The sequence below is a fragment of the Pseudomonas sp. TYF_14 genome (genome assembly GCF_043105275.1).
Classification (GTDB): domain Bacteria; phylum Pseudomonadota; class Gammaproteobacteria; order Pseudomonadales; family Pseudomonadaceae; genus Aquipseudomonas; species Aquipseudomonas alloputida.
Genome location: NZ_JBICLK010000056.1, coordinates 1 through 97,806 on the forward strand (window position 1 = coordinate 1; position 97,806 = coordinate 97,806).

The following is a 97,806-nucleotide window of genomic DNA, read 5'->3' on the forward strand; positions in this document are numbered from 1 at the left end:
GCGAAGGGGCCGGCACAGGCAAACTCGACCTTCAGGTGTGAGTGATATCCCGATCCTTGGTCTCCGGCAGGAAGAAGATCCCCAGCACCGCTGTCATCACGGCAATCACGATCGGGTACCACAAGCCGTAATAGATATCCCCGGTCGCTGCCACCATGGCAAACGCCACGGTCGGCAGGAAGCCGCCGAACCAGCCATTCCCGATGTGGTAAGGCAGCGACATCGAGGTGTAGCGGATGCGCGCCGGGAACAGCTCCACCAGCCAAGCGGCAATCGGCCCGTAGACCATGGTCACGTAGATCACCAGAATGGTCAGCAGCAACAGCACCATCGGGTAGTGGATCTTCGCCGGGTCGGCCTTTTCCGGGTAGCCCGCCTCTTTCAATGCACCACTCAGGGTTGCGGTAAACGCTTCGCTTTGCACCTTGAAGTCGGCCGCCGCCAGGCTGCTGCCATCAAAGCTCGGCAATACCCGTTCGCCAATGCGGATCTGTGCCACGCTGCCGGGCTCCGCCGCTTCATTGGTATAGGGGATGGCGCGCTTGGCCAGCAGGCTCTTGGCAATGTCGCAGGAGCTGGTGAATTTGGCCTTGCCCACCGGGTCGAACTGGAATGCACATTGGCCCGGGTCGGCCACCACCACAACCGGGTTCTGCTCCTGGGCAACGAATACATCCGGGTTGCCGTACTCGGTCAGTGCCTTGAAGATCGGGAAGTAGGTCAGCGCGGCGATGATGCAGCCGGCCATGATGATTTTCTTGCGGCCAATCCGGTCGGACAGGCTGCCGAAGAAAATGAAGAATGGTGTGCCGATCAACAGTGAACCGGCAATCAGCAGGTTGGCGGTCTGCGCCTCGATCTTGAGCGTCTGCAACAGGAAGAACAACGCGTAGAACTGCCCGGTGTACCACACCACGGCCTGGCCGGCGGTGCCGCCGAGCAGCGACATGATCACCACCTTGAGGTTGTCCCAGCGGGCGAACGATTCGGTCAGGGGCGCCTTGGATGCCTTGCCCTCGGCCTTCATCTTCATGAACACCGGCGACTCGTTCAGCTGCAGGCGGATGTACACCGAAATCGCCAGCAGCAGAATCGACAGCAGGAACGGTATCCGCCAGCCCCAGGCCTCGAACGCTTCCGTCCCCATGGCCGTGCGACAGGCCATGATCACCAGCAGCGACAGGAACAGCCCCAGGGTGGCAGTCGTCTGGATCCAGGCAGTGAAAAAGCCGCGGCGGCCCTTGGGCGCATGCTCGGCCACGTAGGTGGCCGCGCCGCCGTACTCACCGCCCAGCGCCAGCCCCTGCAGCAAGCGCAGGGTGATCAGGATGATCGGCGCGGCCACACCGATCGTGGCGTAGCCCGGTAGCAGCCCCACCACTGCGGTGGACAGGCCCATGATGACAATGGTGATGAGGAAGGTGTACTTGCGCCCGATCATGTCGCCCAGGCGACCGAACACGATGGCGCCGAACGGTCGGACGGCAAAGCCGGCGGCAAAGGCCAGCAAGGCAAAGATGAACGAGGTGGTTTCATTGACGCCAGCGAAGAAGTGCCTGGCGATAATCGCGGCGAGTGAGCCGTACAGGTAGAAGTCGTACCACTCGAATACCGTGCCCAGGGACGAGGCGAAGATGACCTTGCGCTCCTCCTTGGTGATACCGCGTTGGGGCGCGCTGCCCGTGGATGTGCTGTCGAGAACCGCCATGGGTTGCCTCCGTCATGTTGTCATGCAGGCCGGAGCACCTCACACTCACTTCACCGTCGCACCCAGGCCCTGGCGCTTGCTTTGGTTGCGCGAAGCACGACGAGGCGGGCCGCCTCGGATCGCAGCAAGGTTCATGAAGCATAATCGGGATTGGCTGGATATCCACCCGCCGGGCCCTGCACGAGAGGGCGGCCTGTACGACACGCAGCACCGGGGTGCCGGGCGATAGCGGGTTGGCTGACGATTTTGGCGGGGGCGGTTTCACCCGCCAGGCACTACCGGCCCCTTCAACTCGACCTGATTACCATCCGGGTCGTAGCAGTACAGCGAAAGCCCCTCCCCTTCGGCACCATAACGCTTCTCGGCAGGCTCCACCTTTACCCCGGCGGCTTCCAGATAGGCCGTCAACGCGGCCTCGTCGAACGGCTCGATGCGCAGGCAGAAATGGTGCAGGTTGCGCCCTTCCACGCCCGGTGCAGCTCCGCCTGGCTGCCCCAGCGGGCCATCCAGGGTTACCAGGTCGATCATCGCCGTGCCCGTGGCCAGGTGCACCATGCCCAGGTCTTCGCGCACGCGGCTGACGGTGCAGCCAAGCAGTTCGGTGTAAAAGGCAACACTGCGCGGCAGGTCGCTGACCCGCAACACCAGGTGGTCGATGTGCTTGATGGTGAAAGGCCGCATGCCGGGCTCCCTGTGGCGTGTTTGTGAATACGTTCGCCACCATAGCCCAGGTTCACCCGGCGTGACCAGAATCAGCTACTCGTTCACCAAGCGTTGCAGTACGCCCCCTTCATGGCGCGTCAGGATACGCAGCAACTGGTCGACCAGCGCCCGGTCCGGCGCATCCAGGTGGAAGTGGTGCCCACCTGGGTGCCAGGAGACTTTCGCCTGGCTGGGCAAGGCGGCCTGACGCCGGGTAAAGGCCTCGCCGGTGAAGGCCCCCTGGCGGCCGAACAGCAGGTACAACGGGCAGCGGATCTGGCTGAGCAGGTCGCAGGCTTCGCGCTCGGTCAGTGGCATGGGTTCGGGCAATACCAGTCGCGGGTCGTGGCGCCAGCAATAGCCATCGTCCAGCTGTAGCAGGTCGCGCAGCGCCAGCAGCCGAGCGGCACCTTCCGACAGTTCGGTGTCCAGCCGCTCGCGGCGTTGCGCCAGGGCGTTGTCCAGGTCGTCGAAGCGACCAACATCCGGCTCGGCAAAACCCGGCAACTGGCTGCGCTGTACCATGCGCTTGAGCCGGTAGGCCCGCGCCAGGTGCTGCACCCGGTCATCCTCGGCCACCGTGAACGGTGCCCCCATGCCGTCGAGGAAGGTCATGCTGGCAATGCCACTGGTCATGGCCGCCAGCAGCGATGCTATACCGGTGCCCATCCCATGGGCCAGCACATGAAATTGCGCCAGGCCCAGGCTGTCGGTTACCGCCAGCATGTCTTCGGCATGCTCCCACAGGTAATAGCCGCTGTCGTGGCGACGATGGCCAGAACGGCCATGGCCGATCAGGTCGGGGGCCACCACGAAGCAGCCGTCCAGCATCGGTGCCAGGCGCTCGAACGAGGCAGCGTTATCCAGCCAGCCATGCAAGGCCAATATGGGAATACCGTCTTCTGCCCCCCAGGTGCGAACCGCTATTTCAACGCCATCGAGGTCTAGCAGGTGATCTTTCGGACTGCACAGCGAACGCATTGCAATTCTCCTTGGCTGAAGCCTGCACCATGACCTGCCTCACCCTCTCGCAGATGCTCCCTCGCTGCCAGCCCCCCACCGACCCGCGCATACGCAGGACCGACCGCGGCCAACAACTATCTACCGCACCCCGGCGCCTTGATCAGCGTGGACTATCTCCCCCCACAAAAGAGATGGTGACCATGACAACCCCGACACCGTTGCATCAAAACCAGATAACACGCTCATTACCGAAATGGAGCAAGGCGCTCCATCCGACGCATACGCGCAAGGTGGTGCAGAGCCTGTACAAGGAATATCTCGATGAAGATGGCAGCCCTTACGCGTGGTATGCCACTGCCGATGAGCCAACGCGTGAGCAGTTGCACAACGCATTGCAAACCCGTAACAAACGGCTGGCGCAAGTCAAACAGGCGCTAGGCGAGTTCAAGGACATCATCGCGTTCTGCGGCCCACTGTTGACCGAGCGGTTGAAGCTGAATGTACCCGTAGACAGAGCGCAGTATGTCTTCCAGCCCTTTGAGTCAGAGGCCAACATCTGGGTTGGCGTTCCCGATGTGGAAACGCCTTTGGTCCCGGACGTGGAAGCGGATGTGCTGGCCACCCGCCCCGTAGGCCAGCCGCAAACACGCAGTTTGCTGGAGGCTGCCCTGCACAACTTCGAGGGGCTGGACGAAGTCGGTCCTTACAGCAGGCTCACCAACGCCGCTGGCAGCGACACGCCCCTGGCAGGCCTGACGATGGCGGACTTCGTCAGGCATTGTCGGGCGCTGGACCTTGGCAAACGTTATCAAGACCATCTGCTTGCAACCCATGAAGGCGCCAATCGCGCTGAAATCCAGCGCCTGTCGATTGCAGCGAACCGTGAGGCCTTGAGGGTCCAGGCATTGATCGCCAGGCTCAAAGGCCTGCTGAGCGAGGCCGGGCTCGATGCGCTTGCGCAGCTGTGCGACGGCAGCCCTCACCCCACCTATGACAACGAGGCGTTGCATTGCTGGAACTTCAACCTCTTCGATGTCCCCGTCCACGAAGTACTGTTCATCGGGCCAGACAACCCTTACCGCACTAACCCCTGCATTGTGTATGTCCCTGGCGACAGCGAGCACCCGGTAAGGGAGTTCGCTTCTCGTCAGGAAGCGGGCAAGCACCTGCGCAGCCGGCTATTGCAAAGCGAGTTTCGCCGCGCCTTGGTGCATTTCGCCTACAAGGACAGGCAAAAAGAACTTGCCGTTAAGCTGGAAATTGCGCTGTTCGAAGAGGATGAAGCGGGCATACGCAAACCCCGCATCATGCCAGTGATCCCTTTCACGCTCTCGCCAATCCGAACCGACCCTTGGACGAACCTATACAACGCACACCTTGCGCGCATGAAGGCCGACGCAAAAACCATTGCAGTCCCTACCGCCGAAGTCGACGCCAACGCCCGCAATGAGCGTCTGAAGTACTGGTTCGACCTGGGGATGAACGTGCTGAATGTCGCCGCGTTCTTCGTGCCGGGGTTGAACACGGTCATGCTAGGCGTTTTTGCATACGACCTGATGAGCTCTGTTTTCACCGGGTTCGAGGCCTGGGAAGAAGGTGATACCCGGCAGGCACTGGCGCAGCTGGAATCATTGGCCATCAACGCGGGCGTGATTGCCGGCTTTGCAGTGGGCACCAGGATCGTCCAGGCGTCTGGCTTTGTCGATGCACTGAAAAGTGTATGGCATGAAGACAAGGAAGTGCTTTGGCACCCCGACATGAAACCCTATGCGAGCACGGCGGCTATTCCTGAGGGGGCTCAACCCGATTTGCTCGGCCATGTGCACGTCGACGGAAAGACCTACCTGAAGCTGGATGGGACCCTGTACGAGGTGTTTCTGGGCGTTGATCAGCAATGGCGCGTGCGCCACCCCGAGGATGCGCAGGCCTATGCCCCACGCTTGCTGCATCATGGTAACGCCCGCTGGCAACTGGCCCATGAACAGCCTCTGGAATGGGAACGTGAACAGCTTGCGCGCCGCCTCGGCAGCCATAGCGCAGGCCTGGACGACAGCGAACTGGACCATGCCATGCGCACTACCGGTACCGATCCAGACGTGCTGCGCCGTGCCCAGGCAGCGGGCCTGCCTCCACCCGCTTTGTTGATCGACACGCTGCAGCGGTTGCAACTGGACAATCAGACACAACAGATCATCAACTGCGTACGCCATGGGTTGCCGCTGGCTGCGTACAAGAACTTTGCCTTGCCTGAGTTGCTGCGCCTGCCGGGGTGGCCCGAGGGGAACGTGCTGAAGGTTTACCAAGGGCCAGAACCCTGGGGCGAATCGTTGCGCTACGGCCCCCCTCACACGCTGGGCCAGACAGAAATCGAAATTACCCGTACCGACCTGGACAATGGCCAGTTGAGCCAAACCGTGCTGGATCAGATGGATGAAGAAGCCATTGAGCAGTTGCTCGGTGACACACCCACCGAGCACCGATCATCAGCACTGAACAACAAACTCGCGCAACACCTGGAACAGCATCGCGAGGCGCTGTTCGAGAGCCTGCAACAAAGACGCCGTCCCACACACCCACCCACTGCACAAACCCTCGCCCGGCAGTTTCCCGGGCTGCCGGACAGCGCGCTTGAAGAGTTGCTTGCCAACATCAGCAACGCCGAACGGGAACGTCTGACAAACGGACGAGTGCCGCTTCGCATTGCCGAGGAAGCACGCCTTCTGCAAGCTCGAGCGCGGCTTGATCGTGCCCTCCTCGGCCTGTTCAGGCCCAGCCTGGCCAACGACGACAGTCTACGCATCAAGCAGGCGCTGCAAGCCGCGCACCCGCAGGCTGAACCGGCCCGGTTGCTGCAACTCGCCCTAGGTGATCGCCAGCACTGCGCCTCACTGCTTGGCCAACAGCCCATCAACCCCAGGTTCCGCTCCCCTTTGCGATTGGCCAACGGCCGGCTGGGCTATCCCCTGAGCGGCCGAGGCCTGCAAGGACGCGCCTTGCCGGCTGCACGTCGACTCCGGGCGCTCTACCCCGAACTCAGCAGCGAGCAAATCACCGGGCTACAAGCCGAACTGGCTCGAGGAGGCGACCTGGGTAGCGCGATCAACCAGCTGGAGGTCGAGCAGCGTACTCTCAACCGAGATCTCAACCGTTGGGTAAGCACCGCCCGCACCCTTGAAGAGCGCTTTGATCGCCAGCAATGCACCGAGCGACTGATGAGCGCTTCCCGCCGTGAAGGTGGCGCGCAAGCCGAAACACTGGTACTGGACCGTATGCAGCTCGAAGCGCTACCCGCTTTCACTGCACGCATGCCGCATATTCGCAATCTCAGGCTCGAGGGGCTGCAGATGCGGCGCCTGGAGGGCAGCTTCCTGACGAACTTCCCTAACCTGGAAACCCTGGAAATCGTCGGCAACCCGGACATCGATGCAGAAACACTGTTCGAGGCGCTGAGGTCGGCACCGCGGCTACGCGAGCTGGGCCTGACAGACAATGGCCTGACCACCCTTTCACCCACCGCCCAACAGGCCATCGGGGCAATGCCCGGCTTGCGACTCCTGTGGCTCAGTCGCAACCGGCTGCAACTCGACACCACCAGTTTGGGCTTCCTGACGCGCCTGCCCCTGGATGCCCTCGGCCTGGCCCACAATCAAATCACCCTCGACGAAAGCCTTGCCGCCCAGTTTCAGGACATGATCCACCCCGTACTACTGCACTTGTCAGGTAACCCACTGCAACTGGCACCCGACCTGCGCTTCATGGCCCGTCTTGTCCACCTGGAGCTTGAGCGTTGCGAACTGCAGCAGTGGCCCGACAGCCTGACCGTCCTGATGAGCCAGCCCCAGTACCAACTGCGCTATCTGAACCTTTCGTCCAACCGCATTCGTACCCTGCCAGACTTGCCTGGTGTGCTGCGTACCCCGTTTGCCCGCGATGTCGCCGCGCACTTGCCGGAGCGCCGCTGGCTGTTCAACTACAACACCCTGGAAGCCCAGACACGTGCACGCCTGGGCAGCAGCGGCGTCAACGTCTTCGAGCACGCAGAAGACGTGCCACTGTGGCAAGGCGTTTTCCGTGGCGAGGCGAGCAATGCCGAGGAGCAGCTGTGGAGCGATCTGTTCGACCAAGGTGAAAACGCAGCGCTGCTGGGCGTACTCGAACGTCTTGCCCAGTCGGCAGAAGCGCAGCGTGATGGCGAGGCCCTGAGGACGCGCGTCTGGAAGCTGCTGGATGACGCTGCCCACGACACCGTGCTGCGTGAGCGCCTCGCCACCGTGGCCGGCGACTTCCCGCCAACCTGTGGCGACGCGGGTGCCGACGCGTTCAGTGCCTTGGAGATAGAAGTGCTGGCCCACGAAGCTGCAGCCGTCGCCGGCAGTCGGCCGGCTGATCTACTGAGCCTGTATGGCAAGTTGTATCGACGCAGTCAGGTCAATCAACTGGCCGATCGCATCAGCTGGAGAAGGTCCTTGCGCAAACAGGCGCTGCTCGACGGGGCCTTCGATGAAAACCTCCCCCCCTACGATGAGCTCGACGACCCCTCAGCCTTTCCGGACAGCGAACTTCAAACGGGGCTGGTGGACGATGTGGAGGTACGTTTGGCCTTGCGCCAGTCGTTGGCCAGCGCGCTGGACTACCCCGAGCCGAGCCGAGGCATGCTGTACCGCAATACGGCCAGAATCAACGACACAATCATCGAAATGGTGAAAGCTGCGGTCCTTTCCCTGGACAGGGATGCCATCGCTCGGGAGCAATGGTTGACCCAGCAGCCGGGCTGGGTCGAGTACTTGAAACGAGAGCATGCGGCCCAGTTCAGCCTGATCACCGACTTTTGGCGGCCAGGCCTTGATTACCTCTATTACTGCCTGGATGAAACCGCCGAGCCGGTGACATCCCTGGACAGCTCGGTGCGACGAGCCTTGGCCAGGGTCATGCCTGAAAGCCCGGTGGATGCTGACGGCAGGCTACGTCGCGTAGTGCTCAACGAGCAGCAGTATCGCCAGGGCGTTGACGCGCTGACTGCCGAGCAGCAGCAGGTTGAAACCGGTCTGCTGATCAGCCTCACCCGCCAGACGCAAACAATCGGCCGCTGACCCCACTCACTGCCCGCGCAGGTCTTCGAAGAAGGCCTGCTTGCCGTCCACCTGGCTGGACGCCCGTGGGGCCGCTGCGGCGTCACCATTGGCGGCCTCCACGTGCCAATAGCAGTGCTGTACTGCACGGGTCACCGCCACGTAGGCCAAGCGCTGCACTTCTTCCTTCTGTGCCGTATCGAACGGTTGGGCATCACCTGCCTTGCCCAGCCCGGCCTGGCGGTATACCTGGTTCTTGTAGGGTGAGCTGGTCAGGTACTGGCAGTCACCCAGCATGAACACCGCATCGGCCTGCAAACCCTTGGCACTGTGATAGGTCAGCTGGCGCAGCCGGCGCTGTTCGGCCGGTAGCGCCGCCTCGGCGTGCAGCACGCTTTGCAGGTGCTCGTTCATCAAGGCCCGGTCACTGCCCTTGCGGTACAGCATCATGACCGTCTCACCCCGCTGGTAGTGCTCGACAAGCGTTTCGCCCAACGCAGCCTCGTCACGGTCGAACACCTTGACCGGCGAGCCGGGCAACTCGGCCGCCGGGCCACTGGCGCGGGCTTTCTTGCCGGCAATCGCCGGGGTGCCCTTGACCAGGTGCTCGGCCGCATCGATCACCTGTTGCTGGCAGCGGTAGTTGTCGACCAGCATCACCCGCGTGTTGGCCGGCGACGGGAACGCCTTGGTGAACTCCATGAAATACTTGGGCGAACTGCCACGCCAGCCGTAGATCGATTGCCAGTCGTCACCCACGCACAGCAACGACGAATGCTGGGCATGGCGCCCGGTGTGCATGGCCGGGCCGCGGCGCCGTATTTCAGCGAGGCAGGCACGCAACCAGCTGACGATCTGCGGCGACACGTCCTGGAACTCGTCGATCATCAGGTGCGCCAGCGGCCGCAGCAACGGATCGGGCAGTAAGTGCAGGTTTTCTGGGTTGTTCTCGCCAAACAGGGCGAACATGCGGTTGTAGCTCATCACCGGCGGCGACTGATCCAGCAGGTGCGCTTCCAGGGCCTTCCAGTACAGCGCCAGGGCCTCGAAGAACAGTGCATCGCTATCGCCGGACGGGAAGCTCATCGCCGCCACCGCATTGTTCACCTCCAACCCAAGGTTTTCGATGAAATTGGCGGCACTGACGAACGCATCCAGCAGCGGCGCCGGGGCCAGTTCGCCCTTGACCTTGTACTCGAAGCCAGGACCGGCCACGGCATCGCCCGCCAACGATGCCGCCAGGCGCCTGGCCATGGCGTAGTTGTCGAGCCAGATCAGCGGCCTGTCGCAGAACGCCTGCAACAGTGTGCGCTTGACCGCCCACTCGGCACGCACGGTCAGCTTGGCGCCGGGGCGCTGGTATTGCGCGCTTTGTGCGGGGTCGAAGCCCAGCACCACCAAAGGCCCCTGGCCTTCCAGGCGGCCATGCACATGGAAGCGGCTGCCACGGATGTCGACCGTTTCGCGGCAGGGCTCGATGCCCTTGATCGGCCAGACGCCGGCGGCAAACCACAGGTCCTCGATCACGTCGCACAGTTCTTCGTCGCGCTGGGCGGCCAATTGGGTCACCTGTGCGCGCTTCTGCACATCGGGGTTGTTCGGGTCCAGCGGTTTCAGTTGCAAGGCTTCGCTGCGCAACTGGCCGACCAGCTCGGCAAAACGCGGGCTCTCGCCCAGCAAGCTGCTGTAGCACTGGTTCAGCTGCTGGCGCTGGGCATCGTTCAGGCGCAGGTCGAACGGGTTGCTGTCGGCCTCGGCCTCACGCCCCGCAGGCATCTCGTGGCCCAGTGTTTCAAATGCACGCACCTGGCCGAAGCCCGGCAGGCTGCGCACCAGCGGCAGGATGCGCGAATGGAACGTGCGCACCAGCTCGCGGGCCTGCACAGGCTGCAGGTTGATCTGCCACAGGGCGAACACCTGCAGCAGGCGCTTGATGAAGTCCTTGCGCGATTCGCGGGTGAAGGTGACCACGGTCATCGCATCCAGCTCGTAACCCAGGTAATGACGCAGCAGCAGGATACGCAGCACCAGCGACGTGGACTTGCCTGCCCCGGCGCCTGCCACCACGCAGGTAGATGGGGTGTCGCTGAAGATCAGCTTCCATTGCGCGGCACTGGGCTGGGCTTCGGCAGGCAGGCGCTGGGCGACATCGGCCTTGAAGCGCTTCTTCAACTCGGCCGTCAACGGCAGGCGCCAGTCGTCGAACAAGTTGTCATCCTGGCCTGGCACGGCGGCGCTGTCGGGGCGCGTATCGCGGATCACCAGCACTTGGCGCCCCGCTTCAAAGCCCTCCACCCGACCACGCTCGAACCCCTCACGCACACCATCGGCATGGCCAGTGCGCTGGCCTGTGGCGTGGCCGAGGAACCACGAGTCGCGGTGCTGGGCTTGCAGGCGGGTCAGGCCACGCCCCAGCAGGCGGGCGGCCAGGCGGCGAAACCAGGGCAACTGGGCAGGAGGGGTAAGGTCGGCGGGGGCCAGGGGTTGCTCGTGGGCCACGGTCACTCCGTTGAAAATCAAAACAGCAGGCATGTTCGCCGCATCGACGAAAAATCGCCAGCGAATGCTTGCAGATCAGTGGATTAGGCGATGAAGCGAATAAAACGCCGCAGCAAAAACATCTATTAAACAGATTGTTTTAAGCCGATATTTACGCTTATTTTCGATGTTTCTTTAGCGCATCATGACGTCATTCCACTGATTCAAGGAGCACGACCATGCTGCAACTGCGACCCTTCGAAAGCCTCGGCCACGCCAACCATGGCTGGCTCGATGCCCACCACCATTTCTCGTTTGCCGAGTACTACGACCCGGCACGCATGCACTGGGGTAACCTGCGGGTTTGGAACGACGACCTGATCGCAGCCGGCAGCGGCTTCCCGCCGCACCCGCACCGCGACATGGAAATCATCACGTATGTGCGTGAAGGCGCGATCAGCCACCAGGACAGCCTGGGCAACAAGGGCCGTACCGAAGCCGGTGATGTTCAGGTCATGAGCGCCGGTACCGGCATCGTGCACAGCGAGTACAACCTGGAAGATATCGACACACGTATTTTCCAGATCTGGATCGTGCCGGAGCGCACCGGTGAAGCACCGCAGTGGGGTAGCCGGCCGTTCCCCAAAGGCGAGCGCGGTGAGGGCTTCGTGACCTTGGCCAGCGGCCGCGCGGGTGACGAGGACAGCCTGCAGATCCGTACCGATGCCCGCCTGGTGGCTGCCACCCTGCGAGCCGGTGAAACCGCCGAGTACCGCTTCGATGCCGAACGCCGGGGTTACCTGGTGCCGGCCAAGGGGCTGGTGGAGATCAACGGATTGCGGGCCAAGGCGCGCGATGGCGTGGCGATCGAGCAGGAAGCGGTGCTGCGGGTGACCGCCATCGAGGACAGCGAGATCGTGCTCGTGGATGTGGCCTGAAAATCAGGCCTGTGACAATCCATGTCGCAGCGCAAGGCGGCTCCCATGGAACAACCGCTAACCCGTATGGTTAGCAGGGTTTTATGGGGGCACGCTTGCGGCCCTGGACCTGCCCGGCTATCGCAAGGCAGCCTTCAAATATTGGCGCCATCAGCCAGCCTGCACTAGCGTTGTGCTACCAGCCAGCCCAACGTTCCTGCGGAGCACTCGATCATCATGCCGGACCTGCGCCCGAACCCGACGCTGTGCCTGGAGTACCGTGCCGAACAGCCCATTCACCACGCTTTCATCCAGCAGGCCAGCCGCTGCCCGGCGGCCATTGCCATCATTGGCCAGCACACAACCTGCAACTACTCCCAACTGGAGCAGATCAGCGCGGGCATTGCCGCGTTTCTGGTTAAAAACGCCACCAGCGGCACCGATCGTGTGGTCATCGTCACCCGCCGCAGCGCCGCCCTGGTATACGCCATGCTCGGCTGCCTGCGTGCCGGCCTGGCCTTCACCGTGGCTGACGCCGCTTACCCTGCCGCGCGTATAGAGCAAATCGTCAACACCCTGAAGCCTGCGGTGATACTGCGCTGTGCCGAGGCAACCGTCGACGTCGGCCAGCCCATGGTCGTCACGGTGCCCGAAGCCCCCGCGGAGGCGCTGCAGGCCTTCCCTCGCCAACCTGTCGCGCTGCCCGCTGTCAGCCCTGAGCAGCCGGCCTACATCACCTTCACCTCGGGCAGCACCGGCGAACCCAAGGGCATCGTTACCCACCACGCACCGCTGGTGCACTTCATCGACTGGCATGTGCGCCAGCACGGCTTTACCCAGGCCGACACCTTCTCGCTGCTTTCTGGCCTGGGCCACGACCCGGTATACCGCGACGTGTTCACGCCACTGTCGCTTGGCGCAACCATTGCCTGCCCGGCGCAGTCGACCCTGACCGACCCCTCACGGCTGGCCAGCTGGCTTCAGCAGCACGGTGTGAGCGTGATCCACCTCACCCCGCCGCTGGGCAAGCTGATCGAAACCGGCGCACACCTGAACGGCCAGGTTCTCGACCACCTGCGCTACCTGTTCTGGGGTGGCGATGCACTCAGCCCGACGCAGTACCAGCAGGTCCGCGCCATCGCACCGAATGCCGTCAATGTGAACTTCTACGGCACCACCGAAACCCCACAGGCCATGGCTTTCCATACCCTCGACCCGGAAATGGACACTGCCCGGGTGCCCTTGGGCAAAGGCATTGCCGATGCACAATTGCTAGTGATAAACCCGGCCAACCAGCTGGTCAGCGAGGGCGAGACAGGCGAAATCCTGATCCGCAGCCCCTACCTGTCGCGGGGTTACTGGGGCGACCCGGGGCTGACCGAAGCCAAATTCATCGCCAACCCGTTCACCGCTGACGCGGCTGACCGCTGTTACCGCACGGGCGACCTGGGCACCTACCTGGCCGATGGCAGCGCCAGTTTTCTGGGGCGTGCTGACAGCCAGGTGAAAATCCGTGGGCATCGCATCGAGCTGGCGGAAATCGAGAACACCATCAGCCGGCACCCACACATAGGGCAATGCGTGGTCCTGGCCAACCACGAGGGTGCATCGACCCGGCTGGTGGCCTATTGCGTCGCACAGCAGGCCACCCGAGCTGACGAACTGCGCCAGGCCCTCGCCGGCCAGCTGCCTGACTATATGGTTCCGGCGCTGTTCGTGTTCCTTGATGCCCTGCCGCTCACCCCAAACGGCAAGGTCGACAAACGCGCGCTGCCTGCGGCATTTGACGACAGTATCAGCCCACCGTTGTCACCCTTGGCCGAAAAGCTGAGTACAGCCTGGGCACGCATCCTCCAGGTGCCGCGCCTGGACGCCAGGTTGAGCTTTGTCGAGCTGGGCGGCGACTCGCTGTCGTTCGTACAGGCTTCGCGCGTGCTCGAAGCACTCATCGGCCACCTGCCTGAACGTTGGGAAACCCTGCCGGTGTGCCAGCTGGCCGAGCTGAGTACGCCACCCAAAGGTACGTGGCGGGTGATGGAGATGCCGGTGTTCATCCGCATGCTCGCGATCATCCTGATTGTGGTCGGCCACCTGGGCGAGTTCGACCACTGGCTGATCGTCGGCGAAACCTCGGTGCTGTTTCTGGTCTCCGGCATCGCCCTGGCGCGCTTTCAGCTCAAGGCCATCGAAGCGCGTGGCGATGCACGCACGCTGCTCAGGTCACTGGCAGCCATCGTGGTGCCAACACTGTTGTATACCGCATTGATCCAGCTGGTATTCGACCGGCTGCATTGGCAATCGCTGCTGCTGGTTTCCAACTGGTTCCCCGCCAGCGAGGTCAGCCTGTTCAACTATTGGTACATCGAAGTGTTGGTGCAGATGATCGTGATCATTGGCCTGGTGCTGTCGATCAAGCGCGTGCGCCAGGTGCTGGTTGCCGACCCGTTTCGCTGGCTGATCATCGCTGCCTGTGCACTGGTAGCGCTGGATGTGTTCCTCAACCAGTTCGTATTCGACGCCAGTGCCTTGCTCAACCGTGTACCCCAGCACTTCCTGGCGGTGATGGTGCTGGGCATGGCCGTGCACCATGCCGACACGACCTCACGCAAATGGGTGGCCAGTGCGGTGGCCGTGCTGGTGGTGGGTGAGCTGGACCTGATGGCGGTTGCCGGTGTTGGCTGGCAAGCGCTCACACACTATGTCGACATCGCCCTGCCAGCGATACTGGCGCTTGTCTGGTTCCGCTCGGTGCCAGTACCCGCCCTGGTTGCACGGGCAGGTGCGGTGATCGCTTCGTCAACCTTGTATATCTACCTGACGCATTTCCAGTTCGAGTCGGTGGCGGAGCATGTTTTCAGGCACCCGCTGTTCGAGGTGGCCCTGGCACTCGCTGGAGGGGTACTGGTGAGCTATTGCTGGAACACCCTGTTGCGCCTGCTGTTTACCCGCAGGCGCAAACAGCACCAGGCGCGTGGAGCCGATCCAGCTGAACGCGTCACCTCTGCCTGAACGAAGATGACCCCGCCGGCGCATGCACTACGTGCGTCCGGCCAGTTCAGCCAGCACCTCGGCCGAGGTAGTGACCTGGCGGAAGTGGTGCTTCCACAGGTCGGTACCCAGCTTGCCCGAACGGTCCAGCGACGACCCTATTGTCATGTCTGTCACCAGCGTGGGCATCAGCCCTGCATCGAACAGGGCAAAGCCGGCGGCCAGCACGCAGGTTTCGGTCTGCAGCCCACACACCAGCACCCGCTCTACACCCAATTGCCGGATGTAGTCGATAGCTTCGGCACTTTGCCCATAGCCATGCTTGACGAACACCTGGTCGGCCTCGACCAGGCTTTCGTCCTCGGCCGCCGGGTGCCAACCGAGCTGGCGCTCGAACGGCGTGACCTGTTCATCGTGCAACTCGACCGAGGCTATGGTGGGAATGTTCGCTGACAACCGCCGCAAACCATCGACCAGCCACTCGGGTGGGCTGAAGGTGGACTGAACATCGACGATGAGCAAAACCTGGCGCATGGGCGGATTCCGGCACGGGCAAAAGGCGCGAAGTATAACGCGAAGCAACTGCCGTGGTCGCTGGACAGGCCCGGGGAACCATTCGGCGACTCTTTGCGCAGAAAAAGGGGCTGCTGCGCAGCCCCCCTGTTGTACCCGTAACAGCTAACCCCAGCGCCCCTCAACCGGCGAGGATGAAGTCTGCGGCGGTCACCGTGGTTGCATCTGCCAACCCCACCAAACGTATGGAGTCGGCAGCACCGATACTTACCAAGGTGTCCGCACCAACATCGGCGATGGTCACACTGGCGCCAAAGGTGGCTGCGGTGATGTTGAGGGCGGTGATATCCAGCCGGTCCTGGCCACCCGCCGCAATGGCATCGAAATTGATGATCAAGTCGTTGCCAAAGCCTGCAGCGAACTGGAACACATCGTTGCCATCGGTGGCGATCAGGGTGTCGTTACCGGCCCCACCCACCACCGTATCGTTACCTGCCGCACCGTTGAGGAAGTCGTTGCCGGCCCCCCCGATCAGGGTGTCGGTACCCACGTCGCCGAACAATGTGTCGTTACCATCGCCGCCCTGCAGGGTGTCATTGCCGTTGCCGCCATCCAGGCTGTCATCGCCAGCGCCCCCGTTCAGGTTGTCGTTACCGGCCTCCCCCAGCAACGTGTCGTTGCCGCCACCGGCATCGAGGCTGTCGTCCCCCCCTCCACCGCGCAGTTGGTCGTCTCCCAGGCCGCCGAACAGCTGGTCGTTCCCGGCGTCGCCGTTGAGGGTGTCGTTGCCGGCATTGCCGTTGAGCACATCGTTACCGCCGTCGCCGCTGAGCGTGTCATTACCTGCCCCACCGTCGATGATGTTGGCCAGCCCGTTACCCGTGCCGGTGAAGTTGCCCACCCCGGTAAAGGCCAGGTTCTCGACGTTGGCCGCCATGGTGTGGCTGGACAGCGTGGTACGCACAAGGTCCGTACCGGCCCCCGTCGCCTCGACCACTACATCCCCGGCATCATCCACCACATAGGTGTCGTTGCCCACGCCACCCACCAAGCGGTCGGCACCCGCACCGCCGTTGAGCAGGTCGTTGCCGGCACCCCCCGTGAGGGTGTTGGCCAGCGCGTTACCGGTACCGGTAAAGGCGCTGCTGCCGGTATAGGTCAGGTTCTCGACGTTGGCACCAAGGGTGTAGCTGGCCAGGCTGGTCTGCACCTGGTCCGTGCCACCATTGAGTGCCTCGGTGACCGTATCTCCGGCGTTGTCGACCAGGAAGGTATCGTTGCCGGCACCGCCATTCATGGCATCTGCGCCAAGCCCGCCGTTGAGGGTATCGTTGCCATCCTCGCCATTGAGCAAGTCAGGGTCGTCACCGCCATTGAGGATGTCGTTGCCAATGCCACCGAACAGCTGGTCGCTGCCGCCCAGGCCGTTGAGCGTGTCGTTGCCGCCCAAGCCCGAGATCACGTCATTGCCTGCGCCACCGGTCAGGGTGTTGGCTCCATTGGTACCAACCAGTACAACACCCGGTGGCACGGTGACTGCAGCGGTCGCCGCCGAGGTCAGCGACTCCAGGGTGCCGAAGCCGTCGGTGTAGCGCACGATCACCCGTAGCTGCTGGTTACCCTGGGTGAAGCCGGGGGTGAAGGTGGCCGCCGTGGCCCCGGCAATATCGGTGAAGGTGCCGCCGGTGCCTTGCTGCCACTGGAAGCTGAAGGCCCCCAGGCCGTCGATGTCGGCAATTGCGCCGGTGAGCGCGGTCAGCGTCTGGCCTTGGTCGGGCGTGGTGTCGCTGATCAGCAACGCACCGGTCGGCGCATCGTTGACGTTGGCCACCGGGTCGAGAATGTCGGAGGCGACGCTTTCCTGCACGCCAAAGTCATCCACGTAGCTGACCACCACCCGCATGTTCTGCCCCACTTGCGCCTGGGTCAGGACGAACGTGCTGCTGATGGCGCCGGCGATGTTGACCCAACCGACACCCCGGTTGGACTGCCACTGGAAGGTGAACTGAGGGTTGCTCAGGCCGTCGGCATCGACGATGGTGGCCGGGTTGGCGGTGAGCGTCTGATTCTGCACCAGCAGCCCGGTCACGGTCGGCCCGGCGCTCGGCGCGCTGTTCGGCGTCGAATCGACGATTTCCAGCGTGCCCTTGGCGTCCTGGTACACCGCACGCACGCGGATGTTCAGGCCGGCGACATCGTCCGTGACGCGGTAGGTCGTACCGGTGACCCGTGTCGCTTCACCAGCGGCCACAACCGTGATGTCTTCATAAACCCCGGAACCCGGCAGCGCCTCGACTTGCCAGTAGTAGGCCACGGGGCCGTTCACCGCACCGGTCGCATTGGTTGCGCTGACATTGTCCGCGTCATGCACGGCGAGGTTGCTTACCCTCAGCAGCTGGCCACTGACGGGCGTATCGTCGCGCAGGCCGGTGCTAGCATCGAGAATCGCCAGGTGGCCGGTGGGGCCGGCGTTGACTGCCGTACCGACGCCAGAGGCCTGCGAACTGTCAGAGAACTGCAGGCGCTCGATGCCGGTCAGGTGGTCGACGCCATCGCGACCGGCCACCAGGTCGGTGACGGTCACCGAGTTGCCATCGACCACCACGCTGTAGTCGGTAGCCACCCCCGAGAACACCGCCGTGTCGTAATTGTCGGCACCGCTGAGGATCTCCCGCACGATCACCAGTTGGCCCGGGTTGTAGGTGCCATTGAGCATGAACGGCACCATCGGCTCCATGCTGTTGAAGCTGGCGATTTCCGGGCCGCTGCCATCAGGGTTGGCGCGTACGCTGATGCGCACGTTCAGCCACTTGTCGCCGTCGAGGATATCGTCGCCACCCCGGCCTTCGAGCAGGTCGCTACCGCTGCCGCCGAGGATGATGTTGCCACCGTCATAGAAGGTCGCCCCGGCCGCCAGCAGGCCGGCCAGGCCGTCGATCAGGCTGATGTTGGTCAACACGCTGCCGTTAGCACCTGCAGTAGGCAGCGAGGTGGCGTCTTCGCTGTCGCCGCGCAGGAAGTCGCCATGCGCCGAGCCCGACAGGCCTTCCATGATGTCGAAGCGCACCAGCGTCGAAGCGCCCGAACCCGGTACCAGTGGCACATCGAAGAAGCGGTCGCTCATGTCGATGGACACGCCTTGGGCCAAGTCCTTGAAGGTTGCCCAGTCATAGCCCGAGCCACCAATGTAACGGTCGCCGAACCCCAGGCTGCCGACCATGATGTCGTCGCCGCCTTCACCGTTGAACTTGTCGTTCTCGTTGCCGCCGACAAATACGTCATTGCCGATGACGGGGTCGTTGCCGAGCGGGTCGAAGTTGTCGCCAGGCGCGCCGTCCGAGGTGCCCTTCTCGATCCAGTCGTCACCTTCGTTGCCCATGTCCTGCTCGTTGGCCTTGCTGCCGAGGATGAAGTCATTGCCTTGGCCGCCAATGGCTTCGGAGGCGTCCTCACCGGTGACGATGAAGTCATTGCCGAAACCGCCGATGATCAGGTTGATGCCATTACCGCCGTGCAACACATCGTTGCCGTCGCCGCCCTGGATGTTGTCGTCACCGCCCATGTCGCTGATGATGTCGTCGCCGGCCCCACCGCGCAGCTGGTCGTTGCCGTCGCCACCCTCGATGCGGTCGTTGCCGGCATCACCCCAGACCGTGTCGTCGCCTTCGCTGGAGACCAGAATATCGTCCCCGTTGGTGCCGCCCAGCACGATGTGCTCGGCACCGGCATAGCGGATGTAGTGGGTGTCCGGGCCAGCCGTCAGCGGGCTGTCGCGGAACACCACCTGCTCGCCGTTTTCGCCCAGCGGGTCGGCGCTGCCAAGGCCCTCGTTGTACTGCTTGGTCTGGTCCAGTTCCAGGTAGAAGCCAGGGTCGGAAAACACCAGGCCTGGCAGGTGGGTGGCCGAGCTGTTGGCCATGATCAGCTTGGCAAACGAGTTGCTTTCCAGCTCGGCGTTCATCGACAGGCCCGCCGTGCGCTCCAGGTAGTAGAAGCGGTCGCCGTCCTGCAGTTTCTCCATCTGGTTCTCGAACACGAAGTTGAAGGTGCTGCCGAGCATGCCGCCAAATGGCGCTTTTGCTTCCGCCAGGCCGCCGATCCACAGGTCGATGGCATCGACACCGGTCACGGTGACTGCCTTGAGGTCATCGGCAGTACCCAGTACACCGTCCTTGCCGGGCAGGGTCACGTTGGCCCAGGCGCCGCTGCTGTTGAGGAAGTCCATGCGGTCGGCGGGTGCGCCATCGCCACCGAACACCAGGGCCATGGCCGCGGCGCGTTTTTCCAACAGGGTGGTGGCATTGGTGATGGTGCTGTGGGTGCCGTAGGCCGCGATGAAGTTGATCAGCGACTCTGGGTGCTTCAGGTGTTGCACCAGGTCGACCCAGCTGGTGTACGGCTTGAGCTGGGTATCGCCGGTTTGCCCGTAGATTTCGCGGCGCACAGCGTTCAGCGAAGGGATACCGACGTCGCGGCCACGGGCGATGTTGATCGCTGGCAGGTCCAGTGGCAGGCCGAGCAGGTTGTTGCGCAGCGCCTCGGTGACGAACTCGTCGATTTCGTTACCGGCCTGGCGTGTGACCCCGCGCACGATGGCGCTGGTGGCGTCCTCGGGGGTAACGCCACTGGCGGCATAAGCCAGCGGGTTGAGGAAGGCCGCGATCAGCCCCAGTTGCTGGTCGGGGTTGGCGCTGGCCGGGTCCTGGATGACGTTGAAGTCGATGTCGAAGCGGTCGACAGTCTCGGTCAGCATCGAGTGGCCGAAGCGGTACACGGTGTGGGCAAACTCGGCCACGATCGAGGCATCGAGGTCGACGTCGTATACCTGGGTCGGAGCAAAGAACAGGTCGACCCGAGGTTGCACGGTGCGAGCGAACTCCTCGAACACCAGGTGCTGGTACTGCATTTCGGTGCCGAACTTGGCCGCCTGGAACAACCGCTCGCCATTCCACACCAGGGCACCGATCTCGGCCGGGGTGACCGGCAAGGCGCTGACCGGGTTGAGCAGCCATTCGTTGAGGAAGGCCAGGTCACCCGAGTCGAGCACGGTGTCCATGGTCTGCGCCACCAGCCGGTTGTGCTCGGAGTGGAAGATCGCATGCACGGCGGTCAGGCCGATGTTCTCGTTGACCCGGCCGTCACCGGCGATGTAGTGCGCGTCCAGCAGTTCGTTGTCGTAGGCCAGGTTGGCACCGGTCTGCGGGTTGACCGGCACGGCATTGCCGGCCACGTTGTCGGCATCCGGCGCCAGCACGCCGCCACTGAACACCGGCACGGCATTGTGGGCGATGTCGGCAAGGAACTGGTGCCCGGTACGCACGGCGTTGGTCAAGTCGAGCGGTGCCAGCGGGTTGCCTTCGACCTCTTGGTCATCAGCGGTGCCGGCAATACCGTCCAGGCCTTTCATCACCACCATCGGGTAGCCGTTGGGGCCTTTGATGAAGTTGCCGTAGGCATCGGTGGCCAGCAGCGGCACGTTGTCGACGTCGGCATCGGTCAGGTTGATGCCGAGCAGGTCGCGGGCCTGGGCCTTGACCACCTTCCAGGTGGCCATGCCGCCGATCTCGGTGTCGTCGGCCGTGCCGAACCGCCCATCAGCGCCCAGGTCGCGATTGGTGATCAACCGGCCCGTGGCGACCGGGCCGTCGTCAGTCATGACATAGGCGCGCAGGAACACCTGGTGCGAGGGATGCGAGCTGTAGGTCTGGTTCTGGTCAACGAATGGCGTGGTGGTGTTGGTGTGTTCGCGGATGTCGTCGGCGTTGCCAAGGATGCCGTCCGGCCCAGGCAGGTTGGTGGCACGGGTTACCACCATGAAGTTGGTGAAGCCACCCTCCACGTACAGCGGGTCGTCCGGTTGCAGCGGGATATAGATGGTACCGGAGCCGCCCTTGGTGACCAGGTCCAGACCATGGTCGAAAAACTGCCCGAAGAAGGTCATCCAGGCGTTGAACGGCGCAGACAGCCCGGCATCGGCAGCGGTGTTCTCGAACAGGTACACGTCATGGTCGTCGGTGGTGCCGAACTGGCCGTCCATGCCCGGGCTGGCGACGATGCGCACGCCATCCTTGAGCACGTCGTCGTTGCCTGCGGCGCCGAAGTTGAGCACGCCATCGGCACCCGGGTCATACGCGGTGGCATAGGCTGCCGGGTTGTTGGAGGTCTGGTCGACAATCAGGTTGCTGATGGTACGTGGCTGAGAATCGAACACCGGCCCGCTGGTCTGCTGGTACGACGAGCCCGGGATCGCGGGGGAACCTGGGCCGAAGAAACCGGCTGGCGCACCTTCGGCCGGGTTGAATACCGGGTCGGTCACGCGCGGGAAGACGTTGTCGGCGGCACCGTATTGGGTGTTGTTGTTGCCGTTCAGGTTCATCAGGTTGTTGTTCGAGCCATCCACCGCACGCAGGCCCATGGCTGCACGGACGTTGGGGATCAGCGAGAGGATGTCCTGCCCGGCGGCATCGGCCTCGGCAATCTTGATTTGCGCGAGGATGAAGTTCAGGTCGGAGCGCACCATGTGCAGGCCGGCACCGCCGTCACTGGCATCCACCACCGGGGTGGCCGCTGTCGGCACCACGGGCGCGCCAGGTTGCACCACGGTGGTAGGCTGCGAGTACAGCACTTCGGTGGTGCCATGGGCATCCTGATAGATCGCCTTGACCCGCAGGCTCAGCCCGGCCAGGTCTGGCGACACCTTGAACGAAGTGCCATCGGCGCTCTGGAAGGCCAGGTCGCCGGCCGGTAGCAGGATGATGTCCTGGAACACACCGCTGCCCGGGTCGGCCTCGAACTGCCAGTAGTAGGACACCGAACGGTCGGCGAGCGAGCCAGTCGGGTTGCCCGCACTGATATTGTCGGCGTCGCGCACGGCGGCCACGCTCACCGTAAGCATGTCACCCACGGTAATCTCACCGCCGTTGCCGTCGAGCAGGGTTGGGCTGCCGGTGGGTTGTGCGTTCACCCCCTCCACCAGTACGCGCTGGCTATCGGCAAACTGCAGGCGTTCGATGTGCAACAGGGTATCGACGCCATCGCGGCCGGCCACGGTATCGGTGACGGTCCAGACGTCGTCGGCAACATCGGCGGTGCCCTTGGTGTTCTGGGTCACCACGTACTCGCTCTGTAGCCCAGAGAATACTGCCGTGTCGAAGGCGGCCCCGCCGGTCGAAGTGCCGGGCAGGATTTCGCGCACGGCCTTGAGCTGGCCGGGGTTGTAGGTACGGTCAAGCATGAACGGAATCATGTCGGCCATGCTGTCGAAACTGGCGATTTCCGGGCCGGTGTGGTTGACGTCGCCAGGGGCGTACACGGCGATGCGCACGTTGAGCCACTTGTCGCCATCGACCAGGTCATCGCCACCCCGGCCTTCGATCAGGTCGCTGCCATTGCCGCCGAGCATGATGTTGCCGGTGGCAAAGCCGGTGGTGGGCAAGCCGGCATCCGCCAGGAACTGCTGCAGCCCACGTATCAGCGCCACGTTGGTCAGCGCACTGCCGGTGGCACCGCCATGGTTGAGAATGGTCACGGCATCGACGTCGTCGCCCTTGAGCACATCGGCGTAGGCCGAACCGGACACCCCTTCGACCTCGGCGAACCTGTCCAGAATCGAGGCAGGCGAAGCGCCCACCGGGTTGAACACGCCAGCGTTCTGGTTAGGCGCGTTGCCATGGGGCTGAGCCAAGGCGGCCAGGCTGAGGTCCACGGTGACACCGACGCGATCATTCTTGTTGGTGACCCAGTCGAAACCGGACATGCCATCCATTTTGTCTTGGGCATCGCTGCCGACGAAGATATCGTCGCCGCCCTCACCGATCATTTCGTCGAAGCCGCCGCCCCCGACGAAGATGTCGTTGCCAATGACTTCGTCACCCAGCAAGGGTGCGAAGTTGTCGCCAGGTGCGCCGTCCTGGGTACCCTTCTCGATCCAGTCGTCACCCTCGTTACCGGTAGGTGGCAGGTTGGTCTTGGCGCCGAGGATGAAGTCGTCGCCCAGGCCACCGAAGGTGGTGCTGATGTCCTCGGTGGTGATGATGAAGTCCTGGCCATCGCCGCCCAGGATCAGGTTACCGGCAACCCCCATACTGCCAGCGACGATCACGTCGTTGCCGGCATTGCCTTCCAGGCGGTTGTCGCCGAACGAATCGGTGATGATGTCGTCGCCCGCGCCACCCAGCACCGCGTCGTTGCCGGCGCCGCCTTCGAGCAGGTCATCACCGGCATCGCCATAGAGGGTGTCGTCGCCTTCGCTGGAGATGATGATGTCGTTGCCCGCGGTGCCACCCAGCACCACATGGTCTTCACCGGTGTAATGCAGGAAGTTGCTGTCTGGCCCGACGGTATCGGGGTTATCGCGGATCACCAATGGGACGATTTCAACCCCGTTGATCTCGATGCCGCCAGTGGGGTCGGCCTTGCCGTCGGCACCCAGCCCGGTGAACTGGTTGGCCTGGTTCACTTCCAGGGTGAACGTGGGAGTGAGGAACACGGTGTTGGACAGGTGGGTGACGTCGGAGTTGGCCATGATCAGCTTGGCAAAGGAGTTGTTTTCCAGCTCCGTACCAAAATTCATGCCCGCCGTGCGCGACAGGTAGTAGAAGCGGTCACCGTTCTGCAGCGCTTCCAGCTGGGTTTCGAAGACAAAGTTGAAGCTGGAGCCGAGCATGCCGCCAAACGGCATTTTCTTCTCGGCCAGGCCACCGACCCAGAAGTCGATGGCGTCGACCCCGGTCACGGTCACCCCGGCAATGTCGTCGGCCGTGCCGGCGATGCCGTCCGCGCCGGCCAGCGTCACGTTGGCATAGGCACCGGTGCCGTTGAGGAAGTCGAGGCGATCAAGGGGGGCACCGTCTCCGCCAAGTACCAGTGCCACGGCGGCGGCGCGCTTGGCGGCCTCGGTGGTGGCCCCGGTAATGCTGCTGTGGGTACCGTAGGCGGCAATGAAGTTGATCAGCGACGCCGGGTGCTTGAGGTGATCGGCAAAGTCGACCCAGCTGATATAGGGCTTGAGCTGGCTGTCGCCGGTGGCAGCATAGAACTCGCGGCGGGCCTCGTTCAGGCTGGGGATGCCGGTATCACGACCGCGAGCGATGTTCAGCGCAGGCAGGTCAAGTGGCAGGCCGAGCAGGTTGTTGCGCAGGGCTTCGGTGACGAACTCGTCGATCTCGTTGCCTACCTGACGGGTAACGCCGCGGATGATTGCGCCCGCCGCTTCATCAGCCGTGGCCCCGCTACCGGCGAACGCCAGCGGGTTGAGGAACGCGGCAATCAGGCCCAACTGCTGGTCGGGGTTGGCCGGGTCGGCAGAAACCGGGTTGAACGCCGGGTCGTAGCGGTCGACGGTTTCGGTCAGCATCGAGTGGCCAAAGCGGTACACCACATGGGCAAACTCAGCGAGGATGGCCGGGTTGATCGAGGTGTCGTAGCCGTTGGGGGCGAGGAACTCGTCGATCTGCGGCTGGATGGTGCGGGCGAACTCTTCGAACACCAGGTGCTGGTACTGCATCTCGGTGCCGAACTTGGCGGCCTGGAACAGCCGCTCGCCATCCCACACCAGCGCGGCGATGTCGGCAGGCGTGGTGGGGATGGCGGTTACGTCGTCGATCAGCCACTCATTGAGGAACGCCAGGTCGCCCGCGGCCAGCAGGGTGTCCTTGGTCTGCTGCACCAGGCGGTTGTGCTCGGAGTGGAACACATGGTGCACGGCGGTCAGGCCGATGTTCTCGTTCACCCGGCCGTCACCGGCGATGTAGTGCGCGTCGAGCAATTCGTTGTCGTAGGTCAGGTTGTTGCCACCCTGCCCGACCGGCTGCGCGTTACCCACCAGGGTGTCGGCGTCCGCCTGCAGCGCACCCCCGACCACCACCGGTGCGGCATTGTGGGCGATATCGTCAAGGAAGCCATGCCCGGTGCTCACGGCATTGGCCAGGCTGATCGGTGCATTGCGGTCGCCCTCGACCAGCTGGGTGACGTCATCGGCGGTGCCAGCAATGCCATCGGCGCCGTTGTTCACGCGCATGACCACCTGCGGCATGCCGTTGGGTCCGCGCAGGAAGTTGCCGTAGGCATCGGTGGCCAGCAGCGGCACGCTATGCACGTCGGCATCGGTCAGGTTGATACCCAGCAGGTCGCGGGCCTGGGCCTTGACCACCGCCCAGGTGGCCATGCCACCGCTTTCGCCGTTGCCATCGTCGGCGGTGCCGAACTTGCCATCGGCGCCCAGATCACGGTTGGTGATCAGGCGCCCGGTAGCCACCGGGTCACCTGCGGCGTTGACCGTGTATTCGCGCAGGAACACCTGGTGCGAGGGATGTGAACTGTAGGTCTGGCTCTGGTCGACGAAGGGCGAGGTGGTGTTGGGCTGGCTATCGTCGGCGGTACCCACCACGCCATCGGCGCCGGCGGTGCGCACGGCGCGGGACAGCACCATGAAGTTGGTCGGGCTGCCGGCCACGAACAGAGGGTCGTCCGGGCGCAGCGGGATGAACACGATGTCGGTGCTGCTCTTGCTGACCAGGTCCAGGCCGTGGTCGAAGAACTGGCCAAAGAAGGTCATCCAGGCGTTGAAGCCGGCGGTCAGCCCGGCGTCTGGTGACACATTGGGGATGAAGAACACAGGCTTGTCGTCAGCGGTGCCAAATACGCCGTCGATACCCGGGCTCATCACCGGCGCGGCACCGCCGTTGGCCTCGACTGCGGCCGGGTTGTTGGCTGTCTGGTCGACGATCAGGTTGCTGATGGTGCGCGGTTGCGAATCGACGACATTGCCGGTGCCGACATAGTTGGCGCGGTAAGACGCTTCGAGCAGGCGCAGGAACGAGTTGTCGGCTGCGCCGAACTCGCTCTGCCCGGTGACCAGGTTGTTGTAGCTGCCATCCACCGTGCGCAGGCCAAAGGGTACCTGGCTGTTGGGCAACAGGTCGATCAGGCTGGCGCCATCGGCGTGTGCCTCAGCGATGAAGATCTGTTTGAGGATGAATTCAAGGTCCGACTTGCTGAAATTGGCCATTGCAGTTGCCCTCGATCTGTCCGGAGATGACACAGGGCAACAGGGTCCTTCCCGCGCCCAGTCAGTGTTGACGTGCGCAGAATCTGGTTGGGTGTACCGGGCTCAGTAGCCCAGCACTCGTGTGCTGAAACCTCTGGCCTCTTCTTGGCAAGCTGGCACCCCGTTGCGGGAGAGCCCTGTAAACCGTGCGCAACAGGTGTAACGCACGTGCATCGATCCCAGTTCGCACAGGGCCCGAATACTTCAGACTAAAGTCGTAGGCCAAAAGCTTGTCAATATTTCGTCAAAAAAAATCTTAACCGTTGATAATGCGATGCAACTCACTGTTTTTCTGTAACTTATAAAAAGTTCAAAGTATTTATAGAGCGAAATGATATTACTGGATGTTTCGTTGCAACCTACGCTGCTGTCTGTGGGAGCAACGCAGCGTTTGGGCAATATCGCCATCAGTGCGACCCGCCTGCGAGCCGACCAAAAATCCACAACAGCCGTTGTACGGGGCGCCGCAAGGGCTTCCCGCTTTGTGATAAAGGGAGGCCTCCGATGCCTAAGCCACCACGCACCCGCTCCGAACTGGCCGACGTGCTGTTTCACTTGCGCCGCAGCTTCTACGCCCTAGCCGCCTTCAGCGGCGTGATAAACGTCATGATGTTGACGCCAGCCATTTATATGTTGCAGGTGTATGACCGCGCCCTGGTCAGCCGCAACGTCACCACCTTAGGCATGCTCACCTTGCTGGTGGTCGGCCTGTTCCTGCTGATGTCGGCGCTGGAGATGGTTCGCACCCGGGTGTTGATAAGGGTGGGCAACGGCCTGGACATGAGCCTGAACCGGCGCATCTTCAGCGCTGCCTTCGAACGCAACCTCAGCCGTGCCGGCGGTAACCCGGCCCAGGCCCTGCAGGACTTGGCGCAGGTACGGCAGTTTCTCACCGGTAACGGCCTGTTCGCGTTCTTCGACGCCCCCTGGACACCGATCTACCTGCTGGTTTGCTACCTGATCCACCCGTGGCTCGGGCTGGTCACCACGATTGGCTCGCTGATCCTCGTCGGCCTGGCCTACCTCACTGAAAAGGCCACGCAAAAACCCTTGGCCGAAGCCAACCAGGCAGCCATGTCGTCGGCCAGTTACGCCAACAACAACCTGCGCAACGCCGAAGTGATCGAAGCCATGGGCATGCTGCCGTCAATCGGCAAGCGCTGGTATCAGGGCCACTTGCGTATCCTGCAGATGCAGACCCTGGCCTCCGACCGCGCGGCGCTGATCAGCAGCATCGGGCGCTTCGTGCGCATCACCCTGCAGTCGCTGATCCTCGGCACCGGCGCGCTGCTGGCGATAGAGGGCACGATCACCCCCGGCATGATGATCGCCTGCTCGATCCTTACCGGCCGAGCCCTAGGCCCGGTGGAACAGGTGATTGCTGCGTGGAAGCAACTGCTGGGCTGCCGCCTGGCCTGGGGCAGACTCAATGACCTGCTGCAGGACTACCCGCAACGGCCACCGAGCATGTCGCTGCAGCGGCCAATGGGCATGCTGGCCGTGGAGAACGTGATCGCCGGCGCCCCAGGCAGCAGCACCAGCATCGTACGCGGGGTGAGCTTCAGCCTGGCCCCGGGTGACAGCCTGGGTGTCATCGGCCCCTCGGCCTCGGGCAAGTCTACCCTCGCCCGCCTGTTGGTAGGCGTGTGGCCGGCCCAGGCCGGCAAGGTGCGCCTGGACGGCGCCGATATCTTCACCTGGAACAAGGCCGAACTGGGCCCGTGGCTGGGCTACCTGCCGCAGGACGTGGAGCTGTTCGAAGGCACCATCGCCGAAAACATCGCCCGCTTTGCCGAGGTGGACAGCGACGCGGTGATCCGTGCCGCCCGCAGCAGCGGTGTACACGACATGATCCTGCGCTTCCCGCAGGGTTACGACACCCGCCTGGCCGCCGATGGCAGCCCATTGTCTGGCGGCCAGAAGCAACGCATCGCGCTGGCCCGCGCCCTGTATGGCGAGCCCAACCTGGTGGTGCTGGACGAACCCAACGCCAACCTCGATGACGTGGGTGAAAAAGCCTTGGTCGATGCCCTTGCCGAGCTCAAGGCACGCGGCGCCACGGTGGTGCTGATTTCCCACCGGCCCAATGTGCTGTGCGCGGTCGATCAGATACTGATGCTGCGCGACGGGGGTGTGCACATGCTTGGCAGCCGCGACGAAGTGTTCGCCGCGCTGCGCAAGGCCGCGGTGATTCCGGCAACGGCTGCGGCACCGCTGGCTTCGGTCAAAGTACGGGAGTAACCGACCATGCAGATGACTCAACATGCCGAACTGATCCCCGCCGAGAGCAGCCACCTGATCGATCTGGACGCGGGCCGCCCGGTACGCTGGGGCGTATGGCTGGTCATCGCCGGCTTCGGCGGTTTCCTGCTGTGGTCCTGCCTGGCGCCACTGGACGCCGGCGTGGTCGCCACCGGTACGGTCAAGGTCACCAGCAACCGAAAGGCAGTCCAGCACCTGAGCGGTGGCACCGTTGAAGCGATCATGGTGCGCGAAGGCGATGTGGTGAAGAAAGGCCAGGAAGTGGTGCGCCTCGATGCCCTGCGTGCGGTGGCCGAGCAAGGCGCACTCAGCGCCCAGTACATCGTCAGCAAGACCGTGGAAAACCGCCTGGAAGCCGAGCGCGATGGCCGCGATACCGTCACGTTCGACCCCGCCCTGCTTGAACACTACGCCAATGACCCACGCCTGCTGGCCGCCATGGACCTGCAACAGCGCCTGCTCGATACCCGCCGCGCGGGCCTTGCCGGTGAACTGAGCATCCTTGAAGAAAACCTCACGGCCTCGGCAGTGCAACTGAAGGGCCTGCAGCAGGTGTACGGCGCCCGCGCCTCGCAGATCGGCTTCCTCAACCAGGAACTGCAAGGCACCCGGGTCCTGGCCGCCGAAGGTTATGTACCCCGCAACCGCCTGCTGGAGCTGGAACGCAGCAATGCCGACCTGTCCGCCGGCCAGGCCGAAAACCTCAACAACATTGCCCGGGCGCGCAGCCAGGCCACCGAGATCAAGCTGCGCATTCTGCAGCGCCAGCACGACTACCTGAAGGAGGTGGAGTCGCAACTGACCGATACCGCCAAGGAAAACACCACCCTGGCCGACCGCTTGCGCGCACTGGACTATGAAGTGACCCACACGGTGATCCGCTCGCCGATCGACGGCATGGTCCAGGGCCTGAGCATCGCCACGGTCGGCGGCATCATCCAGCCCGGGGCCAAGATCATGGAAGTGGTACCGCTCGACCAGCCGCTGCAGGTCGATGCGATGATCCCGGTGCAGGCGATCGACAAGATGGTCCCAGGCCTTGCCGTGGACATCGCCTTCCCGGCCTTCAACCATGCGCAGACGCCGAACATTCCCGGCCGGGTAAAAACCATTTCCGCCGACCGGCTGCTCGACGAAGAAAGCAAGCAGCCGTTCTACCTGGCCCAGGTGGAAGTGACGCCGGCCGGCATGGGCTTGCTGGGCAGCAACCACATCCGCCCCGGCATGCCCGCCACCGTCACCATCAAGACCGGCGAGCGCAACCTGCTCAGCTACCTGCTCAAACCAATGCTCGAACGTGTGGACGCCGCGTTCAAGGAGCAATGACATGAAACGCCCATGCCTGATGGTGTGCCTGCTGGGAGTTGCCGTACAGGCCAGTGCCATGGACCTGAAGCAAGCCTGGGACCTGTTGCAGTACCAGGGCCCGATCTACCGCGCTGCCGTGCATGAAAAACAAGCCGGTGGCGAAAACCGCGCCATCGGCGAGGCCGGCCTGCTGCCGCAGATCAACGCCTCGGCCTACTTCAACCAGGTCAATGGCAGCCAGCGCCAGAATGGCCAGGACAATGACCTCGACTATGACTCCAAGGGCGCCAACGTGCGCCTGCGCCAGCCGTTGTTCAACAAACAGAAGATGGCCGAGTACCGCCAGGGCCAGCAACGAGCCGACTACAGCGTGGCGGTGTTCGACGCCAAGAGCCAGGACGCAGCGGTGCGCCTGGCCGACGCTTACTTCGACGTGCTGCTGGCCAGCGAAACCATCACCCTGGCCAAGGCCAAGCTGAGCGCTTTCGAAGAACAGCTGGCATCGGCGAAGCGGCGCATGGAACTGGGCGCCGGCACCATCACCGACGTCGACGAGTCGGTGGCCCGCCGCGACCTGGCCGAGGCCGACCTGATCGACGCCCAGGACAACCTGGTCAATGCCCGGCGCAAGCTGGAGGAATACATTGGTGAAACCCCGCAGGCGTTGACCACCCTGCAGGCGGGCTTCAGCACCCCGCCGCTGATGCCGGGCAACCTGCAGGAGTGGCTGGTCAAGGCCCAGGCTGACAGCCCACTGATTCATGCACGCCGGCACAGCTACGCGCTGGCCGAGGAAGAAGTCAACCGCGCCCGCTCCGGGCATTACCCGACCTTGGATTTCGTGGCGGGTTACACCGCGGGCAGCAGCCAGTCGATTTCCGAGCTGAACCAGCGCAACCACTACAGCTCGATCGGGCTGGAGCTGAACATCCCGCTGTACAGCGGTGGCAGCACCAGTGCCCTGTCCCGCCAGGCCAGCGCCAACAGTTCCAAGGCCCTGGATGAGCTGGACGCCACTCGCCAGGAGGTGATTTCCAACACGACCCGCGAATACCGTGGCGTGCAGAGTGGCGCCCTGCGCATTCAGGCACTGGAAAAGGCCGTGGCCTCCAACGAGCGTTCGCTGACCTCGACCCGCAAGGGCTTCAAGGAAGGTGGTACCAGCACCAACTCGGATGTGCTCAATGCCGAGGAGCTGCTGTATGACGCCCGCCATGACCTGTTCGAGGCCAAGCTCAACTACCTGATGTCGCGCCTGCGGCTGGCCTCGTCGGTGGGCAGCCTGGGGGATGATGATATCGAGCAGATCAATGATTACCTGGGGCCGGAGCTGATAGTCAGCAATTGATAGCGACCTCAAGCCATGCAGTGTCCCTGCACGAGCAGCCTTGTACTGCGAACAGGCCAGCAAGGCCTGACCGGTGGCAACGATCCACGAGACCCGCCCCTTTCGATGCGGTCGTTGCCAGTTTCAAGGAAGGGGCACCCGCCCTGCAGGCTGCCGTAGCTGCGACGTATTCCTTCAGGCTATGATCGGTCACCCTGCCGCGGACACCCTGAGCCATGCCCGTAGACCTGCAAGCGTTGTATCCCAGGCTGATCCACCTGATGCTGGACACGGTATTCGTGGTCGACAGGGACAACCAGATCGTGTTCGTCAGTGATGCCTGCAAGACACTGCTGGGCTACGAGGCCTGCGAACTGATCGGCACGCCGATTACCCGCTACATGCACCCTGACGACCTCGCGGCCACGCGCGCCTCGATCATGCGGGTGATGAACGGCCAGCCGCACTACGACTTTTGCAACCGTTACCTTCGCAAGGATGGCAGCGTGGTGCACATTCTGTGGGCGGCCTGCTGGTCCGAGGAGGCCCAAGCGCGTATCGGCGTGGCGCGGGACGTTACCGCCCAGCGCAAGGCCGAAGACGAACTGCGCTTCCTCGCCCATCATGACCCGCTGACCCGGCTGGCCAACCGCGCCATGTTCAATGAACGGCTGGACACTGCCCTGGCCGCGGCCCGGCGTCACAACCGCAGGCTGGCCTTGCTGTTCCTCGATATCAATGACTTCAAGCAGATCAACGACAACCACGGCCACAGCGTGGGTGACCGGGTACTGTGCACGCTGGCCCGCCGCCTGGAACGCTGCGTAGGGGCGGCTGGCACGGTAGCGCGGATGGGCGGCGACGAATTCACCGTGCTGTTGCCCGACTGCCCGTCGCCGGAGGCCATTGCCACGCACGTACAGCACATTCTCGCGGTTATGGCCGAACCGCTCGACGCCGAATTTGCCGGCATCGATGCACCGTCCTGCAGTATTGGCGTGGCCCGCTTTCCCGAAGACGGCAACGATGCCGACATGTTACTGCGCCATGCTGACGGGCACATGTACCGAATCAAGCGCCAACGCGCTGCGACTGGCTGAAAGCAAGGGCACACCGCATGGCTGAACACCTGCAAGAAACTGCCGGGCAAACACCCGCCTCTGTCGGCCTTGGCCAGGCATTGCTGTTCTGGCTGAAGCTGGGTTTCGTCAGTTTCGGCGGCCCGGCCGGGCAGATTGCGATCATGCACCAGGAGCTGGTGGAGCGGCGCCGCTGGATCAGTGAGCGGCGTTTCCTGCATGCCCTCAACTACTGCATGTTGCTGCCCGGGCCCGAAGCCCAGCAACTGGCCACCTACATCGGCTGGCTGATGCACCGCACCTGGGGCGGGGTGATTGCCGGCGCTCTGTTCGTGCTCCCGTCGCTGTTCATCCTGATCGGCCTGTCGTGGGTGTACCTGACCTGGAGCGAAGTACCGGTGGTCGCCGGGATTTTCGAAGGGATCAAGCCGGCCGTGACCGCCATCGTCGTGCATGCCGCCCACCGCATTGGCACGCGGGCGCTGAAGAACGGCTGGTTATGGGCCATTGCCGCGGCCTCGTTCGTGGCCATTTTCGCGCTTGACGTCCCCTTCCCGCTGATCGTGCTGGCGGCCGCACTGCTGGGTTATGTCGGCGGCCGGCTGCGGCCAGCACAGTTCGCGCCCGGTGGGGGCCACAGCGCAGTCAGGGCCCGCCAGCGCCCGGCACTGATCGACGACGATACCCCGATACCCGCGCACGCCTGCTTCAGCTGGGGCCGCCTGGTGACCTTGCTGCTGACGGTTGCGGCGCTTTGGCTTCTGCCCATGGGCCTGCTGATGGCGACCTTTGGCTGGCACGGCACACTGACGCAAATGGGCTGGTTCTTCACCAAGGCGGCGCTGCTGACCTTCGGCGGTGCCTATGCGGTGCTGCCCTATGTCTATCAAGGGGCTGTCGGCCACTATGGCTGGCTGTCGCCCACGCAGATGATCGATGGCCTGGCGCTGGGCGAGACCACGCCCGGGCCGCTGATCATGGTGGTGGCCTTCGTCGGTTTCGTCGGTGGCTACCTGCAGCCGATGTTCGGCGCCCACCAGGCGTTCCTCGCGGGCGCAGTGGCAGCGGGCCTGGTGACCTGGTTCACCTTCCTGCCCTCGTTCCTGTTCATCCTCGCCGGAGGCCCGCTGGTGGAGTCGACCCACAACGAACTGAAGTTCACCGCCCCACTGACCGGGATCACTGCGGCGGTGGTGGGGGTAATCCTCAACCTTGCGCTGTTCTTCGGCTACCACGTGCTGTGGCCGGACGGGTTCGATGGCGCGTTCCACTGGTCCTCGGCGGTGATAGCGCTCGCCGCGGCTGTGGCGCTGTTCCGCTACAAGCGCGGGGTGATACACGTGTTGATCGGCTGCGCCGTTGCCGGGCTCGCCCTTCACCTTTTCCGCTGATGGAGCCGATCATGCGCAACCCTGAAGACGCCTTGCTCGACAGTTGGCACCAGAACGCCCAGGCCTGGATCGACGCCGTACGCCATGGCGCCATCGAAAGCCGTCGCCAGGTCACTGACCAGGCCATCCTGCTGGCCATCCTTGGCCGCCAGCCCGAACGGGTGCTCGACCTGGGCTGCGGTGAGGGCTGGCTGCTACGCGCGCTGGCCGACCGGGGTATCGAGGCCGTGGGCGTCGATGGCGACAGAACGCTGGTGGATGCAGCGCGAGCTGCGGGCGCGGGTGAGGTGCACCTGGCCAGCTATGCGCAGTTGGCTGAGGCGAAGGTGCCTGTTGGCAAGGACTATGACCTGATCTGCGCCAACTTCGCGCTGTTGCACCAGGACATCATTGAACTGTTGTCGGCCATGCGTACTTTGCTGGTGCCAGGCGGTGCGCTGGTGATCCAGACCCTGCACCCGTGGAGCGTGGCCGACGGGGATTATCAGGATGGCTGGCGAGAGGAGTCTTTTGCCGGGTTTGCCGGGGATTGGCAACCGATGCCTTGGTATTTCCGCACCCTGGCCAGCTGGCTGAATGCGCTGGACATGGCGGGGTTGAGGCTGGTCAGTCTGCAGGAACCGCAGCATCCGCAGAGCGCGGTGCCGCAGTCGTTGTTGATGGTGGCTGAGCGTCACTGAATCGGGCCGTAATAATCCTGTGGAAGCAGGGTTCACCCCACTCCCACAAGACAGGCCGGTGCAGGCGACTACAGCACCGGCTTGCGCGCCGCCCCGCTACGGGCCTTGGCCATGGCTGCCAGGCGCACCGCAACGTTGGCAGCGCCGTAACCAGCGTACCCCGCCTTGCGCTGAATGATCTCGAAGAAGAAACGCTCCTCGAACGGCTCGGTATAGACGTGGAACAGCTCGCCACCTTGAGCGTCGCGGTCATACAGCACGTTGTAGTACGCCAGCTCACTGAGGAACTCGTCGTCGAAATCGAAACGCGCCGCCAGGTCGTCGTAGTAGTTCAGCGGGATTTCCAGCAGCGGTACCCCTGCCAGCTTGGCCCGCGCCACTTCGCGGAAGATGTCGTCACAATCGAAAGCGATGTGATGCACGCCCGAACCACGGTAGCTTGACAGCGCATGGGCGATGGCGGTGTTGCGGTTTTCCGAGATGTTCAGCGGCAGGCGCAAAGTGCCGCACTGGCTGCGCAAGGCGCGGCTCTTGACCAGGCCATACGGGTCGGGCAGCACCACCTCGTCGTCGGCGGCGAAGTCGAACAAGCTCTTGTAGAACAGCACCCAGCTGTCCAGCGACTCGGCCGGCAAGGCCAGGGCCATGTGGTCGATGCGGCGCAGGCCGCCGGTAGCGGTTGCGTTGTTGTCCAGGCTGAAGTCGGTATCGTACAGGGTGTGGCCGGCAGTGCCCTGCTCCACCAGGTACAGCAGGCTGCCATCGGGCGCACGCACCGCCGGCACTTCGCATTCGTTGGGGCCGACCAGGCCGCGGAACGGCTGGCCATGGAAGGCGGTGGCCCGCTTCAGGGCCGCTTGCTGGTCCTTGACCCGCAGCGCAGTGGCGCACAGCGATGGGCCATGGGCCTCAAAGAAGTTGTGGCCGAAGGAATACGGTTCGGCGTTCAGCACAATGTTGATATCACCCTGGCGCAGCAGTTGCACTTCTTTGCTGCGGTGCTTGCCGGCTTCGGCAAAGCCCAGGCGCTTCAGCCAGTTGCCCAGGCGCGCGCCGACGGCTTCGTCGACCGCGAACTCCAGGAACTCCACGCCGTCATAAGCGCTGGCCGGCGGCGGGGAGAACAGCACGCCAGGTTCGATCGGCGTGTTTTCCTGCTCCAGGCGCAAGCGGGTCTGTTCTTCGAGGTACAGCAGCGAACGCAAGCCGTCGGCGGCATTCTGCCGGGTCGGTGCGGCGCGGAAGCCGTCGTTGAAGATTTCCAGCGACAGCGGGCCACGGTAACCCGTGGCGAGGATCGGCGCCAGGAAACCGGCCATGTCCATTTCGCCCTGCCCCGGGAAGCAGCGAAAGTGGCGGCTCCACTCCAGCACATCCATGGCCAGGATCGGCGCATCGGCCATTTGCACGAAGAAGATCTTGTCGCCGGGGATGTCGCGGATCGCGCTGGGGTCACCTTTGAGCGACAAGGTGTGGAAGCTGTCGAGGATCACCCCGAGTGCCGGGTGGTCGGCCTGGCGCACCAGGTTCCACACTTGCTGGTAAGTGTTGACGTGGCGGCCCCAGGCCAGCGCTTCGTAACCAATGCGCAGGCCACGCTTGCCGGCATGTTCGCCCAGCAGGCGCAGGTCGTCGACCAACAGTTGCTCGTCACCCAGGGCATCGGCCTGGACGTTGCTGCACACCAGCACCAGGTCGGTACCCAGCTCCTGCATCAGGTCGAACTTGCGTTCGGCGCGGTCGAGGTTTTTCTGCAGGCGGTCACGGCGGCAGCCTTCAAAGTCGCGGAAAGGCTGGAACAAGGTGATGGCAATGCCCAGGTCGGCGCACATCTGGCGCACCTGGCGCGGGCTGCCAGCGTAATAGAGCAGATCGTTCTCGAAGATCTCGACGCCGTCAAAACCGGCGGCGGCGATGGCTTCGAGCTTTTCCGGCAGAGTGCCGCTCAAGGACACGGTAGCGATCGAACGCTGCATGGCGGGAGTTCCTTGTTGTTGGAGGAATACGGTGCCATTCGGGCAAACAACCCCTGTCACAGTTTATGGCACGATCGATTATTCGCAGGTAAAGTCGTCGCTTCAATCTCTTTGTACGGAATGGTTAGTTTTGCGTTCGATTATCGCACAAAACCCGTTTTAGCGAATTGCTAGACCGCAGGCCCGTGGTCAACATGGACCACAGACGCAGGCACACCGACCGTTGCCTCCTGCCTTGGCATAACCTCTGGCGGAACCTGCGCAAACAACAATAACAACGGAGACAACGATGGCTCACTCCAGCTCGCAAACAAAGAAAGCGACCGCCAGTGGATGGATAGGCTCGGCACTCGAGTACTACGACTTCTTCATCTACGCCCAGGCCGCTGCGCTGATTTTCCCGCAGATTTTCTTCCCTAACACCGACCCGAAAATGGCCATCATTGCCTCGTTGGCCACCTATGGCGTGGGCTACCTGGCACGCCCGATCGGCGCCTTCGTACTGGGCCACTGGGGTGACACCCGCGGTCGCAAGAACGTCCTGCTGCTGTGCATGTTCCTGATGGGCCTGTCGACCATGGCTGTCGGCCTGCTACCCACCTACCACGACATCGGCTACCTCGCACCGGCCTTGCTGGTGGTGTTGCGCCTGATCCAGGGCTTTGCCGTGGCCGGGGAAATTTCCGGTGCCAGCTCGATGATCATGGAGCACGCGCCGTTTGGCCGAAGAGGCTACTACGCCAGTTTCACCCTGCAAGGTGTGCAAGCGGGCCAGGTTCTGGCGGCGGCGGTATTCCTGCCACTGGCTTACTTCATGCCCAGCGAAGCCTTTACCGAATGGGGCTGGCGCATTCCGTTCCTGATGAGCGCCATCGTGCTGATTGCAGGCTTCATCATCCGTAAGGAAGTGCACGAAACCCCAGCGTTCGTGCAAGAAGAGAAACAGGACAAGGTTGCCAAGTCGCCCATCAGCGAGGCCTTCCGCCACAGCTGGAAGCACATGGTGCTGGTGATGTTCATGGCCCTGATGAACGTGATCCCGGTCGTGGCCACCATCTTCGGTGCGGCCTACGCGGTGCAGCCGGCGTATGGCATCGGCTTCGACAAGAGCGTATACCTGTGGATTCCGGTGGTCGGTAACATCGTCGCGGTGCTGGTGATCCCGTTCGTGGGCAACCTGTCGGACAAGATCGGCCGTCGCCCGACCATGATCGCTGGCTGCCTGGGCTCTGGCCTGCTGGCCTTCGTCTACCTGTATGCGATCAGCATCCAGAACGTGCCAATGGCGTTCGCGGCCTCGATCGTCATGTGGGGCATGGTCTACCAGGGTTACAACGCGGTGTTCCCAAGCTTCTACCCAGAGCTGTTCCACACCCGCTACCGCGTTACCGCCATGGCCATCGCGCAGAACATCGGCACCATGCTGACCGCCATGCTGCCCGCGCTGTTCGCAATGGTTGCCCCACCCGGCTCGGACAACATTCCGCTGGTAGTCGGTGGGCTGGCCTTCTTCATCACCGGCGTGTGTGCCCTGGCAGCCTACATTGCCCCGGAAACCCACCGCCTGGCGATGGAAGACCTGGGCAACCCGGACGCCAAGCCGATGGAAAAGGCAGCCTATGAAGCCAGCCGTAAAGGTAGCTTTCAGGCGGTGAGCCACTGATAGATTGCAGGGGCTGCTTTGCAGCCCCTTCGCGGGCAAGCCCGCTCATACAGGTACCGTACAGGCTTCAGCCCTTGATCACGTCCTGCAGACGTGCCCACAGCCGCTGCACATCCCCCCGCTCGGTCGGCAGCGCACCAATCGAAACCCGCACCATCCACCGCCCGTCCAGTGTAGCCGGCGTCACATAAGCAGCGCCGGATGCATTCAGCCGCTCGGCCCAGCCCTTGGTATGCGCATCCAGCGCCTCCCCTTCAAGCCCCGCCGGTCGATGGCGAATGCACAAGGTTTGCAGCTGTACTGGCGCCAACACTTCCCACTCCGCCGCCGCCTCGACCTGCCCCGCCAGCCACTGGGCATTGTCCAGGTCACGCCGCAGCCGCGCCTGCAATGCGTCGACACCCTCGCTGCGCAACATGAACCACAGCTTCAACGCACGGAACCGACGGCCCAGCGGAATGCCCCAGTCGCGCAGGTTCTTCACCTCGCCATCCACCGCCGACTGCAGGTAGCTGGGATTGGTGCTCATCACGCGGATCAGGTGCTGCGGATCGCGCACGTAGTAGATCGAGCAATCGAAGGCCACACCCAGCCATTTGTGCGCGTTGACCACCACCGAATCGGCCAGCTCGATGCCGTCCCACATCCAGCGGCACTCGGGGAGGATCATCGCCGAACCGGCCATGGCCGAGTCAACGTGCAACCACAGCCCATTGGCCTGGGCGATTTCACCGACCGGGCGCAGCGGGTCGAGGGCAGTGGTCGTCGTGGTGCCGGTGGTGGCAACCACGGCGCACGGCTGGTTGCCGGCAGCCAGGTCCTGTTCGATCGCCGCCTGCAGTGCCTCTGGGCGCAGGGCGTAGCGTTCGTCGGTGGGAATCAGGCGGATATTGTCGCGGCCAAAACCTGCCAGCAGTGCAGCCTTGTCCACCGAGCTGTGGGCGTGGGCGCTGACATACACGATCAAAGGCTTGGGCTCGGCCTGCAGGCCACCACGTACCAGGGCGTAGTCAGTGGCGCGTTCACGGGCACTGATCAGCGCCACCAGGGTACTGGTCGAGGCAGTGTCCTGGATCACCCCACTCCACTGGCCAGACAGGCCAAGCAACTGGCGCAGCCAGTCGAGGGTGGTTTCTTCCAGTTCGCTCAGGGCCGGGCTGGATTGCCATGACAGGCCCAGCACGCCCAGACCGGTACTGAGGAAGTCCCCCAGCACCGAGGACAGGGTGCCATTGGAAGGGAAATAGCCATAGAAGTCCGGGTGCTGCCAATGGGACAGGCCGGGCATGACCAGGTTATTGACGTCGTCGAGAATGGCCGCGAAAGGTTCGCCTTGTTGAGGGGCAGTTGCGGGCAAGGCGTCCTTGAGATAGCCAGGTTCGACCTGGGCCATGACCGGGCGTTCGCCCACGGTCTGACGGTAGTCGGCGATCAGGTCGATCAGTTGGTGGCCGTACTGGCGGAATTGTTCGGGGGTCACGCTAGCTCTCCTGGGGGTTATCCATTGCCTGTGCTGGCCCTTTCGCGGGTAAACCCGCTCCTACAGCCGCGAAGAAGCCGCACAATCAACACAATGCCCCAGTCTAGGCACCTATCCCCAGCCGAATAACCCCGCTTCCCGCATAGCTGCTATGGCGAACCCGCATGCCCGCCCTGCACCCCGAACTGCGACTGGCGCCACAACTCGAATACCCGGTTACGCAACCAGCGGTGCTCGGCCGAGGCCTGCAGGCGCTGGTGCCACACTACCCAGTACCGCTGGCTGTGGTCGATGAAGCTCAGTGGTCGCCAGGCCAGGTCATGCAAACGGCTCAGCTGTCGGGCAATGTGCTCGGGGACCGTGGCCACGGCCTGACTGCTGGCAATCACTTGTACCGTGGCGCAGAAGAACGGCACTTCCAGGCTGACCCGCCGCTGCAGGCCCTGTGCACGCAAGTGCCGGTCGATGAAGCTGTCCTTGTCGCCACCGCCCGAAATGCGCACATGCTTGTACGCCAGGTAGTCGGCCTGGCTGAGCGCGGCCTGCGCGGCCAGCGGATGATCCTGGCGCATCAGGCATACCGCGCGGTCCTCACCCAGCAGCCGCCCATGCAGGTTGGGCGGCGACTCGTCGAACAAAGTGGTCGCCAGGTCGATTTCTCCGCTGGCCAGCAAGGCGTACTGGCCGGCCTGCCAGGTGCGGTACTCCAGCGACACACCTGGCGCTTCGCGCTCCAGCGCCGCCACCAGCAGCGGCAGCATGTGCTCGGCCACATAGTCCGAAGCGGCCAGGCAGAACCGCCGCTCGCAGCGCGCCGGGTCGAAGATGGCGGGCTGGCGCAGCGCGTGCAGTTCTTCGAGCACCTGGCGCAAAGGCTCGACCAGGGCTTCGGCATGTTCGCTAAGCACATAACCACGCCCTTGGCGCACCAGCAACGGATCATCGAAGGCTTCACGCAGGTGGGCCAGCTGCCGGCTCAGGGCCGATTGGCTGACACCCAGGCGCTCGGCCGCGTGGCTGAGGTTTTTAAGCTGCAACAGGTGGTCGAGGGTGCGCAGGTGGGCGAGGCTGAGGGAGGCGAAGGTGGGGTTCATGCAGGCTCCCTGCGGTGGAATTCAAGGGCCCTCTCGCGGGCAAGCCCGCTCTCACAGGGTTCTCACACGGTTCAGCATCGTGAAAAACCTGCGGGAGCGGGCTTGCCCGCGAACAGGCCGCAACGCGGCCCCGACGATTACTCGGTCAGGCCAACATAGACATTCTGCACGTCATCGTGCTCGTCGATCGCCTCGAGGAACGCTTCGACCTCGGCCAACGCTTCAGCACTCAGGCTGGCCGCGCTTACCGGGTTTTTAGGGGTGTAACCGATTTTCGCCGCAGTCACGGTGAAACCATGCTCTGGCAGGGCCTTCTGCACCGCGTCCAGGTCGGTGGTGTCGGTAATGAACAGGGTCGAGCCCTCTTCTTCACCTTCCTCGAAGTCCTGGGCACCGGCTTCGATCGCGGCCATTTCCGGATCAGCGTCAGCGCTCGCAGGCGTGGCTTCGATCAGGCCTACATGGTTGAAGTCCCACGCTACCGAACCGCTGGCACCCAGCTGGCCCTTGCGGAACAGCACGCGGATCTGCGCGACGGTGCGGTTGATGTTGTCGGTCAGGCACTCGACGATCAGCGGCACCTGGTGCGGTGCGAAACCTTCGTAGCTCACCGCATGGTATTGCACGGCATCACCGTCCAGGCCAGCGCCCTTGCGGATTGCCCGATCCAGGGTCTCGCGGGTCATCGAAGCCTTCTTGGCTTGCACGATGGCCAGGCGCAGGCGCGGGTTCATGTCGGGATCGGCACCCGACTTGGCCGCGATCTGGATTTCCTTGGACAGCTTGCCCATGATCTTGCCTTTGGCATTGGCCGCTGTTTCTCTATGTTTGGCTTTCCACTGTGCGCCCATGTCGACTCTCTTGTTTCAGCGGCCGGTTCAGGAAGCGACCGGCCAAAAGTGGGTGCATTTTATACGCCCTCGAGCATGGGATCGACAAGAAATCTCATCAGCCTTTATCGGCCTTGCCCGCCGCCGCGGCAAACCGCGCCAACCGCACATCCAGCCTTCGTGGGCGCACACCACGATCTTCGGCCTGCTCCTTGCGGCGGATGGCATTGCGCACCATCAGCGAGCCCAGGTAGCGGATCGGCTCGGGCGGGAACAGCCCCAGCGGCCCTTTGACCAGCGGCGACCGGGTCCACGGGTTGTCCAGCCCCAGCGCCAGCGACGAAAGAATCTGCCCGCCCATGTGGCACGGGCCAACACCGCTGCCGGAGTAACCAAAGCCGTAGAACACGTTGCCCTGCCCATCCAACCGACCAAAGAACGGCAGGCCGGTTACTGATCGATCGGACGGCCCGTTCCAGCTGGCCGCCAGTGGCACCTCGGCCAAGGCCGGGAAAAAGCCGCCAAGGCTTTCGCGCAGCAACCGCCGATACGGCGACGGCTGGTCGAACACCGGCAACATGCGCCCGCCATAGGCAAACGTGTTGCCGCCCTTGCCGAGCATCAGCCGGCCATCGGAGGTGTTGTGGTAGTAGTGCACGAAAATACGCGAGTCGAGCACGCTGATCCCGCTGTCCAGGCCGATCTGGCGCAGCAGCTCGGGGCACGGTTCGGTAATGACCATGTCGCTGGAAACGATCGCCACACTGCGCTCGAACTGCGGGAAGACGCGCGCCATCCAGGCATTGAGGCCCAGCACTACACGGTCGGCGCGCAGTGTGCCGTGGGCCGTGCGTACCTGCACCGGGGCGCCGTGTTCCAGGCCGGTCATGGCGGTGCCTTCGTAGAGCCGCACGCCGCGCTGCAAGGCCACGCGGCGCAGGCCGCGCACCAGTTTGCCAGGCTGCACGGTGGCGGCGGCCGGCGAGAACCAGCCCTCCAGGTGCCGTGCCGAACCGGCCAGGCGCTGCACCTGCTCCAGCGGCAAGCGGCGGAACGAGTTGATGCCCTTGTGCTCCAACGCGGCGATCACCGCGTCGGTGGCACCGACCTGCGCTGCGTTGGTGGCCGTGTACAGCGTGCCGTCCAGGCGGTAGTCGCAGTCGATGCCATTGGCCGCGCAGAACACTCCGATGTCTGCGATGCTGCGCTCCGACTCGCGCACCAGCCGCACCGCCTCCGCCGCCCCGAACAGGCGTTCGAGGGTGAAGTACTTGGCCGACCAGGACAACGCACACCCCCCATTGCGGCCGCTGGCACCGGCACCACAGATGTCGGCCTCGATCAGCACCACATCCAGGGCCGGTACCGCTTCCTTGAGCATCAGTGCCGTCCACAGGCCGGTGTAGCCGCCGCCGACAATGCACACATCGCAACGGGTATCGCCTTGCAGCGGCGGGCATACCGCCTCCTGCGCCGAATCCAGGGCCTGTTGCAGCCAGAAGGGTCTCATTCGCTCGCTTTCCTTTAAGTACGCAGTGGCTTGATTGCCATGCTGGTGTTCGGTGCCACGTCGGTGCCTTGCGCGCTGCTGGCCGGGCGGCTGTTCCAGTGCGGCAGCAACACCAGCGCCGAGAACAGCGCACAGCCCGCGAACACGATGAACACCGTGACGCCGTCGAAGTAACCCGGCAGCAGCCCACCCAGCACCGCGCCCACCGAGCCGCAGCCGTTGACGAAACCTGCTGCGGTGGCGCCGGCCTTGGCGGTGCCGAAGTCGATGGCTGCAGCGCCGCTGATCATCGAGTCCGGCCCGTACAGGGTCAGGCCCATGACGAACAGCAGCGCCACCACCAGCAGCACGCTGCCGGTGTGCATGGCCGCCATGAACGCCGCCAGTGTCACGGTCAGCAGCACCAGGCTGATCACGCAGGCCGGCATGCGCCGGGCGCCAAACAGTTTGTCCGAGGCCAGGCCGATCATGATCGGGCCAAGCAGCCCGGCCAGTTCGAAAGCAGTCGGGATGATTGCCGCGCCCACTTTGCCCACCGAGGGCATCTGCTCGAAGACGATCACAGGGCCCCACAGCAAGATGGCGTAGCGCGCCGGCTTCAGCAGGAAATACGCCAGGCCCAGGGTCAACACCGTGCGATTACGCAAGATTTCCCGCAGGGGTGCCCACACGCTGCACAGGTTGTCGGCCGGGGCCATGCTTTGCGGCTCGGGCTCAACCGCCGGCAAGCCGACGTCCTCGGGTTTGTTGCGCTGCAGGAAGAAGAACAGCACCGCCACCAGCGCCACCACCACCGCGCTGGAGAAGAACGCCGCATGCCAGGTGCCCACCAGGGTGTAGGCCCACCAGCCCGCGAACGGCGAGGCCACCAGGCCGCCGAAGGCATAGCAGGAACTCCACAGGCCCAGCACCCGCCCGCGCTGCGAAGCCGGGAAGAAGCTGCCGATGTTCTTGCACAAGCCGGCCCAGCCGGTGGATTGCGCCAGGCCCTGTACCAGCATGCAGGTGGCGAAGATCGGGAAGGTTGCGTAACTGCCCATCACCACTGCCGCCGCCGCAGAAATCAGCAACCCGCCCAGCACCACCACGCGCGGGCCGAAGCGGTCGGCAAGCATGCCCCAGGTGAATTGGCCCACGGCATAGGCGGCCAGGTAGATGGCATCCAGGTTGGCCATGGCGGCCTTGTCGAGCATGAAACCTGGGTCTTCGGCGATGCCCAGCTTGGCCACCGAGAAGGCTTTGCGGGTGAAGTAGAAGGCGGCGTAAGCCAGCCAGGTGATGGCGAAAATCTGGATGCGCCAGCGTTTGAACGCGGCTAGGGATTGATTCATGTAAGTCTGACCTCTTGCTCAAGTGTGCCGGCAGAATGTGAAGAAACGCCTGTCTTGTTCTTGTGTTACGCACAGCGATGACGAGGCTGTCATCGGGTCAGGTGGCGCCGTGTGAGCGCCATGGCCCTGGCGGCATTCGTGGTGCCAGCGTCGGGCTGAAATCCATGGAAACAGTTGCTGTAGGATAAATAAAATCGATTTATCGTATTACACACATAAGCCCAGCTTGTTACTGAGGTCGTCATGTCGGTATCCCACGCTCAACTCAAGGCTTTCCACGCGGTGGCCGTACACGGCAGCTTTACCCGCGCCGCTGAAAGGCTGTTTCTTACCCAGCCTGCGGTGTCCGATCAGGTGCGCAAACTGGAGGAGCGCTTCGGCGTATTGCTGTTCCACCGCAACAAACGCTCGGTGCAGCTCACCGACCTTGGTGAGCGGCTGCTGGGCATCAGCCAACGCCTGTTCGCCTGCGAGGCCGAGGCACAAGAGCTGCTGCACGACTCGCGTGCGCTGCACACCGGCAGCCTGGTGCTGGCAGTGGATGCGCCGGTGCACGTGCTGCCGCAGATCGCCCGCTTCTGCCAGCGTTATCCGGGTATCCAGGTGAAGATCGAAACGGGCAATACCGACGAATCGCTGGCGCGGCTGTTCAGCTATCAGGCCGACCTGGCCCTGTTGGGGCGGGATGTCGACGATGAGCGCCTGCATTGCCTGCCGCTGCGTCGTGACCCGATGGTGGCGTTCGTTTCCCACCACCACCCATGGGCCAGCCGTGGCTCGATCAGTCTGGCCGACCTGGACGACACGCCCCTGGTGCTGCGCGAGCCCGGCTCGGTAACGCGGCAAACGCTGGAAGAAGAGATGCAACGTGCCGGCCTGCGGATACGCGCAGCGATCCAGGTGGAGGGCCGGGAAGCGGCGCGTGAAGCGGTGGTGGTAGGGATTGGTGTGGGTGTGGTGTCGGCGGCGGAGTTCGGTGCCGATGCGCGGGTGTGTGCGTTGCCGATTGTCGATTGCCAGCGGCATTTGACCGAGACCCTGGTGTGCCTGAGCGAGCAGCGTACACGCCGGGTGGTGGCGACTTTCCTGCAGATGGTCGAGGAAGGGGTGTAGCACTGTGCTGGCCTTTTCGCGGGCTCGCCCGCTCCCACAGGTCCTGCGCGGCATCCGGAACCTGTGGTGATGCTGTGGGAGCGGGCGAGCCCGCGAAGGGGCCAGATCAGGCAACCCGACTATGCTGGGATAACCCCAATCCCCGGGCGCCCACCCCATGCTCTACCGCCTTGCCGCCGACACCCTGGTGCTGCTGCACCTGGCCTTCATCCTGCTGGTGCTGTTCGGCGGGCTGCTGGTGCTGCGCTGGCGCCCTGCCCTGTTGCTGCACTTGCCGGTCCTGGCCTGGGGCCTGGCGCGGTGGAGTGCCTGCACCTGGGCTGCCCGCTCACCACCTGGGAAAACCGCATGCGCAATGCCGCCGGTGACGCAGGTTACCAGGGCAGCTTCGTCGAGCACTACGTCTGGCCACTGATCTACCCCGCCGGCCTGACCCCGCAGATCCAGCTGCTGCTGGGCACCCTCGTGCTGGCGCTGAACCTCGGCATCTACAGCTACGTGGCCTGGCGCTGGCGCCGCCCTAGCGGGTAGCGATCACGAACAACCGCGGGAAGGGCAACAGGACCTTGCCATCAGAGGCTGGCGGATAATCGCGCTGCATGGCCTGCAGGTACATCTGCAGGAAGTCGGCCTGCTCCTGCTCATCAAGCCTGGCCAGATAAGGCCGCAACGCCGAGCCCTTGAACCATTCCACTACCGCTTCGGCGCCCCCCACCAACGGGTGATGATAGGTGGTGCGCCACACGTCCACCCGTGCGCACAGCGGGCTGAGCAAATCGTAGTAGAACGCCGCGTTGTGCCGTGGCGGCAGCTGCAAGTCGGCGAACTTCGCCGCCCAGGGGCCTTGGCTTGCGATCTCGCGCAACTGCCGGTGGGCCGGTTCGTCAAGGTTGTCCGGGGTCTGCACGGCCAGGCTGGCGCCTTCGCTGAGCTGGCGCACCAGGTGCGGATACAGCAAGGCGTGGTCAGGTACCCATTGCAGCGAGGCATTGGCCAGGATCAGGTCCTGCGGCTCGGGGGCAGTCCAGCCGGCAATGTCGGCAATGACCGTGCGCACACGCGGGATGCACAGCCGCTTGCGCTCACGGGCCTTGTCGATCATGTCCGGGTCGCTGTCCAGTGCCGTCACCTGGGCATCGGGGTAACGCTGCAGCAGCACTTCGGTCGAGTTGCCGGGGCCGCACCCCAGGTCGGTGGCGTGGCGCACCGGCCGTGGCGGGATGGCGGCAATCAGGTCGCGTACGGCGCGTGTGCGTTCGTCTTCGAACAGGGAATACTGGTTGGCGGACCAGGCCATGTGCGGCTCCTTTGGGCGGGCAATGTGCCTAGCATATGCCATCTGTCGCCCGGCGGGACGGTTGCGAACGGATTACGCCGGAACTGATCACCTCTGCTTGAAGTCAGTCCTTGCATGCGCACGCCCTTGAAGACCTACATCGCCCTCGCCATCCTGGCCCTGATCGCTGCGGCCGCCCTGCTCGGTTCACCGTGGATGAACCAGCGTTTCCACATGCCCGCAGAAAAAGCCCAGGCCCAACAACGCGAAACGGCCGGGTCCCCAAGGGAGCCGGCCGTTTCCAGACGCGAGTGACGCTTAGTGCTGCTTGCTACCAGAGCGGATCTGGTGCACCACACCCATCGCCACCACGACCGCCGCAGCGATACCGGTGGAAATGACCAGGATCTGGTAGTCAGGCATGAAGGCCATGGTGACCAGGGCTGCCACGATGAACGCGATCACCAGGTAGGTCAGCCACGGGAACAGCCACATCTTCAGGCGTACCTCCTTGCCCTCGGCAATCAGCTTGCGGCGCATGCGCAGCTGCGAGAAGGCGATAACCAGGTACACCAGCAGGGCGATCATGCCGGTGGTGTTCATCAGGGTGTCCAGCACGTCTTTCGGGCGCAGGGTCTCGCTGAAGTTGATCAATGCACACACCACGGCCACGGCGCACGAACCCATGATCGCGTACACCGGTACACCAGTACCGGCGCGGGTGATCTTGAAGAACGACGGCGCGTCGCCACGCTGGGCCAGGGAGAACAGCATGCGCGAAGCGGTGTAGTGGCCGGAGATCAGGCAGCTGCTCACGGAAGTCAGCACCACGAAGTTCATCAACAGCTCGGCATACGGCACGCCCAGCAGCTCCAGGGTACGGCGATAAGCGCCATAGCCAGAAACACCCAGGTGCGGGTCGTTCCACGGTACCAGGCAGACGATCAGGAAGATCGAGCCGACGTAGAACAGGCACACACGCCAGACCACCGAGTTGGTCGCCTTGACGATCTGCGCAGCCGGGTCCTTGGCTTCGGAGGCCGCGATGGTAACGATTTCGGCGCCGAGGAAGGCGAACATCACCCCGAGCAAGGCACCGATCACAGTGGTGATGCCATTGGGCATGAAGCCTTCGGCGGTGAGGTGGCTGATGCCACGCACTTCACCGAACTGCCAGATGTTCATCACGGCAGCCGTACACACGATCAGGAAGCAGACGATCGCAATCACCTTGATCAAGGCGAACCAGAACTCGAACTCACCGTAGTGCTTGACGTTGAAGAAGTTGACGGTGATCAGCAACAGGGTTGTGGCCAGCACGAACACGTTGACGCTGACGTCGGGGAAGAAGCCATGCAGGATCTTGCCCGCCACATAGGCTTCCCAGGCCATGAGGATGACCCAGTACCACCAGTACAGCCAGCCGATGGTAAAACCGGCCCAACGGCCAATGGCGCGGTCGGCGTAGGTCGAGAACGAGCCGGTGTCAGGCGAGGAAGTCGCCATTTCACCCAGCATGCGCATGATCAGTACCACCAGGATGCCGCCTGCCAGGTAGGCCAGGACAGCGGCTGGGCCGGCGCTGTGGATCACGCTGCCGGAACCGACGAACAAGGCGCCGCCGATAACCCCGGCGATCGACATCATCGTCAGGTGGCGCGACTTCAGCGAGGCACTGAGCTTGCTCTCGTGCCCGCTTTTCGCGGTGGTGGTTGTGGATGTTGCGTCCATCAGTTGTGTACCCCGTGCTTCTTTTTATCCAAGGAAAACTGTGAAACCCCGATGGCTGGCGATTTCACCTGTACATCAGTGCTAATGCGGGCAGGATGGTGTGAATTACACACGCAGGCCTTCCATGGCGGCCTGCTGACGCGCCCCAGGGCGACTGCCTGAGGCGAACTGAACATGCTTTATGTGGCGATATCCGACACCTAATGTAAAAATGTCCGACGCAGAGAGCCATGCACAGTGGCATGAATCTCGCACTGCACTGTATAGGTCGCCCATGCAGTACACCCTGCAGACGCCAGGCGATACGCACCCTGAAGGCCCCGAATGTTCGAATTACATCCAGACTCCTCTACCCCGCTGGTCAACCAGATCATCGATGGGCTGCGCGAGCTGATCGACAACCAAACCCTCAAGCCAGGCGCCAAGGTCCCGTCGATTCGCGCCTTTGCCGCAAGCTATTCGGTGAGTACCTTCACCGTGGTAGAGGCCTACGACCGCCTGGTCGCCCAAGGGCTGCTGGTGAGCCGTGGCAATGCGGGGTTCTTCGTCAACCGTGCGGCGGGCGAACTGCTGGAGCAGCACAACACCGAGGCCGACACCAGTCGACCAACGTTCAACTCCGAGTGGTACCTGCAGCAGATTTTCGAAATCCGCCAGTTGCCGTACAAACCGGGGTGCGGCTGGCTGCCCAACGACTGGATGTACGAAGACGGCCTGCGCCGCGGTCTGCGCCAGGTGGCCGGCAGCCCGCTGGAGCTGTCGGGGTACGGCGACCCCATGGGCCTGATGGAGCTGCGTGCACTGACCGCACAGAACCTGCAACAAGAGCTGTCGATCGTCGCCAACCCGGCACAGCTGATGCTCACCCACGGCGCCAGCCAGGCCCTGGACCTGGCCGCACGCACACTGGTGCGCCCAGGCGATGTGGTGCTGGTGGACGACCCCGGCTACCCGAACCTCATGAGCATCCTGCGCACCCAAGGCGCAACCCTGGTAGGCGTGCCACGTACACCGGCCGGCTACGACCTGAACCAGCTGGAGCAACTGCTCAGCCACCACCGCCCGACGGCGTTCTTCACCCAGCCGCACCTGCACAGCCCGACGTGCTCGCGCACCCCGCTGCCGCAGTTGCACCGCCTGCTGCAGCTTGCCAGCCAGCATGGCTTCCGACTGGTGGAGAACAACCTGTACGCCGACATGGTCGCCGAGCCGCAGCCATGCCTGGCCAGCCTCGACCATCTGCAGCAGGTGGTGTACGTGGGCAGCTATTCCAAGAGCATTTCACCCAACGTGCGGGTCGGCTACATGCTGGCCAACCCCGAACTGATGCAAAAACTGCTGCACCTGAAGATGCGCTCAGGCCTGACCACCTCGCAGGTGATGGAGCGCGTGGTGTATGCGGCGATCATCGACGGGCGCTGGCGCAAGCACCTCAAGCGCCTGCGCCAGCGCCTGGCCGAGGCGCATCAGGAAGTTGGCCGGCATCTGCATCGACTGGGCTTTGAATTGTTCACCGAATCGGATGAAGGCATGTACATCTGGACCCGCCATCCGGCGATTCCCGACAGTGCCGCGTTGCTGGACGATGCGCTGGAGAAAGGCATCATGCTAGGCCCAGGGCAGTTGTTCATGGTCGACGCCAAGGCGACCGGGTGGATGCGGTTCAACGTGGCGTTCAGTACGGACCCGGCGATGTGGGAGTTGTTGGAGAAGGTGTTGGTGAAGCATGTGCGGCGGAGTGGGATGTAAAGCCGCTCCACATCTGTTTGGGGCCACACCTTCCTGTAAGGGCGCCGCTGTCCGCCTCGTTTGTTCCCCTTACTTCATATCGAAGGTTCCCCGCCGCACTTCATCATTTCCAGCCATGCACCCCGGAGCGCCCCGCGGGGCGCAATGGCAAGGTGAAATAACACCTGGCTTTTTTACCAGTAGCGCATGACGCTCGAATCAGATAAATAACTCCATCATTAACCAGAAAACAAAGGAATGGAGCGCTGAAATGTTATATCTATATAGCAATGATGAGATCACCACTACCCTGCAAGACAACGGTGCATCTTCGATTCTGCGAGCTAACCTTCACGCTCTATTCTTTGTACATAAACAATCGGGCAACGAACGTACAGAATTGCTAGCCTGTGACGTGAAAGGCTCGACCTTGATGCTATTGACCATCAAAAGCACGGCACGAGTAGTTTTCAGTCCATGGGGATATTTTCAGGCGGCTGGGGGCATGCTTGCGGGGTTCAAGGGAGAGTACTGCGACCCTGTTACCTCATATTACTTATTAGGTAACGGCTATCGCGGCTACAACCCAATGCTGATGAGATTCGCAAACCCTGATTCAGTGAGCCCATTCGGAGCTGGTGGTATCAACTGCTACGCTTACCTGGCGGGGGACCCTGTAAATGCCTCTGATCCGACGGGGCATATGCAAGGCAAGGTTCTGCTGAGGGAGAACAATTTGGGGGTATTTACATCCAGAAAACGATTCTGGCAAAAGAAAACGCTCAATATCTATGCACACGGAGAAAATTCCAAGGTCGCCGGAATGGATGCAGATGCACTTTACGAACACCTATCCACCCGAAAAATCAGCTTTGAGCGCTACGAAAAAATACACATTATCGCTTGTCACTCTGGAGCACCTGGACCAAACGGGCAACTGTCGTTTGGCCAACGTTTTTCAGATATAACCCGAACAATCGTAAAAGCGTATAGCGGAACCGTCAGCACGATACCCAAGCCACAACAAGACAAACAATACACAAAAATCAAAATCTTGCAAAAAAACATCTATAAAACCAAAGACTTCAATTACACCCCTGTCAGGTTTCAACCTATGGCTGAACAGGCCGCAAGCGTTCGGAGTCGCACGTAATACACCTGCAAGGCAGCCCTTTTTGTCCGGGTACGCTGACCGCTTGCACGCTGAGTTCTCTGCGCGACGGCGCAGTCAAAGGGGCTGGGCGATCTCCCACAAAGGCCTCGTCCACGCCTCGAGCCAAGGGCGCGTGCGAGAACTTGGATCCCATTCCGGGAAAAGGTATGCTGAGCAATAGCTAAACGCCACTATCCGGACGGGCTTCGTGCCTGCCCTCAAGGACGAGCCCTTTGCCCAGCCACCCGACCCGCCACACCATCGCCCGCCAGTGGCAACTGCTCAAGTTGCTGCCCGGCCGCCACCCGGGAATGAGCTCCACCCAGTTGCAGGCTGCCCTGACAACCGTGGGCCATACCACCAGCAAACGCACCGTCGAGCGCGACCTGGTCGAGCTCGCCGCACTGTTCCCGCTTCAGTGCAACAGTAAAGGCATGCCTTATGGCTGGTACTGGCAACCGGGCTTGAGCCTGGGCGAAGCGCAGCAGCTGCAACCCGACGCACTTACCCCACCGACACACGTCGTACTTTATGCCTGGGTCGATGACGCGCTGGCCCGCCGCCTGGAGCAATCCCCCCTGTCCGTCGATATGCAACTGACGCCGCAGGCTAGTGGCGGCGCCGCGCTGGTGGCCACCGTCGACGACAACCGCGCGCTGATGGGCTGGCTGCTGTCCCAGGCGGGGTCGATCCGCATCCAGGCGCCGCAAGCGCTGCGCGCGGCCATGATTGAACAATTGCGCCAGAGCCTGGCGCTGCATGAGGGCGAAGGCGGCTGCAAGCAATAGCGCCAACGGCGTCAGTAGGTTCCGGGGTACGCCCCGCCATCGATCAGCAGGTTCTGCCCGGTGATGTACCCGGCATGCGCGCTGCACAGAAATGCGCAATACGCGCCAAACTCTGCGGCATCGCCAAAACGCGACGCCGGAATTGCCTTGCGCCGCGCCTGGGCAGTGACTTCCACATCACCACCCGCAGCCTTCAAGGTCTTTTGCAGGCGCGCCGTGTCGAACGCCCCAGGCAACAGGTTGTTGAGTGTCACATTGCAGCCCGCCAGACGCTGCTGCCGGGCCAGGCCGGCAATGAATCCGGTCAGACCACTGCGGGCACCGTTGGATAAACCCAGCATGTCGATCGGTGCCTTCACCGCGCCGGAGGTGATATTCACCACCCGGCCAAAACCACGCTCGGCCATGCCATCTACCACCGCCTTGATCAGCTCGATGGGCGTGAGCATGTTGGCGTCCAGCGCCTTCAGCCAGTCATCACGCCCCCAATCACGGAAGTCCCCCGGTGGCGGGCCACCGGCGTTGTTGACCAGAATGTCGACCTGCGGGCAGGCCGCCAACAGCGCCTGGCGCACCTTGGGATCGGCAACATCGCCTGCCACGGTATGGACCTCGATTCCCGGGCAGGCCCTGCGCAACTCGCTGGCGGTCTGCTCCAGAGTGGCTTGGGTACGGGCATTGATGACCAGGTTGACGCCTTCTTTGCCCAGCGCTTCGGCGCAGCCTTTGCCAAGGCCTTGGCTGGCCGCGCAGACGATGGCCCAGCGGCCGGTGATGCCTAGATCCATTGGTTTGCTCCTTGATGCAATCAGGGTGACAGGGGTGACTGACAGGCGCTGCCGGGGCAATCTAGAGGACGGGACAGGGCCACCGATAATGAAAAGAACTGATCCACCGATAACCGCCGCTTATCCCTACCAGCGCTTCGGCAACGGACTGGAAATCAATGGGGACCGTCACACTTCACCCGCCGTCAGTTCCTCCACCAGCAATCGTGCCGCAGGCGATAACGGCGCCGCGACCCGGTGCACGATGCCGAACGGCTCGCTCAGCGCCCGGAGCGGCACCGCCAGCGACACCAGCAACCCGCGCTGCTCGGCAAAGGCCGCCACCGCACGGGGAATGACTGCCACCAACGTCGGGTCATCTTCAAGCAGCATGAAGGTGGCGAAGGTGGAAAAGGTCTCCAGTGGATACCGTGACACCTCCACCCCCGCCTCGCTCAACTCGCGTTCCAGCGCTTGGCGCATGGGCATGTTGGCCGGATAAACCACCCAGCGATAATGGCTAAGGTCGCTGATCTTGAGTGCCGCCGCCCCGGCCAGCGGATGCTGCGGATGCGCGACCACCGCCAACGGCTCCTGGGCCAGTTCGACAAAGCCATATTCCGCCGCGTTACGGCCCAGCCCTGGCCGGCAGATGGCCAGGTCCAGGCGCCCTTCGTCCAGCTGGGCGAGCAGGTTGGCGCTGGTATTCTCGGCGATTTCCACTGCCAGCTGCGGCTGTTTGCGGCGCAAGCGCCCGAGGGCGCTGACCAGTGTGGGCATAGCCCCCATGATACTGCCCACCGCCAGCCGCCCGCCCTGGCCTTGGACGATGCCCAACACCTCTTCGCGCAGATGCCCCAGGTCGCTGTGGATCAGCCGCGCGTAGCGCACCACGCAGCGGCCCACGTCGTTGGCAACCAGGCCGCTGGGCATTCGCTGGAACAACGGTACGCCCAGCACCTCCTCGACCTCGCGCAGGGCCTTGGTGGCACCGGGCTGGGAAATGGCCATGGCTTCAGCTGCCTTGTGCAGCGAGCCACAGCGGTCCAGCTCGATCAGCAAACGCAACTGGCGCAGGCGCAGGCGAGAAAAAATGGCGTCCAGAGAAGGAATCATCAGGCAGGCTCGGCAGGGGTTTCGTCATGCCGAGCACTATAGAGGGTCGTCTGCGGGGGCGTGTTGCGTTTTCAGCAAATGACCCTTGATCGCAGAACACATGCACGCATCTTTCTGCAGGCTGTTTTACCGCGGGCCACGACGTGCCAGGCAGGCATAGGCCAAGCCCAGTACGCTGGCCGCCAGTATGCCAAGCAGCATCATCAGCTCACGGCTGTAACGGGCAACCATGGCCGGAAAACCAATGACCTCGCGGTACACCTGCACATTGGCCTCACCATCGGCATGGCTGATACTGACCCCACCATGGCGGATCTGCGAGTAGTCGGCATCGAAATACACCCACACCTTGCAGGTGCCACCTGGCTCGATGGCCGGGATATCAACCTGGGCGGTGGGGGTTTCCAGCAGCGTGTCGTTGCCGGCAGCATCGCGCACCTGCACCAGGCCTTTGGCTGGCAGGCGGATTTTTACCTGCCGGACCTGCGCATTACCGCTGTTGTGCAGTTCGATCAGCAGGCCGGCACGGTGGTCGACCAGCCCGGCCTCGAAAGGCTTGGCGAACAGCTGGGCATAAGGGGCCTGCGCCATTTCGATGAGCCGCTCGACCTGATCATGGCCCAGCTGGCCTTGAACGATACCGTTGATTTGCCCCTGCAACTGCTCGTACTTCAGCTGTTCGCTGGCCTTGCTGATCCGCTCGCTGAACTGGCTGGGGTAAGTGAGGTAGGCATAGGTCAGTGACGCCTCAAGGCGCGGATTGCCCCTGAGCAACGCGTAGGCGGCCAACAGGACCATCAGGCCGATCAGCACGGCGACGAGAAGCTTCCCCACCTTGTCCCAGCTCAATGCATGCTTCCTTCTGTCGTGTTACAGACGATAAAAACCGCCCAAGGGTGCCAAGTTCGCGCCCCCCAGGCAAGCCTGGCTAGGCTTCGCCCCCGCCTTCGCGCGCCTGACGTATCTGCAGCAGCTGGCCGTCGATCAGTGACTTGGCCATCCCGGCCAGGTAGTACGTGGCCTTCATCATCACCTGGCGGTCTTCAGGCCTGTCGATGGCCTTGCGGGTGATCTCGGTGATGCAGCCCATGATGCCCGAAGCTTCCATCAGTGCGGTGCGTATTGGCAGTTGCGGTTTCATTTGCACCAGTTCGGCATCGCTGTTGCCAAAGCGGCTCGCGGCTTGCACGACATAGGGCTTGCTGCTGTTTTTCGGGGTTTCGCTGTCCATGTCCATTCCTCAAGGTTAGGCGCTTGCCGAGGCTAGGCCGCTGCCTACCCCATTACAATGACAAAGGGGTGGAAAGGGTCACTTTAGGAAATGGACTACAAGAACCCTGCACAGGGAGCGCCGAGCCACCGCTCAGCCCCTTGACCCGCCCCCGGGAGTGGCGGACGATCAACCTCCCCCACACAAGGACGAACACCATGCTGCGGATACTGGGAAGAGCCTCTTCCATCAATGTGCGAAAAGTCCTGTGGGCCTGCGCCGAATTCGAGATCGCGTTCGAGCGCGAAGACTGGGGTTCTGGCTTCAAGGCCACTGACAGCACCGAGTTCCTCGCGCTGAACCCCAACGCCATGATTCCGGTGATCCAGGACGGCGACTTCACCTTGTGGGAATCCAATAGCATCATCCGTTACCTGGCCAGCCGCTACGGCGCCACCGCGTTCTATCCCGGCGAGGCCCAGGCGCGGGCGCGGATCGACCAGTGGATCGACTGGCAGGCCTCGGACCTGAACCGCTCTTGGAGCTACGCGTTCATGTCGCTGGTCAGGCATTCGCCCGCTCACCAGGACCCGCAAGCACTGGCTGCCGGTTGTGCCGAGTGGTCACGCTACATGCGCATCCTCGACCGCCAGCTGGCCAGCACCGGTGCCTATGTGGCCGGCAGCCAGTTCACCCTGGCCGACATCCCGATCGGCCTGTCGGTCAACCGCTGGTTCGAAACGCCGTTCGAGCACCCGCACCTGCCCGCGGTGCGCGATTACTACGAGCGCCTGAGCGAGCGCCCTGCCTATCACTTGCATGGCCGAAACGGTACCCCGTAGTACCCGCAAGGTAGTGTATCGAGGGGCGCAAGGCGCCCCAAGGTTCCGACCTGTTACACCGCAACCTGCCGCCCGGCTAGCCCCCCTCGCCCACGCCAGGCAAACAGCAGCACCAGTACCAGCCCCAGCGTCGCCATCGCAGCCCCCGCCAGGGAAATCGCCGGTAGCCCAGCCCCGCGTTGATCACCGCGCCACCCAGCGCCGCACCGATCGCATTGCCCAGGTTGAACGCGCCAATGTTCACCGCCGAGGCCAGGTTGGGCGCATCCTTGGCCGCTTCCATGACCCGCATTTGCAGCGGCGGCACCAAGGCAAAGCTGGCCGCACCCCAGACCAGGATCGCCAGGGCGGTCGGCAGCGGCCAGTCCAGTACCAGCGGAAACACCAGCAGCACGGCAATCAGCCCAGCCAGTGACAGGAGCAGGGTGCGATCAATCGAGCGGTCCGCCGCCTTGCCGCCCCACACGTTGCCCAAGGTCAGGCCGACACCGAACAGCACCAGCATGGCCGTCACGAAGGGGGTGGACGCCGCCGCTTCATGCTGCAGGATCGGCGCAATGTAGGTGAACACCGTGAACATGGCGCTGGAGCCCACCACGGTCAGCAACAGGGCCGCCAGTACCGGCCTGCGGCCCAGCACACGGATCTCGGCCATGGCACCCTCGCCCTTGGGCGACGCAACATTGGGCAGTGCGTACCAGAGTGTGGTCATCGCCACCAGGCCAAGCCCGGCAATACCCCAGAACGCCGTGCGCCAACCCAGCATTTCACCCAACCAGGTCGCCAACGGCACGCCGCCGATGGTGGCCAGGGTCAAACCCATGAACATTGCAGCCACGGCCCCGGCGCGCTTCTCGGGCGGCACCACACTGGCCGCGACGATCGAGCCGATGCCAAAGAAGGCGCCGTGGTTGAGTGAAGTGACCACGCGGGCCACCAGCAGGCTGGCGTAGTCGCTGGCCAGGGCCGACATCAGGTTGCCCAAGGTGAAAATGGCCATCAGCCCGATCAACAGGTAACGGCGCGGGATCTTCACCGTGGCCAGGGTCATCAGCGGCGCGCCGATCAGCACGCCGATGGCATAGGCACTGACCAGCAGCCCCGCAGCAGGAATGGAAACACCGAGGTCGGTAGCGATACTGGGCAACATGCCCATGGGGGCAAACTCTGTAACGCCGATGCCGAAGGCACCGATGGCGAGTGCGACAAGCGGTGGATTGATACGCATGGCAAGCTCCTTATCTATGCCGCAAATGCTACGATCCGTTTAAAACGCGCACTAGACTGCATTTTTGCGAACCACCTTTGCTTGAGAGGCACAAATGGACTTCAGTGGCAGATCCGGCGAGATGGAGATTTTTGCCAAGGTGGCGCAAGCGGGCAGCCTGTCTGCTGCCGCCCGAGCGCTAGGCCTGACGCCCTCGGCGGTCAGCCGCATTCTCGCCCGCACCGAACAGCGCTTGGGTACCCGCCTGCTGCTGCGTACGACCCGGGCGCTCACCCTCACCCCCGAGGGAGAGGCCTACCTGCGCGGCGCACGGCGGGTGCTGGCGGACATGCTCGAAGTGGAAGAAGCCATCACTGACCAAGGCGTGCCACGCGGGCGCTTGCGGGTCAGCGCTGCGCTGGGCCATGCCCGGTTGACCGTAGTGCCGCTGCTGGCGGCCTTCAGTGCACGCTACCCGCAAGTGCTGGTTGACCTGACCCTCAGCGACGAGGTGGCCGATATACTCGGCGGCCAGGCCGACGTGGCGCTGCGCTTCGGTCACCTGCCGGACAGCTCGTTGAGCGCGCGCGCCATTGGCGAGACCGGCCAGGTAGTGGTGGCCTCGCCAGAATACCTGCAACGCTACGGTACCCCGCTTGAACCTGAAGACCTTGCCAGGCACAACTGCCTGCGCTTCAACTTCCGCCGCGCGATGCCTGACTGGCCGTTTCACCGCGACGGGCATACATTCTCACTGAAGGTGAAAGGGAATATCGAATGCAGCAGTGGTGAGGCGCTGGCGCAGCTGGCCAGGCTGGGCGCCGGCGTGGCGCGTATCGGCACCTTTACCGTGGCCGATGACCTGGCCAACGGGCAACTGGTGCCGTTGCTGGAGGCTTACAACCCGGGTGATCGGGAACCGATTCATGCGGTGTTCGTCGGCGGCCCGGCGATGCCGGCACGGGTGCGGGTGTTTGTGGATTTTCTGGTGGAGCAGCTATCTGGTGGCCAGTAGGGGCGGCCTCGTGTCGCGACAGGGCCGCCAACGCATGGCGGTTGCATCACTGGGCGGCAGAGCCGGTGCTGATGTGCAGCGACTGCAGCCTGATCTGACACCGATTCCCCCCGTTAGGTTATCTTCGACGCTTCACTGTACCGCCCGGGCCAGACCACCATGCGCATTGTCATTCCCGACGACTACCAAAATGTAATCCGTACCCTCGATTGCTTCGGCAAGCTGAGCGGGCATGCTGTCAGCGTCCTTCATGAGCTCCCGCCTGCCACGCTGGAACAACTTGCCGCAAGTTTTGCCGATGCCGATGCCCTGGTACTCACCCGCGAACGCACACGCATCGACGCCGCCTTGCTCGACCGCCTGCCCAACCTCAAGCTGATCAGCCAGACCGGCAAGGTGTCCAGCCACCTTGACCTGGCTGCCTGCACCGCGCGCGGCATTGCCGTGACCGAGGGGCGCGGATCGCCGGTAGCGCCTGCCGAACTGGCCTGGGCGCTGATCCTCAATGCCCGCCGGCAATTGGTGCCGGCCATCGATGCCTTCCGCCAAGGCCAATGGCAGGTCAACCTGGGCCAGGCGCTGGCCGGGCAGACGCTGGGCATCTGGGGCTATGGCAAGATCGGCCAGCGCCTGGCGCGTTATGCGCAGGCCTTCGACATGCCCGTGCTGGTGTGGGGCAGCGACAACAGCCGCGCCGCAGCCAAAGCCGATGGGCACGCTGCTGCCGCCTCGCGTGAGGCGTTTTTTGCCGAGGCGGATATTGTCAGCCTGAACCTGCGCCTTTCGGATCAGACACGCCATGGGGTGACCTTCGACGACCTGTCCCACATGAAGCCCGACGCCTTGCTGGTGAACGTCAGCCGCGCGGAACTGATCGCACCAGGCGCATTACTGCAGGCATTGGATGCCGGGCGGCCGGGCTACGCGGCGGTGGATGTTTATGAGGAAGAGCCGTTACTCGACCCGGCCCATCCACTGCTGCGCCACCCACGTGTACTCAGTACGCCCCACCTGGGGTATGTGGAGAAGAGCGGCTACGAGCTGTACTTCGGTGACGCCTTCGACAATGTGCTGGCGTTTTTCGACGGGGTGCCGAAGAACGTCGCCAACCCGCAAGCTTTGGCACTTCAACGCTTGAACCCAGTGCGGCCTTGAGGTTGCACTACCCAAGCAGGTGCAGCCCCAGCGTAAACACAGCCACGGCCAAGGCGACCAACGACACTCCATGACGTTCCAGGTACGCGGGCCAACCGGCTGCTGACTGCGCGACGCATTTACATTGGCGCTCAGCCAGGCCGGTCAAGCGCGCCTCCACACTGTCCACACGGTCTGCCTGGGTGCTTGCTGCCAGCGCGAGCTTCTTCAGCGCCGTTGTCACCGTGATGGACAGCCCCTCCCGAGCCTGATTGCTGGCGGCCAGTTGCTGCTGGCACTGCTCAAGGTGCTTGCGAATCGCCCCTTCCTTCTGCACACGGGCCAGGGTAGTTGCCACGAGCTTTTTGTTCAGCGCCTCGATACTGGCCTGCAGTGCTTCGTGCTCGGTGGCCTGCTGGGCCGACGCGTCTGCCTCAAGGTGGCTTTCGTGCATCGTGTTCCCATTCGCCTCGGCAAGCGGAGTCAGGGTGCCGTGTTCATGTAGCTGGTTCATCAATCACTGTCCGGATACTGCGGTAAGGGGCGAGAAGCTATCAAAATGACACTACCGGATCCACTGATCAGTCGCGCAATTGACGGCTTTCGTCACAACGTGCGCGTACACTTGCCTTCATGCCACTCGCAGGAGCCGCTGCATGCCTTACCCCATTGAAGAAAAGCTGGTCATCGGCGTTGCCTCGAGTGCGCTGTTCGACCTCTCCGTTTCCGATGACATCTACCAGACACAAGGTGTCGAGGCTTACCGCCAGCACCAGGAACAGAACCTGGACGAGCCGTTCCCCAGGGGGGTGGCGCTCCCGTTCATTCGCCGCTTCCTGAGCATCAACAAGGCGTTCCCCGACCAGTTGCCGGTGGAAGTGGTGCTGCTCTCGCGCAACTCACCGGAAACCGGCCTGCGGGTGTTCCGCTCCATCAGCCACTATCAGCTGGACATCACCCGCGCGGCATTCATGTCGGGCCGCTCGCCCTACGAATACATCCCGGCGTTCAATGCCTCGCTGTTTCTCAGCGCCAACGAGGAAGATGTGCAAAAGGCCATCGACGCCAACTACCCTGCCGGGCGTGTACTGCCTACGCGCATCTACGATGATGAAATCGATACTGAGCTGCGGGTGGCCTTCGACTTCGATGGCGTGATTGCCGACGACGAGGCAGAGAGTGTTTACAAGCGCAACGACAACCTGGACGACTTTCAGGAACACGAGCGCATGCACAAGGGCACCCCGCATTCGCCGGGGCCACTGGCAGACCTTTACCGCAAGCTTTCGCGGATACGCATGCTGGAGGACCGCAAGCTGGCCGAGGACCCGACGTACCAGCGGATTCTGCGCATTGCCATCGTCACGGCGCGCAACGCGCCTTCGCACGAGCGAGTAGTGACAACCTTGAAGGATTGGGGCGTATCCCCGGATGAGTGCTTTTTTCTAGGCGGCATGGATAAGCCCAGGGTGTTGTCGATATTGAAGCCGCATGTGTTTTTTGACGACCAGCGCACGCACCTGCAATCGCCAGCGGGGAACCTGCCGATGGTGCATGTACCGTTTGGGGTGGCGAACAGAGTGAGCTCGCCTCAGGAACCCGACGTGAAGCAGGATCAACTGCCGATCAGCGAATTGTCACGCGAACCATGAACCGCCAGAGCGACACCCTTGACCCACGCCCGCTCGCCGCCGCATGCTCGAACGCTTCCACCCACGCTCAAGGAACGATTGCATGAAGCTGGAAACGCTTGCCATCCATGCGGGCTTCAGCCCCGACCCGACCACCAAGGCGGTGGCCGTACCGATCTACCAGACCACCTCCTTCGCCTTCGACGACACCCAGCACGGCGCCGACCTGTTTGACCTGAAGGTTGCCGGCAACATCTATTCGCGCATCATGAACCCCACCAACGACGTGCTCGAGCAGCGCATGGCCGCCCTGGAAGGCGGGGTTGGCGCGCTGGCCGTAGCCTCGGGCATGGCGGCTATCACCTACGCCATCCAGACCGTCGCCGAAGCCGGCGACAATATCGTCTCGGTGGCCAAGCTGTACGGCGGCACCTACAACCTGCTGGCGCACACCCTGCCACGCATGGGTATCCACACCCGCTTCGCGGCCCATGACGATATCGCCGCCCTCGAAGCGCTGATCGATGCGCGTACCAAAGCGGTATTCTGCGAGTCCATCGGCAACCCCGCCGGCAATATCGTTGATATCGCTGCGCTGGCCGAGGCCGCCCACCGCCACGGGGTGCCGCTGATCGTCGACAACACCGTGGCCACCCCGGTGCTGTGCCGGCCGTTCGAGCACGGCGCCGATATCGTCGTGCACTCGCTGACCAAGTACATCGGCGGTCACGGCACCAGCATCGGCGGCATCGTCATCGACTCCGGCAAATTCCCCTGGGCCGAAAACAAGGAACGCTTCGCCCTGCTCAACACCCCCGACCCGTCCTACCACGGCGTCACCTACACCGAAGCTTTCGGGCCTGCCGCCTTCATCGGCCGCTGCCGTGTGGTGCCCTTGCGCAACACCGGCGCCGCGCTGTCGCCGTTCAACGCCTTCCTGATCCTGCAAGGCCTGGAAACCCTGGCCCTGCGCATGGAGCGCCATACCGAGAACGCGCTAAAGGTCGCCCATTACCTGCAAGCCCACGAGCAAGTGGCCTGGGTGAAGTTCGCCGGGCTGCCCGACCACCCCGAACATGCACTGGCCCAGCGCTACACCGGCGGCAAGCCGGCATCGATCCTGTCGTTCGGCATCAAGGGTGGCCAGGCGGCTGGCGCGCGTTTCATCGACGCGTTGCAGTTGGTGGTACGCCTGGTGAACATCGGCGACGCCAAGTCACTGGCCTGTCACCCCGCTTCCACTACCCACCGTCAGCTCAACGACGAGGAACTGGAGAAGGCCGGCGTGCCGCGGGACATGGTGCGCCTGTCGATCGGCATCGAACACAGTGACGACATCATCGCCGACCTGGCCCAGGCCTTGGAGGCCAGCCGCGGCTGATTCACCCGCGCCCTACCCAATGTCGAAGGCGGGCGCACCTTCATCAAGCCTGGATGCACCCGCAATGACCCTGTTTTACCTGAAACTGACCATCACCCCCCTGCTGATGTGGGCCATCTCCCTCGCCTCCCGGCGCTGGGGCGGCCTGTTAGGCGGATTGCTGTCCGGCCTGCCGATCACCTCGGCGCTGGTGATGACCTTCCTGTGCCTGGAACAGGGCACGGCCTTCGCCCTGGGCGCATTGCCCGGCGCACTGGGCGGCCTGGCGGCGGTGCAGGCCACCTACACCGTCTACCTGCTGGCCACACGCACACTCGGCATCGCCGTGGCCGTACTGCTGGCGTTGCTGTTCTATGGCCTGGCCGCCTATGCCTTCACCCACTGGGGCAGCCTGTATCTGTCGATTGCAGTGGCGTTGGTGCTGATTGGCGTGCTGATCCGCGCCAGCGGCCGCGAGCCCAAACCTGATACCTTGGCCCGCCCCCGGCACCGGCACTGGGAAATCCCGTTGCGCATGGTATCTGCCACTTCCCTGCTGATGATCACCACCAGCCTGGCCAGTTGGCTGGGCCCGGCGACCAGCGGGATGCTGGCGCCGATTCCGGTGATTGCCTGGCCGCTGGTAGTGTTCGCCCATGTGCAGGGCGGGCGAGCCGGGATGGCGGCGATGGTACGGGGGAATGCGATCGGCGCGGTGGGGGTGATTGCGTTCTATCTGGTATTGGCAGGGCTGCTGGAAACGTGGGGCGTTGGCGTGACCATCGGGCTGGCCATGCTGTGCGCTGTGGTGCTGACCCTTGGGCTGGCCGCTGTGTTGCGGCGGCACTGAAAGTTCGCTGGGCTGCTGCGCAGCCCAGCCGAAGCACGCCTGCACCTACAGGGACCGAGCGGACTGCTCGCACCTGCGGCCTTAGTCGAACGCCCCGCTCAATACCTCATAGATGATCCCGGTCGCCACGGCGACCAGAATCAGGTCTGCGCCCGCTTGCATCCACTCATACCCGTCGTAGTGAGGCAGCTGCCCCAACAGACGGCCATCCAGTTTCTTGGCGATACCAGGTGGCAGGGGCTTGCCGCGGGCCAGGTTCTTCTGAATACCTGGAGGCAATGACGGGCCCGGGCTCCAGTAGTTGCGGTGGCCACCGAGGATGCCCAGTACATCGCCACGGTCGATGGACGGGCCGCCGTGCCAGTCATTGCCGCCGGCGCTCTGCTTGTGACCGCCCGAATTGCCCTGGCCCTGGGCGTGCGGCACCTGACCCTTGCCGTGCCCCTGACCTTGGCCCTGGCCTTTGCCATTACCCGGGTCGGCGAGCACCGGACCAGAGGCCAAGGCCACCGCCAATGAGGTGACAACGGCTGTCATGATTGTTGATCTGGCCATGTGAGCATCCTTTGCGCGAGAGGTTGCCCCACACTATAGACGGTGCGCACGCCTGCTTCACTTGCAGCAGCCTCAGCAGGGATGGCTGACAAGGCAGGCACGCTTCGGCCACAATCGGTCGCCTGGTCCACGCTGGGAAGCACTGCATGCTCACTACCCTTGCCATCGGCAACTACCGCTCGATCAACCACCTGGTGCTGCCGCTGAGCCAACTCAACCTGGTGACCGGTGCCAACGGCAGCGGCAAATCCAACCTGTACAAGGCGCTGCGCCTGCTGGCCGAAACCGCACAGGGCGGTGTGGTCGAAGCCCTCGCCCGTGAAGGCGGGCTGGATTCGACCTGGTGGGCTGGCCCAGAAACCAGCGCACGAATGCGGCGCGGCGAAGTGCCCATCCAAGGCCAGCATCCGAGCGAAGTCAGGCGCCTGCGCCTGGGCTTTGCCACCGAAGACCTCGGTTTTGCCATCACCCTCGGCCTGCCAATTCCCCTGCCGTATCCGAGCGCGTTCATGCTCGACCCTGAAATAAAGTGCGAGGCCATCTGGGGCGCTGGCGCCTATCGCCCCTCTTCCTTGCTGGTCGAGCGCAAGAATGCCCTGGTGCGGGCCCGCGAGGGCAACCGCTGGGCAGTGCTCGATCAGCATGCTGACAGCGGCGAGAGCTTTTTCAACATCGTCGGCCGGCCACGCCAGGCACCGGAGATCGGTGACCTGCGCGCGTTCATCAACAGCTGGCGGTTTTACGATCACTTCCGGATTGACCGTGACGCGCCTTGCCGTCAACCCCAACTGGGCACTCGCTCGCCGGTGCTGCATCACGACGGGCGCAACCTGGCCTCGGCGTTGCAGACCATTATCGAAATTGGCGATGTGGAGGATCTGGAGGAAGCGCTGAATGACGCGTTTCCCGGCAGCCGTCTGGAGATCAATGCGCCACCTGGCGGGCTGTTCAGTGTACGGCTGCACCAGCACGGTCTTTTGCGCCCGCTCGAGGGTGCTGAATTGTCGGACGGCACCCTGCGTTATCTTCTGCTGATGGCCGCCCTGCTCACACCACGGCCGCCATCGCTGATGGTGTTGAACGAACCGGAAACCAGTCTGCACGCGGACCTGCTCCCGGCCTTGGCGCGGCTGATCATTCGTGCATCACGCCGTAGCCAGGTTTGGGTGGTATCGCACAGTGCGCCATTAATCAACGCGCTGGCAGCCTGTGACGGGTGCAATGTGCTAGAGCTGGAAAAAATACAAGGGCAAACCCAGCTGCGGGGGGTTGGGTTGCTGGATGAGCCGCTGTGGCGTTGGGCTGACTGAGCTCAAGCACGACGGTACAAGCCCGGCATGACTAACCTGCCCCGGTAATCTCGTCCATGAACTGGGTAAGAAAGGTTTCAAGCCGGGTATGACGCTCGGCAGCAAGGCGCGCCCCTTCTTGGGTTTTAAAGCCCGAGGCGAGCTTGAGCAGTTTGGTCTGGAAGTGCTCGATGGCATACGCCCCGTCCTGGTACGCCCTCTGCTGCGCGAAAGGATTCTCGAAGTCATAGAGCGCCGACCCCATTCGCCCGGCGACGTAAAAACACCGGGCAATACCCACCGCGCCTATGGCGTCAAGCCGGTCACTGTCCTGAAGGATGCAGGCCTCACGTGTCAGCGGTTCGAACCCCGCCGAGTAACTGTGTGTTTTGATCGCATGCACTACCTGCTCAACACGCCCACTCGGCCAGCCCATCTCAGCAAGGACTGATGCAGCCTTGTTCGCCGACAACGTCGAGGCCTGCCCACGTAACGGCGAATGCTTTTCCACCGCCACACAGTCGTGCAGCACCGTCGCCGCAAGCAAGATTTCAAGGTCGCCACCCTCCACCCGCTGGATCCGGTGCGCATTGACCCACACACGATGAATATGGGCCAAGTCGTGGGAGCCATCATTCTGGTCAGACGGCAGATACTTCAGCAAGTCAGTGGCAAGGCACTGATAAGGAGCAAACGCTTCGCGGGTCATCTTCGGTAGGTTCCATTTCCGGTGAATGCGCGGGTTCCACGGGCGCCGTCCGGACACTGCCTGGGCAAGTACCGAGAGCCTGCATGTCGGTTTCAAAGCCTGTACAGCACTGGCAGGAGCAGCCTGGTGCTGCGATGAGGATATTACTGTCAAAGTAGATCCTCAGCCCTATCAGCACCTTGCTACTAAGTATTTCCGTCAACAACACGTTTGTTACTGGGAGCACTTGTATTCGATCAGCAAGGAGTCAATGGATGTCCGCTCGCTTTCCCTCCCCCGCCACCCGTATTCGCCAAACCGCGCTAGCGGTCAGCTTCGCGGGCTCGCTGCTGGGCACTGCACATGCCTGGGCCGAACCTGTGGGTTACAGCATCCCGGCAGGGTCATTGGCTCACGCACTCGACCAGTTTGCCGACGCCAGCGGGGCAGTCATCAGTTTCAGCCATGAAGCAGTCGCAGGCTTGCACAGCAAAGGGCTGAACGGCAATTACGCGCTGCATCAGGCGTTGGCAGAACTGCTGCAAGGCAGTGGCTTGCAGGTGCAGGCAGCGGGCGACAAGCACTTCACGCTGGTTAGCGCTGAACAGGATGGCACCATGGAGCTTGCGGCAACCACCGTCTCCAGCATGGCCCTGGGTGCCACCACCGAGGGCACCGGCAGCTACACCACCGGCTCGGTCAATACCGCAACCGGGCTGCGGTTGTCTGCACGCGAGACACCCCAATCGGTCAGCGTGGTCACCCGCCAGCAGATTGAAGACCAGAACCTGAACGATGTTGCCCAAGTGCTTGAACAGACACCAGGCGTGGTCGTTGACAGCATGGGGCCCGCCGGAAGCGACGCCAACCATATCTACGTGCGCGGCTTCGAGGTCGGCAGCATCCAGGTGGACGGCATCAACCGCCCCGATACCTTTGGCTTCAGGGACGACCTCTCCGACATGGTGTCCTATGACCGGGTAGAGGTAGTGCGCGGTGCTACGGGCCTGATGTCCGGCACTGGCGACCCGGGCGCCACCGTCAACCTGATCCGCAAGAAGTTGACCCTGGAAACACAACGCAAGCTGACCTTGAAAGCGGGCTCGTGGGACAACTACCGCACCGAGCTGGACGTTTCTGGCAAGTTGACGCAAAGCGGCAATGTCCGCGGGCGCTTTGTCGCCTCCAATACCGACAGCCAGAGCTACGTCGACCGCCAATCGCTGGAACGGCAGGTGGCCTATGGGGTGCTGGAGTGGGACATCACCGACAGCACGATGCTGACAGCAGGTGCGGAATATCAGGAGATGGACAACGACGGGGCAGGCAACCACGGCTTCCCGATGTTCAATTCGGATGGCAGTCACTTCAGCCCCTCCCGCGCGTTCAATTCGGCTTCGGACTGGAGCTATCACAAGCGTCGCACCAAGACGGTATTCACTGCGCTGGAGCATCAACTGGACAACGGCTGGCAGTTGAAACTGAATGCCGAACACAGCCGTCGCAGCTATGACGACGCCTTTGCCACCGCGGCCAGCGGCACCGTCAATCCCGATGGCAGTGGCATCAGCACCTGGACGGGGCGTTGGGCCGGCGAGCCCCGGCAGACCTCGTTCGACCTGTCGGCGTCGGGCCCGTTCGCGCTGTTGTCACGCGAGCACCAGGCCTACCTCGGGGCCAGTCACTACCGCGCCTACTACCGCAACGACGGTTACCCACTGTGGGCGATCCAGACCATCGACAACATTTACACCTGGGACGGTTCGCTGGCGATACCAGACGCCATCCATGCCAAGTCCTCGGAAGATGCGCTGGATGAAACCCAGGACGGCCTGGTGGCTTCGGTACGCTGGAGCCTGGCCGATGACCTGTCGCTGATTACCGGGGCGCGGCTGATTGACTGGAAACGCGACGAAACCTCTACCACCCTGTCGTCTGGCGCGACAAGCCGCACCTCGCGTAGCGAAACCGGGGTCGTCACGCCCTACCTTGGCCTGGTGTATGACCTCAACGAGCACTGGTCGGCCTATGCCAGTTACACCACCATTTTCAAGCCGCAGAGCAACAAGGATATCAACGGTACCTACCTGGACCCGCTGGAAGGCGTGAACTACGAACTCGGTCTGAAGAGTGAGTTCTGGGACCAGCGCCTGACCACCGCTTTCAGCGTATTCGAGGTGCACCAGGACAACCTGGCGGTAGCCGACGGAAGCAACCTGGCGCCAGACGGCAACCAGGCCTACCGTGCCGAATCGGGTACCAAGACACGTGGTTTCGAGATGGAAATGGCGGGCGAGATTTTGCCTGATTGGCAGGTCTCGGCCAGCTACACCTATGCGGTGAGCAAGGATTCGGATGGCGACCGCCTGAACACTGAAATACCGCGAGACACCTTGAAACTGTTCACCAGCTACCGCCTTTCGACCCTGCCACAGTTGAAGGTAGGGGGTGGTGTGCGCTGGCAGGGTACCGAATATTACAAGAGCGCCGGGCCCAACAACGAAACGTTCACCCAGGACCCCTACAGCGTGGTCGACCTGATGGCTCAATATGCCTTCACGCCGCAGACCAGCGTTTCACTGAACCTCAACAACGTGTTGGACAAAACCTACTACACGGCGATTGGCGCGCGCGGCTGGTATGGCAGCCCACGCAGCGCCACGGCCACGTTGGTGTACGCGTTCTGACCCGCCAAGGCGACGCCTGATGGCCCCTGAGTTCGCAGATCAGAACACCGACCATCCGATCCGCGAACTGAGCAGCTCAAGCGCCGCCATCCCGGCCAGGGAGTTGCCCGCCGCATTCAGCTCTGGCGACCACACGCATACGGTAAATTGCCCCGGTACGATCGCCACGATCCCGCCACCCACGCCACTCTTGCCAGGCAAACCCACCCTGAAGGCGAAATTCCCCGCCTCGTCATACAGCCCGCTGGTGGCCATGATCGAGTTCACTTGTTGGGTCTGGCGCCGCGTCAGGATCTGCTCACCGCTGTGCTTGCAGAACCCATCATTGGCCAGGAAGCAGAATGCCCGCGCCAGGTCCAGGCAGTTCATTTGCAGTGCGCAGTAACTGAAGTAACTGCGCAGCACCGTCTCGACCTCGTTATGGAAGTTGCCAAATGACTGCATCAGGTACGCCATGGCAGCGTTGCGCGCGCGAAACTGATATTCCGAATCAGCGACCCGGGTATTGATCGAGATGTGGGGGTTGCCTGAAAGCCGTCGGACAAAATCGCGCATCGACAACGTGGGGGCAGCGAAGCGCGACTGATTGATATCGCAGATCACCAATGCCCCTGCATTGATGAACGGGTTACGCGGCCGCCCGCGCTCGAACTCCAGCTGCACCAGCGAGTTGAACGGCTGCCCCGAAGGCTCATGCCCCAGCCGCTCCCAAATGGCTTCACCCGAATGGCCAATGGCCTGAACTAGGCTGAACACCTTTGAAATGCTCTGCACCGAGAATGGCACCTGCGCGTCGCCTGCGCAGTGGTAACTGCCATCGTTGCCATAGACAGCGATGCCCAGCTGGTTCGCCGGCACGTCAGCCAGCGCGGGAATGTAGTCAGCGACTTTGCCCTTGCCGATCAAGGGACGTACTTCTTCGAGAATCTCGTTCAACAGCGTTTGCATGGAAGGCCCTGTATCAATCCCCAGACGACGGCGAGGGGCAGTCTTCTTGACGAAGACTGAGCGGGAGAGATCACACATTCAGAAACAAATCACCATAAGCGTCATCATCACCAGGAAGCCTGACAACGCCAGCAGCGCATGAGGTCTTTTACAGGCCAACAGCTTGCTGCCGAGCGGCACAACTTGACGCGACATTAGCGCCGCGAAGTCTGCGATAAAAAAATTGGATATCTCATTAAAGAAATCCCGCAGGCGCTGCCCTGGACCATGGGATTACAGTCCGCCTCACGCCGTCGTCCGGCGGGGTGGTTGCTGCTGGGCCATTACGCGTTCGAAGCCTTACCGGAACCCGGCGCAATTCACACCAATACAAGAACAAAGGTGACCACGCATGCTTAAGCCTCCTGTCGATGCCCCCATCGATGTCAAAGACTGGATCGATAACCGCCCCATTGCTGCCTACCAGTGGCTGATCCTGGTGCTGTGCTTCCTGATCGTGCTGTTCGATGGCTTCGATGTCGCCGTCATGGGTTTCATCGCGCCTTCGCTGATGCAGGACTGGGGCCTGTCGCGCGCCGCCTTTGGCCCGGTGATGAGTGCCGGCATGGTCGGCCTTGCCATCGGCGCGCTGACCGCCGGCCCGTACGCCGACCGGTTGGGCCGCAAGAAAGTGCTGCTGATCGCGGTCAGCGGTTTCAGCCTGCTGAGCCTGGCCTGCGCCTTCGCCCGCAACCCCTATGAGCTGGCTGTGTTACGGCTGCTGACCGGCATTGCCCTGGGTGCGGCCATGCCCAACTGCACCACCCTGCTTGCCGAATACCTGCCCACACGCAACCGCTCGCTGATGATCACCATCATGTTCACCGGCTTCAACATGGGCTCGGGCCTGGGCGGCTTCCTGTCCGCCTGGCTGATACCTCATCACGGCTGGAAGTCGGTACTGCTGGCCGGCGGCCTGCTGCCACTGGCCTTGCTGCCACTGCTGTGGTGGCTGCTGCCAGAGTCCGCTCGCTTCCTCGCCGCACGCCAGGCACCGGCCAGCCAGATTGCGGCAGCCTTGGCCAAGCTTGGCGGCCGCTTCGCTGCCGGCACCCGCTTTACCGTCAGTGAGCCAACCACGCAGCACAAGGCACCGGCCCGGCAGCTGTTCAGCGAGCGCTACCGGTTTGGCACACTGGCCCTGTGGCTGACCTACTTCATGGGCCTGCTGGTGATCTACCTGACCATGGGCTGGTTGCCGACCCTGCTGCGTGATGGCGGGCTGTCCATCGAGCGCGCCGCCACCATCACGGGGCTGTTCCAGATCGGCGGCGCAGTGGGCGCAATCGTGGTCGGCTGGATCATGGACCGACGCAACCCTAACCGGGTCATCGCCATCGCCTACGCCCTCGGCGGCCTGTGCATCGTCTCACTGGGCGCCCTGAGCCTGGAGTCGAGCCTGCTGGTGGTGGGCGTGGCGGCTGCCGGGTTCTGCATGAGCGGTGCGCAGACCGGCCTGAACGCCTTCGCCCCTGGCTATTACCCGACCGAGTTCCGCGCCACAGGCGTAAGCTGGATGCTCGGTATCGGGCGCTTCGGGGCCATTTTCGGCTCCCTCATCGGTGGTGCCGTGCTCAGCCTGGGGCTGGGCCTGCCGCTGCTGTTCACCCTCCTCGGCCTGCCGGCATTCGCCGCTGCCCTGGCGATCCTGGCCAACGGCCACGCCCGGCTGCGCGCGACCCCCGCAGTAACCGCGCCGTAACCTGTAACAGAGGACTTTCGCATGGCTCGTATCATTGGTGGCCTGGCCGTCTCCCACACCCCAACCATCGGCTTCGCAGTCGACCACGACAAACAGGAAGAAGCCGCCTGGGCGCCGATCTTCGAAAGCTTCGAGCCGATCCGCACGTGGCTGCAGCAGCGCCAGCCGGACGTACTCTTCTATATCTTCAACGACCACATCACCTCGTTCTTCTTTGACCATTACAGCGCCTTCACCCTGGGCGTAGACGAGCAATATGGCGTGGCCGATGAAGGGGGCAACCCGCGGGACCTGCCGCCAGTGGGCGGCCACGCAGCGCTGTCGCGACACATCGGCCAGAGCCTGATGGCCGATGAGTTCGACATGAGCTTTTTCCGCGACAAGCCGCTGGACCACGGCTTCTTCTCGCCCATGTCGGCGCTGCTGCCCTGCGATGAAAGCTGGCCCGTACAGATCGTGCCGCTGCAGGTCGGCGTACTGCAGCTGCCGATACCCACGGCGCGGCGCTGCTACAAACTGGGCCAGGCATTGCGCCGCGCCATCGAGAGCTACCCCGAAGACCTCAAGGTGGCGATCGTCGCCACCGGCGGGGTGTCACACCAGGTGCACGGCGAGCGTTGCGGCTTCAACAACCCAGAGTGGGACGCGCAATTCCTTGACCTGCTGGTGAACGACCCGCAGCGCCTTACCGAGATGACACTGGCCGAGTACGCCACGCTCGGCGGCATGGAAGGTGCCGAGGTGATTACCTGGCTGATCATGCGTGGCGCGTTGTCTGCCAACGTTGAGCGCAAGCACCAAAGCTACTACCTGCCGTCGATGACCGGCATCGCCACCCTGCTGCTGGAAAACCGTGACCAGGCACTGCCGGCGCCGGTCAACGAACGTCACCGCCAGCACATGCAGCATCAGCTGGCAGGGGCTGAGCAGCTTGAAGGCACCTACCCCTACACCCTGGAGCGCAGTGCCAAGGGCTACCGCCTGAACAAGTTCTTGCATCGCATGATTGAGCCGCAGTGGCGCCAGCGTTTCCTGAGCGAACCCGAAGCGCTGTACCGCGAGGCGGGCCTGAGCGAAGAGGAAAGCGACCTGCTGCGCCGCCGCGACTGGCGTGGGCTGATCCACTATGGGGTGATCTTCTTTGTACTGGAGAAGCTAGGCGCCGTACTGGGTGTGTCCAACCTGGACATTTACGCCGCCATGCGCGGGCAGAGCATCGAGGACTTCATGAAGACCCGTAACCAGCAGGTTCGCTACTCGGTGGCTGGCAAAGCGCCCAACTGACCGATGCAACCCGCTTGATCGTGTGACGGCGCGTCCCGCGCCGCCACCCCCACCGCCCCCTGATTCAACCTGCCCAGCGCCGATGCGCCGCTGGCGGGCAGCGCTTTGCCCATCCCTGGAGAATAAAAATAATGAAATGCCGCACCCTGTACCCGCTCGTCCCCACATTCGCACTGGCAGCCAGCCTGCCACTGCAAGCCCTGGCCGAAGGCTTCGTCGACGATGCCAAGGCAAGCCTGACGTTGCGTAACTTCTACATGAACCGCGACTACACGGGCACGGCAAGCCAAGGCAAAGCCGAGGAATGGACGCAAAGTTTCATCCTCGACTTCAAGTCCGGCTACACCCCCGGCGTGGTCGGTTTCGGCGTTGACGTGCTGGGCCTTTACAGCATCAAACTCGATGGCGGCAAGGGCACCGCCGGCACGCAATTGCTGCCTGTTCACGACGACGGGCGCCCGGCGGACGACTTTGGCCGCACGGCGCTGGCGGGCAAGATGCGGGTTTCCAGGACCGAACTCAAGGTCGGCGAGTGGTCACCCACCCTGCCCATCCTGCGCGCCGATGACGGCCGCTCGCTGCCACAAACCTTGCAGGGCGCGCAGGTCAACTCCAACGAGCTGGCCGGCCTGAGCCTGTATGGCGGCCAGTTCCGCCAGAACAGCCCGCGCAACGACGCCAGCATGCAGGACATGAGCCTGTTCACGCGCACAGCCTTCACCTCGGACCGTTTCAACTTCGCCGGCGGCGAATACCGCTTCAACCAGGAGCGCACCCTGGTCGGCGCCTGGTATGCCCAGCTGGAAGACATCTACCAGCAGCGCTACTTCCAGGTGCAGCATCAACAGCCGCTGGGCAACTGGGTACTGGGCGCCAACCTGGGCTACTTCTGGGGCAAGGACGACGGTGGCGCCAAGGCAGGCGAACTGAACAACCGCACCGCTTCGGGCCTGTTCTCGGCGAAGCTGGGTGGCAACACGTTCTACGTCGGCTTGCAGAAGGTCATGGGCGATGATGAATGGTTCCGGGTCAACGGCGCCAGCGGCGGCACGCTGGCCAACGACGCCTTCGGCTCCAGCTACGAAAGCGCCCGCGAACGCTCCTGGCAGGTGCGCCACGACTTCAACTTCGTGGTGCTTGGCATACCCGGCCTGACCCTGATGAACCGCTACATCCACGGCTACAACGTGCACAACGCCAGCACCCAGGACGGCACCGAGTGGGGCCGCGAAAGCGAGCTGGCCTATGTGGTCCAGTCCGGGCCGTTCAAGGCCCTGAACCTCAAGTGGCGCAACTCCAGCCAGCGCCGGGACTGGGGCAGCACCAACAGTTTCGATGAGAACAGGCTGATCGTCAGCTACCCGCTGAGCCTGCTTTAAGGCCCCCTCCTGGGCTCACGCCTGCTCGGTGATGACCTGGCGGATACAGGCCATCAGCGCGACTGCCGCCGGTGACTGCAGGCAGCCACTGCGCTGCATGAGGCCGATGGCGCGGGCAGTGCCGGGCAGTGCCAGCGGCAGGCGTTGCAGTTCGCCGCTGGCAATCTCGTAAGCCAACTGGTGCGCAGACACCGCCGCCAGCATGTCCGAACGCACCAGTAGGCCACGGATAACCGCCAGATCAGCGCTTTCCACCACCGGCCACGGCGCTGTCAGGCCCGCGGCGGCGAAGCAGTTGTCGAGCAGCTGACGGGCCGGCGAACCGGCCCGCGGCAACACCCAGCGCGCCTGGTGCACGCCCTTGAGCGTCAGGTGAGTGTGCAACAGCGGGTGCCCTCGACGGGCCAGCACCACCATTTCCTCGTTGATGAGCGGCTCGCCCACCAGGTCGCTGGCATAATCGTGAGGCCGCAAGGCGCCCAAGACGAAATCCACATCCCCTACCCGCAGCTCGGTTGCCAGCAGGTCGAACGGGCTTTCGTTTGTCACCACCCGAACCTGTGGGTGCTGGGCCGTGAAGCGTAAAATGGCGTCCGGTAGAATGCGCGAGCGGCCCAATGGCAACGCGCCGACATGCACCACCCCGCGCAGGGTGCCTTGCATCGCGCTCAGGTCACTGTCCAGCAGGCGCAACTCGTTCAGCGCCCGGCGGATGGGGAACAGAATGTCCCGGCTGGCCACGGTGGGCTGCAGGCCGCGCGACGTGCGCACGAACAAGGGCTGTCCGCACCCGCCTTCGAGCACTTTCAAGGCCGCACTGACCGCCGGCTGGCTAAGGCCGAAGTGCCGCGCCACGGTTTGCATGTGCCGTGTTTCACAGAGTTTCACGAACACCTGCAGGCGCCGCGCCTGAAACAGGTAGAGGGGCTCGCCCTGCGCGGTGCCCAGCAAACTTGACACGCCGTCCAGTTCCGCCAGCACACGCTGTGCGCGCGGCAGCAGGCACTCGCCATAGTCGGTCAGGCGCATGCCATTGGCATGACGCTCGAACAGGGGCACGGCAAAGCGCGCCTCCAGCTCGGCGATGGCGCGGGTGACCACGGACTGAGCACGGAACAACACCTCCGTCGCCCGCGAAACGCTGCCCAGCTCGGCTACCCGGATGAACGCGCGGACTTGCATCAGGTTGGGCAGTTCGACATCGATCATAAGGGCTCCCGGCGCTCGGCTCGTGACTGCGGCGACTATGCCTCTACCCCGCTTGCCCGGCAATAAATAAAACGCATAGCCGCTGCAAATGAACGCATTAGTGCCCTGCACAGGCCAATGACATCCTGCGCCCACCCCCACTGCAGGAGCCAACGAACCATGAATACCCCACAAAAATCCGCCCTGGTGGTCAGCGCACATTCCGCCGACTTTGTCTGGCGTGCCGGTGGCGCCATTGCGCTGCACGCTAAGCAAGGCTATGCCATGCACGTGGTCTGCCTGTCTTTCGGTGAGCGTGGTGAGTCTGCCAAGCTGTGGCGCAAGGGTGAAATGACCGAAGCCAAGGTCAAGGACGCACGCCGTGAAGAGGCCATGGCCGCGGCCGAAATCCTCGGTGCCAGCGTGGAGTTCTTCGACATCGGCGACTATCCGATGCGCGCCAACAAGGACACCCTGTTCCGCCTGGCCGATGTGTATCGCCGGGTACAACCGGAGTTCGTACTCAGCCACTCCCTCAAAGACCCTTACAACTACGACCACCCGCTGGCCATGCACCTGGCCCAGGAAGCCCGAATCATCGCGCAGGCTGAAGGCTACAAGCCGGGCGAGAAGATCGTTGGCGCACCGCCGGTGTACGCCTTTGAGCCGCACCAGCCCGAGCAGTGCGAATGGCGCCCGGACACGTTCCTGGACATTACCCCGGTGTGGGACAAAAAGTATGCCGCCATCCAGTGCATGGCCGGCCAGGAACACCTCTGGGAGTACTACACCCGCGTGGCCCTGCAGCGCGGCGTGCAAGCCAAGCGTAACGTGGGCATCACCAGTGCACGCAACATCGTCTACGCCGAAGGCCTGCAGAGCGTGTTCCCACGCGTGACGGAGAACCTGGCATGAGCGGGCTGATCGGCAAGACCGGCATCGTCGTGCGTAACATCCCACGCGTTGAGCCACACATCATCGATGCCCTGGGCCGGCTGGGTGTCGCCACGGTGCATGAGGCCCAAGGTCGCAAGGGGCTGCTCAATACTGCCGTGCGCCCTATCCAGCAAGGTGTGGCGGTGGCCGGCAGCGCGGTAACCGTGCTGGTGGCCCCTGGCGACAACTGGATGTTCCATGTTGCTGTGGAGCAGTGCCGCCCAGGCGACGTACTGGTGGTGGCGCCCAGTTCGCCGTGCAGCGATGGCTATTTCGGCGACCTGCTGGCGACCTCGCTCCAGGCCCGCGGCGTGCGCGGCCTGGTGATCGATGCGGGCGTGCGCGACAGCCAGACACTGCGCGACATGGGCTTTGCCGTGTGGTCCCGCGCCATCAATGCCCAAGGCACAGTGAAGGAAGTGCTGGGTTCGGTGAACCTGCCGCTGCTGTGTGCCGGGCAGCTCGTCCATGCCGGTGACATCGTGGTGGCCGATGACGACGGCGTAGTGGTGGTGCGCCATGGCGAAGCCCAGGCAGTACTCGAAGCCGCCACCCAGCGCGCCGACCTGGAAGAACGCAAACGCCTGCGCCTGGCCGCCGGCGAGCTTGGCCTGGACATCTACGAGATGCGCCCGCGCCTGGCGGCGAAGGGCCTGCGTTATGTCGACCACCTCACCGACCTGGAAGGCTGAACATGGGCCAGACCCGCATACCCTGCCTGCTGATGCGCGGCGGCACCTCCAAGGGCGCCTATTTTCTGCATGACGACCTGCCCGCCCCTGGCCCGCTACGTGACCGGGTGCTGCTGGCGGTGATGGGCTCGCCCGATGCCCGGCAGATTGACGGCATCGGCGGCGCCGACTTGCTCACCAGCAAAGTCGCCATCATCCGCGCTTCGCAGCGCGATGACGCCGACGTGGACTACCTGTTCGCTCAGGTGGTCGTGGACGAGGCGCGGGTGGACTATGGGCAAAACTGCGGCAACATTCTGGCCGGTGTAGGGCCGTTCGCCCTCGAGCGCGGCCTGGTGGCCGCCAGCGGCGCGAGCACACCGGTGCGCATCTTCATGGAAAACACCGGGCAGATCGCCGTCGCCCAGGTGCCGACCGCCGATGGCCAGGTGGAGTATGCCGGCGATACCCGTATTGATGGGGTGCCGGGCCGAGGGGCGGCGCTGGTGGTCACGTTTGCCGACGTGGCCGGCGCCAGCTGCGGAGCACTGTTGCCCACCGGCAACAGCCGCGACTGTGTCGAGGGTGTGGAAGTCACCTGCATCGACAACGGCATGCCGGTGGTACTGCTGTGTGCCGAGGACCTTGGCGTGACCGGTTACGAGCCGTGCGAAACGCTGGAGGCCGACAGCGCACTGAAAACACGCCTGGAAGCCATCCGCCTGCAACTGGGCCCACGCATGAACCTGGGTGATGTCAGCCAGCGCAATGTGCCGAAGATGTGCCTGCTGTCGGCACCGCGCAACGGCGGCACGGTCAATACGCGCTCGTTCATCCCGCACCGCTGCCATGCGTCCATCGGGGTGTTTGGTGCGGTGAGTGTTGCTACGGCCTGCTTGATTGAAGGGTCGGTTGCACAGGGCCTTGCCAGCACGTCCGGCGGTGATCGTCAGCGTTTGGCGGTGGAGCATCCGAGTGGGGAATTTACGGTGGAAATCAGCCTGGAACATGGCGTGATCAAGGGGTGCGGGTTGGTGAGGACGGCCCGTTTGCTGTTTGACGGGGTTGTGTGCATCGGGCGAGATACTTGGGGTGGGCCGGAGAAGTGACTCATCAATGGTTGCTTGGGGTTTCAAAAATGAATGGACACCGCAAGTGCACTGACCAGCAAACAGAGGCTCGCGACAGCCGTTAAATGCACGCGCATCGGCAGATATCACCCAGGCACGGCTTGCGCCAGCTTGCGATCCTGCCAAAGATGGCCGACAAAACCAGAGGTCAACACCAGACACCCCACCGGCACAGGCAGCAACGTGCCAACCCAACCGATCAGGGCCGGTATAACGCTCCACACCAGTCGCTCTTGACGCTGCTTTGCGGGCAAATCCTGCAACGTCATGGCGAACCCCCAGTGAAGGGCACCGACGAAGCTCAATATCACCGCGCCATAGCCGACCAGCATCATCGAGAAAAACGCTCGATATTCAGCCCAAAAAAGGATGAGCAGCGTCAAACCAATAAACGGCAGCAGGCCGCCGTAACCCAGGACAGTGAAGCGGCTTGGAGATAAAGCAGTAGCAACGGAACTCATCTGGGCGCCCCTTCGCAACGGTTCAAGATCGGATGTCAATTGTGTCGTCCAATGAGGTTAAGGAATTCGTGTCGCGTCGAGGGGGCGTCGCGAAATGCACCTAACATCACGGATGAAATCATCACCGAGTTCTGCTTCTCTACACCGCGCATCATCATGCACATATGCTTGGCTTCGATCACGACCCCCACCCCTGCAGCATCCGTGACTTCCTGCACGGCATACGCAATTTGCCGCGTGAGGTTTTCCTGTATCTGTAAACGACGGGCGAACATATCCACCACGCGTGCAACCTTGGAAAGGCCTAACACACGCCCTGTTGGCAGGTACGCGACATGCGCCTTGCCAATAAACGGCAGCATGTGGTGTTCGCACAATGAGTAGAGCTCAATGTCACGCACCACAATCATTTCATCGTTTTCACTCTCGAACAGAGCACCGTTTACGACCTCGTGAAGATCCTGGGCATACCCGTTGCACAAGTACTGCATCGCTTTTGCCGCACGCCGGGGGGTGTCCAGAAGCCCTTCGCGCTGCGGGTTTTCACCAATACCGACCAGGATTTCATGGTAGTGCTCGGCTAACGAATGTGACATTTGGACTCCTCACCGTTACAACGGTGCCCGCCATCGGGATGTGGTAGCCAGGCCAAGTGTGGCCTCAATCGACAGAACAGCCTGTAAAGAACCGAAAACAGGGGACGTAGCGGACGCCAAGCCAGTGGCGCGACCCACAGGCCCACATCGGCAGCACGCCAACTCCACAAGGTGGCGTCCAAGCCTGTAACCCAGTGCCCGCTCGCGAACCTTCCATGCAGGCATGACCTCAGTTGCTCAACCGTCAAGCCCAACGCCCCTGCATCGAAATCATCAGCACTGATGTCAACCAGGATGAGCTTTCCCCCGGTCGATTGCCTGCGCAGGAAGGCTATCTCCCGAGCGCACAATGGGCAGGCGCCGTCGAAGTACAGGGTGAAGGGCCACTTGCAATACATGTACAACCTCTCATGCTTGTACAAGTTTTTGTATAAGTTAGCTGAAACCAGGAAATTCGCAATGGGGGGCTGGGGGCGCGCCGATGGATTTGTGTTGCCGGTGAGATCGAGCGCCGCACCCGGATTTGCTAAGATCGCGGCCTTTCCGCTGGGTGAACTGCGTATTCACCCGAGCCCTTTGCAGCCTGCTGGAACACCCGATGAACAAACTGATCCTGCCTTTCGCCATCTTCGTTAGCGTCATCATCACAGGGAAGATCGCCGAGCATTACGGCCTGGAGGGCAGCTGGAAAGTCGGCCTACTGTGCATCGTTGCAGCTGCCGTCCAGATCGCGGTTACCCGCTTTCAGCGCCACCAGCGGCAGAAAGCCGAGCTTTGAGGGGGGCGCGGGGCCCTCTGGATGATCACGTTATGGGGACCTTTCTTTCACCCAATTTTCACAGTGGCTTGGGCAGGATGAAGCTATCCCTACGTGATAGTACTTAGCCCGCCTCGGCGGGTTTTCTTTTGCCCGCCTGTTTCCTGTTTAAGTTTTGAGGAACGGGAGCGGGTCGAAAAATCAGAAATAACCCCTTCCTTGTAGGCCATTTCCCAAAGATACTCCTCGCGCCTGATTTTCTTTGCACATGGAAATAGTCAGCCCTAGTCTCGGCCTGTCGCCACCCATTGGCGGCACGGTTTTGACAGACCGTGGTTCACTGAGAGCATGTGCGATGCCAGTTATGGCAGCTGTGCGTGGGTTACCTTCGTGTGTGCAGGGATTCTCAGTGCCCCCGGTCTGTCAACCCACAAACAGCTGCACTGAGAGGGTTTATGCTGAACATGTATTCGATTCATGTACCCCACCTACGGGCAGTTTCTGCCTGAGTGCGTCAGTGAGAACTCGAAATCCACGGGTTCTCGTACTGGAGACCTTATGGTATGGCGGGCTTGTAGAGGGCAGTTGAACGCAGGGCTATTTCAGCACAGGTCAGATCGCCTGTGCTGACTTGATTGGAGAATCCTTGGTTCTTTGCACGCAATGATGGGATTGGGGGACTTGAACGCATTAGAGCAACAAATCAATTAGTTACAAGACTTTATATGGGCAGCAAGTTCAGATAGTATCTTATCATCCGCCCTAACCGAATCATGTGAAGAAATATATCCTTCATATTTCTCAAAATACTTATCTACACTTGAGCTTATCTTTTTAAACGTACTATCAACGCCTGTACCGTGCATGGGGAACAACTTCGCATGTAGATGATCAACACCGTAGCCTTCTAGGATCATACCGGTTCTACCTACGCCCGGTAACGCTCTATCAATCAACAGCGCGGTTTTTTTCGCAGCCAACACTAAGTCCCGAATAACCGAGTCGGACTGCTCAAAGGCATAACTACCATAGTGCAATTTAGGAATAACCACAGTAAAGCCTGGCGTATTAGGAAAAATTGACAAAAATGACATATGACCTTCATCCTCCCATATAATATGGCAAGGTGAAGTACCGCTTACAATCTGGCAAAAAATGCAACTCACTCAATCACCCACTTATCATTCATAATAATATTTCGCTACATATTTACAAGATATACTAGCGGCATCCCATTCTATATAACTTTAGCGATGACTGCCGAAGACGCGAGACGCTATAAAGGCGATGACGCCTGATGACAACAGCGGTAATGTTAAAGTTCAGCGGCCCAAAGCTCGGCACGAGACCGCCTGGGTGAGGACCGATGGAAGCAACAGTCAATGGCTTAAGACTTTTTTCGGCAGGAATCGTCGTCAGCGGCGGGTTGTCAGATGCGGTGGTATTGCTGCCAACACTTGCTTGCGCAACAGCAGAAGCACCAAGTAGCACCGCAGCTAGCCCATGAGACCCATTTTTGCTTCATCTTTCATATAAAATCCTTTTATTTATTGCGAGTGATTATCATGACGCATCCGGACTTTAGTCGTTCGATGCCTACGAGTCAACTGTATGAGCCGAATCTGGCTTTGGAATAAGTAGCGCACAGCCGTTAGCCGGTTATGAGTTACCGCACACCATGGCGCCTGAGCGGGCGGCGGAGATCGTCAAGGCTGGATGCCGGCCCGCTCTGGGTTTTCGCTGGTTCTCCGTAGGTAAAGCAGTCGGCAACGTGCGTAACCAAGGGCCAGAACTGATTAAACCGGTCAGTGAGGAGAGCCGCCAAGGCGACCTAGAGCTCTAAGCTGGTAGTCGGTGATTGCCTGGCACTGCGATTCTGCAATCAGGCGAAGCCGCTCGACCCTCCGAGGGCGAAGGCCATTGGCTGATAGCCACCAGGTAGAGGGCGGCACTCAGCAGTGGCTGATCCACCGGGCGGACCTTGCGTAGGTAGCCGCAGGCCGCGAGCACGACCATCACACGCAGGAACAAGTCTTGGGCAGTCAGCGCTGAAATCAGGATGTTTTTCATATCAGGCACCTCGCGCCGTGACGAACGACCCCCATGGCAGCCTTGATCGCGGGGATGATGTTCATGGCGGTGAGGCCGAGTACGAACACTACCCCGCACAGCAGATCATCGGTGACCGCAAGCTCAAGCTTTGGGGCAAGCCAGGCGGTGACCGGCGGGGTCATGTAGACCGACAATCTACTGATCGACCTGATTCCGCAGCCCAACCTTTCTTTTGCCCGCCTGTTTCCTGTTTAAGTTTTGAGGAACGGGAGCGGGTCGAAAAATCAGAAATTACCCCTTCCTTGTAGGCCATTTCCCAAAGATACTCCTCGCGCCTGATTTTCGTTGCACATGGAAATAGTCAGCCCTAGTCTCGGCCTGTCGCTGCCAATTCAGCGACCGGTTTTGACAGACCGCTGACGTTGTCCTCATGTGCTCGCTTTCATGGCGGCTGTACGTGTGGGCACCCTGTGGTGCGCCGAGTGCCAACGTCTCGGTCTGTCAACCCGCGTACAGCTGCCACCATCTTGTTTGACAGCAAGGTTGAGGTAGCTCCACTTTCCGACGTTGGAGTTACGCCATGCTCAAGATCGTTCCAGACCCACCCCACCGGTCCCTCTGCCTTGAAGACACCCTGATCCAGGCCACGGATTACGCGCTTTGCGCTGCAACTGTCGTGCATCAGGCAATGCTGCTGCAGCCCAAGTCACCCGCGTCGATTCTGATGATGACCTCGATGCATGAACTGGAGACCTTGAGAGCTTTGCTCGAGTCCGCAATAGCCCAGGTGCAGATGCCCACTGAACCTCGCACTACGCACTGACGTCTCGCTGATGTACTGCCTGGGCCGGCCTCTTCGCGGATACCCTCCCCAGCACTCCCTCAGCCTTGAAGACTGCCGTGCTCCCGTAGGAGCGGGTTCACCCGCGAATAGGCCCGTACAGGCTGAAGCAATCTTGGGGAAACTGAACAATGTCCACAGAAGAAACCAAATTCACCGTCGGCAAAACCACCTTCTACCAAGGTGAAAACCAGACCCATCCCCTCTTCCGCATCGAAGCCGGCATCCCCTGCCAAAGCGCCCGTGAACAGGCGTCCGAGCTGATGGGCTATGCACGGGACATGACTCTGGATGGATTGATGGAAGATAAACCTCAGTTGATCTGGGCTTCGCACTACCTTTGCGCGTTAGCCAAGGCACTGATGGATGATGCTGAACTGGGCATGATGCGCTGAATGACTCATCATCGACTGGGTGCCTTCAAGACCTATGCGTCTCCCGATTTTGAAGGCGACCCAACGACCTAGCCCCTTGCCTCTTTTCTCGCTGGACGCGGTCCAAGATTCAGTTCCATCGACTGAGACATCAAAGCCGAACCCTCACGCAAAGGCTCCGGTGCTTTGGCCTCAGAAGCGCTCATCACCGATGGCCGGCAAGATCAGCTCCCGTACGAACGAAGCCCCGGACAAGCGCAACAGCGCGTCGACCATGGTGACCACATCATGCACCGGTACCTGGCGCCGCTCGCCACGTGCTGCGGCTTGTGCCAATGGCGTGTTCAGGGAGTCGTCGGTATTCAGATAACCCAGTTGGAGCACGGTCACGGCCAGGTTGTCATCCCTGAAACCTTCGCGCAGCGCATCAGCCATGCCGTTGAGGGCGAACTTTGAGGCGCCGAACGCTACCTCCGGGCGCCCACTCTGGCGAAGAGCTGAGGTCGAACCAGTGAGGATCAACTGCGGCCGGGGCGCACCAAGCAACTTGGGCACCAGGCGCTTGAGCAGAAGCAGCGTGGCCGTGATGTTCACCTCGACCAGCCTGGTGATCGATTCGTCGCTGTCGTCAAGGAATGCATAGTGCTCGCTGAAGGCGTTTTCTTCCCAGATGCCAACGTTGTAGATCAGGACATCCAAATCGGCAGGTGCCCGATCCGCGATCTGTGCTACAGCCGCCGTTGGCTTGGCAAGGTCGGCATCGACCCACTGCAGGTCGATGCCCGGGGCAAGGGCCAAGTCTGACGGCTGTTTGCGTGATACGCCGATCAGCGTGTCCCCTGGCTTGCCGAGCCCTTCGAGCAAAGCCCGGCCCAACCCTCTGCCGGCGCCTACGATCATCATTTTCATCCGTTGCTCCTTTTAACTGAAATGCTCCAAGCTTCCCTGGGCCGTTCAACTCCAGCGGACATTCAGTACGACGAAGTGCAGCAGGATCCAGACCATCAACAGCAGATGGGTCAGTTGCAACCCTTCCTGGCGGATCCAGTAGCCGAACCATATCCCGCCCAGCAGCATCGCGAACAGGAACCCGAGCGCTGCGCTCAAGGCCAGGTTCAACCAGGGCCGCGCCACCTCCAGGCCAGCGCCAAGCAGCAGTTCATAGCAGCCAACCCAAGCCGCGAGAACGGCAGCTGCCTGTGTCAGCACGATGATCGACAAGGCCAAGCGATGGATGGCGTGAGAGGTCATCGCTCGCACCAGCAGAGGGAGGCTGATTCCGGGAGGTTGGGTCAGCGGCGCCATCGACATGGTCTCCCCGATCGCCCCGGCTGAGCTGGTAAAGGCCTGCAGGTTGTTGATCAGGCTGATACTCAGCCACAAGCTCAAGCCAATGCAGCAGGTGATCTGGAAAATCAGCAGTGAAGTCGGAGTGTCCATTCCTGGTCCTTTGTGAGTTGGTTTCCGAAAGCAGCGAGAGCGTCCGGACGCCACTCTAAAACCTTGACTTAACTCGAGGTCAATACCGGTTTACCAATAAGGCAGCCAGGGGCGACAACCTCAACCGTTTGTTAAAGCCGCCTGTAAGTCTGAGAAGTTTGTCGAGGTCTTGGGCAACCGACCGAGCCGCGCCGATCAACACCACAGGTAATGCCCACTGGAGGATCCGGGATAGAGCCAACCGGTTTGCTATGCTCTCTATTCCGGCTGGCCTGGCCTGAAGGCGCCGAGCGTGTGCGGCATTGATCAAGATGCTTGAGAGTTTTCTATCCGCGTTTGTGGAATAAACGAACCAAGGAGTGGAATAACAGACATGCCAGCTTGTCCCCTACCCGCTGATGAAGCACTTCGTCAGCGCACACTTGATGACATGGACTTAGTCGATACACCGGCCGAGCATTATCTTGATACCTTGGTACGACTCACCCAAGAACTGGCCCAGGTGGAGACCGTTCTGATCAGCCTAATCGATCAGGATCGGCAGTGGTTCAAGGCTCGAATCGGTATCGAGGTAAGCGAGACGAAGCGTAATGTGTCTTTTTGCGGCTACGCGATTCTCGGTGAAGGTACCTTGATGGTTTCCGATGCCAGGTGCGATTCACGCTTCGAGGACAATCCCCTCGTGCTGAACCCACCCTATATCCGGTTCTATGCGGGCCACCCGTTACGTGCCTCAAATGGCAAAGCCATTGGCACCCTGTGCATGTTCGATCCTCGGCCGCGGAAGCTCAGCGAGGCGCAACAGGCTAATTTTCGGGACTTAGCCACGCTCACCGAGGGTTATTTGCAACTGCGGAGCCTAGCGCAGGTCAATCGCGCTCTGCGTGTTGAAATGGATCGCGGGCAGCGCAGGGCTTTACTTGATCCTTTGACACAACTATGGAACCGCGGGGCGTTGGCAGCGTTTCAGAACCGAGAGCTTCGTTTGGCTGAAGAACGAGGTTTACAGCTAGGTGCCGTATACGCAGACCTCGACCGTTTCAAATCCGTCAATGACGAGCATGGCCACGATGCTGGCGATAAAGTGCTCTGCGAGTGTGCCCGCCGACTGCGGGCTACGCTGCGGCCAGATGACCTGCTGGTACGCCAGGGAGGAGAGGAGTTTGTGGCCCTGCTACGGGTTAAAGATAGCCAAGAATTAACGCAGATTGCGGAGCGCTTGCGTCAGTCAATTGGCAGCGCGCCGTTTTTGTTGCCCGGCGGCCCTCGGAAGATGACCATGAGCATCGGATGCGCCCTGCTCACACAGGGTGAGCAGATTGATGATGCAATAAAGCGCGCTGACGGCGGTCTCTATGCGGCCAAACATGGTGGACGTGACCAAGTTGTCTATGTGCCAGCGTTATCCTGAGGAAGTTAAGATCTCCGGATCCGGGAGGGTACGCATCACATTCGGCTGAGTTACCAATTTGCCTGATCAGCTCGCTTTCAACTGATCGCCGCCCCTTATTGCAACCAGGGGCGGGAATGGCGTCCACATCGCTGGACAAACAAACTGCGACCGCCCCGAGTGGCGAGCGCGGCACAGTTGCTTAGCGCCCACCTCGTGCAGGATTCACTGTCGCAGATAGGCGAACATGTGCTGCACGTAATCGGCCTTTCCGAGCGGAACGCCGTTGTGACGCAGAATGTTATAGGCCGTGACTAGATGAAAGTAGAACTGTGGCGTAACCCAATTGACTGCGTACTCACTGCCAGTCATATCGAACGTGATGTTATTGGGTAGCTCGATTGCGAGCTTGAGGTCTGCTGCTGCATCTATCGCTGCGGCATCAGCAGTATCCAGTAGTCGTAACGTTCGCTCAATCAGAGCCTTCGCTGATGCAATGTCCTCTGGCGGCGAGAGCGTCTCAAGCGGCTGATGTGTAAGCCGCTGAACCGCCTCCTGTGCTTGGACGCACGCGTATTGAACCTGCCGAGCAAGATTGTGCATGTCAGGCGCTAGCCGAGACTCAAGCAAGATTATCGGATCGTAGCCCCCTTCAAGCGCGCAGGACTCTCCCTTGGACAACAGTGCCGATAGGGTCCGTAACATTTGGGCGAAACAGGGGATGGTGATTGCATGGATGGACATATCTCTTCCCTAAGTAGTTATTCGACATGGAGACAAGCGATCAACATTCAATACTCTGGCCAGCGTGCTGAATCCTAGCAGACAACTGCATCTCCCCCCGCCAACAGCATATTTTCTGGACCAAGTTCTTTCAGATAGCGATCTAAACCAGCGACCGACGCCAGTGGCCTTGTGCTTGGGTAACATTTTCCAATCCGTCGGACTTCAACACACCAGCATCACCCATACCGCCTTCGTCACGGGCCTGGATGTATTGCTCATGGCGGTCTTCAAGTGGATTCTCCTTCGCAAGCGTGTCGAGCCAAGGCCGCCCTGGAGGCGCTGATTCGCGCCGCCGGGGCAGTTCGGAACTCATCCCTGAGTTTCTTTGCTGCGGTACTCGGTGGTGGTCATGCCGGCGTAGCCCCAGTTATCGGTGTCGACCTCCTCGATCACGATATGGGTGAGTTCAGGTTTCTTTCCGAGCACTCGCTGCAAGGTCTCTGTGATTTCCTTGATGACCTGGGCTTTCTGATCACGGGTGACGCCGTCGCGAGTGATGCGGACGCTGACGAAGGGCATGGTATTACTCCTATGGGGTGGGGAAATGAGGGCAAGGAGGCGGGATGCCTCCCCGTTACGTTCAGCCTATTACCATTTGCCGACACTCATACCGCCGTCGACCGGCAACACCACGCCCGTGGTGAACCCGGCGTTGGCCAGGTAAAGCACGGCGTCGGCAATGTCGCTGACGCGGCCGATGTGTCCGGCCGGTTGCAGACCGTTGAGGAAGTCGAAGCTGGCCGGATCGTGCATCGGCGTCTCGATGATGCCGGGAGCCACCGCGTTAACCTGGATGTTGTGCGACGACAGCTCCAGCGCCAGGGCGCGGGTAACTTGGTTGAGGCCCCCCTTGATCAGCACCGGCAAGGCGGCGGGCACGGCGATGTTAGGTTGCAGCGCCACGGCAGCGGTGATGTTGATGATGTGGCCCTGACGCCGCTCGATCATGTGCGCGGCGGCGGCCTGGGAGGCGTAGACCACGCCCTTGAGGTTGGTCTCCAGCATGCTTTGGATGTCTTCCGGGCTGTAGTCGACGAAGGGTTTGGGCAGGAAGAAGCCCGCGTTGTTGACCAACACGTCGACCTGGCCGAAGGCGTCGATGCTCGCCTGAATCAGGCGGCGGGCGGTTTCAGGCTTGGCGATGTCACCGGCCACGCCGATGAAGGCGGCGCTTTCCAGTTGTGCCTTGGCCTCGGCGAGGCGTCCGGCGGAGCGGGCATTGCCGACCACATTGAAGCCACTGGCGAGGAAAGCCTTGGCCAGGCCGAAGCCGATGCCGCTGGAGGCGCCGGTGATCACTACCGTTTTGCTGTTGCTCATGTCGTTTCTCCCAATCAGGTGACGCAGAAGAGCGCCGTTGGGAGGACTATATTTTTGCTTTAGATAAGGATAAATATGGCAGCAAGAACTTCAGTTGATACATGGTGTAATCAATGCAGCGGCATTTTGACGACGTCCTACTCGGCAGCATCGAGCTGTTCTGCCTGGCGGCGGAGCTGGGCAGCTTCACCGCGGCCGGTCTCGCGGCGGGCGTGACGCCGGCAGCGGTCAGTCGCTCGATCAGCCGCCTGGAAGAGCGCTTGGGCTCCAGACTGTTCGTCCGTACCACCCGCAGCATCCGTCTGACCGAGGGCGGGCGAGGCTACTACGAACAGTGTCGTCAGGCGCTGACCCAGCTGGTGGAGGCCGAACGGGTGGTGACCGGGCAGCAGCAGGAGCCTTCGGGCACGCTGCGCATCAGCCTGCCCACGACCTACGGGCACCACCGCATCCTACCGCTGCTGCCCGAGTTTCGCCGGCGCTACCCGAAGGTGCAGGTCGACATCCACCTGGGCAACCGCAATATCGACTTTGTCGGCGAGGGCTACGACCTGGCCATCCGCGTGCGTGCACAGCCGGATTCGACTCTGATCGCCCGGCCGCTGGAAGACGCCCGGCTGGTGGTGGTGGCCACTCCAGATTACTTGGAACACGCGGGGGAACCGCAGAGCCTTGAAGAACTGGCGCAGCATGACTGCATCCAGTTCGAACTGCCCAGCAGCGGTCGGCGCATCGCCTGGCTGTTCGACGAGGAGGGCCGCGAACGGGAAGTACTCACCGAGGGCGGCTACATCTGCTCGGACGACGTGCTCGGTGGCGTGACCTTGGCCAAGCACGGCGCGGGACTGTTCCAGACCTACCGCTTCATCGTCGAGCGCGAGCTGGCCGAGGGCTCGCTGGTCGAGGTGCTGCGGCCCTTCGCTGGCCGCTCGCGGCCGTTCACACTGCTGTATCCCCAAGGCCGACACATGCCGTTGCGCCTGCGGGCCTTCGTCGACTTCATCATGGACAAGCGGCGCCAGTGGGCTGCTGGCAGCTGAGGGGACGTATCACTCTGTACCAGTGCCATGGTGGATGCGGTGCCGGTGGGCCAGTCTGTAATTGGCCTTGGACCGATCTCCGGTTTAGCACCCGCCGGCCCAGCACCGGGCCGAGCCGGTAGCATGGATGGAGTCACACTCACCTCAGGCGTACGCCACGATCTCGAACGAGGTTAAGCAGCACAACCTCAAATTCGGTGGAGCGCCTGCCTCGGCGGTCAACGAATACAGCATTCCGCTCTACATCCACGCCGATCCTGGCGAGGTTGACGGCATGCGAATTCGCGGTGGTGTTACCCTGAGTAGTCACGCAAAAGTCACGCACATGAAAAAGGCCACTCCTTTCGGAAATGGCCTAAGTCATTGAAATATATGGTCGGGACGGAGTGATTCGAACACTCGACCCCTTGCACCCCATGCAAGTGCGCTACCGGGCTGCGCTACGCCCCGACTGGGCTTTGAAGCATGTTCTCAATCTTGCCGAGAACGTTGAAGAATGTACCCTAACCCTCTGATAAATGAAAGCTTTTTCTTAAAAAATTTTCAATTCATCAGAAACCCGGCTTACTTCTTCAAAACCACCAACACATCCTCCAACTCAACAATCATCTGCCGAATCAGCTGCTTGTACTGGCTGGATTCATCCTTAGCCTCATCACTGGAGAGCCTCAACCGCGCCCCGCCAATGGTGAACCCCTGGTCATACAGCAGCGCACGAATCTGGCGGATCATCAGCACATCCTGGCGCTGGTAATACCGCCGGTTCCCCCGCCGCTTCACAGGATTCAGCTGGTCGAACTCCTGCTCCCAATACCGCAGCACGTGTGGCTTTACGGCACACAACTCGCTCACTTCACCAATGGTGAAGTAGCGTTTGCCCGGTATGGGGGGCAGTTCGTCGTTATGGCTTGGTTCCAGCATAGGCCTCAACCCGGGCCTTCAACTTCTGCCCTGGACGAAAGGTGACGACGCGCCGTGCGGTGATCGGGATCTCTTCCCCTGTCTTGGGGTTACGGCCCGGCCGCTGGCGTTTGTCGCGAAGGTCGAAGTTGCCGAAACCGGACAGCTTGACCTGCTCGTTCTCTTCAAGTGCGTGCCGAATTTCTTCGAAAAACAGCTCGACCAGCTCCTTGGCCTCACGCTTGTTAAGCCCCAGCTCCTCGTACAGCCTTTCGGCCATCTCAGCTTTCGTCAGAGCACCCATGCCGTTATTTCCTTAACGTGGTGTTCAACCTTTGTTCGAGCGAGGTGAGGATGTTTTGCAGGGTAGTGTTCACCTCATCGTCGTTAAGAGTGCGCGATGGATGCTGCCAGGTCAAGCCGACGGCAAGGCTTTTTCTATCAGGATCAATGCCTTTACCTTGGTACACATCAAACAGCCTGAGGTCTGTGAGCCATTCGCCTGCATTGTCACGAATTAATTCAAGCACCGCGCTAGAAGCCACATCACGTCCTGCGATCAAAGCCAGGTCACGACGGGTTTCCGGGAACTTGGACAGTTCGCTGAATTTCGGCAGGCGGCCTTCGACCACGTCGCCCAGCACCAGCTCGAACAGGAACACCGGGCGGTCCAGGCCCAGGGCCTTGGCCAGCTCTGGGTGAATGGCGCCGAGGTAGCCGACCAGTTTACCGTCACGCTCGATGACAGCGGTCTGGCCTGGGTGCAGGGCTGGGTGTTTACCGGCGCTGAAGGTGAAGTCGCTCAGGGCGCCGGAGTAGCCCAGCAGGGCTTCCACGTCGGCTTTGACGTCGAAGAAGTCGACGCCGTCGCGGCCGTTGGCCCAGCCTTCTGGCAGGCGGCTGCCGGTGATGACGCCGGCAATCATTGGCTGCTGCTGCAGGTCACCCAGTTGGCCGACAAAGCGCAGGCCGCTTTCGAACAGGCGCACGCGGTCTTGCTGGCGGTTCAGGTTGTGCTGCAGTGCCTTGACCAGGCCCGGCCACAGCGAGGCGCGCATGGCGGCCATGTCGCTGGAGATGGGGTTGGCCAGCAGCAGCGGCTCTACGCCCGGGCTGAACAGTTCGAACAGTTTCGGGTCGATGAAGCTGTAGGTGATGGCTTCCTGGTAGCCGCGGGCAACCAGCAGGCGGCGCAGGGTCGGCAGGTCACCGCGGGTTTCCGGCTTGCCCTGTGGGGCCAGGCGGGCTTGCGGGTAACGAACCGGCAGGTTGTTGTAGCCGTACAGGCGGGCCAGCTCTTCGATCAGGTCCACTTCCAGGCTGATGTCGAAGCGGTGGCTTGGTACGCTGACGGTCCACTGCCCTTCCCCGCTCTTGGTCGTGGTCAGCTCGAGGGCGTTGAGCAACTGCTCGACCTGGGCTGGGTCCATTTCCATGCCAAGCATCTGGGTGATGCGTTCGGCGCGCAGGGTGACCGGGGCTACTTGTGGCAGGTGCTGTTCGCTGACCGCTTCGACCACAGGGCCGGCTTCACCGCCAACGATGTCCAGCAGCAACTGGGTGGCGCGCTCCATGGCTTCGCGGGCCAATTGCGAGTCGACGCCGCGCTCGTAGCGGTGCGAGGCATCGGTGTGCAGGCCGTAGGAACGGGCTTTACCGGCGACGGAAATCGGCTCGAAGAAGGCGCTTTCCAGGAACAGGTCGCGGGTTTTTTCGGTGTTCACACCGCTGTGCTCGCCCCCCATGACGCCGGCGATGGCCAAGGCGCGGGTGTGGTCGGCGATCACCAGGGTGTCAGCACGCAGGGCCACTTCCTGGCCGTCGAGCAGGACGAGTTTTTCGCCCTCTTCGGCCATGCGCACGCGGATACCGCCGTTGATTTCCGCCAGGTCGAAGGCGTGCATCGGCTGGCCGAGTTCGAGCATCACGTAGTTGGTGATGTCGACGGCGGCGTCGATGCTGCGAACATCGCTGCGGCGCAGGCGCTCGACCATCCACAGTGGGGTTGGCTTGCTCAGGTCGACGTTACGGATAACGCGGCCCAGGTAGCGCGGGCAGGCAGCCGGGGCGCTGACTTCGACCGGGCGCACTTCGTCATGGGCGGCCGCTACGGCTGACACCACCGGGCGGGTGACCGGGGTGTCGTACAGGGCGCTGACGTCGCGTGCCAGGCCGGCGATGGACAGGCAGTCGCCGCGGTTCGGGGTCAGGCCGATTTCGATGCTGGCATCATCCAGGCTCAGGTACGTGCGAATGTCTTCGCCAACCGGAGCGTCGGCAGCCAGTTCCAGCAGGCCGTCGTTTTCTTCGCTGATCTGCAGTTCGGCAGCCGAGCACAGCATGCCGAAGGACTCGACACCGCGCAGCTTGGCCTTCTTGATCTTGAAGTCGCCTGGCAATTCGGCACCGATCATGGCGAACGGGATCTTGATGCCTGGGCGGGCGTTAGGGGCGCCGCACACAACCTGGAAGGTTTCCTGGCCGCTGCTTACCTGGCACACGCGCAGCTTGTCGGCGTCCGGGTGTTGTTCGGTGGCGAGAATTTCGCCCACGACAATGCCGCTGAACTGGCCGGCAGCGGGGGTAACGCTGTCAACTTCGAGGCCGGCCATGGACAGGCGGGCGACCAGTTCGTCACGGGAGACTTGCGGGTTGACCCAACCGCGCAGCCACTGTTCACTGAATTTCATGCTGTTCTCCTGAAAGTTGCGTCGATTGGGCCTAGCGGAATTGGGCTAGGAACCGCAGGTCGTTGTCGAAGAACAGACGCAAATCGTTGACGCCATAGCGCAGCATGGCCAGGCGCTCGGCACCCATGCCGAAGGCGAAGCCCTGGAACTCTTCTGGGTCGATGCCGGACATGCGCAACACATTCGGGTGCACCATGCCGCAGCCCATCACTTCCAGCCAGCCGGTTTGCTTGCACACGCGGCAGCCGTTGCCGGAACACATCACGCACTGGATGTCGACTTCTGCAGACGGCTCGGTGAAGGGGAAGAACGATGGGCGGAAACGGACCGCCAGTTCTTTCTCGAAGAATACGCGCAGGAATTCTTCGATGGTGCCCTTGAGGTCGGCGAAGTTGATATCGCGATCGATCAGCAGGCCTTCGACCTGGTGGAACATCGGCGAGTGGGTGATATCCGAGTCGCAGCGGTATACGCGGCCCGGGCACACAATGCGGATGGGCGGCTGGGTGGACTCCATGGTCCGCACCTGCACCGGCGAGGTGTGGGTACGCAGCAGCATGTTGGCATTGAAGTAGAAGGTGTCGTGCATCGCCCGCGCCGGGTGGTGGCCAGGGATGTTGAGCGCTTCGAAGTTGTGGTAGTCGTCTTCCACCTCTGGGCCTTCGGCAATGCCGTAGCCAATGTGGGTGAAGAACTGCTCGATGCGCTCGAGTGTACGGGTGATCGGGTGCAGGCCACCGGTGGCCTGGCCGCGGCCTGGCAGGGTGACGTCAATGCATTCGGCAGCCAGGCGAGCGCTGAGCTCGGCTTCTTCAAAGGCAGCCTTGCGGGCATTGAGCACAACGGTGACGCGCTCTTTGGCGTCGTTGATCAGCGCGCCGACTTTCGGCCGCTCTTCGGCTGGCAGGTTGCCCAGGGTCTTCATCACCTGGGTCAGCTCGCCCTTCTTGCCGAGATAATTAACCCGGATCTGTTCCAGGGCGTTGATGTCTTCAGCGCGTTCCACGGCCTCTAGGGCTTGGGAGACCAGCGCATCCAGGTTTTCCATGTACAGACTCCAGATACGAAAATAGGGGAAGAGCTTTGAAGGCTCTTCCCCTATCGATGACGTTCAATGCCCGGCAGCGCTAGCACCACCGGGTGATTGTCGCGGGTACTTAAGCCAGAACGGCTTTAGCTTTCTCGACAATCGCAGCAAACGCCGCTTTTTCGTTCACTGCCAGATCAGCCAGAACCTTACGGTCGATTTCGATCGAAGCCTTTTTCAGGCCAGCAATCAGACGGCTGTAGGACAGACCGTTGGTGCGGGCACCGGCGTTGATACGAGCGATCCACAGTGCGCGGAACTGACGCTTCTTCTGGCGACGGTCGCGGTAGGCGTATTGGCCTGCCTTGATGACCGCTTGCTTGGCTACACGGAATACGCGCGAACGTGCACCGTAGTAACCTTTAGCCAGTTTCAGAATTTTTTTGTGACGCTTACGAGCGATAACGCCGCGCTTAACACGAGCCATGAGTAACTTCCTCTATCTTAACCAGAATTAACGAACGCGCAGCATGCGCTCGACTTTTGCGACGTCGGACGGGTGCAGCAAGCTGGCACCGCGCAGTTGACGCTTACGCTTGGTCGACATTTTGGTCAGGATGTGGCTCTTGAAAGCGTGCTTGTGCTTGAAGCCCGAAGCTGTCTTCAGGAAGCGCTTCGCAGCACCGCTCTTGGTTTTCATTTTTGGCATGTTGGAACTCCGCATTCGATAAAATTACACATAATCATCAGGCCTGCCGTGCCCGGGAGATTACTTCTTTTTCTTGGGGGCGATGACCATCATAAGCTGGCGTCCTTCCATCTTCGGATGCTGCTCAACGGTGCCGTATTCGGCGAGGTCGGCTTCGACCCGCTTCAACAGCTCCATGCCCAGCTCCTGGTGGGCCATCTCACGACCACGGAATCTCAGAGAGATCTTGGCCTTGTCCCCATCGGTAAGGAAACGTACCAGGTTGCGTAGTTTTACCTGGTAATCCCCATCCTCCGTCCCTGGACGAAACTTGATTTCTTTGATCTGGATCTGTTTCTGGTTTTTCTTGGCTTCGTTAGCCTGCTTCTTCTTCTCGAAGAGGTGCTTGCCGTAGTCCATGACCTTGCAGACGGGTGGTACCGCGTCTGCAGAAATTTCTACCAGGTCCAGCTTCGCTTCATCAGCGATACGCAGCGCTTCATCAATCGAGACGATGCCAACCTGCTCGCCGTCTGCGCCAATTAACCGAACCTCGCGGGCCGAGATATTCTCGTTGATCGGGGCCTTCGGTACAGCACGCTTATCGTTTCTCATTTCACGCTTAATAGTCATTACTCCGATTCTTGGCGACCACGCCGGGAAACCGCTTGTGTCAGCAACTCAACGAATTGGGCGACGGGCATGGAGCCCAGGTCTGCGCCTTCGCGAGTACGCACAGCGACGGTTTGCGTTTCGACTTCGCGGTCCCCTATAACCAAAAGGTACGGGACCTTGAGCAAAGTATGCTCGCGGATTTTAAAGCCGATCTTCTCATTTCTCAAGTCCGACTTGGCACGGAAACCGCTTCCGTTCAGAGATTTCTCAACCTCGAGGGCGAAATCGGCCTGCTTGTCGGTGATATTCATGATCACCGCCTGGGTTGGGGCCAGCCACGCCGGGAACACGCCCGCGTAGTGCTCGATCAGCATGCCGATGAAGCGCTCGAACGAACCTAGGATGGCGCGGTGCAGCATGACCGGGCGGACTCGGCTGTTATCTTCGGCGATATAGCTGGCATCCAGACGCTCTGGCAGGTTCGGGTCGTACTGCAGGGTACCGCACTGCCAGTTACGGCCGAGGCAGTCGCGCAGGGTAAACTCGATTTTCGGGCCGTAGAAGGCACCCTCGCCCGGCTGGTATTCCCACTCAAGGCCGGATTCGGTCAGGGCGTCGGCCAGCGCTGTTTCAGCACGATCCCACAGCTCTTCGGAACCGACACGCTTGGCCGGACGAGTGGACAGTTTCATGGCGATGTCGCTGAAACCGAAATCCTTGTACACGTCCAGGGTCAGCTTGATGAAGTCGGCGGCCTCTTTCTTCACCTGATCTTCGGTGCAGAAAATGTGCGCATCGTCCTGTACGAAGCCACGCACGCGCATGATGCCGTGCAGGGCGCCGGACGGCTCGTTACGGTGGCAGGCACCGAACTCGGCGAGACGCAGCGGCAGGTCGCGGTAGCTTTTCAGGCCCTGGTTGAACACCTGCACGTGGCACGGGCAGTTCATCGGTTTTACCGCGTAGTCACGGCTTTCCGACGAAGTGGTGAACATGTTTTCGGCATAGTTGGACCAGTGGCCGGAACGCTCCCACAGGATGCGGTCGACAACCTGCGGTGTCTTGATTTCCTGGTAGCCGTTTTCGCGCTGCACGCCACGCATGTACTGCTCGAGTACCTGGTAGACGGTCCAGCCGTTGGCGTGCCAGAACACCATGCCCGGGGCTTCTTCCTGCAGGTGGAACAGGTCGAGCTGCTTGCCGATCTTGCGGTGGTCGCGTTTTTCGGCTTCTTCGATGCGCTGGATGTACGCAGCCAGCTGCTTCTTGTCAGCCCAGGCCGTGCCGTACACGCGCTGAAGCTGCTCGTTCTTGGCATCGCCACGCCAGTAGGCGCCGGACAGCTTGGTCAGCTTGAATGCCTTGAGGAAGCGGGTGTTCGGCACGTGCGGGCCACGGCACATGTCGACGTATTCTTCGTGGTAGTACAGGCCCATGGCCTGTTCATCCGGCATGTCTTCGACCAGACGCAGCTTGTAGTCTTCGCCACGGGCCTTGAACACATCGATGACTTCGGCGCGCGGGGTCATTTTCTTGACCACGTCGTAGTCTTTTTCAATCAGCTCCATCATGCGCTTTTCGATGGCGGCCATGTCTTCTGGGGTGAAGGGGCGCTCGTAGGCGATGTCGTAATAGAAGCCTTCGTCAATGACCGGGCCGATCACCATCTTGGCGGTCGGGTACAGCTGCTTCACGGCGTGGCCAACCAAGTGGGCGCACGAGTGACGAATGATCTCCAGTCCCTCTTCATCTTTAGGGGTGATGATCTGCAGGGTGGCGTCGTTGCTGATCAGGTCACACGCATCGACCAGCTTGCCGTCGACCTTGCCGGCAACGGTGGCCTTGGCCAGGCCAGCGCCGATGGAAGCGGCTACTTCGGCTACGGATACGGCGTGATCGAACGAACGTTGACTGCCATCGGGAAGAGTAATAACGGGCATGGCGCCTCCTCTCCTAGTGGTGACCCCTACCAAAGGTCACGTGGGTTGGGATGAGCCAGTACAAGATCCGACCTGCCTTCCGGTAAAAGGAAGCCTGCCCCACAGTGGCAGAAGCCTTTCGGCTTGTCAGGGACGAACCAGAGTGACTGGAAAGAAAAAAGATAGCTGCAGCCGGCAACAGCGCGACTGCAAGCCGAGCATGCTAGCACGCGGGTTGCACCCCAGGCAGAAATATTTGGAAATTGCACCGCAGCGGTGAACTAACGCGGAAAAATACCGCTCAGACTTTGGGAAGCAACCTACTCTTGATGAGACCTTAACCCAAGGAGTAACTGGTGATGCGAGTTCCGTCTCTTCTGGCCCTGGCGGCCGCTGGCGCCCTGCTGCTGCCCGTGGCTGCGAACGCCGGCAACTTCCCAGCCGGGAAGGAGGCCGCCTACATGACCCAGTGCACGCAAGTGGCCAGCGGCCAGGGCGTTGACGCTGCCACCGCGAAAAAACACTGCGACTGCGGCGCGCAAGCCATCAAAAAGAATTTCACCGACGCCGAGATTGCCGACCTCGACAGCAAGGACGGCGTTGACGCCAAACTGATGCAGAAGGCGCAGTCGGTGGTGAAACAGGCCTGCGCACCGAAGGGCTGAAACCTTAAAGCCGGTGATGGCCAGCCATTCTTTGAGCTGGATCAATATCCTGCGAAGGTAAAAGGCGCTAGATGCGCAGAATTAGACTATGATGTATCCCGTGCTCCGTAGCCTCGGCCGCATTGCACCACTGAAAAAACTAAATGTTCTGGAGATTCACCCATGTCCAATCGCCAACAAGGCACCGTCAAATGGTTCAATGATGAGAAAGGCTACGGCTTCATCACCCCAGCAGGCGGCGGCGACGACCTGTTCGTACACTTCAAAGCCATCGAATCTGACGGCTTCAAGAGCCTGAAAGAAGGCCAGACTGTTTCCTTCGTCGCCGAGCGCGGCCAGAAGGGCATGCAGGCTGCACAGGTTCGTCCGGAGTAATTCGGATAGCTGTAAAAAAACCCGCCCTTGTGGCGGGTTTTTTTATGGGTGATGCATCATCTGAAGGGGCGGGATTGCCTGCGAAACCGACTGTAGGGTGAATGGCACGGGCTTTGCCCGTGTTCGCGGGTGAACCC

Annotated in this window: 78 protein-coding genes, 1 tRNA gene and 3 pseudogenes; 37 read left to right on the forward strand and 45 right to left on the reverse strand. The window is 62.2% G+C overall.

Annotated features, from left to right (window positions below):
* Positions 1-31 precede the first annotated feature (31 nt).
* From ACF8O8_RS15085 to ACF8O8_RS15095, 3 genes are all read right to left on the reverse strand, one after another.
* Positions 32-1,708 (reverse strand): MFS transporter, encoded by a 1,677-nt coding sequence (locus ACF8O8_RS15085; RefSeq protein ID WP_064490777.1) that lies wholly within the window; start codon positions 1,706-1,708, stop codon positions 32-34.
* A 261-nt stretch (positions 1,709-1,969) separates the two neighbouring features.
* Positions 1,970-2,389 (reverse strand): VOC family protein, encoded by a 420-nt coding sequence (locus tag ACF8O8_RS15090; protein WP_003250810.1) that lies wholly within the window; start codon positions 2,387-2,389, stop codon positions 1,970-1,972.
* A 75-nt stretch (positions 2,390-2,464) separates the two neighbouring features.
* Complete coding sequence (locus ACF8O8_RS15095; protein WP_010953494.1) at positions 2,465-3,391, reverse strand: alpha/beta fold hydrolase; 927 nt, start codon at positions 3,389-3,391, stop codon at positions 2,465-2,467.
* Between the two features lie 182 nt (positions 3,392-3,573).
* On the opposite strand from ACF8O8_RS15095, the gene ACF8O8_RS15100 reads away from it, so the two are divergent.
* A complete protein-coding gene (locus tag ACF8O8_RS15100) occupies positions 3,574-8,463 on the forward strand; it encodes an NEL-type E3 ubiquitin ligase domain-containing protein (RefSeq protein ID WP_392509914.1) in 4,890 nt (1,629 codons plus the stop codon).
* 6 nt (positions 8,464-8,469) lie between these two features.
* Here the strand turns inward: ACF8O8_RS15100 and ACF8O8_RS15105 are convergent, their stop codons facing one another.
* Positions 8,470-10,974: a UvrD-helicase domain-containing protein gene (locus ACF8O8_RS15105; protein ID WP_350297679.1), complete on the reverse strand. Its 2,505-nt coding sequence runs from the start codon at positions 10,972-10,974 to the stop codon at positions 8,470-8,472.
* A gap of 185 nt (positions 10,975-11,159) precedes the next feature.
* On the opposite strand from ACF8O8_RS15105, the gene ACF8O8_RS15110 reads away from it, so the two are divergent.
* Both ACF8O8_RS15110 and ACF8O8_RS15115 read left to right on the forward strand, forming a co-directional pair.
* Positions 11,160-11,858 carry a pirin family protein gene (locus tag ACF8O8_RS15110; RefSeq protein ID WP_010953491.1) on the forward strand — a complete coding sequence of 233 codons (699 nt, stop codon included), beginning with the start codon at positions 11,160-11,162 and terminating at the stop codon, positions 11,856-11,858.
* A 216-nt stretch (positions 11,859-12,074) separates the two neighbouring features.
* Positions 12,075-14,846, forward strand: a complete 2,772-nt coding sequence (locus ACF8O8_RS15115; RefSeq protein ID WP_392509915.1) for an amino acid adenylation domain-containing protein — start codon at positions 12,075-12,077, stop codon at positions 14,844-14,846.
* 27 nt (positions 14,847-14,873) lie between these two features.
* On the opposite strand, the gene ACF8O8_RS15120 is transcribed toward ACF8O8_RS15115, so the two are convergent.
* On the reverse strand, positions 14,874-15,359 hold the full coding sequence (locus ACF8O8_RS15120; RefSeq protein ID WP_143493682.1) for an isochorismatase family protein: 486 nt from the start codon (positions 15,357-15,359) through the stop codon (positions 14,874-14,876).
* A 160-nt stretch (positions 15,360-15,519) separates the two neighbouring features.
* Positions 15,520-26,346 carry a peroxidase family protein gene (locus tag ACF8O8_RS15125; protein WP_392509916.1) on the reverse strand — a complete coding sequence of 3,609 codons (10,827 nt, stop codon included), beginning with the start codon at positions 26,344-26,346 and terminating at the stop codon, positions 15,520-15,522.
* A 543-nt stretch (positions 26,347-26,889) separates the two neighbouring features.
* Here ACF8O8_RS15125 and ACF8O8_RS15130 point away from each other — a divergent pair.
* The 6 genes from ACF8O8_RS15130 to ACF8O8_RS15155 all read left to right on the forward strand — a co-directional run bounded on the left by ACF8O8_RS15130 (position 26,890) and on the right by ACF8O8_RS15155 (position 34,432).
* On the forward strand, positions 26,890-28,626 hold the full coding sequence (locus ACF8O8_RS15130) for a type I secretion system permease/ATPase (RefSeq protein ID WP_010953487.1): 1,737 nt from the start codon (positions 26,890-26,892) through the stop codon (positions 28,624-28,626).
* 6 nt (positions 28,627-28,632) lie between these two features.
* Positions 28,633-29,973 carry an HlyD family type I secretion periplasmic adaptor subunit gene (locus ACF8O8_RS15135; RefSeq protein WP_010953486.1) on the forward strand — a complete coding sequence of 447 codons (1,341 nt, stop codon included), beginning with the start codon at positions 28,633-28,635 and terminating at the stop codon, positions 29,971-29,973.
* Position 29,974: 1 nt separating this feature from the next.
* Complete coding sequence (locus ACF8O8_RS15140; RefSeq protein WP_049587173.1) at positions 29,975-31,303, forward strand: TolC family outer membrane protein; 1,329 nt, start codon at positions 29,975-29,977, stop codon at positions 31,301-31,303.
* A 215-nt stretch (positions 31,304-31,518) separates the two neighbouring features.
* A complete protein-coding gene (locus tag ACF8O8_RS15145; RefSeq protein WP_010953484.1) occupies positions 31,519-32,382 on the forward strand; it encodes a sensor domain-containing diguanylate cyclase in 864 nt (287 codons plus the stop codon).
* Positions 32,383-32,399: 17 nt separating this feature from the next.
* Positions 32,400-33,752, forward strand: coding sequence for a chromate efflux transporter (gene chrA, locus ACF8O8_RS15150; RefSeq protein WP_350297676.1), 1,353 nt, complete (start codon positions 32,400-32,402; stop codon positions 33,750-33,752).
* A gap of 11 nt (positions 33,753-33,763) precedes the next feature.
* On the forward strand, positions 33,764-34,432 hold the full coding sequence (locus tag ACF8O8_RS15155; RefSeq protein WP_049587171.1) for a bifunctional 2-polyprenyl-6-hydroxyphenol methylase/3-demethylubiquinol 3-O-methyltransferase UbiG: 669 nt from the start codon (positions 33,764-33,766) through the stop codon (positions 34,430-34,432).
* A gap of 68 nt (positions 34,433-34,500) precedes the next feature.
* On the opposite strand, the gene quiC is transcribed toward ACF8O8_RS15155, so the two are convergent.
* Entirely contained in the window at positions 34,501-36,408 is a 1,908-nt protein-coding gene (gene quiC / locus ACF8O8_RS15160) for a 3-dehydroshikimate dehydratase QuiC (RefSeq protein ID WP_392509917.1), read from the reverse strand.
* 289 nt (positions 36,409-36,697) lie between these two features.
* Here quiC and ACF8O8_RS15165 point away from each other — a divergent pair, with 289 nt between their 5' ends.
* Positions 36,698-38,071 carry an MFS transporter gene (locus ACF8O8_RS15165; protein ID WP_392509918.1) on the forward strand — a complete coding sequence of 458 codons (1,374 nt, stop codon included), beginning with the start codon at positions 36,698-36,700 and terminating at the stop codon, positions 38,069-38,071.
* A gap of 67 nt (positions 38,072-38,138) precedes the next feature.
* On the opposite strand, the gene ACF8O8_RS15170 is transcribed toward ACF8O8_RS15165, so the two are convergent.
* The 5 genes from ACF8O8_RS15170 to ACF8O8_RS15190 form a co-directional block, all read right to left on the reverse strand.
* Positions 38,139-39,551: a DOPA decarboxylase gene (locus ACF8O8_RS15170; protein WP_392509919.1), complete on the reverse strand. Its 1,413-nt coding sequence runs from the start codon at positions 39,549-39,551 to the stop codon at positions 38,139-38,141.
* Positions 39,552-39,700: 149 nt separating this feature from the next.
* Entirely contained in the window at positions 39,701-40,645 is a 945-nt protein-coding gene (locus ACF8O8_RS15175) for a LysR family transcriptional regulator (protein WP_392509920.1), read from the reverse strand.
* Positions 40,646-40,782: 137 nt separating this feature from the next.
* Complete coding sequence (locus ACF8O8_RS15180; protein WP_004575404.1) at positions 40,783-41,496, reverse strand: YebC/PmpR family DNA-binding transcriptional regulator; 714 nt, start codon at positions 41,494-41,496, stop codon at positions 40,783-40,785.
* A gap of 97 nt (positions 41,497-41,593) precedes the next feature.
* Positions 41,594-42,985, reverse strand: coding sequence for an FAD-dependent oxidoreductase (locus ACF8O8_RS15185; RefSeq protein ID WP_012052836.1), 1,392 nt, complete (start codon positions 42,983-42,985; stop codon positions 41,594-41,596).
* A gap of 14 nt (positions 42,986-42,999) precedes the next feature.
* Positions 43,000-44,316: an MFS transporter gene (locus ACF8O8_RS15190; RefSeq protein WP_019751922.1), complete on the reverse strand. Its 1,317-nt coding sequence runs from the start codon at positions 44,314-44,316 to the stop codon at positions 43,000-43,002.
* Between the two features lie 243 nt (positions 44,317-44,559).
* Here ACF8O8_RS15190 and ACF8O8_RS15195 point away from each other — a divergent pair, with 243 nt between their 5' ends.
* Positions 44,560-45,429, forward strand: a complete 870-nt coding sequence (locus ACF8O8_RS15195; RefSeq protein ID WP_003250776.1) for a LysR substrate-binding domain-containing protein — start codon at positions 44,560-44,562, stop codon at positions 45,427-45,429.
* A 106-nt stretch (positions 45,430-45,535) separates the two neighbouring features.
* Here ACF8O8_RS15195 and ACF8O8_RS15200 read toward each other — a convergent pair whose 3' ends face one another.
* Positions 45,536-45,700 carry a hypothetical protein gene (locus ACF8O8_RS15200; RefSeq protein WP_392509941.1) on the reverse strand — a complete coding sequence of 55 codons (165 nt, stop codon included), beginning with the start codon at positions 45,698-45,700 and terminating at the stop codon, positions 45,536-45,538.
* Here ACF8O8_RS15200 and ACF8O8_RS15205 point away from each other — a divergent pair.
* Positions 45,647-45,960 (forward strand): annotated as a pseudogene (locus tag ACF8O8_RS15205) (DUF2784 domain-containing protein). The gene ACF8O8_RS15200 and the pseudogene ACF8O8_RS15205 sit on opposite strands and share 54 nt — an antisense overlap.
* Here ACF8O8_RS15205 and tam read toward each other — a convergent pair.
* Entirely contained in the window at positions 45,950-46,726 is a 777-nt protein-coding gene (tam, locus tag ACF8O8_RS15210; protein ID WP_019438830.1) for a trans-aconitate 2-methyltransferase, read from the reverse strand. The pseudogene ACF8O8_RS15205 and the gene tam sit on opposite strands and share 11 nt — an antisense overlap.
* Positions 46,727-46,840: 114 nt before the next feature.
* Here tam and ACF8O8_RS15215 point away from each other — a divergent pair, with 114 nt between their 5' ends.
* Positions 46,841-47,020: a hypothetical protein gene (locus tag ACF8O8_RS15215; RefSeq protein ID WP_003250772.1), complete on the forward strand. Its 180-nt coding sequence runs from the start codon at positions 46,841-46,843 to the stop codon at positions 47,018-47,020.
* Between the two features lie 3 nt (positions 47,021-47,023).
* Here the strand turns inward: ACF8O8_RS15215 and ACF8O8_RS15220 are convergent, their stop codons facing one another.
* A complete protein-coding gene (locus ACF8O8_RS15220; RefSeq protein WP_004575400.1) occupies positions 47,024-48,436 on the reverse strand; it encodes an amino acid permease in 1,413 nt (470 codons plus the stop codon).
* Between the two features lie 324 nt (positions 48,437-48,760).
* Here ACF8O8_RS15220 and ACF8O8_RS15225 point away from each other — a divergent pair, with 324 nt between their 5' ends.
* The 3 genes from ACF8O8_RS15225 to ACF8O8_RS15235 all read left to right on the forward strand — a co-directional run bounded on the left by ACF8O8_RS15225 (position 48,761) and on the right by ACF8O8_RS15235 (position 52,105).
* The gene (locus ACF8O8_RS15225) at positions 48,761-50,185 is read left to right on the forward strand and encodes a PLP-dependent aminotransferase family protein (RefSeq protein ID WP_010953472.1); all 1,425 of its coding nucleotides are present in this window, start codon (positions 48,761-48,763) and stop codon (positions 50,183-50,185) included.
* Between the two features lie 250 nt (positions 50,186-50,435).
* Positions 50,436-51,317, forward strand: coding sequence for an RHS repeat-associated core domain-containing protein (locus ACF8O8_RS15230; RefSeq protein WP_392509921.1), 882 nt, complete (start codon positions 50,436-50,438; stop codon positions 51,315-51,317).
* Between the two features lie 233 nt (positions 51,318-51,550).
* Positions 51,551-52,105, forward strand: coding sequence for a WYL domain-containing protein (locus ACF8O8_RS15235; protein WP_350297670.1), 555 nt, complete (start codon positions 51,551-51,553; stop codon positions 52,103-52,105).
* Between the two features lie 11 nt (positions 52,106-52,116).
* Here ACF8O8_RS15235 and ACF8O8_RS15240 read toward each other — a convergent pair whose 3' ends face one another.
* The 4 genes from ACF8O8_RS15240 to ACF8O8_RS15255 form a co-directional block, all read right to left on the reverse strand.
* Positions 52,117-52,893 (reverse strand): SDR family oxidoreductase, encoded by a 777-nt coding sequence (locus ACF8O8_RS15240; protein ID WP_010953470.1) that lies wholly within the window; start codon positions 52,891-52,893, stop codon positions 52,117-52,119.
* A 168-nt stretch (positions 52,894-53,061) separates the two neighbouring features.
* Complete coding sequence (locus tag ACF8O8_RS15245) at positions 53,062-53,988, reverse strand: LysR family transcriptional regulator (protein WP_020189917.1); 927 nt, start codon at positions 53,986-53,988, stop codon at positions 53,062-53,064.
* 126 nt (positions 53,989-54,114) lie between these two features.
* Positions 54,115-54,837 (reverse strand): hypothetical protein, encoded by a 723-nt coding sequence (locus ACF8O8_RS15250; protein WP_392509922.1) that lies wholly within the window; start codon positions 54,835-54,837, stop codon positions 54,115-54,117.
* A gap of 79 nt (positions 54,838-54,916) precedes the next feature.
* Positions 54,917-55,219 carry a DUF3077 domain-containing protein gene (locus ACF8O8_RS15255; protein WP_392509923.1) on the reverse strand — a complete coding sequence of 101 codons (303 nt, stop codon included), beginning with the start codon at positions 55,217-55,219 and terminating at the stop codon, positions 54,917-54,919.
* Between the two features lie 197 nt (positions 55,220-55,416).
* Here ACF8O8_RS15255 and ACF8O8_RS15260 point away from each other — a divergent pair, with 197 nt between their 5' ends.
* Complete coding sequence (locus ACF8O8_RS15260) at positions 55,417-56,040, forward strand: glutathione S-transferase family protein (protein WP_010953466.1); 624 nt, start codon at positions 55,417-55,419, stop codon at positions 56,038-56,040.
* A gap of 53 nt (positions 56,041-56,093) precedes the next feature.
* Here the strand turns inward: ACF8O8_RS15260 and ACF8O8_RS15265 are convergent.
* Positions 56,094-57,268 (reverse strand): annotated as a pseudogene (locus ACF8O8_RS15265) (MFS transporter).
* Positions 57,269-57,362: 94 nt separating this feature from the next.
* On the opposite strand from ACF8O8_RS15265, the gene ACF8O8_RS15270 reads away from it, so the two are divergent.
* Positions 57,363-58,262: a LysR substrate-binding domain-containing protein gene (locus ACF8O8_RS15270; protein ID WP_060489578.1), complete on the forward strand. Its 900-nt coding sequence runs from the start codon at positions 57,363-57,365 to the stop codon at positions 58,260-58,262.
* 159 nt (positions 58,263-58,421) lie between these two features.
* On the forward strand, positions 58,422-59,417 hold the full coding sequence (locus ACF8O8_RS15275) for a D-2-hydroxyacid dehydrogenase family protein (RefSeq protein ID WP_010953463.1): 996 nt from the start codon (positions 58,422-58,424) through the stop codon (positions 59,415-59,417).
* Between the two features lie 7 nt (positions 59,418-59,424).
* On the opposite strand, the gene ACF8O8_RS15280 is transcribed toward ACF8O8_RS15275, so the two are convergent.
* A complete protein-coding gene (locus ACF8O8_RS15280; RefSeq protein WP_392509924.1) occupies positions 59,425-59,910 on the reverse strand; it encodes a hypothetical protein in 486 nt (161 codons plus the stop codon).
* 142 nt (positions 59,911-60,052) lie between these two features.
* On the opposite strand from ACF8O8_RS15280, the gene ACF8O8_RS15285 reads away from it, so the two are divergent.
* From ACF8O8_RS15285 to ACF8O8_RS15295, 3 genes are all read left to right on the forward strand, one after another.
* Positions 60,053-61,048 carry a 5'-nucleotidase gene (locus tag ACF8O8_RS15285; protein WP_392509925.1) on the forward strand — a complete coding sequence of 332 codons (996 nt, stop codon included), beginning with the start codon at positions 60,053-60,055 and terminating at the stop codon, positions 61,046-61,048.
* A gap of 82 nt (positions 61,049-61,130) precedes the next feature.
* A complete protein-coding gene (locus ACF8O8_RS15290) occupies positions 61,131-62,408 on the forward strand; it encodes a bifunctional O-acetylhomoserine aminocarboxypropyltransferase/cysteine synthase (RefSeq protein WP_020189925.1) in 1,278 nt (425 codons plus the stop codon).
* Positions 62,409-62,472: 64 nt separating this feature from the next.
* Positions 62,473-63,237: a hypothetical protein gene (locus tag ACF8O8_RS15295; protein WP_392509926.1), complete on the forward strand. Its 765-nt coding sequence runs from the start codon at positions 62,473-62,475 to the stop codon at positions 63,235-63,237.
* Between the two features lie 81 nt (positions 63,238-63,318).
* On the opposite strand, the gene ACF8O8_RS15300 is transcribed toward ACF8O8_RS15295, so the two are convergent.
* Complete coding sequence (locus tag ACF8O8_RS15300) at positions 63,319-63,792, reverse strand: anti-virulence regulator CigR family protein (RefSeq protein ID WP_392509927.1); 474 nt, start codon at positions 63,790-63,792, stop codon at positions 63,319-63,321.
* Between the two features lie 146 nt (positions 63,793-63,938).
* Between ACF8O8_RS15300 and ACF8O8_RS15305 the strand changes: the two genes are divergently transcribed.
* A complete protein-coding gene (locus ACF8O8_RS15305; RefSeq protein ID WP_010953455.1) occupies positions 63,939-65,102 on the forward strand; it encodes an AAA family ATPase in 1,164 nt (387 codons plus the stop codon).
* Positions 65,103-65,133: 31 nt separating this feature from the next.
* Here ACF8O8_RS15305 and ACF8O8_RS15310 read toward each other — a convergent pair whose 3' ends face one another.
* Positions 65,134-65,790 (reverse strand): HD domain-containing protein, encoded by a 657-nt coding sequence (locus ACF8O8_RS15310; RefSeq protein WP_010953454.1) that lies wholly within the window; start codon positions 65,788-65,790, stop codon positions 65,134-65,136.
* Between the two features lie 254 nt (positions 65,791-66,044).
* Here ACF8O8_RS15310 and ACF8O8_RS15315 point away from each other — a divergent pair, with 254 nt between their 5' ends.
* The gene (locus ACF8O8_RS15315) at positions 66,045-68,456 is read left to right on the forward strand and encodes a TonB-dependent siderophore receptor (protein WP_392509928.1); all 2,412 of its coding nucleotides are present in this window, start codon (positions 66,045-66,047) and stop codon (positions 68,454-68,456) included.
* 39 nt (positions 68,457-68,495) lie between these two features.
* Here ACF8O8_RS15315 and glsB read toward each other — a convergent pair whose 3' ends face one another.
* The gene (glsB, locus tag ACF8O8_RS15320; RefSeq protein WP_014591518.1) at positions 68,496-69,404 is read right to left on the reverse strand and encodes a glutaminase B; all 909 of its coding nucleotides are present in this window, start codon (positions 69,402-69,404) and stop codon (positions 68,496-68,498) included.
* A 391-nt stretch (positions 69,405-69,795) separates the two neighbouring features.
* Between glsB and ACF8O8_RS15325 the strand changes: the two genes are divergently transcribed.
* From ACF8O8_RS15325 to ACF8O8_RS15335, 3 genes are all read left to right on the forward strand, one after another.
* The gene (locus ACF8O8_RS15325; RefSeq protein WP_070384012.1) at positions 69,796-71,145 is read left to right on the forward strand and encodes an aromatic acid/H+ symport family MFS transporter; all 1,350 of its coding nucleotides are present in this window, start codon (positions 69,796-69,798) and stop codon (positions 71,143-71,145) included.
* 21 nt (positions 71,146-71,166) lie between these two features.
* On the forward strand, positions 71,167-72,429 hold the full coding sequence (locus tag ACF8O8_RS15330) for a gallate dioxygenase (RefSeq protein WP_004575382.1): 1,263 nt from the start codon (positions 71,167-71,169) through the stop codon (positions 72,427-72,429).
* Positions 72,430-72,560: 131 nt separating this feature from the next.
* Positions 72,561-73,808 (forward strand): OprD family porin, encoded by a 1,248-nt coding sequence (locus ACF8O8_RS15335; RefSeq protein ID WP_392509929.1) that lies wholly within the window; start codon positions 72,561-72,563, stop codon positions 73,806-73,808.
* Positions 73,809-73,823: 15 nt separating this feature from the next.
* Here ACF8O8_RS15335 and ACF8O8_RS15340 read toward each other — a convergent pair whose 3' ends face one another.
* A complete protein-coding gene (locus ACF8O8_RS15340; protein WP_392509930.1) occupies positions 73,824-75,017 on the reverse strand; it encodes a LysR family transcriptional regulator in 1,194 nt (397 codons plus the stop codon).
* 117 nt (positions 75,018-75,134) lie between these two features.
* On the opposite strand from ACF8O8_RS15340, the gene galB reads away from it, so the two are divergent.
* From galB to ACF8O8_RS15355, 3 genes are read left to right on the forward strand one after another with little or no spacing between them, the layout of a single operon-like run.
* On the forward strand, positions 75,135-75,911 hold the full coding sequence (gene galB, locus ACF8O8_RS15345; RefSeq protein ID WP_392509931.1) for a 4-oxalmesaconate hydratase: 777 nt from the start codon (positions 75,135-75,137) through the stop codon (positions 75,909-75,911).
* Entirely contained in the window at positions 75,908-76,624 is a 717-nt protein-coding gene (locus tag ACF8O8_RS15350; RefSeq protein ID WP_161773953.1) for a 4-carboxy-4-hydroxy-2-oxoadipate aldolase/oxaloacetate decarboxylase, read from the forward strand. Before galB ends, ACF8O8_RS15350 begins: the two co-directional genes overlap by 4 nt.
* 2 nt (positions 76,625-76,626) lie before the next feature.
* Positions 76,627-77,712: a 4-oxalomesaconate tautomerase gene (locus ACF8O8_RS15355; protein WP_392509932.1), complete on the forward strand. Its 1,086-nt coding sequence runs from the start codon at positions 76,627-76,629 to the stop codon at positions 77,710-77,712.
* 23 nt (positions 77,713-77,735) lie between these two features.
* Here the strand turns inward: ACF8O8_RS15355 and ACF8O8_RS15360 are convergent.
* The 3 genes and pseudogenes from ACF8O8_RS15360 to ACF8O8_RS15370 form a co-directional block, all read right to left on the reverse strand.
* A pseudogene (locus ACF8O8_RS15360) lies at positions 77,736-78,194 on the reverse strand (DUF3429 domain-containing protein).
* A gap of 35 nt (positions 78,195-78,229) precedes the next feature.
* Complete coding sequence (gene folE / locus ACF8O8_RS15365) at positions 78,230-78,790, reverse strand: GTP cyclohydrolase I FolE (RefSeq protein WP_010953446.1); 561 nt, start codon at positions 78,788-78,790, stop codon at positions 78,230-78,232.
* A complete protein-coding gene (locus tag ACF8O8_RS15370) occupies positions 78,775-79,188 on the reverse strand; it encodes a thiol-disulfide oxidoreductase DCC family protein (RefSeq protein ID WP_010953445.1) in 414 nt (137 codons plus the stop codon). Before ACF8O8_RS15370 ends, folE begins: the two co-directional genes overlap by 16 nt.
* Before the next feature lie 200 nt (positions 79,189-79,388).
* Between ACF8O8_RS15370 and ACF8O8_RS15375 the strand changes: the two genes are divergently transcribed.
* Positions 79,389-79,568: a hypothetical protein gene (locus ACF8O8_RS15375; RefSeq protein WP_049587653.1), complete on the forward strand. Its 180-nt coding sequence runs from the start codon at positions 79,389-79,391 to the stop codon at positions 79,566-79,568.
* Positions 79,569-80,254: 686 nt separating this feature from the next.
* Here ACF8O8_RS15375 and ACF8O8_RS15380 read toward each other — a convergent pair.
* Both ACF8O8_RS15380 and ACF8O8_RS15385 read right to left on the reverse strand, forming a co-directional pair.
* Positions 80,255-80,713, reverse strand: coding sequence for an HIT family protein (locus ACF8O8_RS15380; protein WP_079732514.1), 459 nt, complete (start codon positions 80,711-80,713; stop codon positions 80,255-80,257).
* A 900-nt stretch (positions 80,714-81,613) separates the two neighbouring features.
* The gene (locus tag ACF8O8_RS15385) at positions 81,614-81,781 is read right to left on the reverse strand and encodes a hypothetical protein (protein WP_392509933.1); all 168 of its coding nucleotides are present in this window, start codon (positions 81,779-81,781) and stop codon (positions 81,614-81,616) included.
* 398 nt (positions 81,782-82,179) lie between these two features.
* Between ACF8O8_RS15385 and ACF8O8_RS15390 the strand changes: the two genes are divergently transcribed.
* Both ACF8O8_RS15390 and ACF8O8_RS15395 read left to right on the forward strand, forming a co-directional pair.
* Entirely contained in the window at positions 82,180-82,422 is a 243-nt protein-coding gene (locus tag ACF8O8_RS15390) for a hypothetical protein (RefSeq protein WP_014860884.1), read from the forward strand.
* Positions 82,423-82,571: 149 nt separating this feature from the next.
* Positions 82,572-82,835 carry a DUF3077 domain-containing protein gene (locus tag ACF8O8_RS15395; RefSeq protein ID WP_003250694.1) on the forward strand — a complete coding sequence of 88 codons (264 nt, stop codon included), beginning with the start codon at positions 82,572-82,574 and terminating at the stop codon, positions 82,833-82,835.
* A gap of 171 nt (positions 82,836-83,006) precedes the next feature.
* On the opposite strand, the gene ACF8O8_RS15400 is transcribed toward ACF8O8_RS15395, so the two are convergent.
* Both ACF8O8_RS15400 and ACF8O8_RS15405 read right to left on the reverse strand, forming a co-directional pair.
* Positions 83,007-83,723 (reverse strand): SDR family NAD(P)-dependent oxidoreductase, encoded by a 717-nt coding sequence (locus ACF8O8_RS15400; protein WP_392509934.1) that lies wholly within the window; start codon positions 83,721-83,723, stop codon positions 83,007-83,009.
* 45 nt (positions 83,724-83,768) lie between these two features.
* The gene (locus ACF8O8_RS15405) at positions 83,769-84,254 is read right to left on the reverse strand and encodes a DUF2165 domain-containing protein (RefSeq protein ID WP_392509935.1); all 486 of its coding nucleotides are present in this window, start codon (positions 84,252-84,254) and stop codon (positions 83,769-83,771) included.
* A gap of 373 nt (positions 84,255-84,627) precedes the next feature.
* Here ACF8O8_RS15405 and ACF8O8_RS15410 point away from each other — a divergent pair, with 373 nt between their 5' ends.
* A complete protein-coding gene (locus ACF8O8_RS15410) occupies positions 84,628-85,665 on the forward strand; it encodes a diguanylate cyclase (protein WP_392509936.1) in 1,038 nt (345 codons plus the stop codon).
* Positions 85,666-85,869: 204 nt separating this feature from the next.
* Here ACF8O8_RS15410 and ACF8O8_RS15415 read toward each other — a convergent pair whose 3' ends face one another.
* The 4 genes from ACF8O8_RS15415 to ACF8O8_RS15430 form a co-directional block, all read right to left on the reverse strand.
* A complete protein-coding gene (locus tag ACF8O8_RS15415) occupies positions 85,870-86,388 on the reverse strand; it encodes a DUF1993 family protein (protein ID WP_049587643.1) in 519 nt (172 codons plus the stop codon).
* A gap of 142 nt (positions 86,389-86,530) precedes the next feature.
* On the reverse strand, positions 86,531-86,743 hold the full coding sequence (locus ACF8O8_RS15420) for a hypothetical protein (protein WP_061405625.1): 213 nt from the start codon (positions 86,741-86,743) through the stop codon (positions 86,531-86,533).
* Positions 86,740-86,949: a 4-oxalocrotonate tautomerase family protein gene (locus tag ACF8O8_RS15425; RefSeq protein ID WP_010953438.1), complete on the reverse strand. Its 210-nt coding sequence runs from the start codon at positions 86,947-86,949 to the stop codon at positions 86,740-86,742. The genes ACF8O8_RS15420 and ACF8O8_RS15425 overlap by 4 nt, the downstream gene beginning before the upstream one ends.
* A gap of 69 nt (positions 86,950-87,018) precedes the next feature.
* Complete coding sequence (locus tag ACF8O8_RS15430; RefSeq protein ID WP_392509937.1) at positions 87,019-87,750, reverse strand: SDR family NAD(P)-dependent oxidoreductase; 732 nt, start codon at positions 87,748-87,750, stop codon at positions 87,019-87,021.
* Positions 87,751-87,863: 113 nt separating this feature from the next.
* Between ACF8O8_RS15430 and ACF8O8_RS15435 the strand changes: the two genes are divergently transcribed.
* The gene (locus ACF8O8_RS15435; RefSeq protein ID WP_014753567.1) at positions 87,864-88,790 is read left to right on the forward strand and encodes a LysR family transcriptional regulator; all 927 of its coding nucleotides are present in this window, start codon (positions 87,864-87,866) and stop codon (positions 88,788-88,790) included.
* A 373-nt stretch (positions 88,791-89,163) separates the two neighbouring features.
* On the opposite strand, the gene ACF8O8_RS15440 is transcribed toward ACF8O8_RS15435, so the two are convergent.
* From ACF8O8_RS15440 to thrS, 9 genes are all read right to left on the reverse strand, one after another.
* Positions 89,164-89,240, reverse strand: a tRNA-Pro gene (locus ACF8O8_RS15440).
* 114 nt (positions 89,241-89,354) lie between these two features.
* Positions 89,355-89,711, reverse strand: coding sequence for a MerR family transcriptional regulator (locus tag ACF8O8_RS15445; protein ID WP_003250681.1), 357 nt, complete (start codon positions 89,709-89,711; stop codon positions 89,355-89,357).
* A complete protein-coding gene (gene ihfA, locus ACF8O8_RS15450) occupies positions 89,692-89,994 on the reverse strand; it encodes an integration host factor subunit alpha (protein WP_003250679.1) in 303 nt (100 codons plus the stop codon). The genes ACF8O8_RS15445 and ihfA overlap by 20 nt, the downstream gene beginning before the upstream one ends.
* Positions 89,995-89,998: 4 nt before the next feature.
* Entirely contained in the window at positions 89,999-92,380 is a 2,382-nt protein-coding gene (gene pheT / locus ACF8O8_RS15455) for a phenylalanine--tRNA ligase subunit beta (protein WP_392509938.1), read from the reverse strand.
* Positions 92,381-92,411: 31 nt separating this feature from the next.
* The gene (gene pheS / locus ACF8O8_RS15460; protein ID WP_003250674.1) at positions 92,412-93,428 is read right to left on the reverse strand and encodes a phenylalanine--tRNA ligase subunit alpha; all 1,017 of its coding nucleotides are present in this window, start codon (positions 93,426-93,428) and stop codon (positions 92,412-92,414) included.
* Between the two features lie 109 nt (positions 93,429-93,537).
* Positions 93,538-93,894 carry a 50S ribosomal protein L20 gene (gene rplT, locus ACF8O8_RS15465; RefSeq protein WP_003250671.1) on the reverse strand — a complete coding sequence of 119 codons (357 nt, stop codon included), beginning with the start codon at positions 93,892-93,894 and terminating at the stop codon, positions 93,538-93,540.
* A 27-nt stretch (positions 93,895-93,921) separates the two neighbouring features.
* Positions 93,922-94,116: a 50S ribosomal protein L35 gene (gene rpmI / locus ACF8O8_RS15470; RefSeq protein ID WP_003250667.1), complete on the reverse strand. Its 195-nt coding sequence runs from the start codon at positions 94,114-94,116 to the stop codon at positions 93,922-93,924.
* A gap of 60 nt (positions 94,117-94,176) precedes the next feature.
* A complete protein-coding gene (gene infC, locus ACF8O8_RS15475; RefSeq protein ID WP_012052879.1) occupies positions 94,177-94,728 on the reverse strand; it encodes a translation initiation factor IF-3 in 552 nt (183 codons plus the stop codon).
* Entirely contained in the window at positions 94,728-96,650 is a 1,923-nt protein-coding gene (thrS, locus tag ACF8O8_RS15480) for a threonine--tRNA ligase (RefSeq protein WP_392509939.1), read from the reverse strand. Before thrS ends, infC begins: the two co-directional genes overlap by 1 nt.
* A gap of 338 nt (positions 96,651-96,988) precedes the next feature.
* On the opposite strand from thrS, the gene ACF8O8_RS15485 reads away from it, so the two are divergent.
* Positions 96,989-97,294 (forward strand): hypothetical protein, encoded by a 306-nt coding sequence (locus ACF8O8_RS15485; RefSeq protein ID WP_392509940.1) that lies wholly within the window; start codon positions 96,989-96,991, stop codon positions 97,292-97,294.
* 162 nt (positions 97,295-97,456) lie between these two features.
* Positions 97,457-97,669, forward strand: a complete 213-nt coding sequence (locus tag ACF8O8_RS15490; RefSeq protein ID WP_003250656.1) for a cold-shock protein — start codon at positions 97,457-97,459, stop codon at positions 97,667-97,669.
* The last annotated feature ends 137 nt before the right edge of the window (positions 97,670-97,806 follow it).

Excerpts from the sequence above, each read along its gene's own strand:
- ACF8O8_RS15435 (WP_014753567.1), top strand. The coding sequence starts at position 87,864 with ATGCAGCGGCATTTTGACGACGTCCTACTCGGCAGCATCGAGCTGTTC.
- ACF8O8_RS15190 (WP_019751922.1), bottom strand. The coding sequence starts at position 44,316 with ATGAATCAATCCCTAGCCGCGTTCAAACGCTGGCGCATCCAGATTTTC.
- ACF8O8_RS15420 (WP_061405625.1), bottom strand. The coding sequence starts at position 86,743 with ATGAGTTCCGAACTGCCCCGGCGGCGCGAATCAGCGCCTCCAGGGCGG.
- ACF8O8_RS15240 (WP_010953470.1), bottom strand. The coding sequence starts at position 52,893 with ATGGATCTAGGCATCACCGGCCGCTGGGCCATCGTCTGCGCGGCCAGC.
- folE (WP_010953446.1), bottom strand. The coding sequence starts at position 78,790 with ATGTCACATTCGTTAGCCGAGCACTACCATGAAATCCTGGTCGGTATT.
- ACF8O8_RS15275 (WP_010953463.1), top strand. The coding sequence starts at position 58,422 with ATGCGCATTGTCATTCCCGACGACTACCAAAATGTAATCCGTACCCTC.
- rplT (WP_003250671.1), bottom strand. The coding sequence starts at position 93,894 with ATGGCTCGTGTTAAGCGCGGCGTTATCGCTCGTAAGCGTCACAAAAAA.
- galB (WP_392509931.1), top strand. The coding sequence starts at position 75,135 with ATGACATCCTGCGCCCACCCCCACTGCAGGAGCCAACGAACCATGAAT.
- ACF8O8_RS15120 (WP_143493682.1), bottom strand. The coding sequence starts at position 15,359 with ATGCGCCAGGTTTTGCTCATCGTCGATGTTCAGTCCACCTTCAGCCCA.
- ACF8O8_RS15230 (WP_392509921.1), top strand. The coding sequence starts at position 50,436 with ATGTTATATCTATATAGCAATGATGAGATCACCACTACCCTGCAAGAC.
- ACF8O8_RS15125 (WP_392509916.1), bottom strand. The coding sequence starts at position 26,346 with ATGGCCAATTTCAGCAAGTCGGACCTTGAATTCATCCTCAAACAGATC.
- ACF8O8_RS15225 (WP_010953472.1), top strand. The coding sequence starts at position 48,761 with ATGTTCGAATTACATCCAGACTCCTCTACCCCGCTGGTCAACCAGATC.
- ACF8O8_RS15425 (WP_010953438.1), bottom strand. The coding sequence starts at position 86,949 with ATGCCCTTCGTCAGCGTCCGCATCACTCGCGACGGCGTCACCCGTGAT.
- ACF8O8_RS15270 (WP_060489578.1), top strand. The coding sequence starts at position 57,363 with ATGGACTTCAGTGGCAGATCCGGCGAGATGGAGATTTTTGCCAAGGTG.
- ACF8O8_RS15255 (WP_392509923.1), bottom strand. The coding sequence starts at position 55,219 with ATGGACAGCGAAACCCCGAAAAACAGCAGCAAGCCCTATGTCGTGCAA.
- ACF8O8_RS15145 (WP_010953484.1), top strand. The coding sequence starts at position 31,519 with ATGCCCGTAGACCTGCAAGCGTTGTATCCCAGGCTGATCCACCTGATG.
- glsB (WP_014591518.1), bottom strand. The coding sequence starts at position 69,404 with ATGCAAACGCTGTTGAACGAGATTCTCGAAGAAGTACGTCCCTTGATC.
- chrA (WP_350297676.1), top strand. The coding sequence starts at position 32,400 with ATGGCTGAACACCTGCAAGAAACTGCCGGGCAAACACCCGCCTCTGTC.
- ACF8O8_RS15155 (WP_049587171.1), top strand. The coding sequence starts at position 33,764 with ATGCGCAACCCTGAAGACGCCTTGCTCGACAGTTGGCACCAGAACGCC.
- ACF8O8_RS15370 (WP_010953445.1), bottom strand. The coding sequence starts at position 79,188 with ATGTATTGCAAGTGGCCCTTCACCCTGTACTTCGACGGCGCCTGCCCA.
- ACF8O8_RS15490 (WP_003250656.1), top strand. The coding sequence starts at position 97,457 with ATGTCCAATCGCCAACAAGGCACCGTCAAATGGTTCAATGATGAGAAA.
- ACF8O8_RS15220 (WP_004575400.1), bottom strand. The coding sequence starts at position 48,436 with ATGGACGCAACATCCACAACCACCACCGCGAAAAGCGGGCACGAGAGC.
- ACF8O8_RS15140 (WP_049587173.1), top strand. The coding sequence starts at position 29,975 with ATGAAACGCCCATGCCTGATGGTGTGCCTGCTGGGAGTTGCCGTACAG.
- ACF8O8_RS15115 (WP_392509915.1), top strand. The coding sequence starts at position 12,075 with ATGCCGGACCTGCGCCCGAACCCGACGCTGTGCCTGGAGTACCGTGCC.
- ACF8O8_RS15085 (WP_064490777.1), bottom strand. The coding sequence starts at position 1,708 with ATGGCGGTTCTCGACAGCACATCCACGGGCAGCGCGCCCCAACGCGGT.
- ACF8O8_RS15310 (WP_010953454.1), bottom strand. The coding sequence starts at position 65,790 with ATGACCCGCGAAGCGTTTGCTCCTTATCAGTGCCTTGCCACTGACTTG.
- ihfA (WP_003250679.1), bottom strand. The coding sequence starts at position 89,994 with ATGGGTGCTCTGACGAAAGCTGAGATGGCCGAAAGGCTGTACGAGGAG.
- ACF8O8_RS15340 (WP_392509930.1), bottom strand. The coding sequence starts at position 75,017 with ATGATCGATGTCGAACTGCCCAACCTGATGCAAGTCCGCGCGTTCATC.
- ACF8O8_RS15330 (WP_004575382.1), top strand. The coding sequence starts at position 71,167 with ATGGCTCGTATCATTGGTGGCCTGGCCGTCTCCCACACCCCAACCATC.
- ACF8O8_RS15195 (WP_003250776.1), top strand. The coding sequence starts at position 44,560 with ATGTCGGTATCCCACGCTCAACTCAAGGCTTTCCACGCGGTGGCCGTA.
- pheT (WP_392509938.1), bottom strand. The coding sequence starts at position 92,380 with ATGAAATTCAGTGAACAGTGGCTGCGCGGTTGGGTCAACCCGCAAGTC.
- ACF8O8_RS15260 (WP_010953466.1), top strand. The coding sequence starts at position 55,417 with ATGCTGCGGATACTGGGAAGAGCCTCTTCCATCAATGTGCGAAAAGTC.
- rpmI (WP_003250667.1), bottom strand. The coding sequence starts at position 94,116 with ATGCCAAAAATGAAAACCAAGAGCGGTGCTGCGAAGCGCTTCCTGAAG.
- ACF8O8_RS15300 (WP_392509927.1), bottom strand. The coding sequence starts at position 63,792 with ATGGCCAGATCAACAATCATGACAGCCGTTGTCACCTCATTGGCGGTG.
- ACF8O8_RS15100 (WP_392509914.1), top strand. The coding sequence starts at position 3,574 with ATGACAACCCCGACACCGTTGCATCAAAACCAGATAACACGCTCATTA.
- tam (WP_019438830.1), bottom strand. The coding sequence starts at position 46,726 with ATGGCCTGGTCCGCCAACCAGTATTCCCTGTTCGAAGACGAACGCACA.
- ACF8O8_RS15350 (WP_161773953.1), top strand. The coding sequence starts at position 75,908 with ATGAGCGGGCTGATCGGCAAGACCGGCATCGTCGTGCGTAACATCCCA.
- ACF8O8_RS15165 (WP_392509918.1), top strand. The coding sequence starts at position 36,698 with ATGGCTCACTCCAGCTCGCAAACAAAGAAAGCGACCGCCAGTGGATGG.
- ACF8O8_RS15245 (WP_020189917.1), bottom strand. The coding sequence starts at position 53,988 with ATGATTCCTTCTCTGGACGCCATTTTTTCTCGCCTGCGCCTGCGCCAG.
- ACF8O8_RS15315 (WP_392509928.1), top strand. The coding sequence starts at position 66,045 with ATGTCCGCTCGCTTTCCCTCCCCCGCCACCCGTATTCGCCAAACCGCG.
- ACF8O8_RS15400 (WP_392509934.1), bottom strand. The coding sequence starts at position 83,723 with ATGAAAATGATGATCGTAGGCGCCGGCAGAGGGTTGGGCCGGGCTTTG.
- infC (WP_012052879.1), bottom strand. The coding sequence starts at position 94,728 with ATGACTATTAAGCGTGAAATGAGAAACGATAAGCGTGCTGTACCGAAG.
- ACF8O8_RS15430 (WP_392509937.1), bottom strand. The coding sequence starts at position 87,750 with ATGAGCAACAGCAAAACGGTAGTGATCACCGGCGCCTCCAGCGGCATC.
- ACF8O8_RS15415 (WP_049587643.1), bottom strand. The coding sequence starts at position 86,388 with ATGTCCATCCATGCAATCACCATCCCCTGTTTCGCCCAAATGTTACGG.
- quiC (WP_392509917.1), bottom strand. The coding sequence starts at position 36,408 with ATGCAGCGTTCGATCGCTACCGTGTCCTTGAGCGGCACTCTGCCGGAA.
- ACF8O8_RS15295 (WP_392509926.1), top strand. The coding sequence starts at position 62,473 with ATGACCCTGTTTTACCTGAAACTGACCATCACCCCCCTGCTGATGTGG.
- ACF8O8_RS15280 (WP_392509924.1), bottom strand. The coding sequence starts at position 59,910 with ATGAACCAGCTACATGAACACGGCACCCTGACTCCGCTTGCCGAGGCG.
- ACF8O8_RS15335 (WP_392509929.1), top strand. The coding sequence starts at position 72,561 with ATGAAATGCCGCACCCTGTACCCGCTCGTCCCCACATTCGCACTGGCA.
- ACF8O8_RS15285 (WP_392509925.1), top strand. The coding sequence starts at position 60,053 with ATGCCTTACCCCATTGAAGAAAAGCTGGTCATCGGCGTTGCCTCGAGT.
- ACF8O8_RS15410 (WP_392509936.1), top strand. The coding sequence starts at position 84,628 with ATGCCAGCTTGTCCCCTACCCGCTGATGAAGCACTTCGTCAGCGCACA.
- thrS (WP_392509939.1), bottom strand. The coding sequence starts at position 96,650 with ATGCCCGTTATTACTCTTCCCGATGGCAGTCAACGTTCGTTCGATCAC.
- ACF8O8_RS15130 (WP_010953487.1), top strand. The coding sequence starts at position 26,890 with ATGCCTAAGCCACCACGCACCCGCTCCGAACTGGCCGACGTGCTGTTT.
- ACF8O8_RS15180 (WP_004575404.1), bottom strand. The coding sequence starts at position 41,496 with ATGGGCGCACAGTGGAAAGCCAAACATAGAGAAACAGCGGCCAATGCC.
- ACF8O8_RS15355 (WP_392509932.1), top strand. The coding sequence starts at position 76,627 with ATGGGCCAGACCCGCATACCCTGCCTGCTGATGCGCGGCGGCACCTCC.
- ACF8O8_RS15215 (WP_003250772.1), top strand. The coding sequence starts at position 46,841 with ATGCGCACGCCCTTGAAGACCTACATCGCCCTCGCCATCCTGGCCCTG.
- ACF8O8_RS15405 (WP_392509935.1), bottom strand. The coding sequence starts at position 84,254 with ATGGACACTCCGACTTCACTGCTGATTTTCCAGATCACCTGCTGCATT.
- ACF8O8_RS15185 (WP_012052836.1), bottom strand. The coding sequence starts at position 42,985 with ATGAGACCCTTCTGGCTGCAACAGGCCCTGGATTCGGCGCAGGAGGCG.
- ACF8O8_RS15105 (WP_350297679.1), bottom strand. The coding sequence starts at position 10,974 with ATGCCTGCTGTTTTGATTTTCAACGGAGTGACCGTGGCCCACGAGCAA.
- ACF8O8_RS15290 (WP_020189925.1), top strand. The coding sequence starts at position 61,131 with ATGAAGCTGGAAACGCTTGCCATCCATGCGGGCTTCAGCCCCGACCCG.
- ACF8O8_RS15135 (WP_010953486.1), top strand. The coding sequence starts at position 28,633 with ATGCAGATGACTCAACATGCCGAACTGATCCCCGCCGAGAGCAGCCAC.
- ACF8O8_RS15175 (WP_392509920.1), bottom strand. The coding sequence starts at position 40,645 with ATGAACCCCACCTTCGCCTCCCTCAGCCTCGCCCACCTGCGCACCCTC.
- ACF8O8_RS15110 (WP_010953491.1), top strand. The coding sequence starts at position 11,160 with ATGCTGCAACTGCGACCCTTCGAAAGCCTCGGCCACGCCAACCATGGC.
- ACF8O8_RS15305 (WP_010953455.1), top strand. The coding sequence starts at position 63,939 with ATGCTCACTACCCTTGCCATCGGCAACTACCGCTCGATCAACCACCTG.
- ACF8O8_RS15390 (WP_014860884.1), top strand. The coding sequence starts at position 82,180 with ATGCTCAAGATCGTTCCAGACCCACCCCACCGGTCCCTCTGCCTTGAA.
- ACF8O8_RS15485 (WP_392509940.1), top strand. The coding sequence starts at position 96,989 with ATGCGAGTTCCGTCTCTTCTGGCCCTGGCGGCCGCTGGCGCCCTGCTG.
- ACF8O8_RS15395 (WP_003250694.1), top strand. The coding sequence starts at position 82,572 with ATGTCCACAGAAGAAACCAAATTCACCGTCGGCAAAACCACCTTCTAC.
- ACF8O8_RS15445 (WP_003250681.1), bottom strand. The coding sequence starts at position 89,711 with ATGCTGGAACCAAGCCATAACGACGAACTGCCCCCCATACCGGGCAAA.
- ACF8O8_RS15375 (WP_049587653.1), top strand. The coding sequence starts at position 79,389 with ATGAACAAACTGATCCTGCCTTTCGCCATCTTCGTTAGCGTCATCATC.
- ACF8O8_RS15095 (WP_010953494.1), bottom strand. The coding sequence starts at position 3,391 with ATGCGTTCGCTGTGCAGTCCGAAAGATCACCTGCTAGACCTCGATGGC.
- ACF8O8_RS15090 (WP_003250810.1), bottom strand. The coding sequence starts at position 2,389 with ATGCGGCCTTTCACCATCAAGCACATCGACCACCTGGTGTTGCGGGTC.
- ACF8O8_RS15385 (WP_392509933.1), bottom strand. The coding sequence starts at position 81,781 with ATGACCCCGCCGGTCACCGCCTGGCTTGCCCCAAAGCTTGAGCTTGCG.
- ACF8O8_RS15325 (WP_070384012.1), top strand. The coding sequence starts at position 69,796 with ATGCTTAAGCCTCCTGTCGATGCCCCCATCGATGTCAAAGACTGGATC.
- pheS (WP_003250674.1), bottom strand. The coding sequence starts at position 93,428 with ATGGAAAACCTGGATGCGCTGGTCTCCCAAGCCCTAGAGGCCGTGGAA.